Source organism: uncultured Acinetobacter sp. (genome assembly GCF_947626835.1).
Taxonomy (GTDB): Bacteria; Pseudomonadota; Gammaproteobacteria; order Pseudomonadales; family Moraxellaceae; genus Acinetobacter.
The window spans coordinates 1-115,343 of the sequence record NZ_CANQTS010000001.1 but is presented as its reverse complement, the minus strand read 5'-3'; the positions used below and the strand labels follow the sequence as shown (position 1 = coordinate 115,343).

The window sequence follows — 115,343 nt, the reverse complement described above, 5'->3', positions numbered from 1 at the left end:
TACCACGACCACCACGACGCTGTGCTTGATAATCCGACAACGGCTGAGTTTTGGCATAACCTGAATGTGAAACGGTGAGTACCACTTGCTCTTCAGGAATTAAATCTTCACGTGAAAAATCCACGCGTGATTCCACAATTTGGGTACGACGTTCGTCACCATATTGCTGAATGATCATCGCCAATTCTTCACGAATCACCGTCATTAAGCGATTAAAGTCATTTAAAATGTCAGTTAAGTCGGCAATTTGCGCCAAGATCTCTGAGTATTCAGCTTGTAACTTGTCTTGCTCTAAACCAGTTAAACGGTGCAAACGCAACTCTAAAATTGCCGCCACTTGCGCAGGTGATAAACGATACACTGCATCATTTAAACCAAATGGACGGCTTGGATCTTCGCCTTCAATTTCGTCAGGACGAATCGACACAGAACCTGCTGCATCTAGCAAAGCTTGTACACCACCAGCTTGCCATTCACCCGCTTGCAACAATTCGCGTGCTTGAGCCGGATTGGCTGATGAACGAATGGTTTCAATAATTGAATCAATATTAGCAAGAGCGACTGTTAAACCTTCTAAGATATGCCCACGTTCACGCGCTTTACGCAATTCAAACATGGTACGGCGTGTTACCACTTCTTGGCGATGACGGATAAATGCCGCAATAATATCTTTTAAGTTCATCAATTTTGGCTGACCATTGTCAAGGCAAACCATATTGATGCTAAATGAGTTTTCTAATTGGGTATTTAAGAATAAGTTATTAACCACAACTTCGGCGTTTTCACCGCGTTTAAGATCAATGGCAATACGCATACCGTCTTTATCAGACTCATCACGTAATTCAGAAATACCTTCAAGTTTTTTCTCTTTAACCAATTCAGCAATACGCTCAATGGTTTTGGCTTTATTGACTTGATACGGAATTTCAGTAAAGACGATGGTGGTACGACCGGTTTTTGCATCTTCTTCAAAGTGGTATTTACCACGAATATGCAAACGGCCTTTACCCGTGCGATAGGCATCCACAATGCCTGATTTACCATAGATGATACCACCAGTTGGGAAATCTGGACCTGAGATGTGCTCCATTAAGCCTTCAATCGAGATATTTGGGTCATTGGCATAAGCAAGACATGCATTGACCACTTCGGTCATGTTATGCGGTGCCATATTGGTCGCCATACCCACCGCAATACCAGTTACCCCATTAATGAGTAAGTTCGGTACACGCGTTGGCATGACTTGAGGAATACGCTCAGAGCCATCGTAGTTATCTTCCCACTCCACCGTGTCTTTTTCTAAATCAGACAACAATTCATGGGTGAGCTTTTGCATACGCACTTCGGTATAACGCATGGCAGCCGCCGAGTCACCATCCACCGAACCAAAGTTACCTTGGCCATCAACCAATTGATAACGTAAGCTAAACTCTTGTGCCATACGAACAATGGTTTCGTATACAGCAGAATCACCATGTGGGTGATATTTACCGATCACATCGCCGACAACACGGGCAGATTTTTTATACGCTTTGTTATAATCATTGCCCAATTCGTGCATAGCGAATAGCACACGACGATGCACAGGCTTTAGACCATCTCGAACGTCTGGTAATGCACGAGATACAATCACACTCATAGCATAATCGAGATATGAACTTTTCAGCTCATCCTCAATGGCAATCGGTCTAATTTCCGATACGCTCATGCATACTCCTTATTATACAAGCCCAAATCAGGCTCATATTTATCTCTTAAATCTTGCACACTTTTAGCTTAAAAAATATAAGCTAAAATCTAAAAATCAGCCGTAAACTATAGCATAAAAATGCGCTATTGCGCTGATGCCGGCGTGCTTAATTTTGCTTAATTTAAGCGATTTTGAGTGTCGGTTTTGCTATGCTGTGATAGGGGGATTTTGTGCTTTAAATTTTGAAATTTAGTCAATCTTTTACATCAAAAAAGCCTCTGTAAAAACAGAGGCTTTTTTTTAATACTCGGTCAAATTAGATCTTAGAGACTAATTCAGGTACCACAGTATTTAAGTCGCCCACTAACCAGTAGTCAGCCACTGCATTAATCGGTGCTTCTTCATCTTTGTTGATTGCAACAATCACTTTAGAGTCTTTCATACCCGCTAAATGCTGGATCGCACCTGAAATACCGACTGCGATATACAGATCTGGTGCAACAATTTTACCCGTTTGACCCACTTGCATATCGTTTGGTACAAAACCTGCATCTACAGCAGCACGAGATGCACCTTGCGCTGCACCTAATTTGTCTGCTAATGGGTCTAAAATAGTATGGTAGTTCTCACCTGAACCCACACCACGACCACCTGATACCACAATACGTGCAGCAGCAAGTTCAGGACGCTCAGATTTTACGATTTCTTCTTTAACAAAAGTAGAAACGCCGGCATCACCCGTTGCAGCTACAGCTTCAACTGCCGCAGAACCACCCGTTGCCGCTACAGGATCAAATGCTGTACCACGTACCGTACCTACAACGATAGACTCTGAAGACTCTACAGTTGCAATTGCGTTACCTGCATAGATTGGACGCTTGAAAGTATTTGCAGATTCAACCGCAATAATGTCGGTGATCATGCTCACATCAAGTAAAGCCGCTGCGCGTGGCAATACGTTTTTACCTGAAGTGGTTGATGCTGCTAAAACGTGTGAATAACCTTGTGCCACTTGAGCCACAAGTTTCGCTACGTTTTCAGCCAATTGATTGGCATAAACAGCATCATCAGCAAGTAATACTTTGCTTACGCCTGCAACTTGTGCTGCTTGGTCTGCAACCGCTTGTGCGCTTGAACCTACAACCAATACCGCAACCTCACCACCGATTTTTTGTGCTGCAGCAACAACATTTAAAGTAGCAGCATTAAGCGCTGTGTTGTCGTGTTCAGCAATAACTAAAATAGCCATGTTCAGTCCTGCCTTAGATCACTTTCGCTTCGTTTTTAAGTTTTTCAACAAGCTCATCAACTGATTTCACTTGTACGCCCGCTTTACGCTCTGCTGGTGCTTCAACTTTTACAGTTTTTAGCTTAGATGCAGTGGTCACGCCAAAATCAGCAGGAGACTTGGTATCCAACGGCTTTTTACGCGCTTTCATGATGTTTGGAAGGGCTGCATAACGCGGCTCATTCAAACGTAAATCTGTAGTGATAATGGCAGGCAGTGATAATTCAACAGTTTGTAAACCACCGTCGATTTCACGTGTTACTTGCACTTTACCGCCGTCAACTTTCACTTCTGATGCGAATGTACCTTGACCTGCGCCAAGTAACGCACCAAGCATCTGACCGACTTGGTTTGAGTCATCATCAATTGCTTGTTTACCTAAAAGGATCAATTCTGGTTGTTCAGCAGCAACCACACCTTTTAAGATTTTTGCAACTTCCAATGCGCCAAGCTGACTGTCATCTGCTTCAACTAAGATCGCACGATCAGCACCAAGTGCCATCGCTGAACGTAATTGTTCTTGCGCTTCTTTAGGACCGATTGAAACCACCACGATTTCAGACACTGTTCCCTTTTCTTTTAGACGAACCGCTTCTTCCACTGCGATTTCACAGAACGGGTTAATGGACATTTTAACGTTAGTAAGGTCAACCCCACTGTTGTCCGGTTTAACACGAACTTTAACGTTGGCATCAACCACACGTTTTACTGCAACAAGAGCCTTCATGTAATCCTCGGCTGTTTTAGCAAATTAGATATTGAAAAAAGTTAAAAAACTTTTCACTTAAAATTTTTTAGGTGCCCTATCTTGCAATGCTGATGGCATTTCGGTCAAGCACCATTTCAGCAAAGGTTGGCAAAAAAGTCATATTTTTACTGAACGATGCGTTCATATTTTTTTCACTTGGATAAATTGACAACAGGTTGTGTAATTTTTGTTATTTTTTAATATTTGATTTATATTATATTTTTCTCTGATTTTAACCATCAATATATCTTATTTAAGCCCATTTTACCTCCAATAAATGCCATGTGAGTCTATAAAAACTTAAGCTGCTGGCAAGAATTTTTGCGTGAATTGTAGGCAAAAACAAGCCGAATAACCCAATCGACCACCAAACACATCAGGCTGTGTAAAAATCACATCACGCTTAGATTTACTGGAATAATGCAGCATGCTGAGCAACATCCATATCCGGATCTCTTTCATCAGACTGTATCTATTAAAAGCCTCGATGGCTTGATCTCAATGACTGTTGAGTAACAATATAACCAGCGATTTATATGTCTTAGTTTATGCATGTTTCACCTCAAGCTTTAGCAACTTTGCTGCTTAATGGGCAACGAATCTTGTGTCAACCAAGACATAGTGCTTCATTTAACTGCGTTTTAATTGAATATTTGTGTGATTCAAGCCCATAAAAACCCAAAATCAGTTCATGTTGTTCAAAAATTCTGTTCACAAGCCTCTACAAAATATCTTTAGACTTATTCTATAATAGTGCTTATTTTTCGAATTTCATTCTAATTTATGAAGCTTTCTCCTAAACATATTGCAGTGAAATTAGATCGTATCGATAAAACCATCATTCAAGCCTTACAACATAATGGCCGTATTCAGAACAATGATTTGGCACGTCAAATTGGGCTATCACCTTCTTCATGCTTACGTCGGGTCAAGTTACTTGAAGAAGCAGGCGTGATTCAAAGCTATACCACGGTGGTAGATCCGCAAAAAGTGGGACTACAACTGATTTTGTTTTCACGCATTTGGCTGGTTGGGCAAGATGCCGAAACCATTGATACTTTCATTGAAGCCATGCGTGGACTGCCACAGGTGATGGAGTGTTATATTATCTTAGGTGAATGCGATGCCATGCTCAAAGTCGTGGTGCCAGATTTAGAAAGTTATCGTCAATTTCAATCCACGCATTTAACCAAGAAAAATGGCATTACCAGTGTTAAAACAGATTTACCAAGCCAAATTATTAAACAAAGTTTCCAATTGCCTTTAGATTAAAAAATGCCCTGTTGTGGGCATATTTTTTTACGCATGTTGTTGAGATAAAAAGTCACGATGTACATGACTTAAGTCAATTAAGTCATACTGGCTTAATTCAAAGACTTGCCATACCGCCACAAAATCTTCAGCTAAATCAATCTCGCCTTGTTTAACTGGGCGTGCTTGCCATTGTTGATCAGAAATCCAAAGAAAGGTTTGACCACTTTGAGGATCTATCGCTTGCGCCTTACCTTCAATATTAATGCCTTGAATGTGAGCACCTTGAGGCAGCGCTGCTTGGAGTTTAGGTAAACTGATCTCAACAAAGTGTTTAGTTTGACGTAAACCATAACCGGCAAAAATGTCTTTTTGTCTGGCGGTGAGTTGTTGATACTTTTCTTCAATATTTGCAATCATACGACTTGCCCACTTAAAAACCCTATTGTTGTCTGGCGCTCTTTATAGCTTAAATGGTGACATTTTATTATTGGACAATAGTTTAAAAAATGCGCTTATTTGTGTTGTTGCGCTCGCGGATGCGCTTGATCATAGACTTGCGCCAAACGATCAAAATCAATATGGGTATAAATTTGTGTGGTGGTTAAGTTGGTATGTCCCAACATTTCTTGCACGGCGCGTAAATCACCACTATTAGACAGCAAATGACTGGCAAAACAATGGCGTAATAAATGTGGATGTAAATCTACGTTGACCCCTGCACGTTGTGCTTGATACTTCACGCGATTTTCAATTTGTCGCGCACTTAGCGCCCCACCACGTTGACTCACAAATATGGGGCTGTCAGGTTGTAAATTGCGATTAAAAACAGTATAAATTTTAAGCCATTGCTGTAAGCTGTCTTTGGCTTTACTGCCAAACGGCACAATACGGGTTTTGTTGCCTTTACCAGTAATGCGTAATAACTGCCGATTAAAATCGACGTCTTTAATTTTTAAATTTTGTAACTCTGCCAAACGTAAACCACTAGAATACAACACCTCTAACATGGCTTTATCACGCTGCCAAAGCTTCAACTCTTTAGGCTCACTCGGTGCAGCTTGATCTAAAATTTGATTAACGGTCTCAATGTCCATCATGCCGGGCAATGCACGCGGTTGTCTTTTGAGCTGAAAATCGGCAGCTGGATTGGTCTGTAGATACTGACCTTCTACCGCCCATTTCATAAATTGCCGAATTGCGGACAACAAACGCTGTACGCTGTTGCTACTTAAACTTTGCTGTGCCACTTTATGGGCAATATACTCACGTAAATCACTGCTTTCTAGATTAATCAGGGCAAGTTGTTTTTGCTCACAAAAATTTAAAAAATCACTGACATCACGCTGGTAAGCCAACAAGGTATGTGGCGACTGTTGTTGGATTTCACGCGTGGTCAGCCAAAGTTCAAGTAATTGCGGTGCAGTATGCATTGAGTGCCTCAAAAAATTAAGCCGGTACATGTACCGGCTTAACAGCTTAACCTTGGAAGTAATTTAAGTCGAGCCGACCTTCATAGACATTTGCAGTTGGACCGGTCATCCATACTACATCGCCCTCTTGCCACTCAATCAAAAGCTTACCGCCTGCCAGTTCAATCTCTACTGTGTTGCCTAATAAACCCTGACGGATGCCAGAAACAGCCGCAGCACATGCGCCTGTACCACAGGCCAAGGTTTCACCTACACCACGTTCAAAGACGCGTAAACGTGCATGTTGCGGGTCAACAATTTGCATAAAACCGGCATTCACACGCTGTGGAAAACGTGTGTGCGATTCCACCTGTGGCCCTAAACGGAGTACATCGGTTTGCAACACATCTGCCACCACAGTCACAGCATGTGGATTACCCATATTGACCACATCAATCATAAGATGTTCATTGTGAGCTAAATCCAAGCGATACAATGCTTGTGCTTGATCAGCAAGAAACGGAATGTCTTGCGGCAAAAACTTAGGATAACCCATATTGACCCGTACCCAACCATTGGCACCCAGCTCAGGTTCAACAATACCCGCTTTGGTTTGTACTTTAATCTTGGTTTTGTTGGTCAATTGACGCTCATGCACAAAGCGGGCAAAACAACGTACACCATTGCCGCATTGTTCCACCTCTGAGCCATCTGCATTAAAAATGCGATATTTAAAATCGACATTGGGTAAATCAGGTGGCTCAACCACAAGCAGTTGATCAAAACCAATACCAAAGTGACGATCTGCGAGGCGCTGAATGGTGAGGGTATCTAAATAGGCACGTTGGCTAATTAAATCCACCACCATAAAGTCATTGCCTAAGCCATGCATTTTGGTAAATTCGAGTAACATGTTTGGCAGTTCCTTAAGGCAGTAAGCGCTCACGCTCCCACAAAGATTCAATGCTTTCGCGCTCACGAATTACGTAGGCTTGATCGGCATCCACCATCACTTCTGCTGCACGACCACGACTGTTGTAGTTTGAGCTCATCACAAAACCATAAGCACCGGCGCCCATCACTGCAAGCACGTCATTTTCTTGAATGGCAAGCTCACGCTCTTTACCTAAGAAATCACCAGTTTCACAAATTGCACCCACCACGTCCCACTCTTTGACTTCTGTGTCATTGCGTGGTGTTACAGGTTGAATATCCATCCATGCTTCATACAATGCTGGACGAATCAAATCGTTCATGGCGGCATCAATAATGGCAAAGTTACGGTGTGCAGTTGGTTTTAATAAATCAACTTTGGTGAGTAACACACCTGCGTTGGCAGAAATACTACGACCCGGTTCCATATACACTTTTAAACCGAGTTTTTCTAAAGCAGGACGTAAAGCATTGGCATATTCAGTGACGGTTGGCGGTACTTCATCTTTATAAGTCACACCCAAACCACCACCAATATCGATGTGTTTTAAATGAATGCCCATCTCTTTGAGTTTATCGATCATCACAATTACACGATCAAGCGCATCAACAAAGGGTTGAGTTTCAGTCAACTGTGAACCAATATGGCAGTCGATGCCCACGATGTCTAAATGTGGCAAAGTTGCCGCATAAGCATAGGTGTTAAACACGCTGTCTGATGGAATACCAAATTTATTTTCTTTTAAACCCGTTGAAATATACGGATGAGTTTTTGCATCTACATCTGGATTGACACGCAATGAAATTGGGGCTTTTTTACCCACACGCGCGGCAACTTTTTCCAGACGATCTAATTCAGCATAAGATTCGACGTTAAAGCAAGCAATACCCACTTCCAGTGCTTGTTCGATATCGGCTTCAGATTTACCTAAACCTGAAAACACGATTTTGCTTGGTTCACCACCGGCTTTTAATACACGTGCCAGTTCACCACCGGTCACAATATCAAAACCGGCACCTTGCTTGGCCAATACATTCAATACCGCAAGATTTGAGTTTGATTTCACCGCAAAGCAAATTTGATGATCAATAAACTCAAAGGCACGATCCATATCTTTATAGTGCTTTTCAAAGGTGGCCTTTGAATACACATATAACGGTGTACCATGTTGCTCAGCTAAGGTTTGTAATGAACATTGCTCGGCGTGCAACACCCCATTAATACGGGTAAAACTCATGAATGTATCCTTTTTTTCAAATAAGCAATTTAAGGCATAGCTTCAGCACGAGGCTGAACTACAGCTGGCTTGGGATTGACCGCTTGCGCTGAAGGCAGCAAATATTTAGCACGATGATCGTAATTTGGATCACTTGGCAATTGCAATGCACCCGTTTGACCACATGCAGATAAAGCAACAGTTAAGCAACACAGACTTAAGCCATAAAAGACGTTTTGCATGGTGATGATCTCTAAATCCTGTGGACGCAGTATAACGCGATCATTTCGCTGACCCAAGAGATTAACCATAGATAAAAAAAAACGCCAGCAGTAGCTGACGTTTTTTGCGGTTCAAATTAATTATTTGTTTTTAGGTTTATAAAAACCAAAATAGCCAATGATTAAAATCACAAACCAAATTGGGCTGACCATTAACGCTTGACGGGTATCACTTTCTAAAGCCAATACCACAATCATGCTTAAGAAAAATAAAATCACCACGGCGCAAGTAAATAAACCACCGGGTAATTTAAAGGTCGATTTTGCATGTAAAGCCGGACGTGTTGTGTAATACACGATATAGCTCCACATAATAATGATCCATACACAAATAAATAGGATCGTCGACAGTGTAGTGGCTAGGGTAAAAGCGCGCACGGTATCTGGCACAAAGTATTGTAAAGCTGCACCCAGCAATAAACACACTGATGAGAAATACAAGGCATTGGCAGGTACAGCACGTTTATTTAAACGCGCAAAATTTTGCGGTGCTTGTTGCTCGCGTGACAAACCAAATAGCATACGTGACGTTGAAAACACACCACTGTTCATGGATGACATGACCGAGGATAACACCACCAAATTCATAATAATCGCCGCAGCTGCAATCCCCGCTTGGCTAAATAAATTCACAAAAGGTGAGATATTCGGGTTAATCTGATTCCAAGGCGTCACCGACATCACAATCAATAAAGCCAAGACATAAAAAATAATAATACGAATTGGAATTGAGTTAACGGCTTTAGGTAAGTTCTTTTCTGGATCTTTGGTTTCAGCTGCGGTTGTCCCCACCAATTCCACGCCCACAAAAGCAAAAATGGCAATTTGAAAGCCGGCTAAGAAGCCCATAGCACCAGTTGGGAATATACCACCATGTGACCAAATATGGGTAAAAGATGCCACATGACCGGTATCTGAGGTAAAGCCGGTAAAGATCATCCATAAGCCCACCCCAATGAGCACCACAATGGCAATAATCTTAATCAGGGCAAACCAAAACTCAAGCTCACCAAAGAGTTTTACCGTGACTAAGTTTAACCCCATAATAAAGATAATCGCGGCGACACTAATCATCACGCCTTCAAGCGGGGTAAAGGGCAAACCATGATTAAAAAATTGTAAGTAATAGATAATCGCGGATAAATCGGCAATACCAATGGTGATCCAGCACAGCCAATAGGTCCAACCGACAAAATAACCCGCCCATGGCCCAATTAAATCGGTAGAAAAATCAATAAATGATTTATAGTTGAGGTTAGATAGCAATAACTCGCCTAAAGCGCGCATTACCAAAAACACCATAAAGCCAATAATCATATAAATGACAAGAATGGATGGTCCAGCCAAGCTAATGGTTTTGCCCGAACCCATAAATAAACCGGTACCAATGGCGCCACCAATTGCAATTAATTGCAAATGACGATTGGACAAGCTTCGTTGTAATTCCCCATTGTTGGGTGAATTGTGTTGTTGATTTGACATTTTTTTCATTTCATCTTCGATGTCCATCGCGACAAAGTAGCCTAAAAACATCAAATCACAAAAAAAAATTGCCCTCAATCTATCTTTTTTAAGAATACTTTAGTCTTAATTGTTTTTTCTTATGCTCAAAATCAACCACTTCAATATAGGCTAAGTTGAATCATTCAACCCTATTCACTGCTTGAAAAATGTGCAGCTTTATGGGAGAAATAGGCAAAGCCTTGCACACATTATAAAAAAACCTGTATGGCATAGCCCTTGCATACAGTGATCACAATAATACACAACAAGAAGAGAATTTATGCAGTTACAAAGTTTAATGGAAACCTTAAGTGGTTGGGTCTGGGGGCCTTATATGTTGGTGCTGATTGTCGGCACTGGGGTATTCTTGACCTTTCGTTTATTATTTTGGCAATTTCGCATGCTGCCCTTGGCCTTTAAACAAGTCTTTGGCAAACACCCCCAACATAAAGAAGGCGATATCTCTCAATTTGCCTCGCTCATGACTGCCCTGTCTGCCACTATTGGTACAGGTAATATTGCAGGGGTCGCTACAGCTTGTGTACTCGGTGGACCCGGTGCGGTGTTTTGGATGTGGATGACCGCGCTATTTGGCATGGCCACCAAATATGGTGAAGGGGTCTTGGCGGTTAAATACCGCATTAAAAATGAAAAAGGTGAAATGTCGGGTGGTCCGATGTATTACATCGAACGCGGCTTAAAGTGGAAATGGCTGGCGTTAATTTTTGCCCTGTTTGGCACTTTAGCGTCATTTGGTATTGGCAGTTCGGTACAATCGAATACCGTGGCCTTAGCGGTTGAAAACAGCTTAGGCATTGAAACATGGATGACCGGCATCATCATTACCGCTTTTTCTGCTTTGGTGATTTTAGGTGGTATTCAATCCATTTCTAAAGCGTCTTCAGTGATTGTACCTGTGATGGCAATTGGCTACGTTACAGGTGGCTTAATTATTATTTTAAATAATCTTGAACTGGTTATGCCGGCCTTAAAAATGATTTTTACCTATGCTTTTACCGGTGAAGCAGCCGTTGGTGGTGCCATCGGTGCTGCCATTCGCTACGGTGTGGCGCGTGGGGTGTTTTCCAACGAAGCTGGTATGGGCTCTGCCCCTATTGCTGCCGCGGCAGCAAAAACCGACCATCCGGCACGTCAAGGTTTAGTGTCTATGACAGGCACCTTTATTGACACCATTATTGTGTGCTCAATTACCGGTATCGTCTTAGTCATGGGCTTTATTATTGCAGACAACAGCTTTGGCGAGCAAACTGGGGCAGTATTAACCATTCATGTGTTTGATCAGCTCTTACCCGGTATAGGAGGATGGGTGGTGACCTTTGGTATTATTTTCTTTGCCTATTCGACCATTTTAGGGTGGAGTTATTATGGCGAAAAATGTGCCACCTATTTGCTTGGTGAAAAATTCGTGTTGCCCTATCGCCTTATTTATATTGCATCGGTGTTTATCGGCTGTATCGCAACGCTTGATTTAGTCTGGTTATTTGCCGACACCTTTAATGGCTTAATGGCAGTACCCAACTTAATCGCATTGTTGCTGTTATCCGGTGTGATTGCCAAAGAATCTAAGGACTTTGTCGCACGGCGTAAATCGGGTGAATTGTACTAATGTAAAAAAAAGCCACTTAAAAAGTGGCTTTTTTTTATTGTAAGCGTGTAGTCATCGCTACAGCACGATCTGCAGCAAGTTCCAATGCCGTTTCTAAAGACAAGACAAAGAACAATACGCCATCAAGCTTCATATTGCCTTCGTCATCTTCTAGATATTCACATAACTCACGATAGGTTGGATCTTCTTCATCAACTGCTAAGTCAATATAGGTATGCTCAAGTTCATGGTTGTGTAGGCTTTCTTCTTCTAAACCCAAACACGCAGCGTAGCCAATTTCGTGATCTTCTAACCAAGCCAAAACAATTTCACAAATCGGGCTATTGGGATCTTCAAAATGTACAAATAAGACATCACGATTTTTTTCGCGGGCAATGGCATCAATATAAGGCAGTGACTGTGACATGCTGACCTTTTAATTCTTTCAATATAATGCTGCATTATACGGAGCAAAGCAGGCGCTTTGCATGTTTTTTCATAAATAAAGCGACAAAGCATGGCGTCAGCATTTGGGATTTTATAGCTTTATGGCTATGCTTAAACAGTCTTTTCATCCTGTGCGTAAAATTATGGCTAAAGCAAAAAGTGTCTATCGCTGTGAACAATGTGCGGCTGACCATCCTAAATGGTCGGGTCAATGCAGTGAATGTGGTGAATGGAATTGTTTGGTTGAAGTTAGTATTGCGCCTGTGGTGACCCATCGTGCCAGTCCAAAACAAAGTGTGGGTTATGCCGGACAAGCCGCTAACCTTACCACCTTAAATCAAGTTTCGGTGTCGCGAGAATCGAGACTACATACCGGCATTGGTGAGTTTGACCGTGTTTTAGGGGGTGGTTTAGTCACCGGCTCTGTGGTGCTGATTGGTGGTGACCCAGGGATTGGTAAATCGACCATTTTGCTGCAAACCGCCACCCATATGGCAGCGCAAAATAGTCCGGCGCTATATGTCACGGGTGAAGAATCTTTATCACAAGTGGCACTACGTGCGCAGCGTTTAGAGTTACCCACCGAACACCTTAAAGTTATGGCGGAAACTTGCGTTGAGAGAATTTGTGAAGTCTTAGCGCATGAACGCCCTGCTGTTGCCATTTTAGACTCGATTCAAACCCTGTATACCGAAAGCTTGCAATCTGCGCCCGGTGGGGTGTCACAAATTCGTGAATCGGCAGCGATCTTAACCCGCTATGCCAAAAATAGTGGCACTGCCCTGTTTTTGGTGGGTCATGTCACCAAAGAAGGCGCTTTGGCAGGTCCACGGGTGTTAGAACATATGGTCGATTGCGTGCTGTATTTTGAGGGTCAATCTGACTCGCGCTACCGTATGATTCGTGCAGTTAAAAATCGTTTTGGTGCAGTCAATGAATTGGGCGTGTTTGGTATGACCGATAAAGGCTTACGCGAAGTGGCCAATCCATCCGCCATTTTCTTAAGTCGTTATGATGAAGCCATTCCCGGTTCAATTGTCATGATTAGCCGTGAAGGAACACGCCCTTTATTGGTTGAAGTGCAAGCCTTAGTTGATGATGCACATGGTCAACCACGCCGTGTAGCTTTAGGTTTAGATCAAAACCGTTTAAATATGCTCTTGGCGGTGATGCATCGGCATGGCGGCGTGCAAACCTCAGGCCAAGATGTTTATGTCAACGTAGTCGGTGGTTTAAAAATTACCGAAACTGGTTCCGATTTGGCCGTACTGTTGGCTTGCGCCTCAAGCCTACGCGGTAAAGCACTGCCTCAACAAATGGCGGTGTTTGGGGAAGTCGGGTTATCTGGGGAAATTCGCCCCGTTCCGAATGGTCAAGAGCGCTTAAAAGAAGCGATTAAACATGGCTTTAAATATATTATTTTACCGCGCGGCAATGCCCCACAAAAAGACATTGATGGCGTGACCTTGATGAGTGTGGCGCGTTTACATGAAGCTTTATCTGAGGCAATGCGTTTAAGTGAAGAGTTAAGTTAAACCCAAAAGGACTCGGATGCAAAAATATATATTTTTAGTGTTGAAATTCGGGCTAAATCACGGCATAAATACACAGTAAATTCGATTTTTAAATACAGGATACTTTAATGGAAGTTCGACAGCGTAGTTTGATGACGGGTATTTTAGCTGCTGCTCTTTTGGTTGCACCTATGGCAGAAGCAAAACGTGCGGGTAGTGGTAAGAACCAAGGGATGAGCCGTCAAGCCGCCCCTGCGCAATCTTATCAACAGCCGCGTCAAGCCGCACCTGCTCAACAACCTGTCGCACCTGCTACAGCACCAGTTCAACAAAAATCTGGTCCAGGTGTTGGTGGTATGGTTGCTGCAGGTGTTGCCGGTGCTGCAATTGGTGCTGTTGCGGCCAATGCACTAGCAGATGATACTCCTGCTTCGCAAGCAGCTTCGCAAACCGTACCTGCTGAAGAAGAAGGTGGTATTCCAGGTTGGATTTGGATTTTACTGGCCGCTGCTGCTGCTTTCTTGATCTTCCGTAAATTCGGCGCAAAAAAAAAAGTAGCTTCTAATCCTTATGCACCAAATCATGGCGCAAACAATGCGCCATTTGGTCAAGTACCACCAACAACCTCAGGCGACAATGCCAATATCTTTGGGCAAAATGTAGGTGGTTCAACACCACAAAACAATGCCCCTTTTGGTCAAGCGCCACAACAAGCACCAGTGTTTGGTTCAGCTTATACTAATAGCGGCAGCCAATTACCTGACGGTACAGAACCTGCTGCGTTTTTACGTATTGCACGTCAACGTTTTAATCATATTCAGTCAATGAATACTGCAAGTAACGTCAATGAAATTCAGCGATACTTAACCCCTGATCTTTACCAGTCGATGTATAACGACATCATGGCCAATCAAGATCACGATGTAGCTGAATTTTCAAACTTAAATGCCATGGTGGTTGAATCAACCACTGAAAATGGTCAATACATTGTCAGCGTACGTTTTACCGGTACAGTCAGCGAAGATTTAAACAGCTTACCGCAGCCGTTTACTGAAATTTGGCATTTTGTAAAACCTGCTGGCTCTAACCAAGATTGGTTAGTGGCAGGTATTCAACAAGAAAGCTAAGTCTTAAACACAAAAAAGCCAGTGCATGTCACTGGCTTTTTTTATGCCTTAACGCGGCAATGGAATATATTGCTGCCTTGGATCAAGCTGTGGCTTGTCCATACGCTCAGCCACAATCACTTCAGTTTCAAGCATTTGACCCGCTCGCTGTAGATTAATTTTGACTTTACTGTTGGGTGCTTGGAAACCCACATAATTGACCAAGTAAGCAGATGAATCAATCTCTTGACCATTCACTTTTAACAACACGTCATCTTTTTGAATACCGGCTTGAGCTGCAGGTCCACTTGGGTCAACAGCAGCCACCACCACACCTGAAGGTTTAGTGGCAAGTACATCTTGTTGTTCTACAGGCAACAATTGTAAGCCCACATAACCACGAATCACGCGACCATGTTCTAAAATTGAGTTTAAAACATGCTGGCACACTGGCGCTGAAATGGCAAAGCCAATACCCAATGAGCCACCAGATTGCGAGAAGATGGCTGTATTAACACCAATTAAATTACCCGCCACATCAATTAAAGCACCACCTGAGTTGCCCGGATTAATCGCAGCATCGGTTTGCACAAAATCTTCATAGCGGTTAATGCCTAAACCACTACGCCCTGTAGCTGAAATAATGCCTTGGGTCACGGTTTGTCCCACACCAAATGGATTACCAATGGCAAGCACTACATCACCAATTTCATTACCACTTAATTTAAAAGGTAACACTGGCAATTGATTGAGCTCAATTTTAATCACAGCTAAATCTGTTTCAGGGTCAGAACCAATGACCTTTGCCAAGGCACGACGACCATCATGCAATGCCACCACAATTTGCTCGGCTTGTTCAATCACATGATTATTGGTTAAAATATAACCATCTTCACGTACGATCACACCTGAACCTAAGCTATTTTCATTGCGATCTTGGCTAAATTGTTCAGGCAATTGGTTGCCAAAAAACTCACGAAACACAGGATCATTGAGTAAAGGATGCGAAGGTGCTTTAACTTTTTGGGTGGTAAAAATATTGACCACCGCAGGCGCAGCCACTTTAACAGCAGCACTATACGAGGTCACGCCGCCTGCTCGTAAGGTGTCAATTAAAGGCTCGACTTTTTCAGCCGGCATTTTTACCCCATCGACCGCGATCGGCGCTTGAGGTTGTTGGCGTTGTTGCCACATAAAAAATCCGGCAATCACCAACACAAGTAATAGCCAAGGTAACCAAGTTAAGGTCCGGCGCACAGTGTTTTCCTCTAGTTAATATTGTCATCATGTAAAGGGGTATTCTAAGTCCAACATGCAGATTCTTTTGTTGGCTTTAGTTACAATTTATCATAGCCTGATGCACAAGCTAAGATCGAGAATTATTTATGGCAAAGTTAACAGATATTATTGCGTGGTGTGATCAAACCTTAAAAGCTGCTGAGTTTAAGGATTACGCACCCAATGGTTTACAAATTGAAGGACGTAGCGAAGTCAATAAAATTGTCTGCGCAGTCAGTGCTTCACAAACTGCGATTGAGGCTGCCATAGCCCAAGATGCTGACCTATTATTGGTGCATCACGGTTACTTTTGGAAAGGTGAAGCCTACCCCATTACCGGCATGCGTGGTCAGCGTATTAAACGCCTAATTCAGCACGATATTTCATTGGTCGGCTATCATTTACCACTGGATAGTCACCCAACTTTAGGCAACAATGCAGCGATTGCTTATTTATTAGAACTTAAATCAATTGAAGCACTTAATCCCAATGAGCGCCATCCTATTGGCAATATTGGCTATTTAAATGCACCCATGACTCCTGAAGACTTTCAAACTTATGTATCAAAGCGTTTAGGTTTTAATGCAGTCCATTTGCCTGCACAAAAAACACATATTCAAAAAATTGGTTTTTGTACCGGTGGTGCACAAGACTTTATTCATCAAGCCGCAGCACAAGGCTGTGATGCCTATATTTCAGGTGAAGTATCCGAGCGCACCTTTTATGAAGCCGAGGAGCTTAACGTGCATTACTACGCTTGTGGTCATCACGCCACCGAACGCTATGGTGTGCAGCGTTTAGCACAAGCGTTGAGTGATGAATTTGGCATCGAAACCAGCTATTTTGAATTGAATAATCCCATCTAATCTTTTATTTTTAATGAACTGTATAAATTCAGGTCTTATTATGTATTGTTATTCAAGATCAATACACTATTTGATCAAGAATGGATTACAATAATCACACTTTTTAATCTCAAAGCCCAGCAATTGCAAGGAATTGGACACATGACAACGATTACTTTACCGGCTCTTCCGTACGGTTATGAAGATCTTGCTCCACACATCAGCAAAGAAACTTTAGAATTTCACCATGACAAGCACCACAATACTTATGTTGTGAACTTAAACAACTTAATCAAGGGTACTGAGCTTGAAGGTAAGACTTTAGACGAAATTATCCTTGCTTCTGCAAATGATGCTTCTAAAGCAGGTATCTTCAACAACGCAGCACAAGTTTGGAACCACACGTTCTACTGGAACTGTATGGCGAAAAACGGTGGCGGCGCAGCAACTGGCGCGTTAGCAGCGAAAATTGACGAAGCGTTTGGTTCTTACGAAAAATTTGCTGAAGAATTTGCTGCTGCTGCAACCACTCAATTTGGTTCAGGTTGGGCTTGGTTAGTGGCTGACGAAGTAAATGGCAACTTATCAATCCTTAAAACTTCAAATGCTGATACGCCAATGGCGCATGGTAAAGTCGCTGTATTAACAATTGACGTTTGGGAACATGCTTACTACATCGATTTCCGTAACGCACGTCCTGCTTACATCAAAACTTTCTTAGAAAGCCTTGTAAACTGGGATTACGCTAACGCGAAATATGCAGGTCAAGAAGCAGGTGTTGAAAAATAACTTTTATTTTTTAACTGTAAAAAATCACCCTCTTTGGGGTGATTTTTTTTCATCACACACAAACTTGTTTATAAAATATGCAAGTAATTCATTTTTATTAAAAAATAATTGACGTTGCGTAAATATTCTTTATAATGGCGTTCAGATTCTCCCATAGCTCAGTCGGTAGAGCGACGGACTGTTAATCCGCAGGTCCCTGGTTCGAGCCCAGGTGGGAGAGCCAAGATTCTTAAAAAACCCACTCAATTGAGTGGGTTTTTTATTGCCTAAAATTTTATATTATTCAGCTAATTGCTTAATTTTAAAACATTTAAACGTTTTTTTTTATTTTTTTATAATTGTCGCTTGACCCTTTAAAAAAACACTCTATAATCGCTCTCAGATTCTCCAATAGCTCAGTCGGTAGAGCGACGGACTGTTAATCCGCAGGTCCCTGGTTCGAGCCCAGGTTGGAGAGCCACTATTCTTCCATAGCTCAGTCGGTAGAGCGACGGACTGTTAATCCGCAGGTCCCTGGTTCGAGCCCAGGTGGAAGAGCCAAGATTCTAAAAAAACCCACTTCATTTGAGTGGGTTTTTTTATGCCTGTATTTAATGCGAATTTTATAAGATTGCTGCTTTAAACAGCAATTGTTATGTTTTTCACATAAATTGCTTGACGACAATTTAAAACCCTCTATAATCGCTCTCAGATTCTCCCATAGCTCAGTCGGTAGAGCGACGGACTGTTAATCCGCAGGTCCCTGGTTCGAGCCCAGGTGGGAGAGCCAAGATTCTAAAAACCCACTCAATTGAGTGGGTTTTTTCTTATGGGTCAATTATGCAAAGTTTAAGCTTAACGCAACTCATTTTTCTCACCCTTGGCTGTGTGGCAACCTTTGCGCTTGTGCTGCTGATGCGGCAACGCCCTAGCCTTAAAAAAAAATCTAAAATTTATCATCCTAAAAAAGTCATTACCAAGTTTGAAAGTAAACTCTTCTTTCAACTCAAAGCCGCTTTTCCAGAACCCAACTATTACATTTTAGCGCAAGTGGCGTTTACTGCATTAATTACCAGCAATGATATTCAAGTACGCAACAAATTTAACCGTAAAGTGACTGATTTTGTGGTACTCAATAAACATTTAGAAGTCTTGGCGATTATTGAACTGGATGACCCAAGCCATATTGGGCAAGAACAACGTGATGCAGCCCGCGATGCCATGTTTCATGATGCAGGCTACCGTGTGTTGCGCTATACCTCTATCCCGTCAGTACGCCAATTACAAAAAGACCTTAAGGCCTAACACTTGCTTCTGAGGCAGCTTTTTCTGCGGCTTCACGCTCGGCAATACGTTGCATCATTTCTGCTTGTTGCTGCTTGTATAACGCTTGATTCTTGGCATCACTTTTTACAGCAAATGAAGCGATCACCACCAATAAAATGGGAATCAATAGACCTAAGCTGGCAATCATAATCACTTTGGGGCTTAAACGTTTGTCTGGTTTGGCCATCGAATCTGCTCCATTGCATCAAAAATTAGGCGCACCATTTTAACAAGCATAACCACTAAAGCAATCATTAAAAAAGCCGAGACTATGCTCGGCTTGTGGCTTATACGTTTAAGTTAAGTTGGGCGAATACCTGTTTTAACACACTTACATGTTGGGTGTTTTGGTTTGGCTGTTGCATACGCCATGCCACATAACCATCTGGACGCACCAAAATTGCGCCATTGTCTTCAATCTCGGCTTTGGCTTGCCATGTGGCATACACATCGCGATAGTCACGTGTACCCACTTGAATCACATCTAAGTACTCTAAGCTCAGTTGCTCTGCCGCTTCACGCCATGCCCAACCCGACAATCCAGTAATTAAAGTAAAACGACCTTTACCGGTAATATCAAGGGTCGATTGTTTACGGCCTTTTGCATCAACTAACCACGTATGTGGAATCTTAGCGCCCGGTCGTGTGGTGGCTTGTAAATACAACTCTACATCACGCGTAAATACTTCAGGGCTGGCTTCTGCGAGCACTGCATTAGACTCATAGCGCTGATTCAACTCAACCCCTTGGGCATTAAATTCATGGTGTTTAACTTCTAAAGCGGCGTAAAGCTGCTGACGAACTTGGGCGGCTTGTTCAGTTTCAGCAAAAATGCGTTCAAGCATCTGTGCTTGAGTTTTTACACCTTGGTCAAATCCAAACACGTCTTTTAAGTACTTATAATCAAAACGCGACTGATTAGCACGGGCTACAATTTGTTTGCCCACTGGTGCACGCTCATCACTATAAGAATCTAACAACTCAGGCTTAGCCCAACCTTTTACTGCATAGGCTAATTTCCAAGCCAAGTTAAAGGCATCTTGCATACAGGTATTAGAACCTAAACCACTTGAAGGTGGATGACGGTGTACTGCATCGCCACCACAGAACACACGTCCTTGACTATATTGGGTGGCATAGGTTTGATTGACATACCAATAGGAAATTTTTTCAATCTGTAAATCAGGTACATGTTCACCGACAAAGGCATCTAAACGTGCTTGCACTTGCTCAGTGGTCACTTGGGGTTCGCCTTGGCTAATGTCAAAACCCCAACCCATAATCCACTCATTCCATGGCGATATAGCACGTAATAGGCCCATGCCAATATCACCAAAGCCGGCTTCAGGATTGACAATCCATTGTAAAATAGCCGGACGATGTTGCACATGGCGACTGAGATCGGCTTTAAAAGTCACATACACTGTGCCGGCACGTGACATAACACCCTCTAAAGGCAAACCCAGTTGCTCAACAACTTTAGAACGTGCCCCATCCATACCCACCAAATATTTGGCGCGTAAGCTAAATTCAGTTTGCGTAATTTTATTTAAAAAGCGCGCTGTAACACCATGTTCATCTTGTTGATGTGACAGATATTCGGTATTAAAGTTGAAAATTGCCCCGCGCTCGCCGGCATTTTTAACCAATAAAGCTTCCATTTTCGGTTGAATTAAATCCACCAATGGGCAAGGACTACCCTTAAGATAATCGCCATAGCGTTCGTCACCAGTACCCCATGCACTCATACGGGCAATTTCTTCACCCACCAAACTGGTAGTAATTAAGCTTTCACCCATTTCATGCCACGGCGTGGCAATTTCCTTAACCTGCTCTTCTACACCTAAATCACGTAGCACTTCCATAGCACGTTGATTAGTAATATGTGCGCGTGGACTGTTAGCCAACCAATTAAATTGGGTAAATAGTTGTACTTTGACCCCATAAGTGGCTAAAGCTAAACCTAAAGTAGCGCCGGCAGGTCCCGTACCAATCACCAAAACATCTGTATCGTATTGCTGTGTCATTGTGCAATCTCTTGATTTCAATCATAGGTTAAATTGTAAGATGCTGAGTATTGCCTGCAATGAGTATTGGTTTTGGCTATGACCGTTTACTTTTTTTCTATACTTATTAAATGCTTTATTTTAGATTGAACAGCGCTGATTTTAAGGATACTCCAGCATGGAACTTCGTCATTTACGTTATTTTGTGACTGTGGCTGAAGCACAAAGTTTTACCCAAGCTGCAAAAAAATTGTTTACCACGCAACCGTCTTTAAGTCAGCAAATTAAAGACTTAGAACAAGAAGTGGGGGTGCAACTGCTTGACCGCTCAGCGCGCTTGATTCAACTTACTGCTGAAGGACAGGCTTTTTTAAGCTATGCTCAAGCCGCTTTAGACAATGCACAGCTTGCTATACAAGCCGCGCGTCAAGTTGCACAACAACGTGAGCAGCATATTCATATTGGGTTTTTAAATGTCGCTGAAATTAAATTACTGCCTACTTTACTGCATAAGCTCAAACAACATTTGCCTAACCTACAATTACATATTCAAAGTTTAACCTGTTTAGAACAAATTCAAGCTTTAAAAAATGCTACGCTTGACTTGGCCTTTACCCGCTATCAGTTACAAGATCCCCAATACAGCAATATTTTGGTGCTTGAAGAGCCGATGTATTTGGTGGCGTCCAGAAAATTATATTCAAGCTTGCAGCCCATATCTGCACAAGATTTAAAACAACAGACCTTAATTGTCTGTGAGCAAAATGCCTCTCCTGTATTGTATGAAAAAATCCAACAGCATTTTGATTTTGAGCACATGCCACACCAACAACTGATGTGGGTGACCAATGTGTTGCAGCACATTAATTTAATTAATATGGGTTTTGGTTTTAGTTTTTTACCGCATTATGCGTTAAAGTTTTTAAATCCTGATATTGTGCAAGTTGCCACTCAATTTGCCTTACCGCAATTGGCACTGTATGCCAACTACCGTAAGGACTTGACCCATCCTGCTTTAGATTTTATTTTAGCTGAACTGGATAGTTGTTAACGGGCAGGCATATGCAACTGAATAAATTCAAGAATTTGCTGTTTGCTCAATGAAATCACATTGGAGTGACCGCCACCTTTAACTTCCTCCCATTCTACTTGGGTACCATAAGCTGTTAACTGTGCAGCAAGTTGCTGAGTGACTTCATACGGCACGGCTGCATCTGATGTGCCCTGTACAATCATCACTGGTTTGGCAATATAACGTGTTGCCGGTTGATTGGTAGCCAAAAACTCAGCGATTTCTGGATTTTCATCAAAATTTTGAATAAGTGCAGGATAATCTAAAACGGTTTTATCTGGATTTTCAGCGACATATTGCAAAATATCCTCTGCAAAGCGTACTCTTAACTCATCCAAACATAAACCATTGTCACCTGTGGTGCCTAAAGCTGCATCTACAATCGGTTGAGAGCGGCTTTCAAACACGGTTTTATAATCAAAGTCTGGATCATAAGCTTGAATACCTGTGGTGACATAGGCAGCAAAGGACAACAAATCTGCATATCCTGCCGCTGCGGTTCCAGCAGGCAAAGCACCTAAACTTTCACCGAGCAACACGGTATTTAATAGCTCAGGCGCCACATATTTAATAATAAAATCTAAACTTGATGCGGGTGCGGCGGCAACTGCCCCCAAATAATTTGGATCGGTTTGTGCGTATTCAGCAATCGCTAAAGAAGCATGTCCACCTTGTGAGTGTCCTACACTCATCCATGCACCTTGCGCTTGCCCTGCATAACGCTCTTGATAGGCTTTTTGGGCATAAATGGCGGTATTTGCCGCACTCTTACTATGTAAATAAGGATGGATGCCTTTTTCACCTAAACCTTCATAATCAGGTGCAACAATGACGTAACCTGCGTTTAACAGCACCTCAGCCAAGACTTTAAAATCCGGATGTAAATGATTTTTACTTGGTGCACACTGATCACCACTGCCGACTGTCCCCTGTTTCCATACCACGACACGCCAACCATCTTTAGGCTGAGGCGTTTTTGGCATTAAAACTAAAGCTGCACTGGTGATAGTTTGCCCTTGTACATTGGGCATGCTGTACTTCATCACATCAATACGGCTTGCAGCATCTAGGCTATCTTGGCTGTACGGGCTTTGGCTGATATACGTGCTATAAGTGTTGCTGACGTTGTTCTTGTCATCATCATTACAAGCAGTTAAAAATAATACACTGCTACAGGCAAGTGCAACTAGCGATTTCTTCCATGCTGACATTCGGTGTTTCCTCATTGGTCTTGTTGTTATGCTTAAGTAATTAAGCATAAAAAAAAGCATCTGACTAGGATGCTTTTTGAAGCTTACAATAAACTAAGGAAAATCCCTAAAAACAAGATCATACCCACCCAACGATTATGTCGAAATGCCCAAAAGCACATGCCGGCTTTTTTGTCTTTGGTTTTGTACCATTGATAGATAAAATCCACTGCAATCATCACTAAGGCAAGCAAGCCAAAGGGCCAAAGTAAACCTTCACGATACAGTGCCCAACCAAACAAACCCACAGCCAAGGCTTGTAACAGGCTAATGATCTCAATGTCATAAGATCCAAATAAAATAGCGGTTGATTTGACCCCAATCTTTAAATCGTCATCGCGATCGGTAATGGCATATTGGGTATCATAAGCCACGGTCCACGCCAAATTACCAAAATACAAAAGCCAACAGGTTAAATCTGGAGTTTGCCCCACGGCGGTATAAGACATTGGAATCGCCCACGAAAAAGCAGCGCCCAAGACCACTTGTGGCAAATGCGTGTAGCGTTTCATAAACGGATAAATAAAGGCTAAGCCTAAAGCACCAAAAGACCAATAAAAAGTTTCAAGCGGTAAAAATAGCAACATGGCTGCACTGGCCAATACCAAGCCCATAAACACATAAATGGCTTCACGCGCTCGAATCACCCCTGTCGCTAAAGGCCGGGTTTTAGTACGCTCCACTGCACCATCAACTTTACGATCGGCAAAGTCATTAATCGCACAACCTGCGGCACGCATAAACACCGTACCTAAGATCATGGGGATTAATACCTGTAGGCTTGGTGTGCCTGAATGGGCAATCCATAATGCCCACATCATGGGCCAAAATACTAATTCCGTGCCAATCGGTTTATCAAAACGGCACAGATGATAATAAGCACGAAGACGCTCGCCCCATGTGGTTGCTACGGCCATGTGTATTCCTTAACGCGTGTGCAAGAAGGTCTCAAATTCAGTTAAAAAGGTTTCTTGCACAATAAATTGACAATTGTGCCAAGTATAGCAGCTCTGGCGCGTCCAACCATCTGGCAAGTGCAATACACGGCGCTGACACTTGGGCGTTGCACGTTGAAACAAAAACCAACCGATGGGTTTTTTGCCTAAATGCTGAAAAATCCGTGCTTTTTTTTGTAAGCTTAAAATCGGAAAAATACTTTTAGCTTTAACCCAAGGCTGTTCACTTGCACCATACAAATACACTTCACGTACCCAAGCGGTATGTTGATGTGGCATGTTCATCCATTTGGCATCTTGAAAACTTAAACGCTGAAAATGTTCATGCAGTGGTTCAACCTGAAATTGTCCGCCTGCCAATTGAGTCAATTGCTTGGTTAAAGAGCCTTGTGCATATAACCATTCATGTAAATGCTCGGGAATCTGTTTGGATGTATGTCTCACCATGCTCTTAATCCTTAAGCATTGTCAGTTTTAGCAATCACTTCAAATTTACCCTGTGGGGTTTTAATTAAAATCAACCCTTCTGCACTTAAATAAAACTTTTCTGGATAAGCATAAGGCAATGCCAATTCAGGATGTTTAAGCTCAACAAATTGAACTTCTTTATAACCTTCAACAGTACGAGCAACTTCTAAGTAAACCACTTCAGAGAAGTTAAGTTTAAAGCCTTTGCCATGATCACTAGGATCAATCCAAGGAAAGAAGCCGGTATGTTTTTTACGTGGTTTAGCCATAATGCTCAAGATACACTGTATTGATTAGTCATAGTTTGATGATATAAAAAAACCCGCGGCATGCGCGGGTTTTTTTCACTTTTAACGCTAAAAAAGCATTACAAGCTGTAGTACATATCAAATTCAACTGGGTGAGTTGTTGTATTTAAACGACGAACTTCTTCAGTTTTAAGCTCGATATAGGCATCAAGCATTTCTTTAGTGAATACGCCACCTTTAAGTAGGTAGTCATGATCTGCTTCAAGCGCTTCTAATGCCATATCAAGGCTGTGCGCCACTGTTGGGATTTTCGCTTCTTCTTCTGGTGGAAGATCGTACAAGTTCTTGTCAGATGCTTCGCCCGGATGAATCTTGTTTTGAATACCATCAATACCCGCCATCAACAATGCTGCAAAACCTAAGTACGGGTTCATCATTGGATCAGGGAAACGTGCTTCAATACGCTTGCCTTTCGGGCTAGATACGTAAGGAATACGAATTGATGCAGAACGGTTACGCGCTGAGTAAGCCAACATAATCGGTGCTTCGTAATGCGGAACTAAACGCTTGTACGAGTTGGTCGACGGGTTAGTAATTGCGTTTAATGAACGCGCATGCTTGATAATACCGCCAATGAAGTAAAGCGCCATTTCTGACAGACCTGCATACTCATCGCCTGCGAATAAGTTTTTGCCGTCTTTAGAAATTGAGATATGCACGTGCATACCAGAACCGTTATCGCCAACCATTGGTTTAGGCATAAAGGTTGCAGTTTTTGCATATTGGTGTGCGACGTTCCACACCGCATATTTAAACTGTTGAACTTCATCAGCTTTACGTACCATAGTATTAAAGCTTACACCAATTTCTAATTGGCAAGATGCCACTTCATGGTGATGTACTTCAACGCGACCAGGACCCATAATTTCTTCAATTTTGGCACACATATCAGCACGCATGTCTTGTGAAGAATCTACAGGTGGTACTGGGAAGTAACCGCCTTTTACGCGTGGACGGTGACCTGAGTTACCCGCTTCATAGTCTTTGCCTGTAGACCAAGCTGCTTCTTCAGCGATTAATGTATGGCGCGCGCCAGACATATCGATGTCCCATTTTACTTCATCAAAGACAAAGAATTCTGGTTCTGGACCAAAGAATGCAGTATCACCGATACCTGTAGATTTTAGGTATTCTTCAGCACGACGAGCAATCGAGCGTGGGTCACGTTCATAACCTTGACCTGTTGAAGGTTCAATCACGTCACAAGTCACAACAACTGTAGGCTCAGCAAAGAACGGGTCGATAAAACCTGTATCTGCATCTGGACGTAAAATCATGTCTGATGCTTCGATGCCTTTCCAGCCAGCGATTGACGAACCGTCAAACATTTTACCGTCTTCGAAAGTATCTTCATCAATACTGTCTGCTGGGTAAGTGACATGTTGCTCTTTACCCTTAGTATCCGTAAAGCGGAAATCGACCCATTTTGCGCCACTTTCTTCGATGAGTTGAAGGACCTTGTTCGCCATGCTCATTTTGCTCCGATGATTTTTGGTTGCACTCGACCGTGCGTGTTAGTAGTTGGCTGTTGTAAAGCAATTCCCATACCAACTTTTAAAAGCTAAGCTAAAACGTTGAAATCTTTGTCAGAATACGCGATTAAAGCCAATTTCTCTGTTGCTATTATACTGTTTGGCAAGGGAAATGCACCACATTCAAACATGCTTGAGTGCTTTTCCTGTCAAACAACCGAACCACGCCCTATAATAGTGCATTAGGGGCTAAAACTCAGCTAGAGATGTGCAGTTTTTAAACAAAAATCAGCAATATTTGCAGCATTGCTGAACAACTAATTCAAATTGAAAAGCTTTTTAAAAAAGCAAAGCGCTTAATTGCTCAAAACATCAGCAAATTCTTAGCCTAAAGTGCTATTTACCTCCAATTTAGTCAATTTTTATTGTTGTTTTCTTTAGGAAAAAATCAATCTATTTGGGTTTTTAATAGCTTTTTTAGATGCTTGCATTCCAATTGAACCGAGCACAAAAGCAGTGCATGTTCATTTAAGGGCTGCTTTTAGATCAAAGTGCTTATTGCAGCAGTATCATGCTTAAGCATTTAACTTAACTCAGACGTGCTGAGCCAACATTGAGGGATTTAAGGATACATATCAGCCTTTTAAAGGCTTTTCAATTGAAGCGCTTGATGTTAGCGAAATAATTGCGCAGAAAATGTTTTTTTTTTGCTATCATGCCCATCGACTTATTTTTACACATATGTTTATCAATAGAGCATGTGTGATTTTAAGTTGTGCATTCTTAGGATAACCTCGCACAGTTAAGTGCATAATTTTTCAATAGGTTAAGCTCATGCTTTTAATGATCGACAACTATGACTCCTTTACTTACAACATCGTACAATATTTTGGCGAGTTAAATCAGCAAGTAAAAGTAGTCCGTAATGATGCCGTGACATTGGAAGATATTGAGCGATGGCAACCGAAGTATTTGGTGATTGGACCGGGACCTTGCTCACCAAGTGAAGCAGGTATTTCAATTGCTGCCATTCAACACTTTGCCGGTAAAATTCCTGTGCTTGGGGTATGTCTGGGCCATCAAAGTATTGGTCAAGCCTTTGGCGGCAATGTAGTACGTGCCAAACGGGTCATGCATGGTCGTTTATCCGACATGTACCATTCAGATACTGGAATTTTCAGCAACTTACCCTCACCGTTTGCTGCAACGCGCTATCACTCTTTGGTGATTGATCAAGCTACCTTGCCTGAATGTTTGGAAGTGACCTGTTGGACCAATGAAGCCGATGGTGGCATAGAAGAAATTATGGGTGTTAAACATAAGACATTGGCTGTTGAAGGCGTGCAGTTTCACCCAGAATCAATCTTAAGTGAACATGGTCATCAGATCTTTAAAAACTTCCTTGAAAATTATGCTTAAAAACGCTAGAGCCAATTCATGAATATTCAACAAGCCTTAAATAATATTACCAAAAACATTCACTTAACTGATGCTCAAATGCAAGACGTGATGCGTAGCATTATGTCGGGTGAAGCCACAGATGCCCAAATTGGCGCATTTATGATGGGCTTACGCTTAAAAGGCGAAAGCATTGAAGAAATCACTGCAGCTGCACGGGTCATGCGTGAATTTGCCATTAAAATTGATGTCTCTGATCTTAATTATTTGGTTGATATTGTCGGCACTGGCGGTGACGGACAAAACTTATTTAATGTCTCAACTGCAGCCAGTTTTGTGATTAGCGCAGCAGGTGCAACCATTGCCAAACACGGCGGACGTGGTGTATCAGGTAAATCAGGCTCATCAGATTTATTAGAACAAGCAGGCATTCAGCTTGATCTGAATATGCAACAAACCGAGCGTTGTATTCGTGAGTTAGGCGTGGGTTTCTTGTTTGCACCAAATCATCATCAAGCGATGAAATATGCAACTGGTCCACGTAAAGAATTGGGCTTCCGTAGCATTTTCAACTTGCTTGGACCTTTAACCAACCCCGCTGGGGTAAAACGCTTTGTGATTGGGGTGTTTTCACAAGAATTGTGCCGTCCTATGGCAGAAGTTCTGATGAACTTGGGTGCAGAACACGTCATGGTGGTCCACTCACACGATGGTTTAGATGAAATTAGCTTAGCTTCTAAAACCTATGTGGCTGAACTTAAAAATGGTCAAATCACCGAATGGACCATCATGCCTGAAGATGTTGATATTGAATCACAAACTTTAAGTGGTTTAAGTATTGATAGCCCCGCCGACAGCTTAAAACTGATTAAAGATGCCTTAGGCAAAAAGAAATCGGCGATTGGTGAAAAAGCTGCCAACATGGTGGCCTTAAACGCAGGTGCTGGTCTTTATGTATCAGGCTTATGTAGCAGCTATAAAGAAGGTGTGGCCTTTGCCCACGATATTATTTATGGCGGTCAAGCCTTAGAAAAAATGGGCATCTTGGTTGAATTTAGCAAAACTTTAAAAGAATACGACGTTTAACAGGATTTAAACCATGATTGATATTGCCAATACCATTTTAGGTAAAATTATTGACCGCAAACATGACGAGTTTAAACTGCGTTTAAAGCAAAAAAGTTTGTATGATGTTGAACAATTGGCGCAAGCTGCAACACCCGTGCGTGGTTTTGCTGATGCTTTAACTACAAAGCGCCCTGCGGTGATTGCCGAAATTAAAAAGGCCTCGCCTTCTAAAGGCATTATTCGTGCAGACTTTAATCCAGCTGAAATTGCCGAACAATATGAGCAAGCCGGCGCGGCATGTTTATCGGTACTCACCGATGTGGATTTTTTCCAAGGTCATGACGACAATATTCAAATTGCCCGTCGTCATTGCAGCTTACCTGCCTTACGTAAAGATTTTTTAATTAATCCGTATGGTGTGATTGAAGCCCGTGCTTTACATGCCGACTGTATTTTATTGATTGTGGCCTGTTTATCTGATCAACAATTAGAAGAAATGTCAAAAACCGCTTTTGAGCACAATTTAGATGTGTTGGTTGAAGTACATGACGAAGCAGAGCTTGAACGTGCGTTAAAACTCTCTGAGCGTTGTTTGTTGGGTGTCAATAACCGTAATTTAAAAACTTTTGAAGTGGATTTAACAACTTCGTTACGTTTGAAAAACCTACTCGCTCCAAAGCGTCTTTTAGTTACAGAAAGTGGGATTGCCACCCCTGCCGATGTTGCAATGATGCAAGCCAACGATATTCACGCGTTCTTGGTGGGCGAGAGCTTTATGAAACAGCCGCGCCCTGATCAAGCTTTTCGTGAATTATTTGGTGAACCACAAAACATCTAAGCAGCTTTTAAAGAATAAAAGGGTGAATTGATGTCGCCCTTTTTTTATGGGTTACATCTCCTCACTATTTGATGATTACTTGATTGCAGTATGCTCAATAAAACGTATAAAAAAAATAATGAGGCATAACAACAATGATTACTCCATATAACCGCCTTTGGTCACTTGCTTTGCCTTGGCTCAGCCTTGGTATTGTGTTGCTGTATTTTATGCTTCCTCAATTGCTAGGTATTGTCATTTTATTATCAATCGGCTTAATGGCCAGTGTCATCTGTGCAGTACATCATGCTGAAGTGATTGCACATAAGGTCGGTGAGCCGTTTGGCACTTTAGTGCTTGTGCGCTATCGGTCACGATTATTGAAGTGGCTTTAATTGTATCTATGATGCTATCAGGGGGCGAGGCAACGATGGGCTTAGCACGCGATACCATCTTTGCGGCCATTATGATTATCTTAAACGGTATTATTGGTTTAAGTTTACTGGTCGGGGGACGTAAACACCAAATTCAAGGTTTTAATCTGGAAGGTGTGACAGCAGCTTTAGGCACAATGACCATTATTATTGTCATTGCCTTGATTGTACCCAATTATGTTGCAAACAGTAGTGGCATTTACAACCCAACCCAGCTGTTGTTTATGGCGTTTATTACTTTGGTGTTGTTTGCAGCATTTACAGCATTTCAGACCATTGGTCATCGGGAGTACTTTTTACCGGTGATCTTAAATGATAAGCCCTCAGTAGATGTCACCAGCTTAGCACCACCGAGCCTCAAAACCACCTGGATCAGTGTGGCAAGTTTACTGGTGTCTTTAATTGCCGTGGTGTTAAGTGCCAAAGCCATTTCACCTACGCTTGAAAAACTTTTAGAGCATGTAGGTGCACCTGTGGCGACTTTAGGGATTTTAATTGCCGCGATTGTATTGCTGCCTGAATTTGGTGCGGCCATGCGTGCAGCCAAAGCTGATAAATTACAATCAAGTTTAAATCTTGCCATTGGCTCTGCGATTGCAAGTATTGGTTTGACGATTCCTGCCGTGGCTATTTTGGCCGTGATCATGCAGTAGCCCTTAGAATTAGGGCTTGATGCAAAATCCTCTGTGCTGTTGGTACTGTCTTTATTTATTGTGTCGCATTCCTTGCGCACTGGAAATACCACCATGTTACCGGGTGTATTACACATTTGTTTATTTGCCATTTACTTGTTTTTAAGTTTCGTACCATAACAATTCGCGCAACACCAGCAGAGGATTGCTGTACACATCACCACTTATTCAGCTTATAATGCGCACTGTGTACGCAACTCCTTTGTAAAATTATGAGTAAACGAGATTCTTCGTTGTCTAAAGACCAGTACAACTTATTAAACGCATTTAAAAAGCAAATCAGCAATCCACATGCAGCGGTTAAAATGCCCGAACCTCAGGTTGAAGTTGACCCAATTGCTGAAGAGATGGCGCTATTTGCCAAAGAAATGCGTGGTGTACAAAAGCTTGAGGCCAGTAATCGTGCCCAAGTTCGCGTGGCTGCTCAAAAAAAGCTCGATGCACAAACCTTAGCCAAGCGTGCCGCTGCCATGGGACCGATGCAAACCGATGATGCTTTGCTCTCAGATACGGTTGCAACCTTAAATCCTGTGGGTAGCCAAGCCAATTTAAGTTATCGTATTGCCACTTTGCAGCATAAAGTATTTGAAGATTTAAAAGCCGGCAATTTACGTTGGTTTGAAGCCGTCGATTTACATGGCTGTACCGTAGAGCAAGCCCGTGTTGCTGTGCTACAAATCATTCAAATTGCCAAAGATGAAAATCAAAACGTGATTAAAATTGTGCATGGCAAAGGCCCAGATGCCATTTTAAAAACCTATGTGAATGGTTGGTTACGTCAACATCGTGATGTGTTGGCATTTGTCAGTGCACCTGAAAAACAAGGTGGGACTGGGGCCGTTTTAGTGTTATTAAAACGCTCAGAAAAAAACCCAAAGTTTAATCAGTAATCGTATTCTTTTTTAAAGGCAGGCATTTGCGCAGATTTCTGTTACAATGCCGGCCTTGTTCAATATCAGTGTAAGTGAACACGTCTTATGTCTATGCAGCAATCCTACGCAAACATCCTAACTGCCGTTGGTGAAGATTTAGATCGCCCAGGTCTTAAAGATACACCTGTGCGTGCTGCTAAAGCTTTTTCGTATTTAACGTCTGGTTATAGCAAAACATTAGAAGAAGTGACCAACAATGCGGTCTTCCCTTCTGATAACCGCGAAATGGTGTTAGTGAAAAACATTGAATTTTATTCATTGTGTGAACACCATTTATTGCCATTTTATGGCCGTGTGCATATTGCTTATTTACCAGAAGGTCATGTTTTAGGTTTATCTAAATTTGCCCGTATTACCGAAATGTTTGCGCGTCGTTTACAAATCCAAGAAAACCTCACCCAGCAAATTGCCGAAGCGGTGGCTGAAGTGACTGGTGCGCGTGGTGTTGCTGTCGTCATTGACTCAGCACATATGTGTATGATGATGCGTGGCGTAGGTAAACAAGAATCGACCACACGTACCGTATCTTTTACTGGTGATTTTAAAACCAATAAAGATGAGCGTCGTGAGTTTTTATCTGCGGTGCCAGAAAGTTATTAATCAAATCAGCCTCAACTTGTTTGAGGCTTTTTTATAGGATGACAGCATGACTCAACTGTATATTGCCGGCCAAGGACCTGCTACAAGTGATACAACGCTTGACTATCCACGGCCTGATCGTTTGGTTCACGGTAACCCGAAGCGCCTCACCCAAAGTTTATATGAACATCCCAACATGAATGCCGGCATTTGGCAATGTGAAGTCGGGGCGTGGAACATTGTCTTTGCCGCTAATAAACAAGAATTTTTTCATGTTCTTGAAGGTATAGTCCGCATCCATGATGCTCACGCTCAAAGCTTTATAGAAGTTAAAGCAGGCGATGCAGGTGTGATTCCACCGGGTTTTGTGGGAACCTTTGAGGTCGTTGCCGCTGTTAAAAAATATTTTGTGGTTGTTGATTCTTAAATTCAACCTGCCGAATGGCAGGTTTTTTTCAATTAAAATAACTTCACATCCCCTCTACATATCGCTACACAAGCGTGCCGATATTTATCCTACAGTAACAGTGATCTTTCACCACAGAGGATAAAGTCATCATGGCAGAAAGCGCAAAAAAAACTGAAAAGAAAGCCTCCACTGCTAAAGCGAAAAGCACTGAGGAAAAAGTGAAAAAAACCAATACCCCTAAAAAAGCAGAGGAAGCCAAAGCTAAGACTGCTAAAAAACCTGTAAAAAAAACCGCTAAAGCAAAAGATGCCGACAACAAAGCCAAAACGGAGGTTAAAAAAACCGCCAAGAGCAAAAAGGCAGATACTGAAGGCAAAGTCACTAAAAAAGCAACGCCTGCTAAGAAACCAAGCAAGGCCAAAACCAGCAATAAAAGCTCTACAACAAAAGAGAAAAAAACCACCACCAAGAAAGCCAAATAACCCACATAATAAAGCCCCATAATTGGGGCTTTATTGCATAAGGAACTGTCGATGTCCAATCTACCTATTCCACGTCGTGCCGCTCGTGTGCAATCTAATAGCTTTGACTATAGTTTAGATTTTAAAAAGATTAATTTTCGCCTACGACCTGAGCTGTATCGTATTGGACGCGGTGAACAAGGCGTGTTATTAGTCGAACCGTATAAATCGGAGATTTTGCCACATTGGCGCTTTGCCGATGTAGAAAAAGCCACACAAAGCAGTGAAAAAATTTATCAACTTTTTTTAGATTATTTAGCACAACACGATTTTGTCGGCGCAGATATGGCGCGCAAATTTTTGCAAATGGGATATACCCGTGCACGGCGTTATGCCAATCATCAAGGTGGTAAAAAATACAAAGGTCCGGTACCTGAGGACAAAAAAGGCTTAAGTGGTGCACATGGCCGTGAGGAGTTACCACGCAGTCCAGAAGATCCAATTAAAGCCCAAGCTGCTGCTATCTTTAAACAAAAATGGGATCAAGCTAAAAAACATCCCGACTACCTCAGCCAAAAACAGCAGTTTTTAGATGGACTTAAAAATACTGCACAAAACTAAAACTAAGTTTGTCCCAATCTTGATTGTCTTGGGTTTGGTATTCATAGCCCACACGAATAGCTTGATGCTGTTGCCAACTGTATTGTAACTCGCCTTTGGTTTTCAACTGCCACTGATCTACATCATCCCAAAAAGGCAATTCCACTTGCAGCACACTATTGATCTGATCCGACCATCGACTTTGACAGCCCATGGTTGGACCAATACCGGTACGCCAACCTAAATCTAAAGCTTTACCGGCTTGAAATTGATTTTGTAACTGTCCATAGCATAAATGCTGTTGTTGACCGAATAAAGCACTGTAACCTAGCTGCGTTTTAAGGTTGATCACCCCATGTTGTTGCCACTCACTAAATTGCCCCGTTGCATCTAGTGCTTCTTGCTGCCATTGCAAATTAAAGCCCCAACTAATATCACTTTTAAAGGCGGTGATCGGGGCGTAGGTATTGACACTTAATATATTGAGCTCACTGAGCTTGAGTCGATCATCACGATACTGCAACGTGCCATCTAACACTTGCAACTGTGTACCCAAGCGAAATCCGGCCTGTGGGTCAATTAAATCGTGGTAGGCATGACGATGTGAAATTTCCACCACCTCATCGCCTTGCACCCGAGCCAACGTAACCTTCAGGTTTTTGGCGGCATGACTTTGACTTGGGTCGGCTTTAGGTGGCATTGGCTCACTGCGCTGTTGCACCAGATCAAGTTGGCTTCTGAGCACCAAAAGATGGCGTAATTTAGGTTGTGCTTGCTCAGCTTGCACTTGACGACCGGTGAGTTGTAAATATAAGGCGTCATAGGCCATCTCAAGCACTTTAGCTTGCTCATCTGCTGATAAGGGCTGTAACAATTGTTCAAATTTTTCTTTAGGTTGCCCAATTAAAGTTTGTGCCGTTACCGCTAGAGCTTGACCATGTTGCTTGGCTTGACTATTCAGCTGAGTTTCCAAAGCCGGACGGTAATGGGTGTCTTTAACTAAACCGTTTGCCTGAATTGCTTTTAAGGTTTCAATCGGCATGGCGACGTGTTTAAAAGCCTGTTGTAATTTTAATTCAGGTCTGACTAAATCAATTAAACCCAATAAACGATAAGCACAATTGTCTGAAATAAAATAATAAGGAAAACTCACCTGTTGCATTTCCCACAGATGTTGCACCATAAATTGTACTTCTTCAGGGCGCAAATCTAACTCATACTCCCATAGATCGCGACTTTCAAAGTCGCCATATTCTTTTACCTTACGATAATAAGGCAAAATCGAATATTCACCCGGATACTGCCCCGTAAGCCCCTTCCATGCAAATGCCAAATCGTGTCCTGAGGTGACGGTTGCGGCATAATTAACGGCATAAGAGCTTAGATTTAACTCGTGCTGCTGATCGGGATCAATACGCAATAAGGTATGTCCAAACATTGAGCTTGGATTGCCCATAAAATCTGTGGCATAAATCAAAGTGGCACGATGCGGTTGAATCTCCTGCCACCATTTATCAAATTTTGGACAGCTAACCTGCGGCAATTGCTCAACATCAATGTTTAGGCTACGTATCAGCCATTGACTACGCGCAGGAAAGCGACAACGTACTGATTCATCCGCTTGGGTTTTTTCAAACAATGCTTGAATATGGGCATTTAATTCATGTTGAGACTGATGTTGACCTTGAGGGGTTAAAAAGAAATGTTTTGCTGCAACGTCACTTTGACCCTCTATGCGATAGGTTAACTGCTGCCAAGTCGGCTGTTGATGTAAACTAAGTTGTTGGGCACGCTCAAGATAAGCGGTTTGCGCCCATGTGGTCGCAGGAAAGAATAAACTAAAAGCTAAAAGACAAGAAAAACGTGGCACAGCGCTGGATGCTCTTTTTATTATGAATTGAAAAACAGCCCTGCCCGTAGGCAGAGCTGATAGCATGGCTTAAACGTAGGCTTTTAAGACGTCGTCTTTGGCCATCACTTGTTGTAATGATGCAAGTACTTCAAGGGTGTTGTCTGAAGCATAAATATTTTTAAAGTTGGCTTTAGATACTGCAAAGAAACGCGCTTTATCTTGTGATTTAATCTGTAGCAATTCAGCCAAAACATTTAAGTTTTCACCTTGACCTACCGCCATATCACGCGCTAAATTTTCAGCATTTTCATTGGTAAAAGTCACGACTTTGGCAGTAACAGTCCCTGTACCATTACAGCCTAATGTACCAAATGTAATACCAAATAACTGATTAAGGAAAAGACCATTGGTGGTCGCTGCCAAAATTTTTGGTGCTTTACCAGATTGCCCTGCCCACACTTGTGAACCAATACCACAGCCTGCATCGCTATCTGCAAATGCCGCAGCAGAACCAAGTGCCAATACACAACCTAAAGCGATTTTTTTTAACATAGGATGATCTCCAAATTATTGTGATGTTGTTCTAGTTATGTTGTATAAAGTTGTTTTATACAGACCTAAAATAACCAGATCATCTTAAAAACACAAAGCATTTTTGATATTTTTAAAATAAAAAAGCGGGCAATCCCCGCTTAATGTAAATGCCAATCGCCATTGTCACGGCGTTTCCCTAAAATTTTAAGTACCAACACCAAACTTAACAGCAACAATAAATACCACGAACCCAGTTTACCCCACCCAACCATATGCCATGCGTCGATTTGACTCGGATACAACCAAATTTGATAAAAGGTACTAATGTTTTCTGCAATCCAAATTAAAAAAGCCAACAGCCATAATATCGGTAACATGGGTATTGTCAGCTGATGATGGGTTAAGCGAAAACAAATTTTAGTCGACCAAAACATCCATGTGCTCCATGCAAAGAGCGCATAGCGAATATCGGGCACAAAGAATTTACTCATAAAATTGATATACGACAATACCGCCAACATCAGCATATGACTAAATTTGGGTAAGGCACTCAAAGTTACGCTATATAAACGCAAAGAGCGCGCAAAAAAACTGCCCACTGCCGAATACATAAAGCCAGCAAACAGCGGCACTGTCATGATTTTAAAAATAGCGGGCTGCGGGTAATGCCATGAAGCAATTAAAGGATGGGTCAAAAATATCTCCATTACCATCGCCATGAGGTGAAACAGCGCAATCACCTTGGCTTCTGCCCAGGATTCTAGCTTTAAATACAACAAGCAAATTTGTATCAGCAAAGCATATAGCAGCAAATAATCGTAACGAAATAAGCCTAAAAACAGATCGCTTCCCATGGGTGCAGTCACTGCAAAGGCAATCAGCAATAAAATACCAAATAAGGCAACCGAAGCTGCCTTATAGGAAAATTCTATGCTGGATTTAACAATATTCAGCACAATCAAACCTTATAAATATTTAGCGCTGTATTCATGCACAGTATCAATAAACGCTTTAGGATGCTCAGGATTGACCCATTGGGTAATACCATGTCCTAAGTTAGCAATGTAACCGGTTTTTTCACCACCAGCATAAGCATCATCCAGCATGGCTTTGGTGGCCTGTGCAATCGCACTTGGGCTGGCATATAAAGTCGATGGATCTAAATTGCCTTGTAAGGCAGCACGACCTGCGACCGTTTGGCGGGCCACTTGTAAATTGGTGGTCCAATCTAAACCAAAAGCGTCTGCACCTGTGGCAATCATTGGCTCTAGCCACTGTCCACCACCTTTGGTGAATAAAATCACCGGAATACGACGTCCATCTTTTTCACGTTGTAAACCTGCAACAATCTTTTGCATGTAGTTAAGCGAAAATTCAAGATATTCACGATGTGCCAATGCACCACCCCAACTGTCAAAAATCTGCACTGCTTGCGCACCGGCATCAATTTGAGCATTAAGGTAATCGGTCACGGCCACCGCTAAACGATCTAACAGTGCATGTAAGACTTCTGGTTGTGAATACAACATATGTTTGGTAAAGCGAAAATCTTTACTAGAACCGCCTTCAACCATATAGGTCGCCAACGTCCAAGGACTGCCTGAAAAGCCAATCAAAGGCACTTGACCGCCTAAAGCTGAGCGAATGGTAGAAACTGCATTCATCACGTAATCTAAGTCAGATTTGGCATTAAAGCTGGGTAAGTTTGCTACGTCTTGCTCGGTACGTACGGTTTTACGAAACTTCGGGCCTTCACCCGCTTCAAAGTACAAACCTAAGCCAAGCGCATCGGGTACAGTTAAAATATCAGAGAATAAAATCGCTGCATCTAAATCATAACGACGCAAAGGCTGTAAAGTCACTTCACAAGCAAAATCATTATTTTTGCAAAGAGACAGGAAATCACCCGCTGTGGCACGTGTTTCACGATACTCAGGCAGATAACGACCTGCTTGGCGCATCATCCATACAGGGGTGGTATCTACAGGCTCACGTAATAAGGCACGTAGAAAACGATCGTTCTTTAAGGTCGTCATTACTTTCCTATCTTCATTTATAGTCTGATCTGCATCATAGCAAAAAGCCTTTAAATTGAATAACCTCTTCTGCCTTAAAAAAAGCGATTAGCTAGAGTGGAAAAAATTATGCAGACACAAAACAACTACTGCAAAAACAGCTCTTTTCTGTAATACTTGTACCGTTACTATGAATGTAAATAAATAATTTTAAGGTTGAATTACATGTTCGTTCGCACAGTGCTCGCAATGAGCTTAAGTTGCATGTTTGCTGGTACGGCCTTTGCCGCAGCAACTGCTGAACAACCCTTAGAGCCACAAGTGGTGTCAATGGCAGAGCAAGCTCAAGTGACTGCTGTGGCTGACCCGATTGATCCGCTTGCCACCAGCGCTTCATCTGCTGCAATTAGCCCCCAAGAACAACAAGATTTAAATCAAGCCACCAGAACGCTTGATGATTTACAACGTGCTGAAAATACCACTGCCGATGTAGGTGTTGCAGCATCAGAGGCAACTACACAGCCAGCAACACAAGCGGTAAAAGCCTCTTGGACACTCGATGGCTTAAATAATGCCACATGGTATGACAATATTGGTAAAGGTCAATTTCCAGTTTATGCGCGTGCCCACGTAATGCTGAGCAACTCATATGCATCACCTGGTGCAATTGATGGCACCAGCGGTAAAAACACCTTAAAAGCCATTTCTACGTTCCAACAAATTAATGGTTTAAAACCCACAGGTGAACTGACCCAAGAAACATGGGATACCTTAGTGGCTAAACAAGGTTCGCGTCCTGCTTTTGTTGAATACACCATTACACAAGCCGACAGCAAAGTGCCGATGGTCAAGTCAATCCCGCGTGACTATGCCTTACAAGCGAAAATGCCGGGTTTGTATTACACCAGCATGAGTGAGATGTTGGCAGAAAAATTCCATATGGATGAAGGCTTTTTAAAACAGCTGAATCCAAAAACCAGCTTTAAAGTTGGTGATAAAATTCTGGTGGCCAATGTCAGCAACAAATTACCAGAAGATATTCATTTAATCGTGGCACATAAAGGTGCTAAACAACTGTATTTATTTAACAGCCGTAATCAAATGATTGGCTCGTTCCCCGCCAGTATTGGTAGCACCAATACCCCATCACCAACCGGTACTTATAAAATTACCGGTGTAGCACGTAACCCACATTATAGCTATTCACCATCAAACTTTGTTCAAGGCAACAACTTAAAACCGTTGTCTTTACCACCAGGTCCAAATGGTCCCGTGGGTAATATTTGGATCGGTCTAAGCAAAAAATCCTTTGGTATTCACGGTACACCAAGCCCATCGATGATTTCTAAATCATACTCGCATGGCTGTATTCGTTTAACCAATTGGGATGCCAATAATTTAGGTGGCAAGGTTAAATCCGGTGTTACAGTTAAGTTTTTAGAATAATCCCCAAAAAGCTCGCGCAAGCGGGCTTTTTTAATATCTTCATTGTTGCAATTATAGAACAAAGTGTCACTTATAAAGTGTTTATCTTTATTTTGACACTTTATAAAATAACTTCTAATGAAACAAGAATATGAGACAGCACACATGAATGCTTATCTACACCGTAGTGAAGACCGTGGACATGTCAATTTAGGTTGGCTCAACAGTAAACACAGTTTTTCTTTTGGTAATTGGTACAACCCTAAATATATGGGCGTGAGTACTTTACGGGTGATTAATGATGACCATATTGCCGGTCAGCAAGGTTTTGGTACCCATCCGCATGACAATATGGAAATTTTAACTTGTGTGTTAAAAGGCACTATCTCGCATCAAGACAGCATGGGCAATAAAGGTGACATTAAAGCCGGTGAATGGCAGTTAATGAGTGCTGGTAGCGGTATTCAACACAGCGAAATGAATCAATACGATGAACAGGTGCATTTATTACAAATTTGGATTCATAGCAATGAACGTGATGCCGTACCGACCTATCAGCAAATTGCTTGTGATGTACGAGAAACGCCAAATCAGTGGCATGTGATTGCAGGTCCAAAAGATAATGCACAGATGCATTTAAGACAGCAAGCTGAAGTAAAGTCTGCTTTTTTACAGCAAGATCATCGCTTAGACGTGCAAAGCGTGCATGGTTTAAACTATGTACATGTCATTGATGGTGCGGTAGAGATTGGGGAACATTTGGTCAAAGCCGGTGATGCTTTATTGTTCCGTGATGTTGCCCAAATTAAAGCACTCAATGATGCGCAAATGATTTGGTTTGATTTAACTGATAATGCTTGAAAAAAGGCCCGCATTTGCGGGCTTTTTTATAGCGCTTACTATGGTTTTTGCCCATATTGATCTGCCATCACTTCAATCAGTTGTTCAGGCTTGATATAGGTTTGAATGACACGGTGTAAGTCTTGGGTGGTGAGTTTTGCAAATGCTTGGTCACGCGCAGCACGACTTTGCATGGTTTCGTTATATTGCAGCTGATTGGTCAGCATACGATGAATGTTACGTTCATCTTCTAAATTGGTCACACGACGCTTTAAGAGTGCGGCTTTGGCTTCTTCTAACTCTTGTTCGGTCACGCCTTTGTCAATCAAGACTTGCAGCACTTGCTGTACCGCTTGCGACACCTGCTGAGATTTGCCAGCTGAGTAATTGGCTGAAATACTCAAAGCACCCGATTTCACATCCCGATGGGTAGTTAAACGACTGCTAAAACCATAGACCAAACCATTTTTCTCACGTAGCTCTTTGGCCAAACGTGACGATAGCTGTGAACCACCTAAAATATGATTGAGGACGCTCAGTGCAGGCGCATCGTGATCTTCACTGCTGACCGGCAGCGTCAGTAGTGCCGTATAACTGCCAAATTCACGCGGTTCTGCAAACACATGATGTTGTCGTGCTGGATAAGCTTTATAGGTAGGTAAAATGCGCTCGAATTGTGTTGTTCCGGGCCAATTCCCTAACTCTTTTTGCAAAACATTAAGCATGAGTGGCGCTTTAAAGTCACCCGTGACTGCCACTTGTGCATGCTTTAAATTAAAAAACTGTTGGTAAAAAGCTTGAATATCGGCATTAGTGGCACGTTTTAAATCAGCTTTGCTTAACTCAGGATCAAAACGATATAAAAAATCTCCCGGTTGATACTGCTCTAAAATTTCTGCCAATTTAAAGCCCATGACTGTGTCAGGTTCGGTATAAGGGCGATCTAATGCGGCTAAGGTTTGATTGCGAATCAACTCAAATTCTTTGTCTTCAAATTTAGGCTGTTTTAAATTATCTAAGATAAATTTAAAGTATTCCGCAAAATGCTCTTTTTTGGCAGATACTTGAATAGTAAAGCTGTTGGTGCTGCTTGACACTTGAGCATTACCACTAACCCGAATAGATTCATCAATCAGTTGCTGACGTTCATATTGCTCTGAGCCACGCAGTACCAAATAAGCCGTTAATCCCACCAATTCACGGCGCTTAAACAAACTCTCATTACTACCAAAATCAATTGAAATGGTGGCATAGGTTTTATCATCTCGCGTGGTGGTTGGAAACAGCGCGTATTTCACGCCATTGTCTAAAGTGCCACGTTGAATTTTTTGCTCAACTTGCTGTAGCTTAGTTTTAGCACTTTTCACATAGCTTTTGACTTCAGTTTGATAGCTCTTGACCTCTTTAAACGCGGGTACAACCACACTTTGCTGATCTAAGGTTTTACTTGGCGCTGCTGTAGCGAGTGTAGCCGCTTTTTTGTCTTGTTCAGGGGTAGGTTCAACCGTGGCACTAATACGATATTGTGGGTTTAAAAATTGCTGTAAAGTGTGGTTAATTTTTGCTGCATCTAATCGTTGCAAACGCTCATGGTCGCTAAAATAGGCTTGCCATTGCCCCTCACGATTGACCACATAATGCGTTAAAATACTCATCATACTGGCTGAACTTTTCAGCGCATTTTCCATGCCATTTTTTTGCATGTTTTGAATGCGTGTGACTTCGGCAGGGCTAAAATTGGGCTTAGAGATTTCCACTTGCTCAATTAAAGCATCATTAATGGCTTTGGCATCATGTTGGGGTGAATACACTGCGGCCATGACTGCAATATTACGCTCTTGATCGGAGGCATCCAATGCCATCACACCTGTGGCAATGCCTGACTCCACCAAAGGCACATACAGCTTACCTGTCGGCTCCAAACTGTATAAATAAGGGGCAAAGGTCATCGCATCGGTTAACGCCGAGTGTTTAGGCTGCATATAAAAGTTAAGCTTTAAATAATCACTGCCTTTGGCCACATGAAATTGGCGTTGCTTTAATTGACTGATATCAAATTCAGTTTTGGCAGTCGCTTGAGGTAGTGTACGCTGAGCAATCGCACTAAACTCACGATCAATCTGTTTTAAAACGGAAGTTTTATCAAATTTACCCGTCATCACCAATACAGCATTATTGGGTGCATACCATTTTTGATAATAATCTTGTAAATCTTGAAGTTGAATTGACTCAAGCTCGTGCACATCGCCAATCGGTAAACGGCCTAAATGTTGATTACCATAGGCAGCTTTAACCATTTGATCCATCAGTACCGACATCGGTTGATCTAAACGTACTTCGCGCTCACGTTTAACAATATCGATTTCACCGCTAATTAAATCGGCTTTTAAATCCAGCGCATGCATACGCTGTGCTTCTAAATGCAAGATTTCATTAATGGCTTTTTGTTCTGCCCGCACCACATTGCTATATTGAGTAGAATAATAACTGGTACTGGCATTATTAGATAAAGTGTATTGACTTAAACGACGTTGAAACTCGTCACCAAAGATCGCTTTGGTGCCTTTATTGAAAGCCAAATGTTCAAGCAAATGTGCTAAACCACCTTTGCCCTGTGGGTCATTTAATGAGCCTGTTAAGTAAATGGTATTGATATAAGTACGGCTTTCTTTGGGATTATTGGCAAGAATAATGCGCATGCCATTTTTAAGTTGATATTCTTCGATGTTATGCGCTGAATGTAGCAAAATGGGTGTTGCCCCAACCGTCATACTGCCTGCCATCAACCATAAACACAGCGATAGTTTTTGAACACGCATTAACATAATAAAGACCTAAGCATTATAAACATGAATTGTGATACTTGAGTTAAATAAAAAGTAATGATAATTATTCACAATTACAAGGCTTTGTCTATGTCATCGCTAACTATTTAAGCATAAAAAAACCCTGATCAATGATCAGGGTTTTTTGAATTTGGCGGAAGCGGTGAGATTCGAACTCACGGAGGGGTATAAGCCCTCGTCGGTTTTCAAGACCGGTGCATTAAACCGCTCTGCCACGCTTCCATGGCCGCTATCATATAAACATTTACAACACTTGGCAAATATTTTTTTAGGCTTTTGCTGAAAAATAAAGCAAACAGCTTAATAAAAATAAGCATTTGATTTCTTAGACGGTTTTAAATATTACGGGCATAAAAAAACCTCTGATATAATCAGAGGTTTTTTGAATTTGGCGGAAGCGGTGAGATTCGAACTCACGGAGGGGTATAAGCCCTCGTCGGTTTTCAAGACCGGTGCATTAAACCGCTCTGCCACGCTTCCATGGCCGCTATCATATAAAGATTTATGACACTTGGCAAATATTTTTCAGCATTTTTTGAATTATTTGCACAAAATAACTGCATTTTTGTAAAAAACTTTAATTTTCAGGTCTTTCATAGTCAATTTTGTTGATATAGCAGATCTTTTTACCCAATGGTGTCTCCACACTGACCTCATCATCTACTGCTTTGCCCAATAACGCGCGTGCCATAGGTGAATCAATGGAAATATGTTGCGGATGATGGTCATAAATTTCATCTACCCCAACAATGCGCAAGCGTTTGGTTTCACCTGCATCATTTTCAATCTCAACCCATGCGCCAAAATAAACTCGACCCAATTGCTGCTCAGAAAAATCAATAATCTTGAGTTCTTCTAAACGCTTACCTAAATAGCGCACACGGCGATCAATCTTACGTAAAATTTGTTTATTATATTGGTAATCGGCATTTTCACTGCGGTCGCCAAGACTGGCTGCCCAATTCACTTTTTGAGTAATTTCTGGCCGTTCGGTATGCCATAAACGCTGTAATTCAGCGACCAATTTGTCATGTCCACTACGGGTAATTAGGTTTGATTTCATAGCAATTGCGCAATTAAATTTGTCTAAATTTAAAACATTTTTAAATCGCTTATAACAAAAAACGATTAGTTGTCAAAATATATTTTTTTATTTTAAAATAAATCAATAAGTTAAAAATATTTTGTTATTTATTTTTTGCACAAAATTTGACAAGCTAAATTTTCGCCTTTATTATGCCGCCATGTTTAGTTCTTGTCTGTTTTTTAATCATTGTAGTTTTTATAGCTCTTCTTCCACTTTGTCCATGTCATTTTGAATGACGTTCATGAATGCCCACCCCGAATTGAATTTATCACTCTTGAACAGGTAAAAGCACTGCTTTGACTTGACGGGCATAAATTACTTGTAGCGGAGACAACATGCACAGTAGTTCAACTTCAGGCGCGAGGCTTAGCCTTAAATCTGTTACTTCTTCTCTTCCAGTTAAAGTTTTAGCACTTGCCACAGCCATCATTCCATTTCACAGTATTAATGCCAGTAAAGCCAATCAATATGATCAAGTGATCGGCCAAAAAAAACTCACCGTGGTGAGTGTGGCGAATCCTACCACCGTGTTTGAAGATGGTCGTCACTTACATGGTTTTGGCTATGATTTAGTGCGTAACTATGCCAATAGCCTGAATGTCAAACTTGATTTTAAAGTGGTGAATGACAATGCCACCGCACTGAAATGGGTTGCACAAGGTAAAGCAAATTTTGCCATGACCACAGCCAGCCTACCCAGCATTGAGCAAAAAAATCTGACCGCTTTTTCTGCCAGTTGTGGTGATTTAAGCAGCCTCAAAACCAATGGTTTAAATACCGACTTAAATTGGGTATTTAAACATGCCGATGATCCTTTGTCTGAAACAGCCAATGGTTTTGTCTGTCGTGCCAAACAAAGCGGTTCTGTACGTCAGTTGGCGTCTTTTTATAACCGACATGTGGTGAAGCCTGAAACATGGCAAGTCGTTCAGCGCGATTTAAAAAATCGTATGCCGATTTATAAAACCAATTTTAAGCAAACTGCAAAACAGTATGATTTAGATTGGCATTTATTGGCCGCAATTGGCTATCAAGAGTCTTATTTGAAACCCAATTCTGTATCGCCTACAGGTGTGCGCGGTTTAATGATGCTGACCAACAATACTGCTAAAGCCATGGGTGTAAGCAACCGTACTGATCCTCAGCAAAGCATCCAAGGCGGTGCGAAGTATTATGATCAGATGTTATCGCGTTATTCTCATATTCCTTTTCCTGATCGGAATTGGTATGCCTTAGTGGCGTATAATATGGGGCCGGGTGCAGTCAGTGGCATTCAGAAAAAAATTAAAGCACAAGGTAAAGATCCCAACAATTGGGTGCACCTCTATGCCTATCTTGAGCGTAACAAAGCCAGCAATGGTCGTTACCGTCAAGCCGTACAATATGTAACGCGTATTCGTGCTTATTTAGAGCATATTAAAACCACACCGCAATTGGTGAGTATTTAAATAAAAAAAGCTTAACCTTTAAGGTTAAGCTTTTTTTATGGTACCAAGACTTTTATTCGGTGACTGCCAAAATATTTTTAAACAACGCTTTTTGTTCAGCACTGGCTTTAGCGGTTTGTAATGACATTAATTGCGACATATCACCTTGGACTTTAATTTTGCCAGTCATAAAGGCTTGCATCGCTGCAGTCATATCATATTCTAAAAATACTTTACGTAAGGTCTCAGCGTCCATAGTTAAAGTGGTTTTGGCATGTTCAGCAAGACCTTTTTGCAATTTACCACTGGCCAAAGCAAGCTCAATTTGATGTGCTGCATCGGTGACAATTAAATTAATCGCAAGTGCATTTAATGCTGGGGGTAAATTTAAATCACCGGCTTGTGCGGTTAGTTCTGCTACTTTTGTAAACCAATCATCTGTTAAAAACGCTGGCATGTTTTATCCTCAATTTTGCTGTTATCGCTCAAGTTATGGGGTCTTTTATAGCATGTAATCTAAGTGTTGACCCATGCTTTTAACATAAAAAAATAGGTGCCTACAAGACACCTATTGATTCACTACATAAGTTTATTCAGCGGCAAAGCCTAAATTCACCATGTTAATGCGCTTACTTGCACCTTCAGTTTCATCAACGCTACACGAGCCTTTAAAGTCAAATTCGCGTTGACTGTCTAGAGCTTCAAAGTCAAATAATTCGCGATCGGCCAGTTGTGAAGGAGAAACGTTTTGTAAGGCACCAAAAATGCTGTGCAAACGTTTTGGATGCTCTTTATCCCATTGACGTAACATGTCATTAAGCATAGCGCGTTGTAAGTTCTCTTGTGAACCACATAAGTTACACGGAATAATTGGGAACTGACGCATTTCTGCATATTTAATAATGTCTTTTTCTTCCACATAAGCCAATGGACGAATCAAGATATTCTTTTTATCTGAAGATAAAAGTTTTGGTGGCATGGCTTTTAAGCTACCGCCATGGAAAAGATTTAAGAAGAAGGTGGCTAAAATATCATCACGGTGATGCCCCAATGCCACTTTGGTTGCACCGATTTCTTGTGCAAAACCATATAAAGAGCCGCGGCGTAAACGTGAACACACTGCGCAATAGGTTTTACCTTCCGGCGTTAATTTTTTGGTGATGCTATAGGTGTCTTTTTCTAAAATATAATACGGAATGTTATTTTCTTCTAAATAACGCGGCAATACATCTTCTGGGAAACCCGGTTGCTTTTGGTCAAGGTTGACCGCAATCACATCAAAGTTAATCGGTGCGATACGCTTAAACTGCAACAAAATATCAAGCAAGGTATAACTGTCTTTACCACCTGAAATACACACCATGACTTTGTCGCCATCTTCGATCATTTTAAAATCACGAATTGCATGACCGACTTGGCGGCGTAATTTTTTTAAAAGACGATAGTAGGCAGAGCTGGTTGGGAGTTCTGGCTTAAAATTAAAGCCTTGGTTGGACTCAACTGGCGAGAACATAGACGAGATTAACCCATAAATACAAATAACGCGGAATTTTAGCCGATTCACAGCAAAAGCGCAGCAAAAGAATGTAAATTCTGCCCAAATGGCGGCGCTGTCATCCTTTTGACTTTAAATACTTGATAAAATAGCAATAAGCGAAAATACAGTCTTTTTGGCCGCTAATGGCCTTTTAAATAGTTTTCCACAAAAGCTGTGGATAACTTTGTGGATTCTCTATGACTTGACACGGTCTCTTTCCCACAGGCCAAGGGTTTTATTTAAATTGATCATTTTTTGATCAATTTTATATTTGTTTTTAATCAACAACTTATATAAGTCAAGCAACAGTAAATAAAAAAAAATGGATTTTTTTGTGCAATTTTTTATTGTTGTTTTTAAAGCATGTTAATAATTAAGCAATGCATCACTTTCTTAATCCTTTTTTTTTGTTAAACTAAAGATCACTGTTTGGGGACAGATTTTAAATTACTACAATGAAAATCGACTTCACCATTTGGGCGATGTGTACCGCTGTGGGTACATTGTGTTTAAGTACTTTAAGTTTTGCAGGGGAAACGCTTTATCAACTTAAAGATCATAACGGCACAACCTTACTGACCAATAAACACAGTAAATATAGCGATCTTAAGGTCGAAAAAAAGACCTATTATCCAGAAAGTAATATTCACCAATATCGTAACTATGGCTCAACTGAAGCGGCTGTGGCACCCAGTCAAAGTCGTAATAAAAATGCCTTTGATGGCATTATTCAACAAGCAGCACAAACTTATGGTGTATCGGCCGGCTTAATTAAAGCGGTGATGCATACCGAATCTGGTTTTAATGTACATGCACGCTCACCTGTAGGTGCTCAAGGCTTAATGCAATTGATGCCCGCCACTGCACGGCGTTTTAATGTGTCCAATGCCTATGACCCACAGCAAAACATTATGGCGGGTGCCAAATATTTGGCTTGGCTACTGAAACGCTTTAACGGCAATACCTCATTGGCTTTAGCTGGCTATAACGCAGGTGAAGGCAATGTGCAAAAATATGGCGGCATTCCGCCTTTTCGCGAAACCCAAGATTATGTGCGCCGCGTACACAGCCGTTATCAAAACCTCTATGCTGGTGGTCTTGGAATTGCTTCTAGCAACAATGCCAGCTTAAGCGCGACCAGCACCAACAATGTTCCAGCCGGTGCAACTTTAATTGCCCAATCCAATCAGAGTGCTACGGTTACAACACCAACGTATAGCCGTGAAGTGATTCGCTTAGCCGATGGCAGCTATACCGACCGTCCGGTACGTGGTTCATATAGCACAGGTCATGCTACGGCATCGGCTTCCATTACCATCACAGATTAATCCGAGTTTTTTACTGAAGTTTGGTTATTTTTTCTTGAATTTTAGTGCCATTCACCGCATATTGACTAAGATTTCGATTCGTAAATCAGATGATATTTTTACCATAAGAGGATTTTCTCAATGATGCGGATTGGTTTGTTCTTGCTAACCAACCTCGCGGTACTGGTTGTAGCTGGCATTATTTTGTCACTCTTCGGTGTCGGTAGTTACCATGGCGCGGGTGGCTTAAATCTAGGCAACCTGTTGGTGATCTGTTTTGTGTTTGGTATGGTCGGTTCGATCATTTCTTTGCTCATGTCAAAATGGATGGCAAAGAAAACCACAGGTACAGAACTGATTGACCCTAATGCGCCTCGCAATCAAGCTGAAGCTTGGTTATTACAAGAGGTTGCACAACTGTCTCAGCGTGCCGGAATTAGCATGCCAGAGGTCGGTATTTTTCCATCTTACCAATCCAATGCCTTTGCAACAGGTTGGAATAAAAATGATGCTTTAGTTGCCGTGTCTACCGGTTTACTTGAGCGCATGAATAAAGATGAATTACGTGCTGTACTGGCCCATGAAATCGGTCACGTGGCAAACGGCGATATGGTGACCCTTGCGCTTGTGCAAGGTGTGGTCAACGCCTTTGTAATGTTCTTTGCACGTATTGTAGGTGATTTTATTGACCGCAATGTCTTTGGTCGTGAAGAAGGCGAAGCACCGGGTTTAGCTTATTTTGCCATTACCATTGTTTTAGATATTGTCTTTGGTATTTTAGCCTCTGCTATCGTAATGTGGTTCTCACGCTACCGTGAATACCGTGCCGATGAGGCAGGTGCACGTTTAGCCGGTAAACAAGCCATGATCTCTGCATTATTGCGTTTACAAGCCGAAACTGAAATACCCGATCAAATGCCAAAAGAAATGAAAGCATTTTCGATTTCAGCAGGTCAAGAACAAGGTTTTAGCTTAGCTGCATTGTTCCAGACTCACCCAAGCATTGAACAACGTGTCGCCGCGCTACAGCAACTTGATTGCCCATAATGAAGCGCTAATGCCACACCAATAAAAGCCTCCTCTCTAGGGGGCTTTTTTATATCTGAAAAAAGTCAAGCATCCATATCACGCCAAAGTACAGCGCTATTGCAAATATCACTAAAAATACAACCCCCAATAGATCTGGAATATGCACCCACAGCCAAGCCACCACAGGATTGCGCCAAAAGCGTGAGTTTTGCTGCTTTTTTTCTAATTCTTCATGTAAAAATGGGTGCACAATATGATAGTCGCTTTGAATGTCATATTCGTCTTGAATATGCTGATGCACCACGGCAAGCGCTTTTTTACTCGGTCGAATAAACACATCAAAAATTGTGCCAGCGACCGGAATAAAGCCAACCACAGCATCCATGAGTGCCAATTGAATCACCGGATTGAGTTTTTGTTGTGGCACGCCCAATTGTCGCGCTTTATATATGGCATAACATGTGAGTGCAAAACCGGCTAGATCGCCTGCAATTGGTACTGTGCTTAAAGCAGCATCGGCACCTACGCCTTGTTTGGTAAATGGAATACGCACCACCGAATCCATCATATTGGCAAATTTTGCTAAATCACGTTCCAAGCGAATCACCTCTTGGCGTGACATTTTGGAGTGCAGTGGAGATTTTGACATGCTTACCTTCAATTAAAATAAAAGCCGTGACGCAATAAATAAATACACCACGACACCTGTTGCATCGCAAATCGAGGTGACCAGTGGTCCAGAGGCACTTGCCGGATCAAGCTTGAGTCGATTTAAAACAAACGGCAAACTCATGCCTATTAATGCACCTAACAGCACAATGCCCAACATACTCAAAGCCAATACCACTGCCACCATGATATCCCCCCGAATATAACCTAAAATTGACACCGCCACAGCCATGGTGGTACCCAAGCACAGCGCCACTAGGGTTTCACGCCCTAGTAAACCCAACCAATCTTTTAATTCTACATCGCCTGTGGCTAAAGCGCGTACCATCAGAGTTGCCGATTGTGAACCTGCATTTCCCCCACTACCCACCAACAAGGGTAGAAAAAACACCAATACAATATGTGTAGCAATAATGTCTTCAAAGTGGGCAATGCCCATCCCAGACAAGAGGCTACCAAACACCAAAATCACCAACCAAAAGACGCGCTTTTTATATAAGCTAAAGATAGAAGCCTGTTTTAAACTCAAACTGCCTTGAGTCTGTACTGCACTACCTTTTAAAAAATCTTCATCGGTTTCAGCGCGAATCACATCCATGGCATCATCATAAGTGACAATACCCACAAGGCGCTGTTGAGTATCAATAATCGGCAAGGCCAAAAAATCATAATGTGCCAACACGCTTGCAACATGCTCTTGATCATCATCTACATAAGCGGTGATTAATTCACGCTGCATCACTTGAGCGACCCTGCATTGTGGGTCAGCTTGGATGATTTGCCGCAACGAGATCACACCAATTAAACGTTGTGCATCGTCTACCACATACACCAAATATAAGGTTTCCCGATCCCATGCAAGGTGTCTTAAAGTTTCAATGGCATCTGCCAAGCTGCTTTGGGGATCCAGCGTGACAAAATCTGAGCTCATGATGGCACCAGCTGAGTTTTGTGCATACGCCGCCAGTTGACACAATTGTCGTGTCATCGCCTCAGGCAATGCTTGCAGCAATTGTTGTTGAACTTTGGGCACAAGGCATTGATAAAAATCGGTACGATCATCAGAATGCATCTGCGTCATCAGCGCTGCAAGGTGTTCTATGCTCAGGTGCTGCGCCAATTGTAACTGCGTGGCAGGTGATAAATGCTCAAATAATCGACCTGCTTGAGCAATATGTGTCAGCATTTGTACTTGTTCATGTATGTGTAAAGTATTGGCGCTGTCCGCCATACGTTGCATCGGTTGTTGCGCAATAAATTGTTCAAGCGCGTGCCAATCCTTGCCGCTGATATAGTCACGTAATGTATTTAGGTGCATCATTATTGTTGTTTAATTTATATGATGTCTGTGATTCAAACAGATTTTAAAGCGCTTAGATAGCCATAAAAAAGGGATGCCTGAGCATCCCTTGATTCAATCTAAAATTGCTTATGACTGAGCGCGCTTTTCACCACGAATCAAGACATACATAAATGGAATAAAGATCAGCACCAACAGCGTACCAAAAATCACGCCACCCAATACGCTAGTACCAATCTCTTGGCGGCTCGCGGCTCCTGCACCACTTGCCAACACTAACGGCACAATGCCGGCACCAAACGCCAACGAAGTCATTAAGATTGGACGTAAGCGCAAACTTGCCCCTTCTATGGCGGCTTCAATCACCGCAACACCACGACTTTGTGCCAAAGCTGCAAATTCAGCAATTAAAATCGCATTTTTACATGACAAACCAATAGTGGTGAGTAGGGCAATTTGGAAGTAAATATCATTGGGAAAGCCGGCAAAATAGCTAAATATAATATTGCCACCAATGCCTAATGGAATGGCTGTCATTACAGCAGCAGGAATAGACCAACTTTCATATAACGCAGCTAAACATAAGAAAATAAAGCCAATCGAGATTAAATACAGCCATAAAGCTTGATTGCTTGAGCGTTGTTCTTCAAAGGCTAAACCGCTCCATGACAAGTCCACGCCCGTTGCTTGATCAATCAAGTTTTGAATATCTTGCATAGCTTGACCCGTGGTACTGTTTTTTGCAGTATCGGCTTCCATTTCCAAGGCGCTATAGCCCATATAACGATTGACCACCTCAGGACCACCCGTCCAAGCTAGTGTTGAAAATTGGTTAAAAGGCACCATTTCATTACTACTGTTTCTAACCGACCATTCGGCTAAATCTTCAGGTGTGGCACGAAATTCGGCATCGCCTTGCATAATCACGCGTTTAATCCGACCACGATCAATAAAGTCATTAATATAGTTACCACCCCATGCGGCCGACAAAGTCGAATTGATGGCATTTTGCGTCAAACCTGCCGCCATGGCTTGCTTTTGGTCAATGGTTACTTTGAGTTCAGCTTTTTCAGGATTGGATTTTTTACCTAAATTTTCAAAACTGTCGTAGTTTTGGGCGGTGTGTTGCAGTTGATCAAATTGCGCCTCTAAAGCATGGCGACCTTGCCCTTCTACATCGCGCAGCCAAAAACTTAAACCATCGGTTTGACCTAAACCATTGACCGATGGTGGTAGCATCATACTAATTTGCGCATTTGGATGCTGTCTAAAATGAGCAAGTGCTCGCTCACGAATCGCTTGTGCGCTATTGGCTTGACCTTGGCGCGCATCCCAATGTTTTAAGGCAATAAAACCTTGGGCTAGGTGCTGCCCCGAGCCTGAAAAATTGCGTCCATAACGCAGCATGACTAAATTTACATTGTCTTTTTCTTGCGTTAAGAAATATTCACGAATTTCCTCACCCACTTCACGGGTTTTAGACAACGGTGCACCTTCTTGTAATTTCAGCTGCACACTTAAAATGCCTTGATCTTCGCTAGGAATAAAACTCGTTGCCAAACCACGATAAAACAAAGCAAATACGGCAATCAAGCCGCAAAATATCACTAAGGTAATCAGCTTATGTTGAATAGTGAGGTGAGTCAGTTTTAAATACTGCTGTTTAATACGCTCAAGCTGGGTATTAAACCACATGGCCCATTTGGCTTGTCTGACGTTAGGTTTTAAAATTAAGGCACATAACGCAGGCGTTAAAATCAGTGCCACCAACAAAGACAAGCTCATGGCCGCCACTAAAGTGATCGAGAACTGACGGTAGATGACACCGGTTGATCCACCAAAGAATGCCATTGGGATAAACACCGCGGTGAGTACCAACGTAATGCCCACCAAAGCCCCACTGATTTCTTGCATAGATTCAATTGCAGCTTGTTTGGCTGACATGCCTTGTTCATGCATTAAACGTTCAACGTTTTCAACCACCACAATGGCGTCATCCACCAACAAACCAATCGCCAACACTAGGGCAAATAAGGTTAAGGTGTTGATGCTCATGCCCAGCACATATAAAATCGCAAGCGTGCCTAAAATCACCACTGGTACGGTAATGGTCGGCACCAAAGTGGCGCGCCAATTTTGTAAGAACAAGAACATCACGATCACCACCAACATGATCGCCTCGATTAAGGTTTTCACCACCTCTTTCATGGATTCTTTGACAAATGGCGTGTTATCCCGTGGATAAACAATGTTATAGCCTTCAGGCAATTGTTTTCTTAAGCGCTCAATTTGTTGATCAATCAATTCTGCTGTGGCAATGGCGTTGGCACCAGATGATAAAGAAATCCCCATGCCTGAAGATGGATAACCATTAATAGTGTTGTAGGATTGGTAATTTTCTGCCCCAAGCTCAACACGTGCTACATCTTTTAAATAAACAAAGTCTCCACTATTACTGGATTTTAAAATAATATTTTCAAATTCTTGTGTGGTACGTAAACGACTGCCTGAGGTGACTTTGGCATTTAAATACTGTTCAGTGGCTGTAGGCAACTCACCAATTGCACCGGCCGCCACTTGGGTATTTTGTGCTTCAACCGCAGCACGTACATCACTTGGCATGAGTTTATATTGCTTCAGCTTTTGTGGATTCAGCCAAATGCGCATGGCATATTGTGAGCCAAAAACATCCACCTCACCGACGCCCTCAACACGCGCCAATTCTTGCTCTAAATGGGTGAGCATATAATCCGATAAGGCAATGGTGCTACTTTTGCCTGTTTCATCATATAAGCCAATCACCATATGGGTATCGCCTAAAGATTTAAATACATTCACGCCTTGGCGTTTCACGTCTTCAGGCAAACGGTTGAGTGCGCCATTAATGGCATTTTGTACTTGCACTTGGGCAGTATCAGGGTCGGTGCCATTATTAAAACTAATACTAATTCGGGCACGTCCTGATGAATCACTGCTTGAACTAAAATACAGCAAATTATCTAGGCCTTTAATTTGCTGCTCTAAAACTTGGGTAACGCTTTCTTCCACCGTTTCTGCCGAAGCACCACTATAGGTGGTGGCCACGGTAATCCGTGGCGGCGCAATATCAGGATAACGCTCGATGGGTAGGTTCATCATTGCAAAAAGACCAAATGCCATCACAATGATGGCCAGTACTCCTGCAAAAATGGGTCGTTCAATAAAAAATCTAGATAGCATGAAGTGTCTACATGGTGCACATTGAGGCACAAAAGAAGCTGTAAATGAGAATAAATATTGTGTGAGGCATGCATAAAATACAAGCAAAATCGCATGCTTGATACAAATATGAAGAAATTATGAAGATGTGTGTTTTGTCATCACAGTTAAAACTAAAGCTTTCATCATCAAGTTTTAATAACAATGAGCTAGTCATGCTAAAAAGAACCACCCTATGTTTATCTTTGGCCTTACTTGCAGGCTGTAACGATGACGACAACACTTCAGTGAATACAAGTGCAGCACCGCAGTATCAAGCGCCTCAATTATTGATTGTCGGGCATCGTGGTGCCAGTGGTACACGCCCTGAACATACCTTAGCGGCGTATCAAAAAGCCATTGATGATGGTGCTGATTTTATTGAACCGGATTTAGTCCCGACCAAAGATGGTTATTTGGTGGCACGCCATGAAAGTGAAATCAAAGAAACTTCTAATATCAGTACATTGACTCAATTTGCTGATCGTGAGCAGACCAAAGTCATTGATGGGGTGAGCTATAGCGGTTGGTTTACCGAAGACTTTAATTTAAATGAACTCAAACAACTCAAAGCACGTGAGCGTATTCCTGATTTACGCCCTAACAATACCCAATATAATGATGTCTATGATATTCCAACTTTAGAAGAAATTATTGAACTTGCCGATGCACACTACCGTAAAACTGGCAAAATCATTGGCTTGTATATTGAAACCAAACATCCAAGTTATTTTGCAAGTTTAGATTTAAGCATGGAAGATACTTTGCTCAAAACCTTAGCCAAATATGAATATACCCGTGACATTGCGCCTGTATATTTACAGTCTTTTGAAGTGAGTAATTTACAATATTTAGATGCACAGCTTGAGCGTTTAAAAAGCTTAAAACATGCCAAAATCGTACAACTCTATAGTGATAAAAACACCCAACCTGCCGATTACGTGTTAAATAACATTCCCAATACCTATGGCGATTTAGCCACTCCTGAAGGTTTAAAATTTGTAGCAAGTTATGCCGATGGTGTTGGCCCAAGCAAAACTTACATTTTACCCAATACACAACCTGCCACCCCGACCTCTTTTGTACAAGACGCGCATCAATATGGGCTTAAAGTGCATCCATACACACTACGCTCAGAAAATAGTTTCTTACCTGACTATTTAGATTGCAGTAACGATCCTGCTGAATATTGTGAAGCGGGTGCTTTAAAAGAATTTGAACTGTTCTTTAAAGCTGGTGTGGATGGTGTATTTACCGACGATCCTGCGCTTGGTCGTAAAGCAGCAGATTTATTTTTAGCACAACAAGCAAAATAACCCTTAAAAAAAATCCCCGCACAAAGCGGGGATTTTTTTTGAATGAGCGATGATTACATCATGCCGCCCATACCACCCATGCCGCCCATATCAGGCATTGCTGGTTTGTCTTCTGGAATGTCTGTGATCATGCATTCAGTGGTCAACATTAAGCCCGCTACAGATGCAGCATGCTCAAGAGCCGAACGGGTTACTTTTGCAGGATCTAAGATACCCATTTCAAGCATGTCGCCATATTCGCCAGTTGCTGCGTTATAACCGAAGTTACCTTCACCATTTTTCACAGCATTAATCACTACAGATGGCTCATCACCTGCGTTAGATACGATTTGACGAAGTGGTGCTTCAATCGCACGGCGTAAGATATTAATACCTACGTTTTGATCATCGTTGGCACCTGCTACACCGTCAAGTGCTTTAGCCGCACGTACCAGTGCAACACCACCACCTGCAACAACACCTTCTTCAACCGCAGCACGCGTTGCATGAAGCGCATCGTCTACACGGTCTTTCTTCTCTTTCATTTCAACTTCAGTTGCAGCACCAATTTTAATGACAGCAACACCGCCTGCTAATTTAGCAACGCGTTCTTGAAGTTTTTCTTTGTCGTATTCAGAGGTAGATTCTTCAATTTGAGCACGGATTTGAGTCACACGCTCAGCGATTTGAGTGGCATCGCCTGCACCATCTACAATCACAGTGTTTTCTTTAGACACAGTGATTTTGTGCGCTGTACCTAGGTGCTCAAGTGAAGTTTGGTCTAACTGCATGCCAATTTCTTCAGAAATTACCGTACCGCCAGTTAAGATTGCGATATCTTGTAACATTGCTTTACGACGATCACCAAAACCAGGTGCTTTAACTGCACATACTTTGATGATGCCACGCATGTTGTTGACAACTAAAGTTGCAAGCGCTTCGCCTTCAACATCTTCAGCAATAATTAAAAGTGGCTTACCTGTTTTCGCAACCGCTTCAAGCACAGTAATCAATTCACGAATGTTGCTGACTTTTTTGTCTACAAGAAGGATGAACGGGTTTTCAAGTTCAGCCGTTAGCGTGTCTTGTTTGTTAGCAAAGTATGGTGAGATATAACCACGGTCAAACTGCATACCTTCAACGACGTCTAAAGCATCTTCAAAGCCCGAACCTTCTTCAACGGTGATCACGCCTTCTTTGCCCACTTTTTCCATCGCTTGAGCAATGAGTTTACCTACAGTGGTGTCAGAGTTTGCAGAGATCGAACCGACTTGCTCAATGGCTTTAGAGTCAGATGCCGGTTGTGCTGTGGCTTTAATTTCAGACACTAAAGTTTTAACCGCAAGGTCAATACCACGTTTTAAGTCCATTGGGTTCATACCCGCAGTCACAGACTTAATGCCTTCGTTTAAGATCGCTTGCGCCAATACAGTTGCTGTTGTTGTACCGTCACCTGCGATGTCGTTGGTTTTTGAAGACACTTCACGTACAAGTTGAGCACCCATGTTCTCAAACTTATCTTTAAGTGAAATTTCTTTGGCTACAGTCACACCATCTTTAGTGATGTGCGGTGCGCCAAAAGAACGGTCAATCACCACGTTACGGCCTTTAGGACCCAATGTTACTTTTACCGCATCTGCAAGAACGTTAACACCTGCGATCATTTTTGAACGCGCTGAATCACCAAATTTTACGTCTTTAGCTGACATGTTTTAACTCCAAATATTTTAAAAATTATTAAGATGAATTAAAAAGACAAATTACGCTTCAAGTACTGCAAGAATGTCAGATTCTTTCATGATTAGAAGCTCTTCGCCGTCAACTTTTACAGTTGTACCTGCATATGTACCAAACAATACTTTATCACCAACTTTTACATCTAAAGCGCGTACGCCATTGTCTGTGATTTGACCATTACCTACAGCAATGATTTCGCCTTGCGCCGGCTTTTCTGCTGCAGAACCTGGAAGTAAAATACCACCAGCTGTTTTTGTTTCTTCTTCAACACGACGGATTACTACGCGGTCATGTAATGGACGAATGTTGCTCATAGAAAACTCCATCAAATAAGTCTTAAAGTAAAAGGACGCCAACTTCGACTTTTATGTTCCTTCAGTCAACGTCAGTAAAATCTATGACTCAGTTGTGGGGATGGAAAAAAACGCTTCAAGGGCAAAATTTAAAAAAAATGCATTTTTTTGCTTATTTTTTAATCTTTAAGTCTAAATGATTGATATTTGCACGATTTGGCGGCCCTTACCTAAAACATTGCAGCACTGTATCAAAATAATAATGCTTTACTTGGCCATCTAAATGAATGGTATTAAAACTATTAGGACGTCCTGCATGTAAACGATGAGAAATCGCTGTACCGGCTTGTACCGCCAAAATGGGCTGTTTAACTTTAAGGTCATAGACTTGGTTTAAGTCGTCTACAGCGCTTTGATGCAAATGACCATGCAAAATGGCATTTAACCCATTTTGACTCCAGCGTTGTAAGGCAATTTTTGCCAACATAGGACAGTCTTTTTGACCATACTGATGCGCAGGAATATAAAATGGCTGATGCGCCAACAGTATCTTATATTTGTTGCTTGGTGCGGCTTGTAATTTTTGGTCAATACGTTCAATTTGCTCAAGTGAAATATGACCTTTGGTGTGATAACGCCGACGAATACTATTCACCCCCAAAATATAAAAATCTTCGGTTTCTAAATCACGCTCTAAACTGCCAAAAAATAATTGATAACCATAAAACGGAGTAAATACACGCCGCCACAGTGCATACAAAGGAATATCATGGTTACCCGGCACGACTAAATAAGGCAGATTTAAACTGTCTAAAAATTGTTTACAGGCATAAAACTCTCTTAAACGTGCGCGTTGAGTTAAATCACCACTCACCACTACTGCTTGGATATCATGTTCGGCACAAAATTGCCCAATCGCCTGCATACAAGCGAGTTGTTCGGTACCAAAATGTAAATCAGACAGATGTACTAGCATACGGCACCACCACATTTAAAGCAGATCGCTCAACACTAATCGTTAAAGGCGGTTTAACCTGTACTAACTCCCCATCAATGGCAAGGCTTAATGTTTTTGCCCGACTATGAATTTTGACTTCATCGGCCGCAAAACTATATACATCTGGGGTTTGTTCCAATTGACCACGCATCAATTGCCACAGCATTTTAAACAAAGTGAGCTTATCAGTTTTGGCCACCACCACGCCTGCCACTTTGCCTTTAGCCGCGTCTTGAGCAATTTTTAATTTGAGTTCTTTGAGTTGTAATTGATTATTGCCAAAAAATACCAGTGGTGTTTTAACAGGATAACGTAGCCCATCCACTTCAACCTCAAGTTTTAGTTCTTTGTGATGGCGTAGCAATACATCTAAGCCTGATGTATAAGCGTGAATGGTAAAGCGTCCTAACACGCGGTTATAGCGTTCACGTTGTTGAATAAATAACGGATATAGACCTAAACTTGCATTATTTAAATAGATATGGTGATTCACGCGTGCCACATGTACTTGACTGATCTGACCTTGGGCAATCACTTGAGCTGCTGCCATTAAATCCAAAGGAATATTTAATACACGCGCAATATAATTAAAGGTACCTAAAGGCAAAATACCCATCGGAATTGAGGTATGAAGCAGACAAGACGCCACGGCATTTAAAGTGCCATCGCCCCCTGCTGCAACCACTACGCCATGTGGCATGCTTTCATGGCGGCTTAACACTTGTGCCATAAGCTGTTTAAAATCCACCTCATGATCCATAGCAAAACTTTGAATATTAAAACCGGCTTTTGACCATAAACTTATCACTTCTTCATAGATTGCATCTTGGTGGTTGGCATGAAAGCCTGACTTAGGATTATAGATAATCGAAAGTGGTACGCTAGGCTCTGGCATTGGTTTTTCCATACATTTTTGCTTCACTTTTAAGCAATTAGAGCTTAAAAAAAAGCGCCTTTATGTAAAATTCAAATCAGCATCATTTATTTAATCAATCATGAAATTGATTAAATAAATGATTGTAAGTTATTGTTTTTAAATTAAATAATCTAAATAAATACTAAGCATAAAAAAGTAAAATTCATGTTCATTATCGAGATTGAAATTGTAAGCAATTGTTTTTTAAAGTAATTACTCAGAAAATCTTTGATATGCAAAATATTTCAGGTCTATGCTTTAGTCTTATTTTTTTCGCCGTTTTGTGCTTTAATAGCGCCACTTTTTTTCATATTGAGTTCAATTTGTGTGCTAACACAGATTCGAACTGTACTTTTTGTACACTTTGTACATATTTGAGATAGGCCTCACCATGACCCAAGTGAACGCACCAGCATTCGTTCGTCACCCTAAGCTTATTGCATGGGTAGAAGAAATTGCACAATTAACCAAACCTGCAAAAATCGAATGGTGTGACGGTAGCCCAGAAGAGTATCAACGTTATATCGACTTGATGATCGCTAACGGCACCATGCAAGCACTTAACCAAGAAACACACCCTGGTTCTTACCTTGCAAACTCTGACCCTTCTGACGTTGCTCGTGTTGAAGGTCGTACTTACATCTGTTCAGAAAACAAAGAAGATGCCGGCGCAACTAACAACTGGGAAGCTCCAGCTGAAATGCGTGCGCGTCTTAACGGTTTATTTGACGGTTCAATGAAAGGTCGTACTTTGTACGTTGTACCTTTCTCTATGGGTCCTTTAGGTTCTCATATTGCGCATATTGGTATCGAGTTAACTGACTCTCCTTACGTGGCTGTAAGCATGTCTAAAATGGCACGTATGGGTAAAGCGGTTTACGACGTTCTTGGTACAGATGGCGATTACGTTCCATGTGTACACACTGTTGGTGCACCTTTGGAAGAAGGTCAAAAAGACGTTGCTTGGCCTTGTAACCCAGAAAAATGGATCGTGCATTACCCAGAAACGCGTGAAATCTGGTCTTACGGTTCAGGTTACGGCGGTAACGCATTGTTGGGTAAAAAATGCCTAGCATTACGTATTGCATCTTACATGGGTCGTGAGCAAGGTTGGTTAGCTGAACACATGCTGATCCTTGGCGTAACAAACCCACAAGGCGAAAAACACTACATCGCAGCGGCATTCCCATCTGCATGTGGTAAAACAAACTTCGCTATGTTGATTCCACCAGCAGGCTACGAAGGTTGGAAAATTGAAACTGTAGGTGATGATATTGCTTGGATCAAACCAGGTGAAGATGGTCGCTTATATGCTATCAACCCTGAAGCTGGTTTCTTCGGTGTAGCGCCTGGTACAAATACCAAGACCAATCCGAACTGTATGGCAACGCTTCATAAAGACGTAATCTATACCAACGTTGCTGTAACAGACAACGGCGAAGTATGGTGGGAAGGTCTGACCAAAGAAGCGCCTGCGAATCTGACCAACTGGAAAGGTCAACCACATACTGGTGAAGAAAAAGCAGCACATCCAAATGCACGCTTCACAGTTGCTGCGGGTCAATGCCCTTCAATTGATGCTGACTGGGAAAATCCAGCAGGTGTTCCAATTTCTGCGTTCATCTTCGGTGGTCGCCGTGCAGACACAGTGCCTTTAATCTCAGAAGCGTTTGACTGGGTTGACGGTGTTTATAAAGCTGCAACCATGGGTTCTGAAACCACTGCTGCTGCTGTTGGTCAACAAGGTGTGGTACGTCGTGACCCATTCGCAATGCTTCCATTTGCGGGTTACAACATGGCAGATTACTTCACACATTGGTTAGAAATGGGCGAGAAAGTTGCTGCTAAAGCTGAAGCGGCTGGCAACAAACTTCCTGGTATCTACAATGTAAACTGGTTCCGTCGCGATGCTGAAGGCAACTTCGTATGGCCTGGTTTCGGTCAAAACATGCGTGTTCTTGAGTGGATCATTGACCGTTGTGAAGGTCGTGCAACTGCTGTTGAAACCCCAATTGGTTTAGTTCCAACCTACGAACAGTTAAACTGGACGGGTTCTGACTTCACTAAAGAACAGTTTGATCTTGTGACGTCTCAAGACAAAGATCAATGGATCAAAGAACTTGAAAGCCACACTGAATTGTTTGAAAAATTAGGTGATCGTATGCCTGAAGCGTTAAAAGCGCGTCAAGCAGAATTGATTGCTGCGGTTAAATCTGCTTAATCGCATATTGAATTGCAAAAAAGGTCGCGTAAGCGGCCTTTTTTTATGGCTGCACTAAAATAAGCCAAAAAATTTAAGATCGATCCTCAGCTGCGCTAAAACGATACCACCTGATGAATAAAGACAATAAAACTTAGGCTTTTACTCAATTTTAATCATTTTATTGATTTCAATTTAAGGTTTAAGCTGATTTTTAACTGATGCCCTGTTTTTATCATCAGCACAATAATTCTATGACAACATAATAATTTCAAGACGGGTCGTATCAGGGACAGACCCTTCATTTTAAGCGTTGAGGAGAATCTATGAGCCAAGCTACGCCCGATTCAACACCTGTTACTATTGATCGCAAAACACGGGTTAAATCCATTATTGGTGGTTCTGCAGGCAATTTAGTTGAATGGTACGACTGGTATGTGTATGCCGCTTTCACTTTATATTTTGCACCACGTTTTTTCCCCGAAGGCGATGACACGGTTAAATTATTACAAGCAGCTGCAGTGTTTGCCTTAGGCTTTTTAATGCGTCCAATTGGGGCTTGGATCATGGGCATTTATGCCGACCGTAAAGGACGAAAAGCAGGTTTATCCCTGTCAGTATCTTTAATGTGTTTAGGTTCATTGATGATTGCCTGTGCACCAACCTATGACAGCGCTGGCATGCTTGCTCCTGCCATTTTATTGCTGGCACGTTTATTACAAGGTTTAAGTGTTGGGGGCGAATACGGCTCGAGTGCCACATATTTAAGTGAAATGGCAGGTAAAAATAACCGTGGATTTTTTTCAAGCTTTCAATATGTCACCTTAATTTCTGGTCAGCTTTTGGCGCTATGTACCTTGATTATCTTACAACGTAGCATGAGTGAAGCTGCTTTAAGTGACTGGGGCTGGCGTATTCCGTTTTTTATTGGTGCAATATTAGCAGTGGTGGTGTTTTGGATTCGTCGTGGTTTGGTCGAAAGTGAATCCTCTAAACAAGCACAAAAACAAGCCGCTGAGGGTGGGCCAAAATCAAGTGCGCTCGAATTGTTTACCAAGCATCCTAAAGCGGCATTTACGGTGATTTTATTGACCGCAGGCGGTACGCTTGCCTTTAATACCTTTACCACCTATTTACAAAAATATTTGGTCAACACTTCAGGCTTTGAAAAAACCACCGCGACTGAGATCACCACGGCGGCAATTTTTATTTTTATGCTGATTCAACCCGTCATTGGTGCCTTGTCCGACCGTATTGGTCGTAAACCGATTATGATTGCCTTTGGGGTACTAGGTGTAGCCTTTACCATTCCTATTTTTAATGGGCTTGCCAATACCTCCAGTGTATTTACTGCATTTATGTTGTGTATGAGTGGTATGTTGATTGTTTCAGGCTATACCGCCATTAATGCCGTGGTTAAAGCTGAACTATTCCCTGCACATATTCGTGCTCTTGGAGTCGCTTTACCGTATGCCATTGCCAATACCTTATTTGGCGGTACAGCAGAACTGATTGCCTTGAGCTTTAAAAATGCCGGATATGAACATTATTTCTTCTACTACATTACTTTTATGATTGGTATTTCACTGGTGACTTATATTTTTATGAAAGACACCAAAAAGCACTCCATGATTACCGACAACTAACGCCTGTCAATTCAATGCAAAAAAGCGCCACCTTATGGCGCTTTTTCTTTATGATGCACTAGCCCAATCATGATTAAGTATGGAATAACATATGCACAATATTTATAAATTTTTAGCAGTGACTGGCCTACTTGCCCTTGCTGCTTGTCAAAGCGTGCCGCAAAACTATAATGGTTCAACAGGATACAAAATTGAATCTCAAACCGATCACACTGCTACGTTGAGTTATACCCTAGCAGGGCGTCAAAATCAGCAATTAGATGCCAATAAACTACAAGCAGCATGCCAAAAAGTGTTAGGTCATAATCAACAATATCAAATTAAAGTCCTGAGTATTCAAGAAATTGCCAATCCTCAAAACCAAGAGGATAACTATGCTCATCAAATTGGCAATACACGCACCACTTTTGGTTTGAGTAACACCAAAGACTTACACAGTGATCAAGACTATGCCACCCGACAGGCGCTAGAAGCACGTCCAAGCACCTTGCATGTGGTCCGTTATAACTGCACGCGCTAAATACGCTTATAAGGTCTTATAAAAGCTGACGTTGCGAAACTCAGGTGACTCATCTAAATCTGGCCATGTGGTGGCGCTACGTTCATCGAGCTTTTGGTATTGCAGATGGCTAAAGTTTTTGACTCGGCTGTCTGCAACCCATACTTCAGATGCAAATTTTAAAAATTCATCTAAGAAAAAGCGATTACACTGATCATAAAGTACATCGGCTGCTAGCAGCACATCCACTTTTTCAGCCTGATACAAATCATCTAAGTACTCAAGTTCAACGTCATTCAGTTTGGCATTAGCACGACATGCCTCAAGGCTCATTTGATCAATATCACAGCAAATTACCCGTTTTGCACCTGCCATTTTTGCAGCAATTGCAACCACTCCTGAACCTGCCCCAAAATCAAGTACCACTTTATCTTTGACATGATCAGGCTCTGCCAATAACCACTGTGCCATTGCCAAACCAGAGGCCCAACAAAAAATCCAATATGGCGTATCGTTCCAAATCCGTCGAATCACCTCATCATCAAGTTTGTCTGTTGGAAATACCGGTGGAATCAGCCACAACGAGATGGGTGTATTGGGCAATTGTTGGGCTTGCAATTCACACTGTGGAATCACGGCATGTAAGGCTTCAAGAAGGTGTTTTGGGGCTTGATTCATGTCAAAACGTGTATCTCATCAATTGTTAAAAAAGCCTTATCTTAGATGTATAAGATAAGGCTCCCATATTTTTTATAGTGCATTGACCATCAGGCTATGCCAATAAAAACTTAACCTAAGGCTTTTTCAGCGGCTTCAACCGTTTGACGAATTAAAGTTGTAATCGTCATTGGACCAACACCACCTGGAACTGGCGTATAAGCAGACGCAATGTCTTCAATACCTTGTAACTGAATATCACCGACGCCGCCACCATCACGTGGATGGAAACCTGCATCCACCACCACGGCACCTTGCTTAATCCAATCTTTTTGAATTAATTCAGCTTTACCCACTGCACCGACAATAATGTCTGCTTGCTTCACAAAGCTGGCTAAATCTTGCGTACGTGAATGGCAAATGGTCACTGTTGCATTGGCTTCAAGCAGCATGGCCGCCATTGGTTTACCCAAAATTGCAGAGCGACCCACAACAACCGCATGCTTGCCTGCGATTTCAATATTGTTTGCTTTTAAGATGGTCATAATGCCAGCCGGAGTTGCTGAGCCATAAGCTGCTTCACCCATCGCCATACGACCGTAACCTAAGCACGTTACACCGTCTACGTCTTTTGCCAATGAAATTGCATCAAAGCACGCACGCTCGTCAATTTGCGCTGGCACTGGATGTTGTAACAAAATGCCGTGAACATCTGGATTGGCATTTAATTTTTCAATTTCAGCCAATAACTGTTCAGTCGTGGTTTCTTTTGGAAGTTCAACTTTTAAAGAATCCATACCCACGCGGCGACATGCATTGCCTTTCATACGTACATAAGTGGCAGATGCGCCATCATCACCCACTAAAATAGTGGCAAGGATTGGCGTACGACCCGATTTTGCCTTTAACGCTTCTACGCGTGTTAACAAGTCAGCTTCAATTTGCTTCGCTAATGCACGACCATCTAAAACTAATGCCATGGCACTTCTCCCAAGTATGGATATGAATCAATTTTGCACATAATACATGATATTTTCAGGTTTTTTTCGTTATATGTACGTTTTATAAGCATTCGTGCAATACCCCCTATTGCGTTTTTTTTCAGAGTTGATAATATACGCATCAACAAGACGTGGCGGGGTGGCAGAGTGGTCATGCAGCGGACTGCAACTCCGTGTACGCCGGTTCGATTCCGACCTCCGCCTCCAATCTTGTTAAGCCCGAGTGGTGAAATCGGTAGACACAGGGGATTTAAAATCCCCCGCCCACAAAGCGTGCCAGTTCGAGTCTGGCCTCGGGCACCATTTTTAACTTAAAGAATGGTGCAAATAAAGAACCCAGCGATAAGCTGGTTTTTTTATGCCTAAAATTTATAAACTCGATTATATTGGTTTTTATTTTTTGTTAGTTGGACACTATGCGGTCTAAGCCAAGCCCCCTGCAATATTTACAAGAACTGCAAAAAAAGCATCCTCAAGCCTTTCGTGCCCAGTTTATCTTGTACAGTGCAATTAAAACCAAAGGTATGTTAGATGAACTCAAAGAACTGATTCCTTGGCTGCTCAGTGCACTTATTTTTATCCCCTTTTATATTTTAATTAAAACTTCTATCAGCAACTTAGGCTATGAATTGCAAGCCGCACATTTGGCGAGCTTGACTCTCATGCTGTTGTTTATGCTGTATGTGCCTTGCATTTTAAAGCAAGCCAAACACAGCTCGCATTCGTTTTATCAGCAACAAAAACATGCACCCATTAAATTAACGGTATTGGTAGTGTTACAAGCACTCAATATGCTGTATCTCGATAGCATGTTCATGCTGTATCTCTTATTGTTCTTTGCCATAAGTTTTGGTTTTGTACGTTTTTATAAAGAAAACTTGTTTCGTGAACAGACCACAAGCCAAGAGTATTATATTTTGCAACAGATTCGTCGCGCCAGCTTTTGGAGTTATAAACAGACCCTGTTGGCCAAATGGCGTTACCGCTTACTCAAAAAAGGCTCTCAACAAGCCAAATTACAAAGTTTGCAAATGCAATATTATTTGAGTTTGCATTTAGAGCTGTATAAATACGAGCATGAGTTGTGCAAAAAATATAAGCACACTGACATTGAAAAATACTTAGATAGCTTAATGTAATCCAAAATCGTGCTTTTATTAAACACAAACACATGATTTGCTTAAAAATATAGCAAATAACACAAACAATGCTTGCCATATAAAAAATAGTTCTTTAATATTGCGCTCATGCCCGAGTGGTGAAATCGGTAGACACAGGGGATTTAAAATCCCCCGCCCACAAAGCGTGCCAGTTCGAGTCTGGCCTCGGGCACCATTTTAAAGTCGTTCATTAAAATGGTGCGCTAAGAATTTAAAAATTCTTGCAAAAAATTGAACGAAAAAAGCCCGAGTGGTGAAATCGGTAGACACAGGGGATTTAAAATCCCCCGCCCACAAAGCGTGCCAGTTCGAGTCTGGCCTCGGGCACCATTCTTAACTTAAAGAATGGTGCAAATAAAGAACCCAGCGATAAGCTGGTTTTTTTACGCCTATAAAAAAGCCCTGTTGATCACAGGGCAATCGTTAGACTACCATTCGCGGTTAGACACCAGCTCTTCCATTTCAAGATCCATATAACCGTGATCTTGTGCCACCATCATCATGGCTTCGGCAATATAATCTGCTGCGGTATCATCTAAACTTGAATCCAAATCTTCAAACTGCGGTTTCATTTTATTTAATTCCACCACAGTCAACTGTGCCAAAGCATACACTTCAGTTTCAGATAAATTACCTTTGGCAATTTTCTTGCCAAACTGTTCAACCAATTGCTTCACTTCAGCAACAAGGATATCTGGGTAATATTCATCATCAAACATGGGGAGAAGTAAATCTGCAAACATACAGTACTCTATACACTCAATACTCTAAAGCGAGCTTGTATAACACAATTTAACCTAATCAACAAATCTGCATCATGCGTTGCCAGACTTTTAGTGCATCTACGGTGGCACGTACATCATGTGCTCGCACCAATGATGCGCCTTGTTGCACACTGAGTAAATGCCCTGCCACCGAACCAACAGCACGCTGAGTAGGTTCGACACCGCCTAAAGCCTCGCCAATAAAACGTTTACGCGATAAGCCCGACAACATTGGATAACCCAAAGCATTTAAACGATATAATTCATTGAGCAATTTAAAATTATGCTCAGCATCTTTGGCAAAGCCAAAGCCGGGGTCAATCATAATGTTGTGTGGCAATATCCCTGCTGCTAAAGCGGCATTAATACGCTGTTGTAGCTCTTGCAATACATCTTCTGTGACATCTTCATACTGAGCCAAACTATTCATGGTAGTGGGTTCACCACGCATATGCATAATAATCACAGGAATATTTAAAGCAGCAGCAGTTTGTAAGGCATGTGGGCGTGTTAAAGCACGGACATCATTCCAAATATGTGCGCCTGCTTGTACAGCAGCTCGCATCACTTCAGGCTGTGAAGTATCAATCGACAACACCACAGGATATTGCGCCAAGGCTTCAACCACAGGTACGACACGGTCAAGCTCTTCTTGTAATCCTACTACAGTGGCACCAGGACGCGTAGATTCGCCCCCAATGTCAATCACTGTCGCACCCTCTTCGATCATCTGCAAAGTACGTTGCACAGCTGCTGCTTGAGCATGATGCTGACCACCATCACTAAATGAATCAGGGGTAACATTTAAAATTCCCATCACATGGGGTTTTGATAAATCTAAACTCAGATCACCAAAATTCCATACACGTTGTGGTAAAGGCATTAGTTGCATAGTGCTCTCCTTGTTGAAGCAAAGTATTTTAGCAGTGCAGCATAAAAAAAGAGCCTCAAATGAGGCTCTTTTTGTTAGCTCGTTGCACTAGGCAATGGCGGTGGTGTGGTCGGTGCATCTGTTGGAGTCACATCAATCACTGGATTCTCCGCAACATAGACTTTTGGTGGCTGTGGTTCACGGCCTTCCATAATGTCACGAATTTGATCACGATCAATGGTTTCCCATTCAAGCAAGGCTTTCACCATCGCGTGTGCAATATCTTTATTATTTTCTAAGATATCGCGAGCGACTTTGTATTGCTCATCTAAGATACGGCGGATTTCACGGTCAATCTCAAGCTGAGTGGCTTCCGAAATAGTACGACTACCCAAGCTGCCCATAAAGGATTGCTGAGAGTCATCTTCATAGACCATCACACCCATCTTATCCGACATACCATATTTAGTGACCATAGCACGCGCCATTTTAGTAGCACGTTCAAAGTCATTAGACGCACCTGTCGACATTTGATTAATGAACACTTCTTCGGCAATACGACCACCAAACAAGATTGAAAGTTCATTTAACATTTTGTCTTTGTAATGACTGGTTTGGTCGTGCTCTGGCAACTGCCAAGTTACACCCAATGCCCAACCACGTGGCATAATGGTTACTTTATGTACGGGGTCAGTACCTGGCAGAATTTCAGCCACAATCGCATGCCCTGCTTCATGATAAGCCGTCGCACGACGTTCTTCTTCACGAATCACCATCGATTTACGTTCAGGACCCATATAGAGCTTGTCTTTAGCGTCTTCAAAGTCATGCATATCAACGGTGTTTTTGTTACGACGTGCTGCAAACAATGCAGCTTCGTTTACAAGATTCGCCAACTGCGCACCTGAGAAGCCCGGTGTACCACGTGCCAGAACTTTAACATCAACACCTGTGGTTGATGGCAATTTTCTTAAATGTACATTTAAGATTTGCTCACGACCTTTAATATCCGGTAAGCCCACCATCACCTGACGGTCAAAACGACCTGGACGTAGTAATGCTTTATCCAGTACATCTGCACGGTTTGTTGCAGCAATGACGATAATCCCTTCATTGCCTTCAAAGCCATCCATTTCAACCAACATCTGGTTTAAGGTTTGCTCACGTTCATCGTTACCGCCGCCTGTACCTGAACCACGGTGACGACCAACAGCATCAATCTCATCAATAAAGATGATACATGGTGCATGACGTTTGGCTTGTTCAAACATGTCACGCACACGCGATGCACCCACGCCAACAAACATTTCAACGAAGTCAGAACCTGAGATACTAAAGAACGGCACTTTTGCTTCACCAGCAATGGCTTTGGCAAGTAAAGTTTTACCTGTACCTGGAGGACCGACCATCAATACGCCTTTTGGAATCGTCGCACCTAAACGCTTAAACTTCGAAGGGTCTTTTAAGAAATCAACGATTTCTACCACTTCTTGTTTGGCTTCATCACAACCAGCAACGTCAGCAAAAGTAACTTTGATTTGGTCTTCAGTCAGCATTTTGGCTTTAGACTTACCAAAACTCATTGGGCCGTTCTTACCACCTGCACCACCACCCATGTTGCGCATAAAGAACATGAATAACAAAATGATTAAAAGTACAGGGAAACTTGCAATGAGAAGTTGCATCAATAAACCTTGACGTGCAGGCGCAGTACCTTCAACGATCACGTTTTTCTCAATCAGGCTTGGCATCAGTGCAGGGTCTTGAACCGCTGGGCGAATACTCTCAAACTGAGTACCATTGGTCTTTTCGCCACTAATTCTTTCGCCATCAATTGTCACTTGCTTAATTTGGCCAGCATCCACCGCAGCAACAAACTCTGAATAGTTCATCGCTGTTGGCTTATCACCGCTACTGATGTTACTAAAAATCAGAATCAGTACGCCAAGTATCACCAGCCACAATACGGCATTCTTGAAGAGATCGCTCAAAGCTTTATTCCCATATCAATCTAATTTGATCATGCCCGAAGTGGGTGTGATCCTAAAGGTTTCGCTGAAGATCAGCTGTCAAAGTTAAAAAAGTACAAAATGCACAATTTTTAACGGCTTGGCAAGTAGACTTTGTTTATTTAAACGCTTTCTTACGCCCTTGACCCAACAAGAAAACTTCTTTTGAGCGTGCGCGTGATGCCGCAGGTTTTGCCGTTTTTAATACATCAAAGTTATCGACAACTTGTTTACGGAACTCATCAAAACCTGAGCCTTGGAACACTTTCACCAAGAACTGTCCCTTAGGACCGAGTACTTTTGTGGCAAAGTCGAGTGCTAATTCGCATAAATAAATTTGACGAGGTTGATCAACCGCCTTGTTCCCTGAAGTATTGGGGGCCATATCAGAAATTACAACGTCTACAGTACGACCATCTAAAATTTCTAACAATTTTTCAAAGACTTCTTCTTCACGGAAGTCACCTTGTAAAAAGGTCACATCTGGCAGTGCATCCATTGGTAGAATATCAGAGGCAATCAATAGACCTTTATCGCCCACTAATTTACCTGCAATTTGTGACCAACTTCCCGGTGCTGCACCAAGATCAACCACGATCATACCTGGTTTGATCATTTTATATTTTTCTTGAATTTCAAGAAGTTTATACGCTGCGCGTGCACGATACCCTTCCTTTTGTGCTCGTTTGACAAAAGGATCATCAAGATGCTCTCGCATCCAATCACGACTACTTTTGGATAATTTTTGGTTGGTAATGCGCGTCGCCATAACTCTCTAAATACAAAAAACTTCTAATCTTTCATTGTACGTGAAAAACACGCTTTTTGCAGTAGACAAGTGTATCTAAATCGCGCCACTTGGCTGATTTTTCCTATTAACAAGATCGATTATTTATACAGTTTTTACAGCGTTTGATTGTGTAATTTGCTATACTAAGCCGTTTTTAAAATTAGGTTATATTTCATGGCGGCTTTATCTATTCAGGAACGCAAACGTTTACGTCAAATTGGTCACGCACTCAATCCAGTGGTGATGCTTGGCGGTCAAGGTTTAACTGAGAATGTCATTGAAGAAACAAACCGTGCTTTAAATGACCATGAACTGATCAAAGTTAAAATTGTTGCAGAAGATCGTGAAGCACGTGCAGCATTAATTGAAGAAATTGCGCAAGCAACTGAAGCGCAAATTGTACAAACCATTGGTAAAATTGTGTTGCTTTATAAAAAGGCAGCAAAACAAAACCAAAAATTATCTAATCTTGTGCGTCATGCACATTTGTCGAACTAATTTTTAACAGATGGCAAGTTACGAACTTTGCGCCTTTGAACGCCGTTTTGAAGCTATTTCGATTGTAGGTGCCATTGAGAATTTAAGCCCATACACCTTAAATGTAGGTTTTTGGTTACGTGATCCAAATCAATGGGTCATTTGGCCTGCGCCTGCTTCGGGTTTAGAGCGTCAAGATTATCTTTGGCAAGAGACCTGTTATGAGATTTTTATAGGGGTCAAAGGCGAAGATTATTACCGCGAAATTAATCTCTCCCCAAGTGAAGCTTGGCAAGCCTATCAATTTGAGGAATATCGCTATCCTGAAGATATGCCTCCTCAAGTTGCAACAGACATCGAGCTTAATAGCTTAAAGCGCACCCATTATGGCTTAAATGTGAGCTTAGACTTAACTGAATTTATGCTTAAACATAAGCTCAAGTGGCAAGATCTATTTATTGGTCTCACTGCAGTGATGCAAACCACGCAAGGTCAACAGCTTTATGCTATGCAACATAGTGGTGCACAAGCCGATTTCCACAATAAGCGCGATTGGTTACACGTATTTTAAAAAGTGAGCTTAACGCTCACTTTTTTTATGGCTTAAGCTTGGGGCTTGCTGTCATCTTGCGTGTCAGATTTTGCTGATTTACTCAAAGCTTCCAAGGTATGTTCTTTAGAACGCTTTAGAGTTTCGGTGAGTTGTTCTTTGTGTTTTAGCGAAATCTCACTGACATCTTGTTTCAGCTCTTTACCCAATTTAGATAAATCTTCAATCACGGCATTAAACTCAGCTTTTACAAATGCGCTAATCTCAGATAAGTCAGCCCCTTTTAAACCTTTAAGCTCCTCCAAACGCTGTAATAGGTCTTGTTTAAGCTGAGCAATTTTCTCTTGCACCGTAGCAGGTTTTTCAGTCGCTTCTGTTGCCACAGACTCTAAGGATTGAGTCGGCATTGCCTGCGTTTCAGCTTCTGCTTGTGTGGCTTTAGCAGTGACTTCTGCGCTTGGCTCAACTTTGGCACTGGTTTTTTCTTGGCTCTGTGCTGCTTTTTCAAGCACCTTTTCTTTGCCCTCTTGCAGCTTTTGATCAAGTTTTTCAGCGCCATCTTTAAGCACTGTTTTGGTTGTTGGAGTTTTGGCTGTATCGTTCATTTTTTGTTCCTGTTTTTATGGTTGATGGGTGGAGCTTAATCGAAACTGATAAAATTTAAGTTTTGATTTGTTAGACAATTCTAAAATGCTTACATTTTTTTAAGCTTGTTCAACAAACAGACTTTTGAGTAAAAAGCAAGGCATTTATATTACATATTAGGCTAAAACAAAATAGACTTTAGCCTGTTTAGGGCGTATAATTCCGTGTTAAGTTCAAGCGAGCAGACAAGGGAGGGTAGGTTTAAAAAATAACCTTCCTTTTTTTTCGTCTTCTCGCTTTTTTACAGCCTAAATTTCAGGAGCTTTGGTTTGAGCACTCCCGCCATTTTAGCCCTTGCCGATGGTACGATCTTTAAAGGAACGTCTATTGGTGCATCGGGTAGTACGACTGGTGAAGTCGTTTTCAATACTGCCATGACTGGCTATCAAGAAATTTTGACTGACCCAAGTTATGCGCAACAACTTGTGACTTTAACTTACCCACATATCGGTAATACAGGTTGTAATGAAGAAGACGCTGAGTCGGGTCGCATTCACAAAGTATGGGCCAACGGTTTAATTATCCGTGACCTTCCTTTATTACATAGCAACTTCCGTGCCGAGCAATCACTAGGTGATTACTTAAAAGCGCACAATGTGGTTGCCATTGCAGATATCGACACTCGACGCTTAACACGTATTTTACGTGACAAAGGCGCGCAAAACGGCTGTATCTTAGCTGGTGAAAATATCACAGAAGAACAAGCATTAGAAAAAGCACGTGCGTTTGGTGGCTTAAATGGTTTAGACCTTGCAAAAGAGTGCTGTGATCCGAACGGTTTTGAATGGACTGAGGGTTCTTGGACGCTTGGCAAAGGTTTTTCTCAACCTGAACTTAAATTCCATGTTGTTGCATACGATTACGGTGTCAAAACCAACATCTTACGTATGCTTGCAGATCGCGGTTGTAAATTAACTGTTGTTCCTGCACAAACTCCTGCGGCTGACGTGTTAGCGTTAAATCCAGATGGCGTGTTCTTATCGAACGGCCCTGGCGATCCTGCTGCATGTGACTACGCAATTGAAGCTGTAAAAACCATTGTAGAAGATGCTCGTAACGTACCTGTTTTTGGTATTTGCTTGGGTCACCAAATTCTTGCACTTGCAAGTGGCGCGAAGACTGTAAAAATGCCTCACGGTCACCACGGTGCTAACCATCCTGTACAGAACATCGAAACTGGCACAGTGATGATTACTTCACAAAACCACGGCTTTGCAGTGGATGCAGATAGTTTACCTGCAAACCTTAAAGCGACGCACAAGTCATTGTTCGATCAAACCCTACAAGGGATTCATCGTACCGACAAGCCTGCGTTTAGCTTCCAAGGTCACCCTGAAGCAAGCCCGGGTCCTCATGACTGCGCACCATTGTTCGATCATTTCATCGAACTTATCGAAGCATCTAAGAAGTAATTAAGGAAGCATCATGGCTAAACGTACAGACATTAAAAGCATCTTAATTCTAGGTGCGGGTCCAATTGTGATTGGTCAGGCATGTGAGTTTGACTATTCAGGCGCGCAAGCATGTAAAGCCCTTCGTGAAGAAGGTTACCGTGTTATTTTGGTCAACTCTAACCCAGCGACCATTATGACTGACCCTGCAATGGCAGATGCAACGTATATCGAACCGATTACATGGCAAACTGTTGCAGCGATCATTGAAAAAGAACGCCCAGATGCAGTTCTTCCAACAATGGGTGGTCAAACTGCATTGAACTGTGCCCTTGCCCTTGATGAGCACGGCATTTTAGAAAAATACAATGTTGAATTGATCGGCGCAACCAAAGAAGCGATCGAAAAAGCTGAAGACCGTAAATTGTTTGACCAAGCAATGCGTAAAATCGGCCTTGAATGTCCAAAAGCTGACATTGCTGAGTCAATGGAAGAAGCTTTAGAAATTCAAGCACGCTTTGGCTTCCCTGTGATCATTCGTCCATCATTCACGATGGGTGGTTCAGGCGGCGGTATTGCTTATAACCGTGAAGAATTCATTGAAATTTGTGAACGCGGTTTCGATCTTTCTCCGACTAAACAATTATTGATTGATGAATCTTTAATTGGTTGGAAAGAATACGAGATGGAAGTTGTTCGTGATAAAAACGACAACTGTATCATTGTATGTACCATTGAAAACTTTGACCCAATGGGCGTGCACACTGGTGACTCAATCACTGTTGCTCCTGCACAAACCCTAACAGACAAAGAATTCCAACTTTTACGTAATGCATCTTTAGCTGTACTTCGTGAAATTGGTGTAGAAACTGGTGGTTCAAACGTACAGTTCGGTATTTGCCCGAAAACTGGTCGTATGGTTGTGATCGAGATGAACCCTCGTGTATCTCGTTCTTCTGCCCTTGCATCTAAAGCAACTGGTTTCCCAATTGCTAAGATTGCTGCGAAACTAGCTGTGGGTTATACGCTTGATGAGTTGAAAAATGACATCACTGGCGGTACAACACCAGCGTCTTTTGAACCTGCGATTGACTACGTTGTAACCAAGATTCCTCGTTTCAACTTCGAGAAATTCCCACAAGCTGATGCAACTTTAACCACACAGATGAAATCTGTAGGTGAAGTGATGGCGATTGGTCGTAACTTCCAAGAATCTATGCAAAAAGCACTTCGTGGTTTAGAAGTGGGGGCATCTGGTTTTGACGAAAAAATCGAATTGGGTACTGAAGGCGCGCGTGAGAAAATCTTACAAGAGCTTAAAGTTCCAGGTCCTGAGCGTATTTGGTTTGTTGGCGATGCATTCCGTCATGGTTTTAACCTTGATGAAGTGTTTGCTGCAACCAATATCGACAAATGGTTCTTGATTCAAATCGAAGACATCATCAAAACTGAAAACCAAATCAAAACCTTAGGTTTTGGTGATTTAAATGCCGACAACATCCGTGCATTTAAACGTAAAGGTTTATCAGATCTTCGTATTGCCGACTTGATGGGCATTTCACAAAAACAATTCCGTAAATACCGTTGGAACTTAGGCGTAATGCCAGTTTACAAACGTGTGGATACATGTGCTGCAGAGTTTGAATCTGACACAGCTTACATGTACTCAACTTACGATGAAGAATGTGAAGCGAATCCATCGACTCGTGACAAAATCATGGTGATTGGTGGCGGTCCTAACCGTATTGGTCAAGGTATCGAATTCGATTACTGCTGTGTACACGCAGCCCTTGCTATGCGTGAAGACGGCTACGAAACTATCATGGTGAACTGTAACCCTGAAACGGTGTCTACAGATTACGATACATCTGATCGTTTGTACTTCGAACCAATTACTTTAGAAGATGTTCTTGAAATCGTCCGTATCGAGAAGCCTAAAGGCATTATCGTTCAGTACGGTGGTCAAACACCACTTAAATTGGCGCGTGCTTTAGAAGAAGCTGGTGCACCAATTATCGGTACATCACCTGATGCAATTGACCGTGCAGAAGACCGTGAACGTTTCCAACAAATGATTCAACGTCTACAACTTCGTCAACCAAACAACAGCATTGTAAAATCTGCTGAAGAAGGTATGGCTGAAGCATCTAAAGTCGGCTATCCACTTGTGGTACGTCCATCATACGTACTTGGTGGTCGTGCAATGGAAATCGTGTATAACGATGAAGAGTTAAAACGCTACTTACGCGATGCAGTTCAAGCGTCTAACGACTCTCCTGTTTTACTTGACCGTTTCTTAGATGATGCGATCGAAGTGGATGTAGACTGCGTATCTGACGGTAAAGACGTTGTGATTGGCGGTATCATGCAGCACATCGAACAAGCCGGTATTCACTCAGGTGACTCAGCATGTTCTATTCCTCCGTACTCTTTATCTAAAGAAGTACAGGACGAAATGCGTCGTCAAACTGTTGCTATGGCCAAAGAGCTTGGTGTTATTGGTTTGATGAACGTTCAGTTTGCTGTGAAAGGCGACGACGTTTACATCCTAGAAGTGAACCCACGTGCATCACGTACTGTGCCGTTTGTTTCTAAGTGTATCGGTGAGTCTTTAGCCAAAGTAGCTGCACGTTGTATGGCGGGTCAATCTTTAGAGTCGCAAGGCTTTACTCAAGAGATCATCCCTGCTCACTTCTCTGTAAAAGAAGCAGTGTTCCCATTCAATAAATTCCCGGGCGTTGACCCAATCCTTGGCCCTGAGATGAAGTCGACTGGCGAAGTAATGGGTGTGGGTAAAACCTTTGGTGAAGCGTTCTATAAAGCGGTACTTGGCGCGAATGAACGTTTACCAGGTTTGCCAACAGAAGGCGAAGTGAAACATGCATTTATCTCTGTACGTGACTCAGACAAGCCACGTGCTGCTGGTATTGCTAAACAGCTGATTGAACTAGGCTTCAAGATTCTTGCAACTGATGGTACATTTAAAGTACTGAGCGAAGCTGGTCTTGAATGTGAACGTGTCAACAAAGTGACTGAAGGTCGTCCTAACATTGTGGATCGTATTAAAAACGGCGAAATCCACCTTGTGATTAACACGACTGAAGGTAAAAAGGCACAAGAGGATTCATTCTCGATCCGTCGTTCAGCCCTTCAAGGTAAAGTGTATAACACCACAACCTTAAATGGTGCAGATGCGGTATGCCAAGCTTTAGCGATTAAGTTACCGATGGATGTTTATCGTCTACAAGATTTAACTCAAGGTTAATTCGCTTCCAGGAAGTCCCGCCACCTTCTTGGTGGCGGGCTTTTTTTCATTTATAGATTTCACTTTTTGAGGGACAACATGCAACGTTATCCTATGACGCCTGAAGGCAAAATTGCCTTAGAGAAAGAATTACATCAACTTAAAACAGTTGACCGTCCTCGTATTATTGCCGCGATTGCAGAAGCGCGTGAACACGGCGACTTAAAAGAAAATGCCGAATACCACGCAGCGCGTGAACAGCAAGGTTTCTGTGAAGGTCGTGTACAAGACATCGAAGGTAAATTGGGCGCGGCTCAAGTTATCGACGTTAAAGATCTTGAACAAAATGGTCGTGTGGTTTTTGGTGTGACAGTCACTATTGAAAACTTAGACACCGAAGAGCAAAAGACCTATAAAATCGTAGGTGATGACGAAGCTGACTTTAAAATCAATAAGATCTCTGTCAACTCACCAATTGCTCGTGGTTTATTGGGCAAAAGCGAAGGCGATGACGTCAAAATCGTAACACCACAAGGTGAAGTTGAATATGAAATCGTGAGTGTTGAATACCTCTAAATTTCAGCAAAACTGATCTAACCCCTCATTTGAGGGGTTTTTTATAAGTATTTTGCATACAAGCTGCTAGTTTTAACTGATCACGTTGCTGTAAAGCCAACTGTACCCCAGCCTGATCTGATGCGGTTTTATCCTGACTAAGTTTAGAAATTGCGTGTATAGCGCTAATCTGAATATTAAACACCACTAAATCCTCAAGTAAGCCCAAAAGATAATCACGTGGTGCATCTGCCATTTTCCAAGCTGCTTTGCCATAGGTTTTGCGTTCTTGTTGTTGGGTCAGTTGACCTAATGCAGCAAGCTTAGTTTTTTGAGCATGAAAAAATTCAATTGTGCCATGTACATGTAGCGCTTGATAATTCCATGTAGGTACTTTTTGATGATCAATTTGCTTACTTGGATAATCATTGGCAGAGATATAAGCATCTTCGCCTTTAAAAATACACAATACCTCTTGCCCTGCCTTGACTTGAGTAAACAACTCGTTGGCACATGCCATATGCCCCACCAAGCAAGTTTGATCTTTTAATAACAGCGGTAAATGTGTAGCCACAAGACCTGATTTGCTATGTGCCACAATACATGCTAAAGGATATTCATCGATTAAACGCGCAATTTCGGTGGGTCTTGTTTCTTGAAATTCTTGAGGAATAGACATGATGGTGCCCGATTTAATTATGACCTTGCAGCACTATAAAATAAATTTGCCAAAAACGCGCTGCCAATTTTCGGCTATACTTTGGGCTTCGCTATTTGCCTTGAGTGTTTATGTCTGAGCCGTTAATTAATTCGCCTGTAAAACATTGGTGTGAGTTTGAGTTTATTGCTAAAACCGTTCGCAACCCCAATATTCATATCAAAGGCAATTACAGTTACTACTCAGCGTATTGGGATCAAGGTTTTGAGCGTTGTGTGGTGCGCTATTTACATAACAAAGCTTCCACGCCTGATAAACCGATTGATCAGCTTTATATTGGTAACTTTGTCTGTTTTGGCGCAGAGTGCGTGATTATGATGGGCGGCAACCAATTACACCGCACCGATTGGATTTCAGCTTTTCCATTTGATACACGTAGTTTTGTGCCCGCAGGCGACACCGTGATTGGCGATGGCTGTTGGATTGGTTCGCGTGCCATGATCATGCAAGGCGTGACTTTAGGCGAAGGTGCTGTGGTGGCCACAGGTGCTGTGGTGACTAAAGACGTACCGCCTTATGCAGTGGTGGGCGGTGTACCGGCTAAAATCATTAAATATCGTTTTTCAGAAGAAGATATACAAAAATTGCTTTCTTTAAATCTGTATGACTTAGACGAAAAACAGTTTTTAAAAATGCGTGAACAGTTGCAGACGGATGATATTGAGGAATTATTCACTTCACTAAGCATATAGCACAGTAAAAAGATAATTCTTCTCTTCCTTATAGCTAATTCAAGAAATACAAAATGCTATAAACAATGTTTTTCCAAGGTGTCACTCACCACGTCACCCTAACGTTCTGCACCACATTGCAACCTATCTACATAATGGGTGAGTTGTTCACCTAAACGTTGACCATTCGTCTATATATGCCCCGACTTTGGTGGCAATCACCCTTGTATCTTCACAATTTTCTGTTAGCTTCAATTTTGCCAAAGCTTAAATTATCTAGATGAATTTACTTGGTTTTATTCAAAGAAATTTTGCGTTACTATAGCAACATAAACATTAAAACCTAACAATAAGGAACAACAACATGGCTTACCAACATATCCTTGTCCCAGTCGATGGCTCAGCAACCTCACTTGCCGCTGTGGAAAAAGCTGCTGACTTTGCCAAAGCATTTAACTCTAAAATTACCGTGGTACAGGTATTAGCACTTGACCCGTATATTGCCGCTGAATATATTTCTGCATCTCAAACCAATGACATGATCGAACGCGCCCGTGGCGCAATCTTAAGCGATCTCAGCAGCGCAAAAGAGAAATTTGCTGAATTAGGCGTAGAAGTAGACACCAAATTGGTTGAAGGTCAAGTGGTGCATCGCGAGTTGGTGAAAGCCGCAGAAGAATTAAATGTTGATCTGATTATTATTGGCTCACATGGTCGCACGGGTCTTAAAAAATTATTTTTAGGTAGTGTTGCGCAAAATGTACTCACAGAAGTCGATATTCCTGTGCTTGTGGTACGTCATCCTTAAAAAAAATATGCTCCCCACACTCATGTGGGGAGTTTTTACATCTGCCATCTATATTGGCGCATGTTGACACGCTGATGATTGACCACAATACCTTCTCGCGCTAACAACAACACCTGTAAATTCTCGCCATTGCTTAAGTTTTGCGTACAAATACGCCCTTGTGCATTCACCACACGATGCCAAGGTAAATCACTATCTTGATCAATGCATTGCAACACGCGTCCGACTAAACGTGCATGTTGAGCTAAACCTGCAAGCCGCGCCACTTGTCCATAGCTTGCCACATAACCATACGGGATTTGCGCCACCACAGCTAAAATGATGGGGGCGAGTTCATGCTGTATAGACTTTTTCATATTCATCAAGCATTAGAAATTATCAGGGCTTTCTAAGCGTTTTACCTCTTGGGCTTTTTCAGGATTATGCACGGCAGCAATTCCATCATCACTGCGTAAGTCAATTAATTCATCGGCTTTATACACTGTAATTACCTCACGCCCTTGCGCATCTTCACTCACCCGATACTGAAATCCTTTACGATTCATTTTATGGCACATACGCTGATACCAGCCTTTAAAGCCTGTGGTTTCTTGCTGCGGATTATAATAAAAGGCATTCATCACTGCAGGTAAACCTAGACCACATACCACACCCGATAACAACACTGCAATAAAGGTATAACCAATCAAGATGCTACTATATTCTGCCAACTGGGGAATATTTGCCACTGCCAAAATCAGTGCCAATGAAATGCCACCACGTACCCCACCCCAAGACAAAATGGTTAAGCTGCCGTTATAACTTTTTTTACGTACACTCGGGAAAAAAGCAAAGGATAAATAATTGGCAGCAAAACGTGAGGCATGCAAAATCATAAAGGCCACAATGCCACCTAAAATTAAATGAAAGCTTAAATCTAAAATAAATAGCTCCAACCCAATTAAGGTAAACAAGAACGAATTAATAATGCCTTCAACCGTATGCCAAAAATGATTGACTTCACGAATCTCTAGCTCTTGTAAAATTTCTTTCCATTTATTACCCACAATTAAGCCCCCAATCACACAAGCAATCGGTGCAGAGGCATGTGCAAATAAAGCCACCAGATATGAACCACAGGCTAACAATGCTGTGGTTAAAATTAAGGACTCCATTTCGTGTTTACCGCGTAATAAACGTAAAATCCCATGACCAAAGGCTACGCCAATCACCACAGCCACCACAATTTCATAAAGTAAGGTTTCTAAGACACCCAGTACGGTAAAATTTTCGCCCTTTAAAACATTAAGTAAAGTCATAAACACTGCAATACACATGGCATCATTAAATAAAGACTCACCTTCTAATTTAACCATGAGGTGATGAGGCGCACGTACTGAACTGAGCACTCCCTTAATCCCAATCGGGTCAGTTGCGCCTAAAGCTGCACCAAGCAGCAATAACACCAATAAATCAACCTGCTGCCCCATTAAAAATTGATAGCCATACAGCACCACGCCAAAAAATACGGCACATAACACCAAAGCGAGACTGGCTAAAATGCCAATGGGTTTCCAATGGCTTTGTAAATCAGAAACCTTAAATTTCAACGCCGATGAGGTTAAAATAAAACAGATTACGCCATTAATTAAAAAGTCATAAAAATCAATATTTCTAACTGCTTCTTCAATATTGTGCAAATTAATCACAATAAACGGATTACCATTAAATAAGCTTGCGGCCCATTGCAAAATAAACACAAAAATTGCCGACACAATCGGTACACCAATTGCCTGTGGAAAGCCAAGTACTCGCTTGTTAAAAATCGTGGTTGCAATCGACAGTGCAAAAATCACGGTGAATACTTGTAGAAAAAAATAATTTCCCATCGGCTTTCCATGTATGGCGGTAAATCTAATATTTTGAGGAAAAATGCTTTGGTTTTTTGCATTTTTTAATATGATTATTGTAGCGTGTTTTATGCTTAAGCTGGGTGCAAAAGTAAAATAGCCCAATACAGTATGCTTGGGCTTTGTCCAACACTACAGCGTTGCTTTGATCATTCAATCTCACAAGAAAATGGCAGCCTATTTTTTAAGTCTGCCATTTCATTAGCCTTAATTTCCTTAAATGGGCTGATTAAACGTATCACATTGATTGATTTGTCCGCCTTTCCAGCCAATATCAAACCATTTCATGCGCTGTGCACTTGTACCGTGGGTAAAACTATCCGGCACGGTATAACCTTGGGCTTTTTTCTGTAAGTAATCATCGCCAATTTTATGCGCAGCATCCATCGCTTCGGCAATATCACCTTGCTCTAAAAACTGTGTACGTTGATGGTTATGATACGCCCACACACCTGCCAAGCAATCGGCTTGTAACTCTTGACGTACCGACAATGCATTGCCTTGTGCTTTATTGGCTTGACTACGCGCTTGCTGAACTTGGCTTGAAATACCCAAAACCGTTTGAATATGGTGGCCAACTTCATGTGCAATTACATAGGCTTGAGCAAAGTCACCCGCTTGATCATTACGCGACAATTGCGTAGCATTTTGCTCACCAGTAATGCCCATTTGGCTACGCATATCTTTAAAGAAGCCGGTATCAATATAAACTTTTTGGTCGGCAGGACAATAAAATGGCCCCATGGCCGATTGTGCTGTACCACAGGCAGAATTCACCACACCATTAAAAATAACTAGTTTCGGGGGTGGATAGCTTTGCCCCAATTGCTGTTGAAAGACCTGTGACCATGTGTCTTCCGTGTCGGCTAAAACCACACTGACAAATTCCATCGCTTCTTGCTGCTCAGGCGTGGGGTTTTCTAAACCAATTGCTTGGCTCACTTGACCTTGCGTGACCTGCTTGGTTGTTTGATAGGCTTGTTGCGGGTCAACCCCAAAGAATTTCCATGCCACAAAAGCCACCACTAGGCCTAAGATACTCACCCCACCGGCTTTAGCTGCCCCACCACCACGGCGATCTTCAACATTGTGACTACTGCGACGCCCTTTCCATTGCATAGTTGTTATCCTTGTTCAGTCTTGGGTTTATTGTAGCGAGCTTTAAGGAGTTTTTGTACGTGGCCATAACTTCTTGATCAGTGTAACCACTAACACCACAAGCAAACCTGCCACAATTCCAATCACAAAATTAATTAAGGTTGGAGTCAATGCACCCATAATGCTGCCTACAGTTGGAATATGTTCCAGATGATCGACCGCATCTTCAGTAAAGTGATGCAATAAAGGGATCGCATGGTTAATAATCCCCCCACCCACCAAAAACATCGCAAGTGTACCCACGATAGTCAGGGTTTTCATTAAAATTGGTGCAAAGGCCAATAGAGCATGTCCCATTTTTTGTTGAGCAGCTGAAGTTTTTTCTGTCAGGTATAGACCCATATCATCAATTTTAACAATTAATGCCACCAAGCCATATACACCAATAGTCATTGCAATGGCAATCACGGTTAAAACACTCACTTTGGTCACAAAAGCTGCTGTTGCCACTGTGCCTAATGAAATCACAATAATTTCTGCTGATAAAATAAAGTCAGTACGAATAGCGCCTTTAATTTTGTCTTTTTCCATATTGTGCAATTGCGCTTCAGTCAGTGCCAATTGGGTGGCTGCCTCTTCAGCAGTTTTAGCTTTTTTATGCTGCAATGTATGTAAGACTTTTTCAACGCCCTCATAACACAAGAATAAGCCACCGACCATTAACAAAGGATTAATCAGCCATGGTGCAATCACACTAATTGCCAAAGCCAACGGCACTAAAATCACTTTATTCACAAATGAGCCTTTGGCCACGCTCCAGACCACAGGCAGCTCTCGCTCAGCACGTACCCCACTGACTTGCTGTGCGTTTAAAGCTAAATCATCGCCCAATACCCCTGCGGTTTTTTTAGCTGCCATTTTACTCATGACTGCTACATCATCCATAATCGTGGCAATATCGTCTAATAATAAGAGTAAGCTGCTCATAATTTTGGTTCTCTGTTTTATTTTTCTTGAGTTTAAAACTACAATCTTAAAAACTCTGTACAGCATTTATTACCAGTAGGCTGACACACATAAAACTTATACCGTACAATGTCGCTATTCATCGTGATATTGATGTCATACAACGACTTGGAAGACAGCATGACTACTCCAGATAATCGTCCAGTAATCTTAACTGGCGACCGTCCGACCGGACAATTACACTTGGGCCATTTTGTAGGTTCGCTACGTTCACGCGTCGGTTTACAAGATTCTCATCATCAGCATTTGTTACTTGCGGATGCACAAGCCTTTACCGATAATGCTGATAACTTTGAAAAAGTACGTCGTAATATTATTGAAGTGGCAACTGACTATTTAGCGGTAGGTATTGACCCCACCAAAACCACCATTTGTGTGCAATCAAGCTTACCTGCGCTCAATGAATTGACCATGTTGTATCTCAACTTTGTGACCGTATCACGCTTAGAGCGCAACCCAACCATTAAATCTGAAATTCAGATGCGTGGTTTTGAACGTGATATTCCAGCCGGTTTCTTATGCTACCCAGTGGCACAAGCGGCTGATATCACTGCATTTAAAGCCACTGTGGTACCAGTAGGTGAAGATCAAATTCCAATGATCGAGCAAACCAACGAAATTGTACGTCGTGTCAATCGCCAAGTAGGTCGTGAGTTACTGCCTGAATGTAAAGCATTATTGTCTAATGTGGGTCGTTTACCAGGCTTTGATGGCAAAGCCAAAATGTCTAAATCTTTAGGTAACACCATTGTGTTAGATGCCACAGATAAAGACGTCAAAAAAGCCGTAAATGCCATGTACACCGATCCAAATCACTTACGTATTGAAGATCCAGGTCAAGTTGAAGGCAACGTGGTATTTACTTATCTAGATGCATTTGACCCGAATAAAGAAGAAGTGGAAGAGTTAAAAGCGCATTATCGCCGTGGTGGTTTAGGTGATGGTACGGTTAAAAAGCGCCTTGAAGGGGTACTCAAAGAGTTACTTGGCCCTATTCGTGAACGCCGTATCGAATTGGCTAAAGATCCAGATTACATTATGGATATACTTAAACACGGTACAGATAAATGCCGTGACATTACGCAACAAACTTTAGATGAAGTGAAAACTTCGCTTGGCGTGTTCCGTTTTTAATTCATTATAAAAATCAAACCCTTCTTTTAAGAAGGGTTTTTTTATGCCTAGGGCTTGTGTAAGTTTTAATTCACAATCAAAGGGTTTTATTCACATTTTGTGCCACATGTTCACGCAACATGACACTTTATTACCTGAATACTGCTGAAACTCAAGCATCAACATCTTAAGATAACTTCATAGCCAAACAGCTTCATTAGATTCTCCTCTATGAGCTTTAAGTTACCCCTGAACCTGTTGCTACAACAGATTCGTTTTTATGCGTAATGAATACCCCAATCATTACGCATTTTTTTTGCCTAAAATTCGCCTTAATTGGGCGAATTTGATGCTTAAGTTAAGGCAATAGCAGGATCGAGTAAACCTTTGTCTTCTAAAAGACTTAACATAGTTGAGCCAAGTTCTGCAGGACTACGGGTGTAAGCCATCCCTGCACGTTCAAAGGCGGCAAATTTCTCTTCTGCTGTGCCCTTGCCCCCTGAGATAATCGCGCCTGCATGTCCCATACGTTTACCTTTAGGCGCAGTCACTCCTGCAATATAACCCACCACCGGTTTTGTGACATTCGACTGAATATATTCCGCGGCTTCTTCTTCGGCGGTTCCGCCAATTTCACCAATCATAATAATGGCTTCAGTTTGTGGATCTTCTTCAAATAATTTTAAGCAATCTATTTGATTCATACCCGGAATCGGATCACCACCAATGCCAATACAGGTTGATTGTCCTAGGCCTAGTTTGGTGGTTTGCGATACAGCTTCATAGGTGAGTGTACCTGAACGCGAGATAATGCCAATTTTACCCGCTTTATGGATATGACCGGGCATAATGCCAATTTTACATTCCCCTGGGGTAATAATCCCTGGGCAATTAGGGCCAATTAAACGTGCATGATTACCATACGTTTCTAAGTAGCGTTTGGCTTTGAGCATATCTAAGGTCGGGACACCTTCTGTGATGACCACAATTAACTTTAAACCCGCATCAATCGATTCAATAATGGAATCAAGTACAAAAGGTGCAGGTACATAAATAGAGGTAGCATTGGCACCTGTTTCACGCACGGCTTCTTTAACGGTGTTAAATACAGGACGGTCTAAATGACGTTGCCCACCTTTACCAGGGGTTACGCCGCCCAAGACTTGTGTGCCATAGGCAATCGATTGCTCGGAATGAAAGGTGCCATTTTTACCGGTAAAGCCTTGTACAATCACTTGGGTATTTTTATTGACGAGTACGCTCATTATTTTTCTCCTTATGCGTTTACAGCAGCGACAACTTTTTGTGCGGCATCAGCCAAACCTTGGGCTGAAATCAAGGTTAATCCCGATTCATCCAGTAACTTAGCTCCTAATTCAGCATTATTGCCTTCTAAACGTACCACCACAGGAATGGCAACATGTACCTCACGTACCGCTGCAATAATGGCTTCGGCAATCATGTCACAGCGAACAATACCACCAAAAATATTAATCAAAACGGCCTGTACTGAAGTGTCCGCAAGAATAATTTTAAAGGCTTCTATGACACGCTCTTTGGTCGCTCCACCACCTACATCAAGGAAGTTCGCAGGTTGTCCGCCATAGAGTTTAATAATATCCATGGTGGCCATGGCAAGCCCTGCCCCATTGACCATGCAACCAATATTGCCCTCTAAAGCCACATAATTTAGATCATGTTCAGAAGCACGTAATTCGCGTTCATTTTCTTGCGATTTATCACGCAACAAAGCAATGTGCGGCAAACGGTATAAGGCATTGGTATCAATGCCAATTTTGGCATCTACACATAAGATTTCGCCATTTTCTCTTACCGATAAAGGGTTAATCTCAAATAAAGCAAAGTCATTTTCCACAAAGGCTTGATATGCCCCTGTCATAATAGTGACAAATTGATTGATTTGTCCATTGTTAAGCTTTAAAGCAAAACCAACTTCACGTGCTTGAAAAGGCTGCAAACCAACCAATGGGTCTACTTCCACTTTAATAATTTTCTCAGGGCTTTCTTCTGCGATTTTTTCAATATCAACACCCCCTTCAGTGGATGCCATAAAAGTGACACGACGGCTAGAACGATCCACCACTGCACCTAAATATAATTCACGTTGTACAGGATAAACATCCTCACAAACTAAAATTTGATTGACGGGTTGACCCAAACTGTCAGTTTGATAGGTGACTAAACGTGTACCTAATAAATTTTTAGCATATTCAGCAGCTTCATCACTTGATTTCACCACCTTTACGCCACCTGCTTTACCACGGCCTCCTGCATGGACTTGGGCTTTCATCACCGCAAACTTACCACCTAATTGCTCAAAAGCATCCCGTGCTGCTTGCTCTGTGTCAATCACAATGCCTTCTTGCACTGGCATTCCATATTGTTTTAATAATGCTTTGGCTTGGTACTCATGTAAATTCATGTCACAACCTTTGTGTTATTCATTTTATATTGTGGCTTTATAGGGCAAACATCCGTCGAACTGACTATAAAGCATATTGTGCTTTGTTATTTTTAGAGGATAAACTGAGCAAACACAACCTTTTTTGCATAAAAAAAGAGCAGCGATTGCTGCTCTTTTTGTTAATCTTTCACAGATTATTTGCGTTTACGCTGAATCGCGTGAATCGCACGGCCATCTACCGCTAAAGCTGCTTCATGTACAACTTCAGAGAATGTTGGGTGACCAAATGTCATCAATTGAAGATCTTCAACAGAGGATACAAACTCAAGTGCAATCATACCTTGGTGAACGATATCAGACGCAGCAGGTCCAATGACGTGCATACCCAGTAAACGATCGGTTTTTGCATCAGCAACAAACTTTACGAAACCAGCATTTTCACCAGCCGCCATTGCACGACCGTTGGCAGCGAAACCGAATTGACCAGTTTTCACTTCGTGGCCTTTATCAATCGCTTGCTGTTCTGTTAAACCTACCCACGCCGCTTCTGGGTGTGTGTAAATCACAGAAATGATGGTGTCGTAGTTGACCTGTGCAGCGTGACCGTGAATACGTTCAACTGCCATTACGCCTTCTTCCATTGCTTTATGCGCAAGCATTGGACCACGGACTAAGTCACCAATTGCATATACGCCTTCTACAGAAGTTGCACACCAATCGTTAACTTCAACCAAACCACGTTCGGTCAGTTTAATACCACAGTCTTCAGCCAATAAGCCTTCAGCATAAGCACGACGACCTACACAAACGATTAACTTGTCAAACGTTTGTGTTTTGTCTTCGCCACCTTGGGTGTATTGAACAGTCACTTCACGACCATTCACTTCAGTACCCGCAACTTTAGCACCAACACGGATATCTAAACCTTGCTTACCAAGTACTTTTTGGTAGTCTTTTGCCAATGCTTTATCAGCCATTGGTAAGAATGCATCCATTGCTTCAAAGACAACAACTTCAGCACCCAAACGACGCCAAACTGAACCAAGTTCTAAACCAATGACACCTGCACCAATCACACCTAAACGCTTAGGTACTTCTTGGAATTCTAATGCGCCAGTCGAGTCAACAATGATGTCTTGATCTACAGGAGCAACAGGAATATTTACAGGAACAGAACCAGTTGCAAGAATCACGTATTTTGGTTCTAAAATTTGAGTTTCGCCTTCATGCGATACAAACTCAACTTTTTTACCTGCAAGTAATTTACCTGTACCTTTTAACCACTCAATACCGTTACCTTTTAATAGGCCATCGATACCTTTAGTGAGTTGGCTTACGATTTTGTCTTTACGTGCAAGTAATTTTGCAAGATCAAACTTCACTTCACCAGTCGTGATACCGTGGTCATCTAAGTGATGCACTGTATCTTCGTAACGGTGAGATGAATCAAGCAATGCTTTCGATGGGATACAACCCACGTTTAAGCATGTACCACCTAAAGATGGTTCGCCTTTATGGATACGTTTTTCGATACACGCAACTTTAAAGCCAAGTTGCGCTGCACGGATTGCAGCTTCATAGCCACCAGGGCCGCCGCCAATTACAACAAGATCAAACTGTTGAGACATGTTTATCTCCAAAAATGGGCCTAGAGGATCACTCTAAGCCCGATTTTTTATTCTTTAAGAATTAAAGGTCAAGGATAAGACGAGCTGGTTCTTCTAACAATTCTTTAATTGTTACCAAGAAACCTACAGCTTCTTTACCATCGATTAAACGGTGGTCATAAGAAAGCGCTAAGTACATCATCGGTAAGATTTCTACTTGACCGTTTACTGCCATAGGACGCTCTTGGATTTTGTGCATACCTAAAATTGCAGTTTGTGGTGTGTTCAAAATTGGCGTAGAAAGAAGTGAACCGAAAGTACCACCGTTAGTAATGGTGAATGTACCGCCAGTCATGTCTTCGATGCCTAATTTGCCGTCACGCGCTTTGTATGCATAGTCACGGATGCCGTTTTCAACTTCAGCATAGTTCATGCGGTCTGTATCACGAAGTACAGGAACCACTAGACCGCGTTCAGAAGATACAGCTACACCAATGTCATAGAAACCGTGATATACGATATCGTCGCCATCAATAGACGCATTTACCGCAGGGTAACGCTTAAGTGCTTCAGTTGCCGCTTTAACAAAGAATGACATAAAGCCTAAACGTGCACCATGACGCTTTTCAAAAGCATCTTTGTATTGTGCACGCATTTCCATGATTGGCTTCATGTTCACTTCGTTAAACGTCGTTAACATTGCTGTTTCTTGGGTTGCAGCAAGTAGACGCTCAGCAACACGCTTACGCAGACGTGTCATTGGAACACGTTTTTCAACACGTTCACCAACCGCAACGCTTAATGGTTGCGCAGCAGGTTTAGCTTGATGATTTGCAACGTCTTCTTTAGTGATACGACCACCGCGACCAGAACCTGCAACTTCACTTGCATTAATACCAGTTTCAGTTAACGCTTTACGTACAGCAGGTGCTTGATCAGCCACTTGTGCACGTTCAACGATTGGCGCATTACCTGCTTGAGTTTGTGAAGATGCTTGTTCTACTTTCTCTTCAGATTGAACTGCTTGAGTTTGAGCCGCGCCAGATACAGCACCCGCTTCAAACTGAGCAATCACTTCAGATGAAAGCACTGTGTCGCCTTCATTTTTGATGATTTGCGCAATCGTACCGTCAGCAGGAGCAACAACTTCTAATACAACTTTATCCGTTTCAATATCACAGATTACTTCGTCGCGTGCTACCGCTTCGCCTGGTTGTTTGTGCCAAGTTGCGATTGTGCCGTCTGCAACTGATTCTGGAAATACAGGTGCTTTAATTTCGGTTGCCATGATTTTAGAATCTCCTGATTATTCTACGATCGCTAAAGCGTCATTTACGAGCTGAGCTTGTTGTTTTGCATGTAAGTATGGTGAACCACATGCCGGTGCAGCAGAAGCTTCACGGCCTGCGTAGCTTAACTTGATTTGTTTACCTGAAGCCATTAAGCCTTCATATAAACGTGGCGCGATGAACAACCAAGCACCTTGGTTTTTCGGTTCTTCTTGCGCCCATACCAATTCAGTCACGTTTGGATACTGAGCAAGAACCTCAGCTAAACGTGCTTCTGGGTATGGATATAACTGTTCAATACGTACAATCGCGGTATTGTTCAATTCTTTTTCACGACGTTTTTCAAGTAAATCGTAGTAAACCTTACCACCACAAAGTACAACGCGAGTTACGTCAGCTTTGTTGATGTTATCGACTTCATCGATTACGGTTTGGAATGTACCTGTTGCAAGCTCATCTAAAGTAGAAGTCGCTAACTTGTGACGAAGTAAAGACTTCGGTGAAGTTACGATCAATGGCTTACGAATTGGACGAACCGCTTGACGACGTAATGCATGGAAGATCTGTGCAGGTGTCGTTGGTGTGATCACTTGCATGTTTTCTTCAGCACATAACTGTAAGAAACGCTCTAAACGTGCCGATGAATGCTCTGGACCTTGACCTTCAAAACCGTGTGGAAGAAGCATGGTTAAGCCACATACACGTTCCCATTTGGTTTCACCAGATGAGATAAATTGGTCAATCACAACCTGTGCACAGTTTGCGAAGTCACCAAATTGTGCTTCCCAAATAATTAAACCGTGTGGAATCGTGGTTGCATAACCATATTCAAATGCAAGAACGGCCATTTCTGAAAGAAGTGAGTCGTATAATGCAAAACGTGGTTGGTTGTCTTTAACATGGCAAAGCGGAATGTAAGTTTCGCCATCTACTTGGTTATGAAGTTTAGCGTGACGGTGTGAGAATGTACCACGACCCACGTCTTCACCTGTAATACGAACCAAGTAACCTTCATCAAGCAATGTTGCATAGGCTAAAGTTTCTGCAGCACCCCAGTTTAAAGGCATTTCACCAGTTTGCATTTTCAAACGATCGTCGATCACTTTAGCAACCTGACGCTGCATTACGAAACCTTCTGGAAGTTTACGCATGCCTTCGCCAAGCTCTTTTAAGCGCTCAACAGGGAAAGTTGTATCCCAAACGTCTGTATAATCATGACCTAAATACGGTGTCCAATCGACAAACATTTTTTTGTTTGGTTCTAAGACAAGCGCATTAGCAACGTGATTACCCGCTTCTAAGTCAGCACGATAGTCTTCAATCATTTGATCTGCAGCAGCACGATCAAGTACGCCTTCTTGAACTAACTTGTCTGCATATAATGTACGCGTTGTGGTCTTTTTATTGATCACTTGATACATCAATGGCTGAGTTGCAGCAGGTTCATCCGCTTCGTTATGACCACGACGACGGTAGCAGAACATGTCAATCACAACGTCTTTACGGAACGTATGACGGAAATCATGTGCAAGTTGTGCTACAAACAATACCGCTTCAGGATCATCACCGTTGACATGGAAAATCGGTGCTTGGATCATTTTAGCGATGTCAGTACAGTATTCTGTAGAACGCGCATCACGTGGATCAGACGTTGTAAAGCCCACTTGGTTGTTCACCACAATGTGAACTGTACCACCCACCGTGTAACCACGCGTTTGTGACATTTGGAAGGTTTCTTGGTTCACACCTTGACCTGCAAATGCTGCATCACCGTGTACGATGATTGGTAATACATCATCACCGCCAATGTCTTTACGACGTACTTGACGTGCACGTACCGAACCTTCAACCACAGGGCCCACGATTTCTAAGTGCGATGGGTTAAACGCAAGCGCTAAGTGAACTTCGCCACCTGCTGTCATCACGTTTGAAGAAAAACCTTGGTGGTATTTAACATCACCAGAGCCTTTTTTATGTAAAGACTTACCTTCAAACTCACCAAACAATTCAGCTGGGTTTTTACCCATAATGTTGACAAGAAGGTTTAAACGGCCGCGGTGAGGCATACCGATCACGACTTCTTTACAGCCTACTGAACCTGCGCGTTGAATCACCGCATCAACCATAGGGATGAAAGATTCACCACCCTCTACACCAAAGCGTTTTGCACCAACGTATTTATTACCAAGGAATTTTTCTAGTCCCTCAGCTGCAGTTAAACGTTCTAAAACGTGTTTTTTCTCATCTGCAGTAAAGCTAAATTGGCCACGTGCACTTTCAAGACGTTGTTGAATCCAACGTTTCTCTTTAGTGTCAACAATGTGCATGTATTCAGTACCTACTGTTTGACAGTAAGTCGCTTCTAATGCAGCAATAATTTCAGCAAGGGTCGCTTCTTCTTTACCAATCGCAAGGTTACCCGTATGGAATACGGTATCCAAATCAGATTTAGTTAAGCCGTGTGCATCTAATTCTAAGTCAAATGCTTGTTCACGCTTTGCCAAACCTAATGGATCAAGTTTTGCTTTTTGATGACCACGATTACGGTATGCCGCGATTAATTGTAATACACCGATTTGACGACGCTCATGTTCAGAGCTCACAGTTGCTTGAACTACAGGCTGAACACGGTTTGAATTACGACCTAAAAGTAGGAATTGCTCACGTACATTGCTATGTGGTTGATCACCTTTAGGGAATTTATCGAAATAAGCACGCCAGTCAGCACCAACTGAATCTGGTGACGCTAAATAATGTTCGTAAAGTTCTTCAATATACGCTGCACTGTCAGCGGAAAGTTCAGTGTCAAGACGCAGAGCGTCAGCAACTTCTTGCATTTGTGGACCCATTTCCTATTGCAAAAACATTTCAGGATGCCTAAATCAGCAAACCCATGATTGATAATGTCAAATTGGTGGCATGACATTAGTCCCCATTGGACATCAGCCATGAGGCGTTATCTCTACGTTAAAACCTAACGTAAATAATGAATCATAACGCCCCTCAGCGGCATCATCACTCATCATATACTCGGCAAAACCGAGCAATTTTTTGCAAATCGACTTAGAAAAATAAATCGAAGCTATTTACTTTTCTAAAACGATTTAACCCAGTTAGTTATACCCAATTTTAACAGCCTTCGTGTAGAAAAAATGTATGTAAAAACACAAAATTTTCTATATCTAACAGATCATTAATCCTAACATGAAGCAGCTAAAAACCAATATTTAAATCTTCGCACTATTGTAACCTATGCTGCTTGATCTCAGGTAAAGATTCAATTTAGACCAAAGTCCAAAGGCTAGATAACAAAAAAGAGCATCTTATTTCAATCTGCCCTTTGTACCATCGTTATATGATAACATTTTAATTCTAGATGTGTAGCATGTCGGCGTGCTTTGTGGCCTCAAAAAAACAAATTAGCGCAATTAAATGAGAGTCAGATTAAAAAAGCAGCAGATTTTTAAGCTTGTATTTTCACTTATAGGTCAGAGCAACAAAGTCATAGAAAATAGCGATACCTTGAGATATTTGTTTCATAAAAAAAGCACACCTAAAGGTGTGCTTTTCTTTGATTGGCAGAAATTAACCTGCGTTATCAAACATCATGCTACGGATGTGACCGATTGCCTTCGTTGGGTTTAAACCCTTAGGACATACAGACACACAGTTCATGATGCCTTTACAACGGAATAAAGAGAATGGGTCGTCAAGACGAGCCAAACGCTCTTGCGTTGCAGAGTCACGTGAGTCAATGATGAAACGGTATGCATTTAACAATGCTGATGGACCCAAGAACTTGTCTGGGTTCCACCAAAATGATGGACATGAAGTTGAACAACATGCACATAAAATACATTCGTATAAACCATCTAAATGTTCACGCTCTTCAGGAGACTGCAAACGCTCTTTTGGCGGTGCAGGCTGATTGTTGATCAAGAACGGATGAATTTTGTTGTATTGATCGTAGAACTGATTCATGTCTACAACCAAGTCTTTAATCACAGGAAGACCTGGAAGCGGACGAATTGTAATGACATCTGGTAAATCGTTTAGGTTCCAAAGACACGCTAAACCGTTTTTACCATTGATGTTAACACCATCAGAACCACAAATACCTTCACGGCATGAACGACGGAACGTTAATGTTTCGTCTTGTACTTTTAATGCAAGAAGTGCATCAAGCAACATACGGTGCTTATCAGTCAACTCAAGCTTAAAAGTTTGCATGTACGGTGCTTTATCCTTATCAGGATCGTAGCGGTAGATATTAAATGTACGAGTACCTCTACTCATCTCAACTCTCCTAATTAGAATGTACGTGGTTTAGGTGGAATTGCATCAACCGTTAACGGACGGTAACGCACAGGCTTATACTCTAAACGGTTGTCACTTGAGAACCATAAAGTATGCTTCATCCACACATCATCACGACGACCGTACGGGTAAGACGGGTGATCTGGTGGTAACTCAAAGTCTACAACCGTATGCGCACCACGACATTCTTTACGTGCAGCAGCAGAAATTAAGGTTGCTTTTGCTACTTCGTATAAGTTTTCCACTTCTAAAGCTTCCACACGTGCGGTGTTAAACACTTTAGATTTGTCTTTTAAGTGGATATTACGAATACGTGGTTCAAGCGCAAGAATTTCTTTTACGCCTTTTTCAAGCAATGCAGTTGTACGGAATACACCAGCATGGTCTTGAACGATGTCACGAATCGCATCGGCTACGTCTTGTGCGTTTTCACCTGTTGTTGATTCGTCTAATTTACGAATACGTGCAACAGTTTGCTCAAGAACTTTTGGCGGTAATGGTTCATATTCACCATCATGCTTTTTGGTTACATATTCAATGATATGTTGACCTGCAGCTTTACCAAATACAACCAAGTCAAGCAATGAGTTGGTACCTAAACGGTTTGCACCGTGTACAGATACACATGAACATTCACCGATTGCATAGAAGCCTTTGATTGGCTTAGAGAAATCACGTTCACCAGCATTGGTTGAGTAAACATCATTGTCTTTGTTGTAGTTTGCTTCTAGCGGTTGAGTTTCGCGAGATTCAGGTACAACAACTTGACCATGAATGTTGGTTGGAATACCACCCATTTGGTAATGGATTGTTGGTACTACAGGAATTGGTTCTTTAGTGATGTCAACGTTCGCGAATTTCTTACCAATCTCAAATACAGATGGAAGACGTTTCATGATCGTTTCAGCACCTAAGTGCGTCATGTCTAGAAGGATGTAATCGCCTTTAGGACCACAACCACGACCTTCTTTAATTTCTTGGTCCATAGAACGTGATACGAAGTCACGCGGTGCCAAGTCTTTTAAAGTCGGAGCATAACGTTCCATGAACGGTTCGCCGTCTTTGTTACGAAGGATTGCACCTTCACCACGACAACCTTCAGTTAACAATACGCCGGCACCTGCAACACCCGTTGGGTGGAATTGCCAGAATTCCATATCTTGTAATGGAATACCTGCACGCGCCGCCATACCAAGACCGTCACCAGTGTTGATATAAGCGTTTGTAGATGCACGATACACACGACCAGCACCACCAGTAGCAAACAATGTTGCTTTGGCTTGGAATACTGCGATTTTGCCAGTTTCTTGGTCAATTGCAGTTACACCAAGTACGTCGCCTGCTTCGTTACGAATAAGATCAAGTGCGATCCATTCTACGAAGAATTGTGTACCCATTTTCACGTTGCTTTGATAAAGCGTGTGAAGAAGTGCGTGACCTGTACGGTCGGCAGCAGCACATGCACGAGGGACTGCTTTTTCGCCGTAGTTTGCAGAGTGACCACCAAATGGACGTTGGTAAATCGTACCGTCTGCGTTACGGTCAAATGGCATACCTAAGTGTTCAAGTTCATAAACTACTTGTGGCGCTTCACGCGTCATAAACTCAATCGCGTCTTGGTCGCCTAACCAGTCAGAACCCTTAACCGTGTCGTAGAAATGGTAATGCCAGTTATCTTCTTGCATGTTACCAAGTGACGCACCGATACCACCTTGTGCTGCCACAGTGTGCGAACGTGTTGGGAATACTTTGGTCAATACAGCAACTTTTAAACCCGCTTGAGCAAGCTGGTAAGATGCGCGCATACCAGAACCACCGCCACCTACGATGACAGCATCGAAAGTTTCGTGTGGAATATTTGTGTAATCTTCTTTAGGGTTTATAGCGCCCATGATTGCTTCCTATCAATTCGCCCAAAAAATCTGGATTGCCCAGATTGCGTATGCCAATACAGCAATAATCACTGCTGTAGTGAGTACCATACGCAAACCATTTGCTGAAGGACCCATTTGACGAGTCGTCACGTAATCCGTGAAAACTTGCCACATTCCGATCCAAGCATGTGCAACTAAAGATAAGACTGACAACAAAGATAAAATCTTCATTGGTGTTGTCATCATAAAACCGTACCACTGTTCGAAATTGAATCCGCTATTACACAAAATCCAACCGAATACCACTACGGTATAAACAGCTAATACAACAGCACTTACGCGTTGGATAAACCAATCACGAGAACCTGAACCCGTAAAACCTGTAGCACTTTTCATTAGAGTACGATCCATACAAATGACGCAACGATACCGATTGCAGACAAGATTAATGCGATAGTAGCTGCTGTGCGACCGCTTTGCAGTTCCTCTGCAATGCCTTGGTCAGCAAGTAAATGCTTAACACCTGCAATGAAGTGGTAAATTAAGCCGGCTACGAACACCCATACGATAAAGCGCACCACGAAACCACTCATGATTTCTTGAACTTGCGCAAAACCTTCAGGAGAAGACAATGACTTGTCTAAGATCCATAAAAGTACCGGAACGAGTAAAAATACGATGACACCAGAAAGACGGTGTAGAATTGATGCAATAGCCACAGGGGATTTTAAGTTTACGTCTAAAACTTGACCCATGGACAAATTGACAGGTCTGTTGCTTTTCACAGCGGGCATCCTGTAGTTAAAAACTCCATCCGGAGTTTGTTGGAATTAATTCGAAGGAAAGCTGGCATTGTTAGGCAGTTTGCATGCCTAAACTTAAAACGACATCGAATTATAAAACGTCAACTATTAAAATACAAACAGTGCTACTCGGCTTTTAGCCAAAAAAACCATAAATAAGAATCATTAACAAATACATAAATAGCTAAAACCAATGGCTCAAGCACCTAAATGACGCTATATCATTGGTTTTAAAGTAATCCCTTGATATTTCAGTAATCGCTTTTCCCTTTAGCCTGACTTAATGACATTTAGACTAAAGATAGAGAAATTTTCCTCTTGAGCGTTTTTTATGACATAGATTGTCGTGGTTTTGTGCCCCAAGTTGCTCTTTTTTCAAAAAATATCGTCATGGTGAAAAAAATTCATGTTGTAAGCTCCATCATTAGCTCAAAACATAAGCTTTAATTTTCATCCAACAATCCCATGATCAAGATACAGTTTTTAACTGCCTAACATGCGTTTGGATATGCTGATACGTTATTTTTTAGCCAAACAGCTGCTCAGCAATAGATGTTTTTGTGCTGAATGTTTTGTGCCATGACAAAGCCATATTCAAGCTAAGTGGTGAAATATGCGTTGTTTTCAGCAAAAAGCCTTGCTATAGCGATTGAGGAATTTAAATTTTGTAGGGTTAAAAATCGTCTAGTTTTAAGCCATTAGCGTTATTTTTTTCTATACAATCTTGGATTTTGACTTATTATACTGCGGCGGTGTAAAAAGCGCTTTTTGTCAGATGCATAATTTTTGACTCTATCTTGGTTTAGATGTCAGCTTTTATCCATAAGTATAATTGACAAAACTTGCACACCCTCTAATCTTATAGCAATTTTTTGACCGATCTGATTCAACTATTAATTACAAATGTTTAGGGATCAGATCCAACATTCACCAGGACAGGAGATCAATTGAATGTCTGAAGTAACTGGCAAGAAAGCCGTATTACAGCTTGATGGCAAAGAAATTGAATTACCGATTTACAGCGGCACTTTAGGCCCTGACGTAATCGACGTTAAAGATGTATTGGCAGCAGGTCATTTTACTTTTGATCCTGGTTTTATGGCTACAGCGTCTTGCGAGTCTAAAATCACGTTCATCGATGGTAATAAAGGTATTCTTTTACACCGCGGTTACCCAATTGATCAATTGGCAACTAAAGCTGACTACTTAGAAACTTGCTACTTATTATTAAATGGCGAGCTTCCAACAGCTGAGCAAAAAGAAGAATTTGACGCTAAAGTACGTAACCATACGATGGTTCACGACCAAGTAAGCCGTTTCTACAACGGTTTCCGTCGTGATGCGCATCCTATGGCGATCATGGTTGGTGTTGTTGGTGCGTTATCTGCGTTCTACCACAACAACTTAGACATCGAAGATGTGAACCACCGTGAAATCACAGCGATTCGTTTAATCGCGAAGATTCCTACTTTAGCGGCTTGGAGCTACAAGTACACAATCGGTCAACCGTTTGTTTACCCACGTAACGACTTAGGCTACGCTGAAAACTTCCTTCACATGATGTTTGCAACGCCTGCTGATCGTGATTACAAAGTTGATCCTATCCTTGCTAAAGCAATGGATCGTATCTTCACGCTTCATGCAGACCACGAACAAAATGCGTCTACATCTACTGTACGTTTAGCTGGTTCTACTGGTGCTAACCCGTATGCATGTATCGCTGCTGGTATCTCTGCACTTTGGGGCCCTGCTCACGGTGGTGCAAACGAAGCTGTTCTTAAAATGCTTGATGAAATCGGCACTGTAGAGAACGTTGCAGGCTTCATGGAAAAAGTGAAGACTAAAGAAGTTAAACTTATGGGCTTCGGTCACCGAGTTTACAAAAACTTCGATCCACGTGCGAAAGTAATGAAAGAAACGTGTGACGAAGTGCTTGGCGCGCTTGGCATCAACGATCCACAACTTGCTTTAGCAATGGAACTTGAACGTATTGCGTTATCTGATGAGTACTTCATCAAACGTAACCTTTACCCGAACGTAGATTTCTACTCAGGTATCATCTTAAAAGCGATTGGTATCCCAACAGAAATGTTCACTGTAATTTTCGCGCTTGCACGTACTGTTGGTTGGATCAGCCACTGGTTAGAAATGCACAGCGGTCCATACAAGATCGGTCGTCCTCGTCAGCTTTACACTGGCGAAGTTCAACGCGACATCGTTCGTTAATCGAACTTGCGTTGAAAGACAAAAAACCGCCTCTTTGGGCGGTTTTTTTATGGGTTTAAGTTTTTAAAAATGGAATACAGTGTTCATAGGCCTGACAATCTTGGCCTTGGGCACGTTTTAAAAAATAATCTTGTACCATACTGGCTTGTTGTTCAATGCCGTATTTAAAGAAGGTTTTACCCTCTTTTAAGATATAGCTGTATTTGCGATTTAACAGCGCTCTTAACACCACCTGCATACCCTGCTGCACTTGCCCCACACATGAGTGAGTTCATGAATCAACCAACTTTGCTTGGCTAAAGAGGCTTTTGAAAAATCCTCACACCAGTTATAGATATTAAAGTAGATATGACCATTGGGACTGATGGCATAATTTTTAAGCACCCAACGATGTGCCACAATACGAATCTGCTCGAGTTGTAAAGCTTCACCAAACACCGAATAGGCAAGTTTTTTTTCATCCTCGCTTAAATAACGCTCGCGTAAAATCAAGCACGATCTTAAGCTTAATTTTCTTGTGACTTGTCTCATATTACACCTATACATCGTTTTGCTTGCGTTACAACAGCCATTATGGAAACAAAGCCTGTCTTTTTTAAAGCAATTCAAGGTTTTTTTTATGATTTGATAACGCAGTGTTATGCAATTCGTATATAGTAGAAGCCGCAAATTACTTATTTTAAGACTTTATTTTGCTGTTCAACTTTGACATAACCTTGGACTTATAGCGATAACAAACTCAAGTTATGTACATATCCTGATAGGTATAGGATTTTATTGGAAATGAAAAATTTTAACATTGCCCTTGCACAATTCTCTCCACATATTGGCAATATCGAAGCCAATACTCAAAAAATGTTGGAACAAATTGATGCTGCGAAACAACAACAAGCTGATTTAATTGTTTTTCCTGAATTATCAGTGATTGGTTATGGCGCAGAAGATTTATTGCTGCGCCCAAGTTTAGCCAAACGCACAGAACAAGCCTTTGCTGCGTTACGCGAAGTCAAAGATATTGTCTTGGTATTTGGTTTTGTGCATCAAGCTGAAGATGGTCAACGCTATAACTCAGCTGCAGTGATGAAAGACGGTCAAGTACTTGGCGTCTACAACAAGCAAAACTTACCCAATTACAGCGTATTTGATGAAAAGCGTTATTTTAACGAAGGTCATCAACACCTTGTATTTGAATATTTAGGTCATAAGTTTGGTGTTTTGATTTGCGAAGATCTTTGGGCTTTACCAACCGTGCAACAAGTGGCGCAGCTTAATGTTGAAACGGTGTTAGTACTTAATGCTTCCCCTTATGAAGTAGGTAAGCCGCAACATCGTATTTTGACCATGAAAGAGCTTGCCAAGCAACTCCAGTTGAACTTGGTGTACGTCAACCAAGTTGGTGGGCAAGATGACCTCATCTTTGATGGCACAAGCTTCTTAATTAATAAAGATGGCTCAGTTGCGCTACAAGCTGCTAGCTATCAAGAACAACTATATATGGCGCAATATGATGCCACGCAACAAGCTTATAAGACAGGGCAGATTGTACCTGCTTTAGACACCATGGCTGAGATCTATCAAGCCTTAGTGATGGCAACGCGTGATTATGTGCAGCGCTCAGGCTTTCCAGGCGTGATTTTAGGCTTATCTGGCGGTATTGACTCGGCTTTAACCTTAGCGATTGCTGTGGATGCCATTGGCGCAGATAAAGTTCAAGCAGTGATGATGCCGTATACCTATACCGCACAAATCAGCGTTGAAGATGCAGCTTTACAAGCCAAAACTATGGGCGTGACCTTCGGTATTGCCGAGATTAATCCGATTGTAAATAGCTTTATGCAAACCCTATTCCCATTCTTTGGTGAAGCCAAGGCTGACACCACGGAAGAGAATTTACAAGCGCGTTCACGTGGCACCTTGCTTATGGCTTTATCGAATAAGTTTGGTAATTTGGTACTCACCACAGGCAACAAATCAGAGCTTTCTGTGGGCTATTGCACGCTGTATGGTGATATGGTGGGCGGTTATGCGGTACTTAAAGACGTGTATAAGACCATTGTGTTTGAATTGGCTAAATACCGTAATACTTTAAGCGAAACACAGGTGATTCCTGAACGTGTGATTACTCGTCCGCCTTCAGCAGAACTAAGTCCTGATCAAAAAGACCAAGATACACTACCACCTTATGACATCCTTGATGCCATTTTATATGCTTATATCGAAGAAGACTTAAGTCAAGACGATATTATCGCCAAAGGTTTTGCGCCCGACGTAGTTGAAAAAGTGATTCGTCTGACTGATCGTAGCGAATACAAACGTCGTCAAGGTGCGATTGGTCCACGTATTTCATCACGTGCTTATAGCCGTGAGCGTCGTTATCCAATCGTCAATGGTTGGAAAGCTGGCGTTTGATTTAGCCCAATTAATGCTATACAAATCGCTTGATCTTCGGATCAGGCGATTTTTTTTATATTAAATGCTATGCCACACATAGCAAGTCAAGTTGCAGGTTTTTTAAAGCACAAAAAAAGAGACCAAGCTGAGAGCTTGGTCTTTAAAATGGTGGCTATGACGAGACTTGAACTTGTGACCCCCGCATTATGAGTGCGGTGCTCTAACCAACTGAGCTACATAGCCGTAAACTGTGAGCGCATTATGTAAATAATTGAAGATAAGGTCAAGCATTTTTTGTTACAAATGTTCACATATTAAACAAAACCTTTCATTTTACTAATTTTTTATTCAAATCTTCTGTTTAAGCGCAATTTTTTATAAAGATGAACTTCACAATATCAAGATTGACTAGATTAAATGAGGCATTAATCATTACTATTCATAAACGTAGAAAGCCCCCTACTGCTTGAAGACGCTCCAACTTAATCTATACGCTTTATTTATATCATGCTGTTAAAATTTTAAATTTCAGGCAAAAAAAAGACCACATTAGTGAATGTGGTCTTAAAAATGGTGGCTATGACGAGACTTGAACTTGTGACCCCCGCATTATGAGTGCGGTGCTCTAACCAACTGAGCTACATAGCCGTAAACTGTGCGCGTATTATGTACCTAATCTAAATATCCGTCAAGTACTTTTTTCACAATTTTGTAAAATTTTTTGAAGTGAGCCGATAAGCCGGGTTCTGTCTTGAACGATCATTCCTCTAGGCGCACAATCACTCATGCGCTCAAGCGACCTACCCGAATCCAGCATGGGCCATGCCTAATGGATTCCTATTTGGTCTTGCTTCCGGTGGGGTTTACCTCGCCATGAACTGTTACCAGCCATGCGGTGCGCTCTTACCGCACCCTTTCACCCTTACCTTCGAATCTAATTGCTTAGACACATATTGAAGGCGGTCTTCTCTCTGCTGCACTTGCCGTCGGTTTACACCGCCCAGGCGTTACCTGGCACCTTGCCCGATGAAGCCCGGACTTTCCTCCCCTGCTTCAATCACTAAGATCTCCACAGCAGCGATCGTCTGGCTCACTTCGAGCGGCATTCTAGCAAACTTTGTAATTAATTGCTTGCGCTTTTTTGAGCAATCAGTGTTTTATATTTTTCCATGAGTGTGTCATCACTTTCGACATGATTGGGATCATGCGGAATACAATCGACTGGACAAAATAATTGACACTGCGGTTGGTCATAATGTCCAACACATTCGGTACATAAATCAGGGTGAATTTCATAAATCACCTCGCCCATGAAAATGGCTTCATTGGGACATACAGGCTCGCACACATCGCAATTAATGCATTCATCGGTAATATATAAAGACACTCTACCAACCTTGTTGTAGCTTGCGTTTAAAGGCCTCGACCACCACAGGCGGTACAAATTTAGTCACATCACCTTGTAAACGCGCAATTTCTCGCACCAATGTCGAAGAAATAAATGAATATTGCTCCGAGGGCGTTAAAAACACTGCCTCAAAATTTGCATCTAACTGACGATTCATATTCGCCAATTGAAATTCATATTCAAAATCAGAGACAGCACGTAGACCACGCAGTACGGCAGTTGCCTTTTGCTCACGGAAGAAATTCACCAACAAGCCATCAAAGCCCACAAATTCAACATTGGATAAGTGACTTAACGATGCCTGTGCTAAAGCCACGCGTTCATCCAAGGTGAAAATCGGATTTTTATGATGCCCTATGGCAATCGCCACCACCACTTCATCAAACATTTTGGCTGCACGTGTCACAAGATCAACGTGTCCATTGGTGATGGGATCAAATGTGCCTGGGTAAATCACGCGAGTTTTAGACATCCACTGTACTCTATTTATTGTGTTCGAGCGCTATTCTAGCAAAAAGCATGTTTTGGGGTGAACCAAAACTTCAATTGCTGTAATTTTTTAGCCAGTAAGATTTTATGAATTGTCAGCATGGCCTGCTTGGGGCACAATAGTGCTTAAGTTGGGAAGTGTCTTATTATGGCAAAAATATCAGTAGTGAAAAAAAATAATGGTGGGACGATTGCACAAAATAAACGTGCACGTCACGACTATTTTATTGAAGAAAAATTTGAAGCGGGTCTGTCCTTACAAGGTTGGGAAGTCAAATCTTTACGTGCTGGCCGTATGACCTTAAGTGAAAGCTATGTGACCTTTAAAAATGGTGAAGCTTATCTTTTTGGTGCCCAAATTCAACCTTTACTGTCAGCGTCTACACATGTTGTACCTGAAGCAACACGCACGCGTAAATTGCTGCTCAGCCGTCGTGAACTGGACAAATTATTAGGTGCAGTCAATCAAAAAGGTTATTCATGTGTACCTTTGGCTTGTTATTGGAAAGGACCATTAGCCAAGCTTGAAATTGCGTTGGTGAAAGGTAAACAATTGCATGACAAACGTGCCACCGAAAAAGACCGTGATTGGCAACGTGACAAAGCGCGCATTTTCCATAAATAATAAAAAACCTCCATACTGGAGGTTTTTTATTTTGCATAGTTTAATGATCTTGGGGTTGGATAAACACAAAGCTTGCCATACGCCCAGTTTTAGCTTCACGGCGATAGGAAAAATAATCCTCATTTTGAGCATAGGTACATTGATCACCACCAAAAATTTGCGTTACACCATATTGTTGTAAAATGTAACGGGCAATGGCGTATAAATCTGCATAGAACTTATCGGCTTGTTTACCTGCTACAAACGCCTTGTCTAAGGTTGGGTATTTATTGCAAAATGCGGCTTTCACTTCCGCGCCCACTTCAAAACAGGGCTGACTAATGGCTGCACCCAACCATGCCCATGTAGGCTGTGTGTACATAGTGGCTATCGTATTTTCAATAATGCCATTGGCAAGACCTTTCCAACCTGCATGTAAATTGGCGACTTCGCTGCCCCCCTGATTACCTAATACCACAGGTAAACAATCAGCGGTCATTATCATTAAGGCATGACCTTGGCTTGAGGTGACTAAAGCATCGCCTTCTTGTGCACACAAAGTTGCTTGTGCATCTACACGGTGACACAGCACACTATGGGTTTGATTCAGCCATGTCATTTGATTGACACCAAAGCCATGCAGTTGATTGAGCAGCGCAATACGATGCTGCTGCACCCGCAGCGGGTCATCACCGACATGTAAGGCCAAATTAAAGCCGTGTAAACTTGGGTGTTGCGTGGTAATGCTTGCCTCATGCACAATACGTGTTTGCCCGACATACACGCCTTTTGGCACACCAAATACAAATTGCATGATGTTAATCCTGAAAAAACAAAAATGGCTATCTTCTCAGATAGCCACCTTTTAAATTAATAGGCTTTATTTTCGCTACGTAACACTTCAACCAATGAGTTAAAGTCTTCTGGCCACGGTGCTTCAAACATCATCTCTTCGCCTGAACGTGGATGCACCAAGCCTAGTTTGGCTGCATGTAGTGCTTGACGTCTAAAACCGCGTAAGGTGGCGTTGAGTAATTCTGATGCACCCGCTGGCACACGTACCCGTGGCATATACACTGGATCACCGATTAAACCAAAACCAATATAGCTAAAATGCACACGAATTTGGTGCGTACGACCTGTTTCAAGGCGCGCTTGGACACGGGTAAAATGTTGGAAACGCTCTTTGACGTTATAGTGCGTCACTGCATCTTTACCACCAGGTAATACCGTCATTTTAACGCGTTCAAACGGATGACGTTTGATGGGTTCATCAATGGTGCCACCGGCAATCATATTGCCATACACAATCAGATCGTAAACGCGATACACCGATTTTTTCGCCAATTGCTTACTTAACGAAAACTGCGCTTCTAAATTTTTTGCCACCACCAAGAGACCCGAGGTGTCTTTGTCGATACGATGCACTAAACCTGCACGGGTCAGTTCTGCCGATTTAGGATAGTGATGTAATAAAGCATTTACCAAAGTACCCGAGCTATTGCCAGCCCCAGGATGCACTACCATACCCACAGGTTTGTTCACCACTAAAATATCGTCGTCTTCATAAACAATATCAAGTGGAATATCTTCAGGTAGGCTGCGGGTTTGTGCTTCAAGCTCGACATCTAGTGTTAACACTTCTGTGCCTTCACATTTGTATTTAGGCTTGACTGCTTGACCATCTACCAATAAATGACCATCTTTGAGCCATTGTTTAAGTTTTTCGCGTGAAAAGTCATTCCATACTAAGGCGGCCACTTGGTCAATGCGTTGACCTAAATAGCGCTCATCAAGTTCAACTTGCAATGTTAAACGTGTTGCAGTTGTTTCTGAAGTATGGTTATCTGCATCCTCAGAATCTTCAATCAAATTGAAATCAGTTTCAGGGATATTAGAATCGGAAGATTGTACTTGGGTCATTTGCTCATTCAGACAAAAGTGATTTAATAGTGCAATTGTAGCTTATTGCCCGTATTAACAGAGGAATTTTTATGTCGCTGCCACGTTATAAAATGACAATGCTTGTGCTAACGCTTGGCGCTGCATCTGCAATTGTGGGTTGTAGCAGTAATCCAAAAAAACAAGTGGTCGATCAAGGGCCACAATCGAGTGAACAAGTGTACATTCAAAAAGCACAAAAAGCACTTGAACGCGGTCAACATGTTGAGGCAGTCAAAAATCTAGAAGCAATTGATACCTACTTTCCTACGGGTAATTATGCAACACAAGCTCAACTGGAGCTGATGTACGTTAAATTTCAACAAAAAGAATATGAAGGTGTCGTGGCCTTAGCTGATCGTTTTATTCGTATGAATCCGGATCATCCACAAGCTGAATACGCTTATTACGTGCGTGGTGTCGCCAATATGGAACAAAACTACCATACCATGTTGCGTTATACCTCACTTAAACAATCACATCGTGATGTCAGCTATTTAAAAGTAGCGTATCAAAACTTTGTTGATTTTATTCGTCGCTATCCATCTAGCACCTATGCAGTTGATGCTGCACAACGTATGCAATTTATTGGGCAAGAGCTTGCAGAAGCTGAGATGAATGCTGCACGTTTTAATTTAAAACGTAAAGCATGGGTGGCTGCACTTGAACGTGGTCAATGGGTGGTTGAGTATTATCCTAAAACCCCACAAGTGCCTGAAGCCTTAGCCACGATTGCCTATAGCTATCAAAAATTAGGTGATCAAGCCTCAGCACAGCAATATATTGATGTACTTAAACTCAATTATCCGCACTTGATTAAAGCCAATGGTGAAGTCAATTTACGTGCTGCACGCTCAGAAGAAAGTTGGTTAAACCGCACTACTTTGGGTATTTTCGGTCGTGAAGCCCAAACCAACTTAGATCAAGATACCTCAACAACTGAGACCGAAAAACGTAGTTTAAGCAATCGTTTAAGTTTTGGTTTATTAGATCGTCCAAAACAAGACTGATCTTAAGGTTCGCATTTTCAGCAAGGGCAAGTTATCATACTTGCCCTTTTTGTTGATTCAACTGGGAAAGTTGTTTATTTTTTAAACGCAACTCTTTTTTCTTGTTTGGTTAAATGGCACTGATACACGATGGCAATTCCTCAGCATATTATTGATCAGGTCGTCGATCGCACCGACATTGTCGATTTGATTAGTCAGCGCGTGAAACTTAAAAAAACTGGCCGCACTTATTCAGGGTGTTGTCCATTTCACCAAGAAAAAAGCCCCTCTTTTCATGTGTATCGTGACAAACAGTATTTCCACTGCTTTGGCTGTCAAGCCAATGGGAATGCCATTCGTTTTTTAATGGACATCGACAATCGTAATTTTGTTGATGTCATGAAAGATTTGGCCTCCCAAGCGGGTATTGAGCTGCCTAAAGACGATATAGACAACAAAAAACGCATTGCCTATAAACGCGATGTTAAACCTGCACTGAGCGTAAGCCAATCGGCACCCGTGGCAATTGACCATAGCAACTCTTCTGAAGAAGCCAGCTATTTTGATTATGCACCGCCTAGCGATGACATAGATCATGAGGCACAATTTGCTGATTTTGATGCCTTTAGCGCTGAGCCTCAAGCAGCACAAGAAGGTGATTTATACACCTTATTGGAACAGATTACCCAATTTTATCAAGCGCAATTGCCGCACAGCCAAACCGGACAAAACTATTTTAAAAAACGCGGTTTAAGCCCCGAAACCATTGATTATTGGCGCTTAGGCTATGCTCCTGAAGATTGGCAACATCTTGAAAAAGCCTTTCCACAGGACATTGAAGGTTTAAAACTACTCGGGTTAATTCGTACCAGTGACAAAGGGCGTGATTTTAACTTATTGCGTGATCGGGTCATTTTTCCCATTCGTGACACCAAAGGTCGTGTGGTCGGTTTTGGTGGGCGCGCTTTAAATGACGAAATTAAGCCCAAATACATTAACTCCCCAGATTCAGAAGTGTTTCATAAAAATCAATTACTGTATGGTTTATATGAAGGTCGTAAGCAAAAAGCCCATGATTGGTTGATGGTTGAGGGCTACATGGATGTGATTGCGCTACAGCAATATGGCATCTATGGCGCTGTAGCCACCTTGGGAACTGCAAGTAATACCGAACACTTAAATATTCTATTTAAGCAAAATCCGTGTATTACCATTGCCTTTGATGGTGATGCTGCTGGTCAAAAGGCGGCACGGCGTACTCTAGAAATTGCCCTGCCTCTATTAAATGATGGGCGTGAGCTTAAATTCTTTGTGCTACCCAATCACCATGACCCTGATTCGCTCATTCGTCGTGAAGGCTTAGAAAATTTTCAGCGTTTGCTCAAGCAAGCACCGTTATTGTCCGATTTTATCTTTGCTCATTTAACTCAAAACCACGACATTCAAACGCCTGAAGGTAAAAGTCAGGTCATGGCTGAACTGCGTCAACTGACGGATTTATTGCCCAAACATGGCTCGTTTCGTTATTTGCTCAGCCAAGCCTTTAAAGAAAAATTAGGCTTTGGACGCAAATGGACACCCAAACTCAATAACGATGCCTCACTGTCGTTTAACATTCATACCCGCGATGAAGACTTTGCTATTGCTATTTTAATGCATCATCCGTTTTTATATATTCACTTTGAGACTCTGCGTGCCTTTATGCAACCAGGGCAACTGCTGTCGAATGTGCTTGATCGTCTCAATTGCGTGTTTGATGATTTACCCGATGATCAAGAGTTAGCCACCTATTATGTGCTGGGTGCTTGTAGCAGTTATGCGCATGAAATTGCCGATATTATGCAGCGCACCAATATTGAAGCATTAACTCAAGCACCTGAAATGGCCGATAAACTGGCTGCTGAATATGCTTTATCCTTACAAGAAAAATATCTCAAACAAAAGCTTAAATCGCCCTTATCTTTGGTGGAATCTAGTAATTTACGTCAGCAACTCAATGAACTCACCAAAAAAATCAGCTTAAGATTAGTCTCTTAAGCTGAACAATTTAGCGTTTAGATTGACGGGTATGTTGTATGGTGTCTTCTAAATGTTCATGTATAAAGCCAAAATGTGCAGGATCATCGGCTTTGGCAGCATCACGCAATAAAATTGAAGTGGGATGCAAAAGTTTTTGGGTTAAACGGTGCGAAAAATCTTGCATCACTACCGCAGCATCTTCCCCTTTGGCAATACGCGCTAAAGCACAGTTAAGCTCTTGCTGTCGCATTTGCTCGCCGTGCTCACGATACTGCTGAATACTGCTGCCGGCGTCTTTGACCTTTTGTTGCGTGATCAATTGTGTAGCCAACTGATTAACCATCACTTCAGCTTCTAAGGCTGCCTGACGCCGTTGTGCAAGGTTATCTTCAATCACCGATTGTAGATCATCAACGCCATATAAATACGCGCCATCTAAATCTTCAACTTTAGGGTCAATATCACGCGGTACGGCTAAATCAACCAACAGCATTTGTTGATAACGACGTTTTTTTAATGCCGCTTTGACATCTGCTGCACTAATGACTTGATGCAAACTACCAGTACAACTTGACACCACATCGGCACGATGTAAATGCGCACTTAAATCTTGAAAATCAATAATTTCTACAGCAACACGCGGATTTAACTCTTGTGCAAGATGTTCTGCACGACTACGGGTACGGTTGCAAATAATGATTTTGCCCACACCCATTTCAGCCAAATGTTTCGCCACAAGGCTATTCATCTCGCCTGCTGCAACCATCATCACCGTTAGGCTTTCGGCTTGAGTAAATACTTGCAAAGCCAACTGTGCAACTGCATAGCCCATAGACACTGCATGGCTGCCCACTGCGGTTTCTGAGCGTACACGTTTGGCTGCATAAAAAGCATATTCAAAAATACGATTTAAGTCTTTAGACACCGTGGCGTTGTCTTTGGCCAAAGACAACGCAGTTTTCACCTGACCTAAAATCTGTGGTTCACCCAGCATCAGTGAATCTAAACCACTGGCCACACGCATCAGATGCGTTACAGCTTGTGCATTTTCATAACGATACACATGATTTTGCAGCTGTTGTACATCTAAACCATTTGCGTCTGCCAACCATTGAAGCACCTGCTCTGATTGTTCAGACATGGCATACACTTCAGTTCGGTTACAGGTCGACACCACCACCAAATCGTTTAAATTTGGGTCGTGACTTTGCGCTGCCAAGAGCTTGCTTAACTTGTCAGGGTTAAATGCAATTTGCTCACGCAGTTCTACGGAGGCGGTTTGATGGTTGACACCCAATGCAAAGAAAGACATATCAGATCATCATTTCGCTAAATTTATGCTATTGTGCAACATCGGTGTCATAAAAAGCATTACTTGGATTAAGAAAAATTGCGTCAAATAAATGGCCAAAACAGCACTTCGACAATAAAGCAATATTCTAGCACATTGTTACTCTTAGGTAGCATGCTCTGTAGCAGCCATCTTTATGCGGCCACTTCAGCTTACAATACTCAGCGCGATCATGCTATTGAACAAAGCATGATTGCTGAATTTGCCCTGGCAGCCCAAGATCCGGCCACTGCGTTGCATAACTATACTGTTTTAGCCATTAAGAGCAATTCTACCAGTTTGAAGCAACGCGCCCTCAATATTGCGCTTGAACAAAACGATCTCAAAGCAGCGCTTGATATTGCCACCCATTGGGTTGTACAAGAACCCAGTGATGTGCCGGCATTGTTTTATCTTGCTCATATCGCCTTACAAGCGCATGAGTATGAGCTTGCCGCCGAAAGTCTTGATAAAATTTTAAGCCATGATCCAAGTGCTGACCTTGAAAGAATTTTGGCGGGTATTGCACCAGAATCAGCCGATGATCAGGTGATCTTATTGGAAGCGCTAAAAAACAGCCAAGCCAAAGATAACCCGTCTATCTTGGTGATTATTGCCGCGTTAAAAGCGCAAAATGGCGAATTTGAGCAAGCCCTCGACACCATTAATCAAGCCTTAAAAAAACGCCCTAAAGCCACCAATTTTATCCTCATGAAAGCCAATTTACTCAGTGCCTTAGGCAATGAGCAGCAAACCCGCAATTGGTATAGTAAAGCTTCACGTCAGCATAAGTCCAATTTAGAAATACGTTTAGCAGAAGTGAAATATCTGATTAAACTCAATGATTCACAATTGGCTTTAGATAAATTAGAAAAGATCCTGAAAAAGTGGCCCAAAGCTGAAGAAGCCTTATTTATTGCGGGTTTAACCAGTATAGATTTGGGTCAATACGAACGCGCTGAGCGTTACTTGGTCGAACTACGGCATTCGCTTGAGTACCAAAACGACGCCTATTACTATTTGGCGCTCAACGCTGAGCGTAAGCAACATTATGAAACTGCAAAGGCCTATTACCGCTTGGTCGATGGCAGTCTGTACACAGTATCACGACAAAGTTTGATTAATATTTACACCGAGCAGCAGCGCCTAAACGAAGCGTTACGCTTTTTAACCCAAGAGCGGGTCAATTATCCACAATACGCCAGTTTCTTATACCAAGCCCAAGCCGAAATTTTAAAAAAAATGGGCAATAAACCTGCTGCGATTCAACTCTTAGATGAAGCCATGCAGCATTTAAGTGATGATCCTGAACTCATTTATGCGCAAGTTTTATTGCTAGATCCATTTGTAGAGCGTGACCGTTTAGATCAACTCCTCACATTATTGTTAGATTTAGAACCCAATCATCCAGCCTATTTAAACGCCTATGCCTATACTTTGGCTTTGCAAAACCGCCATTTAGATCAAGCACGCCAATATGCCGAACAAGCGCTGGAGATGGAACCCGACCAAGCGTCGATTTTAGATACTTTAGGTTTTGTCGCCTATTTACAAAATGATTTTGCCACCGCAGCACAAGCGTTACAACGTGCTTATGGCTTAAGTAATAACCCAAGCACTGGAGTACGTTATGCACGTGCGGTATATATGCAAGGCGATTTAAGCAATTTTTCCGCTATTTTAAAACAACTGCAACAAAAACATCCCAATGATGCTGCCCTTGAACCCTTAAATTCATTACTCTTACCTAAAACCATCCATTAGAGTTTTGATGATGTTCAATTTTTCCCGTTATGCGCTGTTGAGCACAGTGCTGGCAAGCCTTGTTTTAACGGCTTGTCAACCGATGATTAAGCCGCAAATACCCACTACGCCTGTGATCGAAAACAGCCAAAATTTTAGCTTACAAGGTAAATTAGGCATTCGTACACCGACTCAATCAGGCAGTGCGTTTTACACATGGGTACAACACAATGATCAATTTGAGATTGAACTCAGTGGTATTTTGGGCGTTGGAAAAACCCAAATTTGGGGGCAAAAATACGGTCAAGCCAGTTTAAATAGCAGCCGTACCGGCGAAATTGTGGCTCAAAGTCCAGAACAGCTGCTGAAACGTGCCACAGGTTGGGATGCACCCATCACGTATTTAATGGATTGGATTCAGGCCAAAGCAGCCACTTCAACCGCACAACTTAATCAAGATGAACAAGGACGAGTCAGCCAAATTATTGAAGGTGGTTGGACTGTTGATTTGAGTTACAACCAATCCACACTGCCAAATCGCTTAATTTTAAAGCAAATGCTTGAAAACGGGCAAGAAAACAGTATTACTATGCTCATTCAAGATCGTTAAGAGTTGCCTTATGTTACGCGTGCCTTCGCCTGCCAAACTCAATTTATTTTTGCATATCACTGGTCGTCGTGCAGATGGCTATCACGAATTACAAACGATTTTTCAGCTGATTGATTTATATGACTGGATAAATTTTAAGCAAACACAAAGTTTAAACATTACAATTGATGGTTTAAACAGTGTCGATCTTGAACAAAATTTAATTTTTAAAGCCACACAATTATTAAAACCTTTTGCCAAAAATTTAACCGGTTTAAAGATCAACATTGAAAAACATATTCCGATGGGCGCAGGCTTAGGTGGAGGTTCATCCAATGCGGCAACCACCCTAGTTGTGATCAATCAATTGTGGCAGTGTGGCTTAACGATCGAGCAATTGGCTGAACTTGGCGTGCAGCTTGGTGCTGATGTGCCGATTTTTGTGCATGGCAAAAATGCATGGGCTGAAGGCATTGGTGAGCGCTTAACATGGATAAATTTAGCTCAAAAACAGTATATTGTGCTCAAACCTGATTGTTTTATCAGCACTCAATTACTTTTTTCACAAAAAGCGTTGACAAGAAACCAAAAGAGCTCTAAATTTTGCGCCTATCAGCAAACGCAATCTGATTTTAAGAATAACTTCGAGCCATTGGCACGAAGCTTATACAAACAAGTCGATGAAGCGATGCAATACTTAGATCAGTTCGGTGTTGCAAAACTTACAGGTACAGGTGCTTGTGTTTTTGTTGAAGTGACTTTAGATATGAACATTGATGACATTCTTGCAAATGCACCTTGTAAAGCTTACTTGGTGAATAGCTTAACAGAATCGCCATTAGTGCAGTTTAAAGTAGATTAGGGGTATCGCCAAGTGGTAAGGCACCGGGTTTTGATCTCGGCATCCGTTGGTTCGAATCCAGCTACCCCTGCCATTTTCACCTGTAAAAAAGATGTACTGTATTAGGGGTATCGCCAAGTGGTAAGGCACCGGGTTTTGATCTCGGCATCCGTTGGTTCGAATCCAGCTACCCCTGCC

At 42.0% G+C, this 115,343-nt stretch carries 103 protein-coding genes, 14 tRNA genes, 1 other RNA gene and 2 pseudogenes (1 of these 120 running past the window's edge); 54 read left to right on the top strand and 66 right to left on the bottom strand.

Annotation, left to right across the window (positions count from 1 at the left end):
• The 4 genes from gyrA to Q0Z55_RS00585 form a co-directional block, all read right to left on the bottom strand.
• Nucleotides 1-1,708: the 5' portion of a DNA gyrase subunit A gene (gene gyrA / locus Q0Z55_RS00600; protein WP_297422711.1), read on the bottom strand. 1,235 nt of this gene lie to the left of the window's left edge; only the first 1,708 of its 2,943 coding nucleotides appear in the window; the start codon lies at nt 1,706-1,708; its stop codon lies beyond the left edge, outside the window.
• 298 nt (nt 1,709-2,006) lie between these two features.
• Nucleotides 2,007-2,939, bottom strand: a complete 933-nt coding sequence (locus tag Q0Z55_RS00595; protein WP_297422708.1) for an FAD-binding protein — start codon at nt 2,937-2,939, stop codon at nt 2,007-2,009.
• A 13-nt stretch (nt 2,940-2,952) separates the two neighbouring features.
• Nucleotides 2,953-3,705 carry an electron transfer flavoprotein subunit beta/FixA family protein gene (locus Q0Z55_RS00590; protein ID WP_297422705.1) on the bottom strand — a complete coding sequence of 251 codons (753 nt, stop codon included), beginning with the start codon at nt 3,703-3,705 and terminating at the stop codon, nt 2,953-2,955.
• A 321-nt stretch (nt 3,706-4,026) separates the two neighbouring features.
• Nucleotides 4,027-4,188: a hypothetical protein gene (locus Q0Z55_RS00585; RefSeq protein WP_297422702.1), complete on the bottom strand. Its 162-nt coding sequence runs from the start codon at nt 4,186-4,188 to the stop codon at nt 4,027-4,029.
• Nucleotides 4,189-4,509: 321 nt separating this feature from the next.
• Here Q0Z55_RS00585 and Q0Z55_RS00580 point away from each other — a divergent pair, with 321 nt between their 5' ends.
• On the top strand, nt 4,510-4,998 hold the full coding sequence (locus Q0Z55_RS00580; protein ID WP_297422699.1) for an Lrp/AsnC family transcriptional regulator: 489 nt from the start codon (nt 4,510-4,512) through the stop codon (nt 4,996-4,998).
• A 27-nt stretch (nt 4,999-5,025) separates the two neighbouring features.
• Here the strand turns inward: Q0Z55_RS00580 and Q0Z55_RS00575 are convergent, their stop codons facing one another.
• The 6 genes and pseudogenes from Q0Z55_RS00575 to Q0Z55_RS00550 all read right to left on the bottom strand — a co-directional run bounded on the left by Q0Z55_RS00575 (nt 5,026) and on the right by Q0Z55_RS00550 (nt 10,302).
• The gene (locus Q0Z55_RS00575) at nt 5,026-5,397 is read right to left on the bottom strand and encodes a hypothetical protein (RefSeq protein ID WP_297422696.1); all 372 of its coding nucleotides are present in this window, start codon (nt 5,395-5,397) and stop codon (nt 5,026-5,028) included.
• Nucleotides 5,398-5,492: 95 nt separating this feature from the next.
• Nucleotides 5,493-6,410: a site-specific tyrosine recombinase/integron integrase gene (xerA, locus tag Q0Z55_RS00570; protein ID WP_297422693.1), complete on the bottom strand. Its 918-nt coding sequence runs from the start codon at nt 6,408-6,410 to the stop codon at nt 5,493-5,495.
• A gap of 46 nt (nt 6,411-6,456) precedes the next feature.
• Nucleotides 6,457-7,302, bottom strand: coding sequence for a diaminopimelate epimerase (dapF, locus tag Q0Z55_RS00565; protein ID WP_297422690.1), 846 nt, complete (start codon nt 7,300-7,302; stop codon nt 6,457-6,459).
• Between the two features lie 13 nt (nt 7,303-7,315).
• On the bottom strand, nt 7,316-8,560 hold the full coding sequence (gene lysA / locus Q0Z55_RS00560) for a diaminopimelate decarboxylase (protein ID WP_297422686.1): 1,245 nt from the start codon (nt 8,558-8,560) through the stop codon (nt 7,316-7,318).
• 95 nt (nt 8,561-8,655) lie between these two features.
• A pseudogene (locus Q0Z55_RS00555) lies at nt 8,656-8,781 on the bottom strand (lipoprotein); the annotation flags it as partial.
• Between the two features lie 120 nt (nt 8,782-8,901).
• Complete coding sequence (locus Q0Z55_RS00550) at nt 8,902-10,302, bottom strand: amino acid permease (protein ID WP_297423261.1); 1,401 nt, start codon at nt 10,300-10,302, stop codon at nt 8,902-8,904.
• 301 nt (nt 10,303-10,603) lie between these two features.
• Here Q0Z55_RS00550 and Q0Z55_RS00545 point away from each other — a divergent pair, with 301 nt between their 5' ends.
• Nucleotides 10,604-11,950, top strand: a complete 1,347-nt coding sequence (locus Q0Z55_RS00545; protein WP_297422683.1) for a sodium:alanine symporter family protein — start codon at nt 10,604-10,606, stop codon at nt 11,948-11,950.
• Between the two features lie 34 nt (nt 11,951-11,984).
• On the opposite strand, the gene Q0Z55_RS00540 is transcribed toward Q0Z55_RS00545, so the two are convergent.
• Nucleotides 11,985-12,356, bottom strand: coding sequence for a hypothetical protein (locus Q0Z55_RS00540; RefSeq protein WP_297422680.1), 372 nt, complete (start codon nt 12,354-12,356; stop codon nt 11,985-11,987).
• A 163-nt stretch (nt 12,357-12,519) separates the two neighbouring features.
• Between Q0Z55_RS00540 and radA the strand changes: the two genes are divergently transcribed.
• Both radA and Q0Z55_RS00530 read left to right on the top strand, forming a co-directional pair.
• Nucleotides 12,520-13,911: a DNA repair protein RadA gene (gene radA / locus Q0Z55_RS00535; RefSeq protein WP_297423239.1), complete on the top strand. Its 1,392-nt coding sequence runs from the start codon at nt 12,520-12,522 to the stop codon at nt 13,909-13,911.
• A gap of 107 nt (nt 13,912-14,018) precedes the next feature.
• Entirely contained in the window at nt 14,019-15,017 is a 999-nt protein-coding gene (locus Q0Z55_RS00530) for a Tim44 domain-containing protein (protein WP_297422677.1), read from the top strand.
• Nucleotides 15,018-15,065: 48 nt separating this feature from the next.
• Here the strand turns inward: Q0Z55_RS00530 and Q0Z55_RS00525 are convergent, their stop codons facing one another.
• Nucleotides 15,066-16,253, bottom strand: coding sequence for a trypsin-like peptidase domain-containing protein (locus Q0Z55_RS00525; protein ID WP_297422674.1), 1,188 nt, complete (start codon nt 16,251-16,253; stop codon nt 15,066-15,068).
• Between the two features lie 128 nt (nt 16,254-16,381).
• On the opposite strand from Q0Z55_RS00525, the gene Q0Z55_RS00520 reads away from it, so the two are divergent.
• From Q0Z55_RS00520 to Q0Z55_RS00490, 7 genes are all read left to right on the top strand, one after another.
• Nucleotides 16,382-17,140, top strand: coding sequence for a Nif3-like dinuclear metal center hexameric protein (locus Q0Z55_RS00520; RefSeq protein WP_297422671.1), 759 nt, complete (start codon nt 16,382-16,384; stop codon nt 17,138-17,140).
• Nucleotides 17,141-17,281: 141 nt separating this feature from the next.
• Nucleotides 17,282-17,908, top strand: coding sequence for a superoxide dismutase (locus Q0Z55_RS00515; RefSeq protein ID WP_297422668.1), 627 nt, complete (start codon nt 17,282-17,284; stop codon nt 17,906-17,908).
• Between the two features lie 147 nt (nt 17,909-18,055).
• Nucleotides 18,056-18,131 (top strand) — tRNA-Asn (locus Q0Z55_RS00510).
• Between the two features lie 161 nt (nt 18,132-18,292).
• A tRNA-Asn gene (locus Q0Z55_RS00505) sits at nt 18,293-18,368 on the top strand.
• Between the two features lie 4 nt (nt 18,369-18,372).
• A tRNA-Asn gene (locus Q0Z55_RS00500) sits at nt 18,373-18,448 on the top strand.
• A 153-nt stretch (nt 18,449-18,601) separates the two neighbouring features.
• Nucleotides 18,602-18,677, top strand: a tRNA-Asn gene (locus tag Q0Z55_RS00495).
• A gap of 50 nt (nt 18,678-18,727) precedes the next feature.
• Nucleotides 18,728-19,192: a DUF2726 domain-containing protein gene (locus Q0Z55_RS00490; protein ID WP_297422665.1), complete on the top strand. Its 465-nt coding sequence runs from the start codon at nt 18,728-18,730 to the stop codon at nt 19,190-19,192.
• Here Q0Z55_RS00490 and Q0Z55_RS00485 read toward each other — a convergent pair.
• Nucleotides 19,182-19,400 carry a hypothetical protein gene (locus Q0Z55_RS00485; RefSeq protein ID WP_297422662.1) on the bottom strand — a complete coding sequence of 73 codons (219 nt, stop codon included), beginning with the start codon at nt 19,398-19,400 and terminating at the stop codon, nt 19,182-19,184. The genes Q0Z55_RS00490 and Q0Z55_RS00485 overlap by 11 nt on opposite strands.
• 100 nt (nt 19,401-19,500) lie before the next feature.
• Nucleotides 19,501-21,240, bottom strand: coding sequence for an FAD-dependent monooxygenase (locus Q0Z55_RS00480; protein WP_297422659.1), 1,740 nt, complete (start codon nt 21,238-21,240; stop codon nt 19,501-19,503).
• 157 nt (nt 21,241-21,397) lie between these two features.
• Between Q0Z55_RS00480 and Q0Z55_RS00475 the strand changes: the two genes are divergently transcribed.
• Nucleotides 21,398-22,270: a LysR substrate-binding domain-containing protein gene (locus Q0Z55_RS00475; RefSeq protein WP_297422656.1), complete on the top strand. Its 873-nt coding sequence runs from the start codon at nt 21,398-21,400 to the stop codon at nt 22,268-22,270.
• Here Q0Z55_RS00475 and Q0Z55_RS00470 read toward each other — a convergent pair.
• The 5 genes from Q0Z55_RS00470 to glnA form a co-directional block, all read right to left on the bottom strand.
• Entirely contained in the window at nt 22,267-23,502 is a 1,236-nt protein-coding gene (locus Q0Z55_RS00470) for a lipase family protein (RefSeq protein ID WP_297422653.1), read from the bottom strand. The genes Q0Z55_RS00475 and Q0Z55_RS00470 overlap by 4 nt on opposite strands.
• A gap of 83 nt (nt 23,503-23,585) precedes the next feature.
• Nucleotides 23,586-24,458: a 4-hydroxybenzoate octaprenyltransferase gene (gene ubiA, locus Q0Z55_RS00465; RefSeq protein ID WP_297422650.1), complete on the bottom strand. Its 873-nt coding sequence runs from the start codon at nt 24,456-24,458 to the stop codon at nt 23,586-23,588.
• A 9-nt stretch (nt 24,459-24,467) separates the two neighbouring features.
• Complete coding sequence (locus tag Q0Z55_RS00460) at nt 24,468-24,944, bottom strand: chorismate lyase (RefSeq protein WP_297422646.1); 477 nt, start codon at nt 24,942-24,944, stop codon at nt 24,468-24,470.
• An 11-nt stretch (nt 24,945-24,955) separates the two neighbouring features.
• A complete protein-coding gene (locus Q0Z55_RS00455) occupies nt 24,956-25,234 on the bottom strand; it encodes a hypothetical protein (RefSeq protein WP_297422643.1) in 279 nt (92 codons plus the stop codon).
• A 98-nt stretch (nt 25,235-25,332) separates the two neighbouring features.
• The gene (gene glnA / locus Q0Z55_RS00450) at nt 25,333-26,748 is read right to left on the bottom strand and encodes a type I glutamate--ammonia ligase (protein WP_297422640.1); all 1,416 of its coding nucleotides are present in this window, start codon (nt 26,746-26,748) and stop codon (nt 25,333-25,335) included.
• Between the two features lie 831 nt (nt 26,749-27,579).
• Between glnA and Q0Z55_RS00445 the strand changes: the two genes are divergently transcribed.
• The 10 genes from Q0Z55_RS00445 to Q0Z55_RS00400 all read left to right on the top strand — a co-directional run bounded on the left by Q0Z55_RS00445 (nt 27,580) and on the right by Q0Z55_RS00400 (nt 34,156).
• A complete protein-coding gene (locus tag Q0Z55_RS00445; RefSeq protein WP_297422637.1) occupies nt 27,580-28,164 on the top strand; it encodes an aminodeoxychorismate/anthranilate synthase component II in 585 nt (194 codons plus the stop codon).
• 18 nt (nt 28,165-28,182) lie between these two features.
• Nucleotides 28,183-29,229, top strand: coding sequence for an anthranilate phosphoribosyltransferase (trpD, locus tag Q0Z55_RS00440; protein ID WP_297422634.1), 1,047 nt, complete (start codon nt 28,183-28,185; stop codon nt 29,227-29,229).
• Nucleotides 29,230-29,242: 13 nt separating this feature from the next.
• Nucleotides 29,243-30,049 (top strand): indole-3-glycerol phosphate synthase TrpC, encoded by an 807-nt coding sequence (gene trpC, locus Q0Z55_RS00435; RefSeq protein WP_297422631.1) that lies wholly within the window; start codon nt 29,243-29,245, stop codon nt 30,047-30,049.
• 134 nt (nt 30,050-30,183) lie between these two features.
• A complete protein-coding gene (locus tag Q0Z55_RS00430) occupies nt 30,184-30,423 on the top strand; it encodes a hypothetical protein (RefSeq protein WP_297422628.1) in 240 nt (79 codons plus the stop codon).
• On the top strand, nt 30,414-31,115 hold the full coding sequence (locus Q0Z55_RS00425) for a hypothetical protein (RefSeq protein WP_297422625.1): 702 nt from the start codon (nt 30,414-30,416) through the stop codon (nt 31,113-31,115). The genes Q0Z55_RS00430 and Q0Z55_RS00425 overlap by 10 nt, the downstream gene beginning before the upstream one ends.
• 251 nt (nt 31,116-31,366) lie before the next feature.
• Nucleotides 31,367-32,044, top strand: coding sequence for a Smr/MutS family protein (locus Q0Z55_RS00420; protein WP_297422622.1), 678 nt, complete (start codon nt 31,367-31,369; stop codon nt 32,042-32,044).
• 93 nt (nt 32,045-32,137) lie between these two features.
• A complete protein-coding gene (gene folE, locus Q0Z55_RS00415; RefSeq protein WP_297422620.1) occupies nt 32,138-32,686 on the top strand; it encodes a GTP cyclohydrolase I FolE in 549 nt (182 codons plus the stop codon).
• 46 nt (nt 32,687-32,732) lie between these two features.
• Entirely contained in the window at nt 32,733-33,092 is a 360-nt protein-coding gene (locus tag Q0Z55_RS00410; protein ID WP_297422617.1) for a cupin domain-containing protein, read from the top strand.
• A 131-nt stretch (nt 33,093-33,223) separates the two neighbouring features.
• Nucleotides 33,224-33,556, top strand: coding sequence for a hypothetical protein (locus tag Q0Z55_RS00405; RefSeq protein WP_297422614.1), 333 nt, complete (start codon nt 33,224-33,226; stop codon nt 33,554-33,556).
• Between the two features lie 51 nt (nt 33,557-33,607).
• Entirely contained in the window at nt 33,608-34,156 is a 549-nt protein-coding gene (locus tag Q0Z55_RS00400; protein ID WP_297422612.1) for a DUF4385 domain-containing protein, read from the top strand.
• On the opposite strand, the gene Q0Z55_RS00395 is transcribed toward Q0Z55_RS00400, so the two are convergent.
• The 4 genes from Q0Z55_RS00395 to hemE form a co-directional block, all read right to left on the bottom strand.
• Nucleotides 34,134-36,005 carry a DUF4105 domain-containing protein gene (locus tag Q0Z55_RS00395; protein ID WP_297422610.1) on the bottom strand — a complete coding sequence of 624 codons (1,872 nt, stop codon included), beginning with the start codon at nt 36,003-36,005 and terminating at the stop codon, nt 34,134-34,136. The two genes, Q0Z55_RS00400 and Q0Z55_RS00395, sit on opposite strands and share 23 nt — an antisense overlap.
• Nucleotides 36,006-36,074: 69 nt before the next feature.
• The gene (locus Q0Z55_RS00390) at nt 36,075-36,539 is read right to left on the bottom strand and encodes a DUF3015 family protein (RefSeq protein WP_297422608.1); all 465 of its coding nucleotides are present in this window, start codon (nt 36,537-36,539) and stop codon (nt 36,075-36,077) included.
• A 140-nt stretch (nt 36,540-36,679) separates the two neighbouring features.
• Nucleotides 36,680-37,477 carry a DUF817 family protein gene (locus Q0Z55_RS00385; protein WP_297422604.1) on the bottom strand — a complete coding sequence of 266 codons (798 nt, stop codon included), beginning with the start codon at nt 37,475-37,477 and terminating at the stop codon, nt 36,680-36,682.
• Between the two features lie 9 nt (nt 37,478-37,486).
• The gene (hemE, locus tag Q0Z55_RS00380) at nt 37,487-38,557 is read right to left on the bottom strand and encodes a uroporphyrinogen decarboxylase (protein WP_297422601.1); all 1,071 of its coding nucleotides are present in this window, start codon (nt 38,555-38,557) and stop codon (nt 37,487-37,489) included.
• Nucleotides 38,558-38,761: 204 nt separating this feature from the next.
• On the opposite strand from hemE, the gene Q0Z55_RS00375 reads away from it, so the two are divergent.
• Entirely contained in the window at nt 38,762-39,982 is a 1,221-nt protein-coding gene (locus Q0Z55_RS00375; RefSeq protein WP_297422597.1) for a L,D-transpeptidase family protein, read from the top strand.
• A gap of 144 nt (nt 39,983-40,126) precedes the next feature.
• Nucleotides 40,127-40,822: a pirin family protein gene (locus Q0Z55_RS00370; protein ID WP_297422595.1), complete on the top strand. Its 696-nt coding sequence runs from the start codon at nt 40,127-40,129 to the stop codon at nt 40,820-40,822.
• A 38-nt stretch (nt 40,823-40,860) separates the two neighbouring features.
• On the opposite strand, the gene Q0Z55_RS00365 is transcribed toward Q0Z55_RS00370, so the two are convergent.
• The 4 genes from Q0Z55_RS00365 to greB all read right to left on the bottom strand — a co-directional run bounded on the left by Q0Z55_RS00365 (nt 40,861) and on the right by greB (nt 44,710).
• Nucleotides 40,861-43,626 carry a pitrilysin family protein gene (locus tag Q0Z55_RS00365; protein ID WP_297422593.1) on the bottom strand — a complete coding sequence of 922 codons (2,766 nt, stop codon included), beginning with the start codon at nt 43,624-43,626 and terminating at the stop codon, nt 40,861-40,863.
• Between the two features lie 152 nt (nt 43,627-43,778).
• A tRNA-Ser gene (locus Q0Z55_RS00360) sits at nt 43,779-43,869 on the bottom strand.
• Nucleotides 43,870-44,036: 167 nt separating this feature from the next.
• Nucleotides 44,037-44,127, bottom strand: a tRNA-Ser gene (locus tag Q0Z55_RS00355).
• Nucleotides 44,128-44,224: 97 nt separating this feature from the next.
• Nucleotides 44,225-44,710, bottom strand: coding sequence for a transcription elongation factor GreB (gene greB, locus Q0Z55_RS00350; protein WP_297422590.1), 486 nt, complete (start codon nt 44,708-44,710; stop codon nt 44,225-44,227).
• A 359-nt stretch (nt 44,711-45,069) separates the two neighbouring features.
• Here greB and Q0Z55_RS00345 point away from each other — a divergent pair, with 359 nt between their 5' ends.
• Entirely contained in the window at nt 45,070-46,182 is a 1,113-nt protein-coding gene (locus tag Q0Z55_RS00345; RefSeq protein ID WP_297422587.1) for a transglycosylase SLT domain-containing protein, read from the top strand.
• A 52-nt stretch (nt 46,183-46,234) separates the two neighbouring features.
• Here the strand turns inward: Q0Z55_RS00345 and Q0Z55_RS00340 are convergent, their stop codons facing one another.
• Together Q0Z55_RS00340 and ttcA are read right to left on the bottom strand one after the other, a co-directional pair.
• A complete protein-coding gene (locus Q0Z55_RS00340; protein ID WP_297422585.1) occupies nt 46,235-46,618 on the bottom strand; it encodes an SCP2 sterol-binding domain-containing protein in 384 nt (127 codons plus the stop codon).
• Nucleotides 46,619-46,750: 132 nt separating this feature from the next.
• Nucleotides 46,751-47,674, bottom strand: coding sequence for a tRNA 2-thiocytidine(32) synthetase TtcA (gene ttcA / locus Q0Z55_RS00335; RefSeq protein ID WP_297422583.1), 924 nt, complete (start codon nt 47,672-47,674; stop codon nt 46,751-46,753).
• 506 nt (nt 47,675-48,180) lie between these two features.
• Here ttcA and Q0Z55_RS00330 point away from each other — a divergent pair.
• Nucleotides 48,181-49,026 carry a lytic transglycosylase domain-containing protein gene (locus tag Q0Z55_RS00330; protein WP_297423236.1) on the top strand — a complete coding sequence of 282 codons (846 nt, stop codon included), beginning with the start codon at nt 48,181-48,183 and terminating at the stop codon, nt 49,024-49,026.
• 120 nt (nt 49,027-49,146) lie between these two features.
• Nucleotides 49,147-50,052: a protease HtpX gene (gene htpX / locus Q0Z55_RS00325; protein WP_297422581.1), complete on the top strand. Its 906-nt coding sequence runs from the start codon at nt 49,147-49,149 to the stop codon at nt 50,050-50,052.
• 49 nt (nt 50,053-50,101) lie between these two features.
• On the opposite strand, the gene Q0Z55_RS00320 is transcribed toward htpX, so the two are convergent.
• From Q0Z55_RS00320 to Q0Z55_RS00310, 3 genes are all read right to left on the bottom strand, one after another.
• Entirely contained in the window at nt 50,102-50,683 is a 582-nt protein-coding gene (locus tag Q0Z55_RS00320; protein WP_297422578.1) for a DUF4112 domain-containing protein, read from the bottom strand.
• A 12-nt stretch (nt 50,684-50,695) separates the two neighbouring features.
• Nucleotides 50,696-52,024, bottom strand: a complete 1,329-nt coding sequence (gene mgtE / locus Q0Z55_RS00315; protein WP_297422576.1) for a magnesium transporter — start codon at nt 52,022-52,024, stop codon at nt 50,696-50,698.
• A 108-nt stretch (nt 52,025-52,132) separates the two neighbouring features.
• Nucleotides 52,133-55,222, bottom strand: a complete 3,090-nt coding sequence (locus tag Q0Z55_RS00310) for a multidrug efflux RND transporter permease subunit (protein ID WP_297422573.1) — start codon at nt 55,220-55,222, stop codon at nt 52,133-52,135.
• 194 nt (nt 55,223-55,416) lie between these two features.
• Between Q0Z55_RS00310 and Q0Z55_RS00305 the strand changes: the two genes are divergently transcribed.
• Complete coding sequence (locus Q0Z55_RS00305; protein WP_297422569.1) at nt 55,417-56,556, top strand: glycerophosphodiester phosphodiesterase; 1,140 nt, start codon at nt 55,417-55,419, stop codon at nt 56,554-56,556.
• Between the two features lie 53 nt (nt 56,557-56,609).
• Here the strand turns inward: Q0Z55_RS00305 and groL are convergent, their stop codons facing one another.
• The 4 genes from groL to Q0Z55_RS00285 all read right to left on the bottom strand — a co-directional run bounded on the left by groL (nt 56,610) and on the right by Q0Z55_RS00285 (nt 60,457).
• Nucleotides 56,610-58,244, bottom strand: coding sequence for a chaperonin GroEL (groL, locus tag Q0Z55_RS00300; protein WP_297422566.1), 1,635 nt, complete (start codon nt 58,242-58,244; stop codon nt 56,610-56,612).
• Nucleotides 58,245-58,295: 51 nt separating this feature from the next.
• The gene (locus Q0Z55_RS00295; RefSeq protein WP_067729023.1) at nt 58,296-58,586 is read right to left on the bottom strand and encodes a co-chaperone GroES; all 291 of its coding nucleotides are present in this window, start codon (nt 58,584-58,586) and stop codon (nt 58,296-58,298) included.
• 205 nt (nt 58,587-58,791) lie between these two features.
• Nucleotides 58,792-59,541 (bottom strand): metallophosphoesterase, encoded by a 750-nt coding sequence (locus tag Q0Z55_RS00290; protein WP_297422559.1) that lies wholly within the window; start codon nt 59,539-59,541, stop codon nt 58,792-58,794.
• Entirely contained in the window at nt 59,522-60,457 is a 936-nt protein-coding gene (locus tag Q0Z55_RS00285) for a diacylglycerol kinase family protein (RefSeq protein ID WP_297422558.1), read from the bottom strand. Before Q0Z55_RS00285 ends, Q0Z55_RS00290 begins: the two co-directional genes overlap by 20 nt.
• A 412-nt stretch (nt 60,458-60,869) precedes the next feature.
• Here Q0Z55_RS00285 and Q0Z55_RS00280 point away from each other — a divergent pair, with 412 nt between their 5' ends.
• From Q0Z55_RS00280 to Q0Z55_RS00270, 3 genes are all read left to right on the top strand, one after another.
• The gene (locus tag Q0Z55_RS00280; protein WP_297422554.1) at nt 60,870-62,699 is read left to right on the top strand and encodes a phosphoenolpyruvate carboxykinase (GTP); all 1,830 of its coding nucleotides are present in this window, start codon (nt 60,870-60,872) and stop codon (nt 62,697-62,699) included.
• Nucleotides 62,700-63,004: 305 nt separating this feature from the next.
• Nucleotides 63,005-64,324: an MFS transporter gene (locus Q0Z55_RS00275; RefSeq protein WP_297422551.1), complete on the top strand. Its 1,320-nt coding sequence runs from the start codon at nt 63,005-63,007 to the stop codon at nt 64,322-64,324.
• Nucleotides 64,325-64,415: 91 nt separating this feature from the next.
• Entirely contained in the window at nt 64,416-64,844 is a 429-nt protein-coding gene (locus Q0Z55_RS00270) for a hypothetical protein (protein ID WP_297422547.1), read from the top strand.
• Between the two features lie 6 nt (nt 64,845-64,850).
• Here Q0Z55_RS00270 and Q0Z55_RS00265 read toward each other — a convergent pair whose 3' ends face one another.
• Nucleotides 64,851-65,501, bottom strand: a complete 651-nt coding sequence (locus Q0Z55_RS00265) for a 50S ribosomal protein L11 methyltransferase (RefSeq protein ID WP_297422544.1) — start codon at nt 65,499-65,501, stop codon at nt 64,851-64,853.
• A 110-nt stretch (nt 65,502-65,611) separates the two neighbouring features.
• The gene (folD, locus tag Q0Z55_RS00260) at nt 65,612-66,460 is read right to left on the bottom strand and encodes a bifunctional methylenetetrahydrofolate dehydrogenase/methenyltetrahydrofolate cyclohydrolase FolD (RefSeq protein WP_297422540.1); all 849 of its coding nucleotides are present in this window, start codon (nt 66,458-66,460) and stop codon (nt 65,612-65,614) included.
• A 154-nt stretch (nt 66,461-66,614) separates the two neighbouring features.
• Here folD and Q0Z55_RS00255 point away from each other — a divergent pair.
• The 5 genes from Q0Z55_RS00255 (at nt 66,615) to Q0Z55_RS00235 (ending at nt 67,971) form a co-directional block, all read left to right on the top strand.
• Nucleotides 66,615-66,688, top strand: a tRNA-Cys gene (locus tag Q0Z55_RS00255).
• Nucleotides 66,689-66,698: 10 nt separating this feature from the next.
• A tRNA-Leu gene (locus tag Q0Z55_RS00250) sits at nt 66,699-66,784 on the top strand.
• A gap of 113 nt (nt 66,785-66,897) precedes the next feature.
• The gene (locus Q0Z55_RS00245; RefSeq protein ID WP_297422537.1) at nt 66,898-67,620 is read left to right on the top strand and encodes a hypothetical protein; all 723 of its coding nucleotides are present in this window, start codon (nt 66,898-66,900) and stop codon (nt 67,618-67,620) included.
• A 110-nt stretch (nt 67,621-67,730) separates the two neighbouring features.
• Nucleotides 67,731-67,816 (top strand) — tRNA-Leu (locus tag Q0Z55_RS00240).
• Nucleotides 67,817-67,885: 69 nt separating this feature from the next.
• A tRNA-Leu gene (locus Q0Z55_RS00235) sits at nt 67,886-67,971 on the top strand.
• Between the two features lie 98 nt (nt 67,972-68,069).
• Here the strand turns inward: Q0Z55_RS00235 and Q0Z55_RS00230 are convergent.
• The 4 genes from Q0Z55_RS00230 to rlmE form a co-directional block, all read right to left on the bottom strand.
• Nucleotides 68,070-68,384 carry a DUF5713 family protein gene (locus Q0Z55_RS00230; RefSeq protein WP_297422534.1) on the bottom strand — a complete coding sequence of 105 codons (315 nt, stop codon included), beginning with the start codon at nt 68,382-68,384 and terminating at the stop codon, nt 68,070-68,072.
• Between the two features lie 58 nt (nt 68,385-68,442).
• Nucleotides 68,443-69,297 (bottom strand): dihydropteroate synthase, encoded by an 855-nt coding sequence (gene folP / locus Q0Z55_RS00225; protein WP_297422531.1) that lies wholly within the window; start codon nt 69,295-69,297, stop codon nt 68,443-68,445.
• Nucleotides 69,298-69,371: 74 nt separating this feature from the next.
• Nucleotides 69,372-71,267: an ATP-dependent zinc metalloprotease FtsH gene (gene ftsH, locus Q0Z55_RS00220; RefSeq protein ID WP_297422528.1), complete on the bottom strand. Its 1,896-nt coding sequence runs from the start codon at nt 71,265-71,267 to the stop codon at nt 69,372-69,374.
• Nucleotides 71,268-71,403: 136 nt separating this feature from the next.
• Nucleotides 71,404-72,054: a 23S rRNA (uridine(2552)-2'-O)-methyltransferase RlmE gene (rlmE, locus tag Q0Z55_RS00215; RefSeq protein WP_297422525.1), complete on the bottom strand. Its 651-nt coding sequence runs from the start codon at nt 72,052-72,054 to the stop codon at nt 71,404-71,406.
• A gap of 195 nt (nt 72,055-72,249) precedes the next feature.
• Between rlmE and yhbY the strand changes: the two genes are divergently transcribed.
• Nucleotides 72,250-72,573, top strand: a complete 324-nt coding sequence (gene yhbY / locus Q0Z55_RS00210; RefSeq protein ID WP_297422522.1) for a ribosome assembly RNA-binding protein YhbY — start codon at nt 72,250-72,252, stop codon at nt 72,571-72,573.
• A 10-nt stretch (nt 72,574-72,583) separates the two neighbouring features.
• A complete protein-coding gene (locus Q0Z55_RS00205) occupies nt 72,584-73,123 on the top strand; it encodes a DOMON-like domain-containing protein (protein ID WP_297422519.1) in 540 nt (179 codons plus the stop codon).
• Between the two features lie 32 nt (nt 73,124-73,155).
• Here the strand turns inward: Q0Z55_RS00205 and Q0Z55_RS00200 are convergent, their stop codons facing one another.
• Entirely contained in the window at nt 73,156-73,707 is a 552-nt protein-coding gene (locus tag Q0Z55_RS00200) for a hypothetical protein (protein ID WP_297422516.1), read from the bottom strand.
• Between the two features lie 309 nt (nt 73,708-74,016).
• On the opposite strand from Q0Z55_RS00200, the gene carA reads away from it, so the two are divergent.
• From carA to greA, 3 genes are all read left to right on the top strand, one after another.
• The gene (gene carA, locus Q0Z55_RS00195) at nt 74,017-75,159 is read left to right on the top strand and encodes a glutamine-hydrolyzing carbamoyl-phosphate synthase small subunit (protein WP_297422513.1); all 1,143 of its coding nucleotides are present in this window, start codon (nt 74,017-74,019) and stop codon (nt 75,157-75,159) included.
• Nucleotides 75,160-75,172: 13 nt separating this feature from the next.
• Nucleotides 75,173-78,403, top strand: coding sequence for a carbamoyl-phosphate synthase large subunit (gene carB / locus Q0Z55_RS00190; RefSeq protein WP_297422510.1), 3,231 nt, complete (start codon nt 75,173-75,175; stop codon nt 78,401-78,403).
• Between the two features lie 78 nt (nt 78,404-78,481).
• Nucleotides 78,482-78,958 (top strand): transcription elongation factor GreA, encoded by a 477-nt coding sequence (greA, locus tag Q0Z55_RS00185; RefSeq protein ID WP_297422507.1) that lies wholly within the window; start codon nt 78,482-78,484, stop codon nt 78,956-78,958.
• 25 nt (nt 78,959-78,983) lie between these two features.
• Here the strand turns inward: greA and Q0Z55_RS00180 are convergent, their stop codons facing one another.
• Nucleotides 78,984-79,616, bottom strand: a complete 633-nt coding sequence (locus tag Q0Z55_RS00180; RefSeq protein WP_297422503.1) for an FMN-binding negative transcriptional regulator — start codon at nt 79,614-79,616, stop codon at nt 78,984-78,986.
• 110 nt (nt 79,617-79,726) lie between these two features.
• Here Q0Z55_RS00180 and Q0Z55_RS00175 point away from each other — a divergent pair, with 110 nt between their 5' ends.
• Entirely contained in the window at nt 79,727-80,347 is a 621-nt protein-coding gene (locus Q0Z55_RS00175; protein ID WP_297422500.1) for a CatB-related O-acetyltransferase, read from the top strand.
• Nucleotides 80,348-80,690: 343 nt separating this feature from the next.
• Complete coding sequence (locus Q0Z55_RS00170) at nt 80,691-81,134, top strand: universal stress protein (RefSeq protein ID WP_297422497.1); 444 nt, start codon at nt 80,691-80,693, stop codon at nt 81,132-81,134.
• Between the two features lie 35 nt (nt 81,135-81,169).
• On the opposite strand, the gene Q0Z55_RS00165 is transcribed toward Q0Z55_RS00170, so the two are convergent.
• The 4 genes from Q0Z55_RS00165 to Q0Z55_RS00150 form a co-directional block, all read right to left on the bottom strand.
• Nucleotides 81,170-81,490: an MGMT family protein gene (locus Q0Z55_RS00165; RefSeq protein ID WP_297422494.1), complete on the bottom strand. Its 321-nt coding sequence runs from the start codon at nt 81,488-81,490 to the stop codon at nt 81,170-81,172.
• Between the two features lie 12 nt (nt 81,491-81,502).
• Nucleotides 81,503-83,002 (bottom strand): cation:proton antiporter, encoded by a 1,500-nt coding sequence (locus Q0Z55_RS00160; protein ID WP_297422491.1) that lies wholly within the window; start codon nt 83,000-83,002, stop codon nt 81,503-81,505.
• A 237-nt stretch (nt 83,003-83,239) separates the two neighbouring features.
• Nucleotides 83,240-84,142, bottom strand: coding sequence for a neutral zinc metallopeptidase (locus Q0Z55_RS00155; protein ID WP_297422488.1), 903 nt, complete (start codon nt 84,140-84,142; stop codon nt 83,240-83,242).
• Nucleotides 84,143-84,184: 42 nt separating this feature from the next.
• Complete coding sequence (locus tag Q0Z55_RS00150; protein WP_297423233.1) at nt 84,185-85,111, bottom strand: DUF808 domain-containing protein; 927 nt, start codon at nt 85,109-85,111, stop codon at nt 84,185-84,187.
• Between the two features lie 156 nt (nt 85,112-85,267).
• On the opposite strand from Q0Z55_RS00150, the gene trpS reads away from it, so the two are divergent.
• A complete protein-coding gene (gene trpS / locus Q0Z55_RS00145; protein WP_297422485.1) occupies nt 85,268-86,281 on the top strand; it encodes a tryptophan--tRNA ligase in 1,014 nt (337 codons plus the stop codon).
• A gap of 332 nt (nt 86,282-86,613) precedes the next feature.
• Here the strand turns inward: trpS and sucD are convergent, their stop codons facing one another.
• The 9 genes from sucD to sdhC form a co-directional block, all read right to left on the bottom strand.
• The gene (gene sucD / locus Q0Z55_RS00140) at nt 86,614-87,525 is read right to left on the bottom strand and encodes a succinate--CoA ligase subunit alpha (RefSeq protein WP_297422482.1); all 912 of its coding nucleotides are present in this window, start codon (nt 87,523-87,525) and stop codon (nt 86,614-86,616) included.
• Between the two features lie 11 nt (nt 87,526-87,536).
• The gene (gene sucC, locus Q0Z55_RS00135) at nt 87,537-88,703 is read right to left on the bottom strand and encodes an ADP-forming succinate--CoA ligase subunit beta (RefSeq protein WP_297422479.1); all 1,167 of its coding nucleotides are present in this window, start codon (nt 88,701-88,703) and stop codon (nt 87,537-87,539) included.
• A 176-nt stretch (nt 88,704-88,879) separates the two neighbouring features.
• Nucleotides 88,880-90,313, bottom strand: coding sequence for a dihydrolipoyl dehydrogenase (gene lpdA, locus Q0Z55_RS00130; protein ID WP_297422476.1), 1,434 nt, complete (start codon nt 90,311-90,313; stop codon nt 88,880-88,882).
• 61 nt (nt 90,314-90,374) lie between these two features.
• Entirely contained in the window at nt 90,375-91,580 is a 1,206-nt protein-coding gene (gene odhB / locus Q0Z55_RS00125; RefSeq protein ID WP_297422473.1) for a 2-oxoglutarate dehydrogenase complex dihydrolipoyllysine-residue succinyltransferase, read from the bottom strand.
• A gap of 18 nt (nt 91,581-91,598) precedes the next feature.
• Entirely contained in the window at nt 91,599-94,418 is a 2,820-nt protein-coding gene (locus tag Q0Z55_RS00120; protein WP_297422471.1) for a 2-oxoglutarate dehydrogenase E1 component, read from the bottom strand.
• A gap of 748 nt (nt 94,419-95,166) precedes the next feature.
• Nucleotides 95,167-95,877 (bottom strand): succinate dehydrogenase iron-sulfur subunit, encoded by a 711-nt coding sequence (locus Q0Z55_RS00115; RefSeq protein ID WP_297422468.1) that lies wholly within the window; start codon nt 95,875-95,877, stop codon nt 95,167-95,169.
• Between the two features lie 14 nt (nt 95,878-95,891).
• On the bottom strand, nt 95,892-97,790 hold the full coding sequence (sdhA, locus tag Q0Z55_RS00110; protein ID WP_297422465.1) for a succinate dehydrogenase flavoprotein subunit: 1,899 nt from the start codon (nt 97,788-97,790) through the stop codon (nt 95,892-95,894).
• 12 nt (nt 97,791-97,802) lie between these two features.
• Nucleotides 97,803-98,168: a succinate dehydrogenase, hydrophobic membrane anchor protein gene (gene sdhD, locus Q0Z55_RS00105; RefSeq protein ID WP_297422462.1), complete on the bottom strand. Its 366-nt coding sequence runs from the start codon at nt 98,166-98,168 to the stop codon at nt 97,803-97,805.
• Nucleotides 98,168-98,566 (bottom strand): succinate dehydrogenase, cytochrome b556 subunit, encoded by a 399-nt coding sequence (gene sdhC / locus Q0Z55_RS00100; protein WP_297422459.1) that lies wholly within the window; start codon nt 98,564-98,566, stop codon nt 98,168-98,170. Before sdhC ends, sdhD begins: the two co-directional genes overlap by 1 nt.
• Before the next feature lie 960 nt (nt 98,567-99,526).
• On the opposite strand from sdhC, the gene gltA reads away from it, so the two are divergent.
• Nucleotides 99,527-100,801, top strand: coding sequence for a citrate synthase (gene gltA / locus Q0Z55_RS00095; protein WP_297422456.1), 1,275 nt, complete (start codon nt 99,527-99,529; stop codon nt 100,799-100,801).
• Nucleotides 100,802-100,856: 55 nt separating this feature from the next.
• On the opposite strand, the pseudogene Q0Z55_RS00090 reads toward gltA, so the two are convergent.
• Nucleotides 100,857-101,332 (bottom strand): annotated as a pseudogene (locus Q0Z55_RS00090) (type IV secretion protein Rhs).
• A gap of 252 nt (nt 101,333-101,584) precedes the next feature.
• On the opposite strand from Q0Z55_RS00090, the gene Q0Z55_RS00085 reads away from it, so the two are divergent.
• Complete coding sequence (locus Q0Z55_RS00085) at nt 101,585-103,210, top strand: NAD+ synthase (RefSeq protein WP_297422453.1); 1,626 nt, start codon at nt 101,585-101,587, stop codon at nt 103,208-103,210.
• A 148-nt stretch (nt 103,211-103,358) separates the two neighbouring features.
• Here the strand turns inward: Q0Z55_RS00085 and Q0Z55_RS00080 are convergent.
• The 5 genes from Q0Z55_RS00080 to coaD form a co-directional block, all read right to left on the bottom strand.
• A tRNA-Met gene (locus Q0Z55_RS00080) sits at nt 103,359-103,435 on the bottom strand.
• A gap of 328 nt (nt 103,436-103,763) precedes the next feature.
• Nucleotides 103,764-103,840 (bottom strand) — tRNA-Met (locus Q0Z55_RS00075).
• A 71-nt stretch (nt 103,841-103,911) separates the two neighbouring features.
• Nucleotides 103,912-104,289: RNase P RNA component class A (rnpB, locus tag Q0Z55_RS00070), an RNA gene on the bottom strand.
• 26 nt (nt 104,290-104,315) lie between these two features.
• Nucleotides 104,316-104,579: a YfhL family 4Fe-4S dicluster ferredoxin gene (locus Q0Z55_RS00065; RefSeq protein ID WP_297422450.1), complete on the bottom strand. Its 264-nt coding sequence runs from the start codon at nt 104,577-104,579 to the stop codon at nt 104,316-104,318.
• Between the two features lies 1 nt (nt 104,580).
• Nucleotides 104,581-105,072, bottom strand: a complete 492-nt coding sequence (coaD, locus tag Q0Z55_RS00060; protein ID WP_297422447.1) for a pantetheine-phosphate adenylyltransferase — start codon at nt 105,070-105,072, stop codon at nt 104,581-104,583.
• A 165-nt stretch (nt 105,073-105,237) separates the two neighbouring features.
• Between coaD and smpB the strand changes: the two genes are divergently transcribed.
• Nucleotides 105,238-105,714 (top strand): SsrA-binding protein SmpB, encoded by a 477-nt coding sequence (smpB, locus tag Q0Z55_RS00055; RefSeq protein ID WP_297422444.1) that lies wholly within the window; start codon nt 105,238-105,240, stop codon nt 105,712-105,714.
• A gap of 40 nt (nt 105,715-105,754) precedes the next feature.
• On the opposite strand, the gene pgeF is transcribed toward smpB, so the two are convergent.
• Together pgeF and rluD are read right to left on the bottom strand one after the other, a co-directional pair.
• Nucleotides 105,755-106,507, bottom strand: a complete 753-nt coding sequence (gene pgeF, locus Q0Z55_RS00050) for a peptidoglycan editing factor PgeF (protein ID WP_297422441.1) — start codon at nt 106,505-106,507, stop codon at nt 105,755-105,757.
• 56 nt (nt 106,508-106,563) lie between these two features.
• Nucleotides 106,564-107,616, bottom strand: coding sequence for a 23S rRNA pseudouridine(1911/1915/1917) synthase RluD (gene rluD / locus Q0Z55_RS00045; RefSeq protein WP_297422438.1), 1,053 nt, complete (start codon nt 107,614-107,616; stop codon nt 106,564-106,566).
• A gap of 71 nt (nt 107,617-107,687) precedes the next feature.
• Between rluD and Q0Z55_RS00040 the strand changes: the two genes are divergently transcribed.
• Both Q0Z55_RS00040 and Q0Z55_RS00035 read left to right on the top strand, forming a co-directional pair.
• The gene (locus tag Q0Z55_RS00040) at nt 107,688-108,644 is read left to right on the top strand and encodes an outer membrane protein assembly factor BamD (protein WP_297422435.1); all 957 of its coding nucleotides are present in this window, start codon (nt 107,688-107,690) and stop codon (nt 108,642-108,644) included.
• A gap of 129 nt (nt 108,645-108,773) precedes the next feature.
• On the top strand, nt 108,774-110,660 hold the full coding sequence (locus Q0Z55_RS00035; protein ID WP_297422433.1) for a CHC2 zinc finger domain-containing protein: 1,887 nt from the start codon (nt 108,774-108,776) through the stop codon (nt 110,658-110,660).
• Nucleotides 110,661-110,670: 10 nt separating this feature from the next.
• Here Q0Z55_RS00035 and hemA read toward each other — a convergent pair whose 3' ends face one another.
• Nucleotides 110,671-111,954 (bottom strand): glutamyl-tRNA reductase, encoded by a 1,284-nt coding sequence (gene hemA / locus Q0Z55_RS00030; RefSeq protein ID WP_297422430.1) that lies wholly within the window; start codon nt 111,952-111,954, stop codon nt 110,671-110,673.
• 78 nt (nt 111,955-112,032) lie between these two features.
• Here hemA and Q0Z55_RS00025 point away from each other — a divergent pair, with 78 nt between their 5' ends.
• From Q0Z55_RS00025 to Q0Z55_RS00005, 5 genes are all read left to right on the top strand, one after another.
• Nucleotides 112,033-113,736: a tetratricopeptide repeat protein gene (locus Q0Z55_RS00025; protein WP_297422427.1), complete on the top strand. Its 1,704-nt coding sequence runs from the start codon at nt 112,033-112,035 to the stop codon at nt 113,734-113,736.
• Between the two features lie 10 nt (nt 113,737-113,746).
• A complete protein-coding gene (lolB, locus tag Q0Z55_RS00020; RefSeq protein ID WP_297422423.1) occupies nt 113,747-114,325 on the top strand; it encodes a lipoprotein insertase outer membrane protein LolB in 579 nt (192 codons plus the stop codon).
• 10 nt (nt 114,326-114,335) lie between these two features.
• A complete protein-coding gene (ispE, locus tag Q0Z55_RS00015; RefSeq protein WP_297422420.1) occupies nt 114,336-115,166 on the top strand; it encodes a 4-(cytidine 5'-diphospho)-2-C-methyl-D-erythritol kinase in 831 nt (276 codons plus the stop codon).
• Nucleotides 115,165-115,239, top strand: a tRNA-Gln gene (locus tag Q0Z55_RS00010). Before ispE ends, Q0Z55_RS00010 begins: the two co-directional genes overlap by 2 nt.
• Nucleotides 115,240-115,269: 30 nt before the next feature.
• Nucleotides 115,270-115,341, top strand: a tRNA-Gln gene (locus tag Q0Z55_RS00005).
• Nucleotides 115,342-115,343 lie beyond the last annotated feature (2 nt).

Excerpts from the sequence above, each read along its gene's own strand:
- Q0Z55_RS00595 (WP_297422708.1), bottom strand. The coding sequence starts at position 2,939 with ATGGCTATTTTAGTTATTGCTGAACACGACAACACAGCGCTTAATGCT.
- Q0Z55_RS00590 (WP_297422705.1), bottom strand. The coding sequence starts at position 3,705 with ATGAAGGCTCTTGTTGCAGTAAAACGTGTGGTTGATGCCAACGTTAAA.
- Q0Z55_RS00585 (WP_297422702.1), bottom strand. The coding sequence starts at position 4,188 with ATGAAAGAGATCCGGATATGGATGTTGCTCAGCATGCTGCATTATTCC.
- Q0Z55_RS00580 (WP_297422699.1), top strand. The coding sequence starts at position 4,510 with ATGAAGCTTTCTCCTAAACATATTGCAGTGAAATTAGATCGTATCGAT.
- Q0Z55_RS00575 (WP_297422696.1), bottom strand. The coding sequence starts at position 5,397 with ATGATTGCAAATATTGAAGAAAAGTATCAACAACTCACCGCCAGACAA.
- xerA (WP_297422693.1), bottom strand. The coding sequence starts at position 6,410 with ATGCATACTGCACCGCAATTACTTGAACTTTGGCTGACCACGCGTGAA.
- dapF (WP_297422690.1), bottom strand. The coding sequence starts at position 7,302 with ATGTTACTCGAATTTACCAAAATGCATGGCTTAGGCAATGACTTTATG.
- lysA (WP_297422686.1), bottom strand. The coding sequence starts at position 8,560 with ATGAGTTTTACCCGTATTAATGGGGTGTTGCACGCCGAGCAATGTTCA.
- Q0Z55_RS00550 (WP_297423261.1), bottom strand. The coding sequence starts at position 10,302 with ATGTCAAATCAACAACACAATTCACCCAACAATGGGGAATTACAACGA.
- Q0Z55_RS00545 (WP_297422683.1), top strand. The coding sequence starts at position 10,604 with ATGCAGTTACAAAGTTTAATGGAAACCTTAAGTGGTTGGGTCTGGGGG.
- Q0Z55_RS00540 (WP_297422680.1), bottom strand. The coding sequence starts at position 12,356 with ATGTCACAGTCACTGCCTTATATTGATGCCATTGCCCGCGAAAAAAAT.
- radA (WP_297423239.1), top strand. The coding sequence starts at position 12,520 with ATGGCTAAAGCAAAAAGTGTCTATCGCTGTGAACAATGTGCGGCTGAC.
- Q0Z55_RS00530 (WP_297422677.1), top strand. The coding sequence starts at position 14,019 with ATGGAAGTTCGACAGCGTAGTTTGATGACGGGTATTTTAGCTGCTGCT.
- Q0Z55_RS00520 (WP_297422671.1), top strand. The coding sequence starts at position 16,382 with ATGGCAAAGTTAACAGATATTATTGCGTGGTGTGATCAAACCTTAAAA.
- Q0Z55_RS00515 (WP_297422668.1), top strand. The coding sequence starts at position 17,282 with ATGACAACGATTACTTTACCGGCTCTTCCGTACGGTTATGAAGATCTT.
- Q0Z55_RS00490 (WP_297422665.1), top strand. The coding sequence starts at position 18,728 with ATGCAAAGTTTAAGCTTAACGCAACTCATTTTTCTCACCCTTGGCTGT.
- Q0Z55_RS00485 (WP_297422662.1), bottom strand. The coding sequence starts at position 19,400 with ATGGCCAAACCAGACAAACGTTTAAGCCCCAAAGTGATTATGATTGCC.
- Q0Z55_RS00480 (WP_297422659.1), bottom strand. The coding sequence starts at position 21,240 with ATGACACAGCAATACGATACAGATGTTTTGGTGATTGGTACGGGACCT.
- Q0Z55_RS00475 (WP_297422656.1), top strand. The coding sequence starts at position 21,398 with ATGGAACTTCGTCATTTACGTTATTTTGTGACTGTGGCTGAAGCACAA.
- Q0Z55_RS00470 (WP_297422653.1), bottom strand. The coding sequence starts at position 23,502 with ATGTCAGCATGGAAGAAATCGCTAGTTGCACTTGCCTGTAGCAGTGTA.
- ubiA (WP_297422650.1), bottom strand. The coding sequence starts at position 24,458 with ATGGCCGTAGCAACCACATGGGGCGAGCGTCTTCGTGCTTATTATCAT.
- Q0Z55_RS00460 (WP_297422646.1), bottom strand. The coding sequence starts at position 24,944 with ATGGTGAGACATACATCCAAACAGATTCCCGAGCATTTACATGAATGG.
- Q0Z55_RS00455 (WP_297422643.1), bottom strand. The coding sequence starts at position 25,234 with ATGGCTAAACCACGTAAAAAACATACCGGCTTCTTTCCTTGGATTGAT.
- glnA (WP_297422640.1), bottom strand. The coding sequence starts at position 26,748 with ATGAGCATGGCGAACAAGGTCCTTCAACTCATCGAAGAAAGTGGCGCA.
- Q0Z55_RS00445 (WP_297422637.1), top strand. The coding sequence starts at position 27,580 with ATGCTTTTAATGATCGACAACTATGACTCCTTTACTTACAACATCGTA.
- trpD (WP_297422634.1), top strand. The coding sequence starts at position 28,183 with ATGAATATTCAACAAGCCTTAAATAATATTACCAAAAACATTCACTTA.
- trpC (WP_297422631.1), top strand. The coding sequence starts at position 29,243 with ATGATTGATATTGCCAATACCATTTTAGGTAAAATTATTGACCGCAAA.
- Q0Z55_RS00430 (WP_297422628.1), top strand. The coding sequence starts at position 30,184 with ATGATTACTCCATATAACCGCCTTTGGTCACTTGCTTTGCCTTGGCTC.
- Q0Z55_RS00420 (WP_297422622.1), top strand. The coding sequence starts at position 31,367 with ATGAGTAAACGAGATTCTTCGTTGTCTAAAGACCAGTACAACTTATTA.
- folE (WP_297422620.1), top strand. The coding sequence starts at position 32,138 with ATGCAGCAATCCTACGCAAACATCCTAACTGCCGTTGGTGAAGATTTA.
- Q0Z55_RS00410 (WP_297422617.1), top strand. The coding sequence starts at position 32,733 with ATGACTCAACTGTATATTGCCGGCCAAGGACCTGCTACAAGTGATACA.
- Q0Z55_RS00405 (WP_297422614.1), top strand. The coding sequence starts at position 33,224 with ATGGCAGAAAGCGCAAAAAAAACTGAAAAGAAAGCCTCCACTGCTAAA.
- Q0Z55_RS00400 (WP_297422612.1), top strand. The coding sequence starts at position 33,608 with ATGTCCAATCTACCTATTCCACGTCGTGCCGCTCGTGTGCAATCTAAT.
- Q0Z55_RS00390 (WP_297422608.1), bottom strand. The coding sequence starts at position 36,539 with ATGTTAAAAAAAATCGCTTTAGGTTGTGTATTGGCACTTGGTTCTGCT.
- hemE (WP_297422601.1), bottom strand. The coding sequence starts at position 38,557 with ATGACGACCTTAAAGAACGATCGTTTTCTACGTGCCTTATTACGTGAG.
- Q0Z55_RS00375 (WP_297422597.1), top strand. The coding sequence starts at position 38,762 with ATGTTCGTTCGCACAGTGCTCGCAATGAGCTTAAGTTGCATGTTTGCT.
- Q0Z55_RS00370 (WP_297422595.1), top strand. The coding sequence starts at position 40,127 with ATGAATGCTTATCTACACCGTAGTGAAGACCGTGGACATGTCAATTTA.
- Q0Z55_RS00365 (WP_297422593.1), bottom strand. The coding sequence starts at position 43,626 with ATGTTAATGCGTGTTCAAAAACTATCGCTGTGTTTATGGTTGATGGCA.
- greB (WP_297422590.1), bottom strand. The coding sequence starts at position 44,710 with ATGAAATCAAACCTAATTACCCGTAGTGGACATGACAAATTGGTCGCT.
- Q0Z55_RS00345 (WP_297422587.1), top strand. The coding sequence starts at position 45,070 with ATGCACAGTAGTTCAACTTCAGGCGCGAGGCTTAGCCTTAAATCTGTT.
- Q0Z55_RS00340 (WP_297422585.1), bottom strand. The coding sequence starts at position 46,618 with ATGCCAGCGTTTTTAACAGATGATTGGTTTACAAAAGTAGCAGAACTA.
- ttcA (WP_297422583.1), bottom strand. The coding sequence starts at position 47,674 with ATGTTCTCGCCAGTTGAGTCCAACCAAGGCTTTAATTTTAAGCCAGAA.
- Q0Z55_RS00330 (WP_297423236.1), top strand. The coding sequence starts at position 48,181 with ATGTGTACCGCTGTGGGTACATTGTGTTTAAGTACTTTAAGTTTTGCA.
- htpX (WP_297422581.1), top strand. The coding sequence starts at position 49,147 with ATGATGCGGATTGGTTTGTTCTTGCTAACCAACCTCGCGGTACTGGTT.
- Q0Z55_RS00320 (WP_297422578.1), bottom strand. The coding sequence starts at position 50,683 with ATGTCAAAATCTCCACTGCACTCCAAAATGTCACGCCAAGAGGTGATT.
- mgtE (WP_297422576.1), bottom strand. The coding sequence starts at position 52,024 with ATGATGCACCTAAATACATTACGTGACTATATCAGCGGCAAGGATTGG.
- Q0Z55_RS00310 (WP_297422573.1), bottom strand. The coding sequence starts at position 55,222 with ATGCTATCTAGATTTTTTATTGAACGACCCATTTTTGCAGGAGTACTG.
- Q0Z55_RS00305 (WP_297422569.1), top strand. The coding sequence starts at position 55,417 with ATGCTAAAAAGAACCACCCTATGTTTATCTTTGGCCTTACTTGCAGGC.
- groL (WP_297422566.1), bottom strand. The coding sequence starts at position 58,244 with ATGTCAGCTAAAGACGTAAAATTTGGTGATTCAGCGCGTTCAAAAATG.
- Q0Z55_RS00295 (WP_067729023.1), bottom strand. The coding sequence starts at position 58,586 with ATGAGCAACATTCGTCCATTACATGACCGCGTAGTAATCCGTCGTGTT.
- Q0Z55_RS00290 (WP_297422559.1), bottom strand. The coding sequence starts at position 59,541 with ATGCTAGTACATCTGTCTGATTTACATTTTGGTACCGAACAACTCGCT.
- Q0Z55_RS00285 (WP_297422558.1), bottom strand. The coding sequence starts at position 60,457 with ATGCCAGAGCCTAGCGTACCACTTTCGATTATCTATAATCCTAAGTCA.
- Q0Z55_RS00280 (WP_297422554.1), top strand. The coding sequence starts at position 60,870 with ATGACCCAAGTGAACGCACCAGCATTCGTTCGTCACCCTAAGCTTATT.
- Q0Z55_RS00275 (WP_297422551.1), top strand. The coding sequence starts at position 63,005 with ATGAGCCAAGCTACGCCCGATTCAACACCTGTTACTATTGATCGCAAA.
- Q0Z55_RS00270 (WP_297422547.1), top strand. The coding sequence starts at position 64,416 with ATGCACAATATTTATAAATTTTTAGCAGTGACTGGCCTACTTGCCCTT.
- Q0Z55_RS00265 (WP_297422544.1), bottom strand. The coding sequence starts at position 65,501 with ATGAATCAAGCCCCAAAACACCTTCTTGAAGCCTTACATGCCGTGATT.
- folD (WP_297422540.1), bottom strand. The coding sequence starts at position 66,460 with ATGGCATTAGTTTTAGATGGTCGTGCATTAGCGAAGCAAATTGAAGCT.
- Q0Z55_RS00245 (WP_297422537.1), top strand. The coding sequence starts at position 66,898 with ATGCGGTCTAAGCCAAGCCCCCTGCAATATTTACAAGAACTGCAAAAA.
- Q0Z55_RS00230 (WP_297422534.1), bottom strand. The coding sequence starts at position 68,384 with ATGTTTGCAGATTTACTTCTCCCCATGTTTGATGATGAATATTACCCA.
- folP (WP_297422531.1), bottom strand. The coding sequence starts at position 69,297 with ATGCAACTAATGCCTTTACCACAACGTGTATGGAATTTTGGTGATCTG.
- rlmE (WP_297422525.1), bottom strand. The coding sequence starts at position 72,054 with ATGGCGACGCGCATTACCAACCAAAAATTATCCAAAAGTAGTCGTGAT.
- yhbY (WP_297422522.1), top strand. The coding sequence starts at position 72,250 with ATGGCGGCTTTATCTATTCAGGAACGCAAACGTTTACGTCAAATTGGT.
- Q0Z55_RS00205 (WP_297422519.1), top strand. The coding sequence starts at position 72,584 with ATGGCAAGTTACGAACTTTGCGCCTTTGAACGCCGTTTTGAAGCTATT.
- Q0Z55_RS00200 (WP_297422516.1), bottom strand. The coding sequence starts at position 73,707 with ATGAACGATACAGCCAAAACTCCAACAACCAAAACAGTGCTTAAAGAT.
- carB (WP_297422510.1), top strand. The coding sequence starts at position 75,173 with ATGGCTAAACGTACAGACATTAAAAGCATCTTAATTCTAGGTGCGGGT.
- greA (WP_297422507.1), top strand. The coding sequence starts at position 78,482 with ATGCAACGTTATCCTATGACGCCTGAAGGCAAAATTGCCTTAGAGAAA.
- Q0Z55_RS00180 (WP_297422503.1), bottom strand. The coding sequence starts at position 79,616 with ATGTCTATTCCTCAAGAATTTCAAGAAACAAGACCCACCGAAATTGCG.
- Q0Z55_RS00175 (WP_297422500.1), top strand. The coding sequence starts at position 79,727 with ATGTCTGAGCCGTTAATTAATTCGCCTGTAAAACATTGGTGTGAGTTT.
- Q0Z55_RS00170 (WP_297422497.1), top strand. The coding sequence starts at position 80,691 with ATGGCTTACCAACATATCCTTGTCCCAGTCGATGGCTCAGCAACCTCA.
- Q0Z55_RS00165 (WP_297422494.1), bottom strand. The coding sequence starts at position 81,490 with ATGAAAAAGTCTATACAGCATGAACTCGCCCCCATCATTTTAGCTGTG.
- Q0Z55_RS00160 (WP_297422491.1), bottom strand. The coding sequence starts at position 83,002 with ATGGGAAATTATTTTTTTCTACAAGTATTCACCGTGATTTTTGCACTG.
- Q0Z55_RS00155 (WP_297422488.1), bottom strand. The coding sequence starts at position 84,142 with ATGCAATGGAAAGGGCGTCGCAGTAGTCACAATGTTGAAGATCGCCGT.
- trpS (WP_297422485.1), top strand. The coding sequence starts at position 85,268 with ATGACTACTCCAGATAATCGTCCAGTAATCTTAACTGGCGACCGTCCG.
- sucD (WP_297422482.1), bottom strand. The coding sequence starts at position 87,525 with ATGAGCGTACTCGTCAATAAAAATACCCAAGTGATTGTACAAGGCTTT.
- sucC (WP_297422479.1), bottom strand. The coding sequence starts at position 88,703 with ATGAATTTACATGAGTACCAAGCCAAAGCATTATTAAAACAATATGGA.
- lpdA (WP_297422476.1), bottom strand. The coding sequence starts at position 90,313 with ATGTCTCAACAGTTTGATCTTGTTGTAATTGGCGGCGGCCCTGGTGGC.
- odhB (WP_297422473.1), bottom strand. The coding sequence starts at position 91,580 with ATGGCAACCGAAATTAAAGCACCTGTATTTCCAGAATCAGTTGCAGAC.
- Q0Z55_RS00120 (WP_297422471.1), bottom strand. The coding sequence starts at position 94,418 with ATGCAAGAAGTTGCTGACGCTCTGCGTCTTGACACTGAACTTTCCGCT.
- Q0Z55_RS00115 (WP_297422468.1), bottom strand. The coding sequence starts at position 95,877 with ATGAGTAGAGGTACTCGTACATTTAATATCTACCGCTACGATCCTGAT.
- sdhA (WP_297422465.1), bottom strand. The coding sequence starts at position 97,790 with ATGGGCGCTATAAACCCTAAAGAAGATTACACAAATATTCCACACGAA.
- sdhD (WP_297422462.1), bottom strand. The coding sequence starts at position 98,168 with ATGAAAAGTGCTACAGGTTTTACGGGTTCAGGTTCTCGTGATTGGTTT.
- sdhC (WP_297422459.1), bottom strand. The coding sequence starts at position 98,566 with ATGCCCGCTGTGAAAAGCAACAGACCTGTCAATTTGTCCATGGGTCAA.
- gltA (WP_297422456.1), top strand. The coding sequence starts at position 99,527 with ATGTCTGAAGTAACTGGCAAGAAAGCCGTATTACAGCTTGATGGCAAA.
- Q0Z55_RS00085 (WP_297422453.1), top strand. The coding sequence starts at position 101,585 with ATGAAAAATTTTAACATTGCCCTTGCACAATTCTCTCCACATATTGGC.
- coaD (WP_297422447.1), bottom strand. The coding sequence starts at position 105,072 with ATGTCTAAAACTCGCGTGATTTACCCAGGCACATTTGATCCCATCACC.
- smpB (WP_297422444.1), top strand. The coding sequence starts at position 105,238 with ATGGCAAAAATATCAGTAGTGAAAAAAAATAATGGTGGGACGATTGCA.
- pgeF (WP_297422441.1), bottom strand. The coding sequence starts at position 106,507 with ATGCAATTTGTATTTGGTGTGCCAAAAGGCGTGTATGTCGGGCAAACA.
- rluD (WP_297422438.1), bottom strand. The coding sequence starts at position 107,616 with ATGACCCAAGTACAATCTTCCGATTCTAATATCCCTGAAACTGATTTC.
- Q0Z55_RS00040 (WP_297422435.1), top strand. The coding sequence starts at position 107,688 with ATGTCGCTGCCACGTTATAAAATGACAATGCTTGTGCTAACGCTTGGC.
- Q0Z55_RS00035 (WP_297422433.1), top strand. The coding sequence starts at position 108,774 with ATGGCAATTCCTCAGCATATTATTGATCAGGTCGTCGATCGCACCGAC.
- hemA (WP_297422430.1), bottom strand. The coding sequence starts at position 111,954 with ATGTCTTTCTTTGCATTGGGTGTCAACCATCAAACCGCCTCCGTAGAA.
- lolB (WP_297422423.1), top strand. The coding sequence starts at position 113,747 with ATGTTCAATTTTTCCCGTTATGCGCTGTTGAGCACAGTGCTGGCAAGC.
- ispE (WP_297422420.1), top strand. The coding sequence starts at position 114,336 with ATGTTACGCGTGCCTTCGCCTGCCAAACTCAATTTATTTTTGCATATC.